The sequence below is a fragment of the Streptomyces sp. LHD-70 genome, from assembly GCF_031157275.1.
In the GTDB taxonomy this organism is placed as follows: Bacteria; Actinomycetota; Actinomycetes; order Streptomycetales; family Streptomycetaceae; genus Streptomyces.
In genome coordinates this window covers 1-112,870 of the sequence record NZ_JAVIFW010000016.1, presented here as the reverse complement: position 1 = coordinate 112,870, position 112,870 = coordinate 1, and the positions used below count along the sequence as shown (strand labels likewise).

General features: G+C 70.8%; 108 protein-coding genes, 1 tRNA gene, 1 pseudogene and 1 riboswitch (1 of these 111 cut by a window edge). Of the genes and pseudogenes, 71 read left to right on the top strand and 39 right to left on the bottom strand.

Annotated elements, in window-relative coordinates; all coding sequences use genetic code 11:
• From sucD to RCO28_RS28060, 8 genes are all read left to right on the top strand, one after another.
• On the top strand, positions 1-613 hold the 3' portion of the coding sequence (sucD, locus tag RCO28_RS28095) for a succinate--CoA ligase subunit alpha (RefSeq protein WP_308944075.1). 269 nt of this gene lie to the left of the window's left edge; only the last 613 of its 882 coding nucleotides appear in the window; its start codon lies beyond the left edge, outside the window; its stop codon occupies positions 611-613.
• A gap of 52 nt (positions 614-665) precedes the next feature.
• Complete coding sequence (locus RCO28_RS28090; protein ID WP_308944074.1) at positions 666-2,252, top strand: aldehyde dehydrogenase family protein; 1,587 nt, start codon at positions 666-668, stop codon at positions 2,250-2,252.
• Between the two features lie 262 nt (positions 2,253-2,514).
• Positions 2,515-2,599, top strand: a tRNA-Leu gene (locus tag RCO28_RS28085).
• 206 nt (positions 2,600-2,805) lie between these two features.
• Positions 2,806-3,306 carry an Imm50 family immunity protein gene (locus RCO28_RS28080; protein ID WP_308944073.1) on the top strand — a complete coding sequence of 167 codons (501 nt, stop codon included), beginning with the start codon at positions 2,806-2,808 and terminating at the stop codon, positions 3,304-3,306.
• 49 nt (positions 3,307-3,355) lie between these two features.
• A complete protein-coding gene (locus RCO28_RS28075) occupies positions 3,356-3,700 on the top strand; it encodes an Imm50 family immunity protein (protein WP_308944072.1) in 345 nt (114 codons plus the stop codon).
• A 166-nt stretch (positions 3,701-3,866) separates the two neighbouring features.
• Positions 3,867-4,232, top strand: a complete 366-nt coding sequence (locus RCO28_RS28070; protein ID WP_161697346.1) for a PH domain-containing protein — start codon at positions 3,867-3,869, stop codon at positions 4,230-4,232.
• Positions 4,233-4,269: 37 nt separating this feature from the next.
• Positions 4,270-4,515 (top strand): hypothetical protein, encoded by a 246-nt coding sequence (locus tag RCO28_RS39465; protein ID WP_374991267.1) that lies wholly within the window; start codon positions 4,270-4,272, stop codon positions 4,513-4,515.
• A 166-nt stretch (positions 4,516-4,681) separates the two neighbouring features.
• On the top strand, positions 4,682-5,458 hold the full coding sequence (locus RCO28_RS28060; protein WP_308944071.1) for an SDR family oxidoreductase: 777 nt from the start codon (positions 4,682-4,684) through the stop codon (positions 5,456-5,458).
• Positions 5,459-5,494: 36 nt separating this feature from the next.
• Here RCO28_RS28060 and RCO28_RS28055 read toward each other — a convergent pair whose 3' ends face one another.
• Together RCO28_RS28055 and RCO28_RS28050 are read right to left on the bottom strand one after the other, a co-directional pair.
• Positions 5,495-6,304: an N-formylglutamate amidohydrolase gene (locus RCO28_RS28055; RefSeq protein WP_308944070.1), complete on the bottom strand. Its 810-nt coding sequence runs from the start codon at positions 6,302-6,304 to the stop codon at positions 5,495-5,497.
• 40 nt (positions 6,305-6,344) lie between these two features.
• Positions 6,345-7,517 (bottom strand): DUF3048 domain-containing protein, encoded by a 1,173-nt coding sequence (locus RCO28_RS28050; RefSeq protein WP_308944069.1) that lies wholly within the window; start codon positions 7,515-7,517, stop codon positions 6,345-6,347.
• A 343-nt stretch (positions 7,518-7,860) separates the two neighbouring features.
• Between RCO28_RS28050 and RCO28_RS28045 the strand changes: the two genes are divergently transcribed.
• Entirely contained in the window at positions 7,861-8,346 is a 486-nt protein-coding gene (locus RCO28_RS28045) for a hypothetical protein (RefSeq protein WP_308944068.1), read from the top strand.
• A gap of 45 nt (positions 8,347-8,391) precedes the next feature.
• On the opposite strand, the gene RCO28_RS28040 is transcribed toward RCO28_RS28045, so the two are convergent.
• The 3 genes from RCO28_RS28040 to RCO28_RS28030 form a co-directional block, all read right to left on the bottom strand.
• The gene (locus RCO28_RS28040; protein WP_308944067.1) at positions 8,392-9,282 is read right to left on the bottom strand and encodes a right-handed parallel beta-helix repeat-containing protein; all 891 of its coding nucleotides are present in this window, start codon (positions 9,280-9,282) and stop codon (positions 8,392-8,394) included.
• Positions 9,186-9,929 carry a hypothetical protein gene (locus tag RCO28_RS28035; protein WP_308944066.1) on the bottom strand — a complete coding sequence of 248 codons (744 nt, stop codon included), beginning with the start codon at positions 9,927-9,929 and terminating at the stop codon, positions 9,186-9,188. Before RCO28_RS28035 ends, RCO28_RS28040 begins: the two co-directional genes overlap by 97 nt.
• Positions 9,930-10,109: 180 nt before the next feature.
• Positions 10,110-11,069 carry a DUF3048 domain-containing protein gene (locus RCO28_RS28030; RefSeq protein ID WP_308944065.1) on the bottom strand — a complete coding sequence of 320 codons (960 nt, stop codon included), beginning with the start codon at positions 11,067-11,069 and terminating at the stop codon, positions 10,110-10,112.
• 429 nt (positions 11,070-11,498) lie between these two features.
• Here RCO28_RS28030 and RCO28_RS28025 point away from each other — a divergent pair, with 429 nt between their 5' ends.
• A complete protein-coding gene (locus RCO28_RS28025; RefSeq protein WP_308944064.1) occupies positions 11,499-12,362 on the top strand; it encodes a 2OG-Fe(II) oxygenase in 864 nt (287 codons plus the stop codon).
• 13 nt (positions 12,363-12,375) lie between these two features.
• On the opposite strand, the gene RCO28_RS28020 is transcribed toward RCO28_RS28025, so the two are convergent.
• A complete protein-coding gene (locus RCO28_RS28020) occupies positions 12,376-13,437 on the bottom strand; it encodes an ATP-dependent DNA ligase (protein ID WP_308944063.1) in 1,062 nt (353 codons plus the stop codon).
• Positions 13,438-13,511: 74 nt separating this feature from the next.
• On the opposite strand from RCO28_RS28020, the gene ligD reads away from it, so the two are divergent.
• On the top strand, positions 13,512-14,561 hold the full coding sequence (ligD, locus tag RCO28_RS28015) for a non-homologous end-joining DNA ligase (protein WP_308944062.1): 1,050 nt from the start codon (positions 13,512-13,514) through the stop codon (positions 14,559-14,561).
• An 11-nt stretch (positions 14,562-14,572) separates the two neighbouring features.
• Here ligD and RCO28_RS28010 read toward each other — a convergent pair whose 3' ends face one another.
• The gene (locus RCO28_RS28010) at positions 14,573-16,750 is read right to left on the bottom strand and encodes an OmpL47-type beta-barrel domain-containing protein (RefSeq protein WP_308944154.1); all 2,178 of its coding nucleotides are present in this window, start codon (positions 16,748-16,750) and stop codon (positions 14,573-14,575) included.
• Positions 16,751-16,801: 51 nt separating this feature from the next.
• Positions 16,802-19,318, bottom strand: a complete 2,517-nt coding sequence (locus RCO28_RS28005) for a ThuA domain-containing protein (RefSeq protein ID WP_308944061.1) — start codon at positions 19,316-19,318, stop codon at positions 16,802-16,804.
• 211 nt (positions 19,319-19,529) lie between these two features.
• On the opposite strand from RCO28_RS28005, the gene RCO28_RS28000 reads away from it, so the two are divergent.
• Both RCO28_RS28000 and RCO28_RS27995 read left to right on the top strand, forming a co-directional pair.
• Complete coding sequence (locus RCO28_RS28000) at positions 19,530-20,516, top strand: multicopper oxidase domain-containing protein (protein WP_308944060.1); 987 nt, start codon at positions 19,530-19,532, stop codon at positions 20,514-20,516.
• A gap of 165 nt (positions 20,517-20,681) precedes the next feature.
• Positions 20,682-21,719, top strand: a complete 1,038-nt coding sequence (locus tag RCO28_RS27995; protein WP_308944059.1) for a LacI family DNA-binding transcriptional regulator — start codon at positions 20,682-20,684, stop codon at positions 21,717-21,719.
• Between the two features lie 33 nt (positions 21,720-21,752).
• Here the strand turns inward: RCO28_RS27995 and RCO28_RS27990 are convergent, their stop codons facing one another.
• A complete protein-coding gene (locus RCO28_RS27990) occupies positions 21,753-22,979 on the bottom strand; it encodes a glycoside hydrolase family 64 protein (protein ID WP_308944058.1) in 1,227 nt (408 codons plus the stop codon).
• A gap of 316 nt (positions 22,980-23,295) precedes the next feature.
• On the opposite strand from RCO28_RS27990, the gene RCO28_RS27985 reads away from it, so the two are divergent.
• Positions 23,296-24,084, top strand: coding sequence for a VOC family protein (locus RCO28_RS27985; RefSeq protein WP_308944057.1), 789 nt, complete (start codon positions 23,296-23,298; stop codon positions 24,082-24,084).
• A 496-nt stretch (positions 24,085-24,580) separates the two neighbouring features.
• Complete coding sequence (locus tag RCO28_RS27980; RefSeq protein WP_308944056.1) at positions 24,581-24,871, top strand: WhiB family transcriptional regulator; 291 nt, start codon at positions 24,581-24,583, stop codon at positions 24,869-24,871.
• A gap of 26 nt (positions 24,872-24,897) precedes the next feature.
• Here the strand turns inward: RCO28_RS27980 and RCO28_RS27975 are convergent, their stop codons facing one another.
• The 5 genes and pseudogenes from RCO28_RS27975 to RCO28_RS27955 form a co-directional block, all read right to left on the bottom strand.
• On the bottom strand, positions 24,898-25,869 hold the full coding sequence (locus RCO28_RS27975) for an acyl-ACP desaturase (protein ID WP_308944055.1): 972 nt from the start codon (positions 25,867-25,869) through the stop codon (positions 24,898-24,900).
• Positions 25,870-26,050: 181 nt separating this feature from the next.
• Positions 26,051-26,827, bottom strand: a complete 777-nt coding sequence (gene ddaH, locus RCO28_RS27970) for a dimethylargininase (protein ID WP_308944054.1) — start codon at positions 26,825-26,827, stop codon at positions 26,051-26,053.
• Positions 26,828-26,983: 156 nt separating this feature from the next.
• Positions 26,984-29,055 (bottom strand): annotated as a pseudogene (locus tag RCO28_RS27965) (ATP-binding cassette domain-containing protein).
• Positions 29,056-29,130: 75 nt separating this feature from the next.
• The gene (locus RCO28_RS27960) at positions 29,131-30,771 is read right to left on the bottom strand and encodes an ABC-F family ATP-binding cassette domain-containing protein (RefSeq protein ID WP_308944053.1); all 1,641 of its coding nucleotides are present in this window, start codon (positions 30,769-30,771) and stop codon (positions 29,131-29,133) included.
• Between the two features lie 305 nt (positions 30,772-31,076).
• Positions 31,077-31,493 (bottom strand): SsgA family sporulation/cell division regulator, encoded by a 417-nt coding sequence (locus RCO28_RS27955; protein WP_308944052.1) that lies wholly within the window; start codon positions 31,491-31,493, stop codon positions 31,077-31,079.
• Positions 31,494-31,785: 292 nt separating this feature from the next.
• On the opposite strand from RCO28_RS27955, the gene RCO28_RS27950 reads away from it, so the two are divergent.
• Positions 31,786-32,817, top strand: a complete 1,032-nt coding sequence (locus tag RCO28_RS27950) for an oxidoreductase (protein WP_308944051.1) — start codon at positions 31,786-31,788, stop codon at positions 32,815-32,817.
• 10 nt (positions 32,818-32,827) lie between these two features.
• Here RCO28_RS27950 and RCO28_RS27945 read toward each other — a convergent pair whose 3' ends face one another.
• Positions 32,828-33,127 (bottom strand): YciI family protein, encoded by a 300-nt coding sequence (locus RCO28_RS27945; RefSeq protein ID WP_308944050.1) that lies wholly within the window; start codon positions 33,125-33,127, stop codon positions 32,828-32,830.
• 31 nt (positions 33,128-33,158) lie between these two features.
• The gene (locus RCO28_RS27940) at positions 33,159-34,247 is read right to left on the bottom strand and encodes a hypothetical protein (RefSeq protein WP_308944049.1); all 1,089 of its coding nucleotides are present in this window, start codon (positions 34,245-34,247) and stop codon (positions 33,159-33,161) included.
• A 147-nt stretch (positions 34,248-34,394) separates the two neighbouring features.
• Between RCO28_RS27940 and RCO28_RS27935 the strand changes: the two genes are divergently transcribed.
• A complete protein-coding gene (locus RCO28_RS27935; protein WP_308944048.1) occupies positions 34,395-35,093 on the top strand; it encodes an endonuclease V in 699 nt (232 codons plus the stop codon).
• A gap of 153 nt (positions 35,094-35,246) precedes the next feature.
• Here the strand turns inward: RCO28_RS27935 and RCO28_RS27930 are convergent, their stop codons facing one another.
• Positions 35,247-36,482, bottom strand: coding sequence for a saccharopine dehydrogenase NADP-binding domain-containing protein (locus RCO28_RS27930; protein ID WP_308944047.1), 1,236 nt, complete (start codon positions 36,480-36,482; stop codon positions 35,247-35,249).
• Positions 36,483-36,569: 87 nt separating this feature from the next.
• Between RCO28_RS27930 and RCO28_RS27925 the strand changes: the two genes are divergently transcribed.
• From RCO28_RS27925 to RCO28_RS27900, 6 genes are all read left to right on the top strand, one after another.
• Positions 36,570-36,977 (top strand): MmcQ/YjbR family DNA-binding protein, encoded by a 408-nt coding sequence (locus RCO28_RS27925; protein WP_308944046.1) that lies wholly within the window; start codon positions 36,570-36,572, stop codon positions 36,975-36,977.
• Positions 36,978-37,112: 135 nt separating this feature from the next.
• Positions 37,113-38,249 carry a CaiB/BaiF CoA-transferase family protein gene (locus tag RCO28_RS27920; protein ID WP_308944045.1) on the top strand — a complete coding sequence of 379 codons (1,137 nt, stop codon included), beginning with the start codon at positions 37,113-37,115 and terminating at the stop codon, positions 38,247-38,249.
• 75 nt (positions 38,250-38,324) lie between these two features.
• Positions 38,325-39,467 carry an acyl-CoA dehydrogenase family protein gene (locus RCO28_RS27915; RefSeq protein ID WP_308944153.1) on the top strand — a complete coding sequence of 381 codons (1,143 nt, stop codon included), beginning with the start codon at positions 38,325-38,327 and terminating at the stop codon, positions 39,465-39,467.
• Positions 39,468-39,585: 118 nt separating this feature from the next.
• Positions 39,586-40,800 carry an acetyl-CoA C-acetyltransferase gene (locus RCO28_RS27910; RefSeq protein WP_308944044.1) on the top strand — a complete coding sequence of 405 codons (1,215 nt, stop codon included), beginning with the start codon at positions 39,586-39,588 and terminating at the stop codon, positions 40,798-40,800.
• Positions 40,801-41,033: 233 nt separating this feature from the next.
• Entirely contained in the window at positions 41,034-43,211 is a 2,178-nt protein-coding gene (locus RCO28_RS27905) for a 3-hydroxyacyl-CoA dehydrogenase NAD-binding domain-containing protein (protein WP_308944043.1), read from the top strand.
• Positions 43,212-43,345: 134 nt separating this feature from the next.
• A complete protein-coding gene (locus RCO28_RS27900) occupies positions 43,346-44,065 on the top strand; it encodes a hypothetical protein (protein WP_308944042.1) in 720 nt (239 codons plus the stop codon).
• 195 nt (positions 44,066-44,260) lie between these two features.
• Here RCO28_RS27900 and RCO28_RS27895 read toward each other — a convergent pair whose 3' ends face one another.
• Positions 44,261-45,040, bottom strand: coding sequence for a MerR family transcriptional regulator (locus tag RCO28_RS27895; protein WP_308944041.1), 780 nt, complete (start codon positions 45,038-45,040; stop codon positions 44,261-44,263).
• Positions 45,041-45,342: 302 nt separating this feature from the next.
• On the opposite strand from RCO28_RS27895, the gene RCO28_RS27890 reads away from it, so the two are divergent.
• Positions 45,343-46,815, top strand: coding sequence for an amino acid permease (locus RCO28_RS27890; RefSeq protein ID WP_308944040.1), 1,473 nt, complete (start codon positions 45,343-45,345; stop codon positions 46,813-46,815).
• A 68-nt stretch (positions 46,816-46,883) separates the two neighbouring features.
• On the opposite strand, the gene sph is transcribed toward RCO28_RS27890, so the two are convergent.
• Positions 46,884-47,873, bottom strand: a complete 990-nt coding sequence (gene sph, locus RCO28_RS27885) for a sphingomyelin phosphodiesterase (protein ID WP_308944039.1) — start codon at positions 47,871-47,873, stop codon at positions 46,884-46,886.
• Positions 47,874-48,186: 313 nt separating this feature from the next.
• On the opposite strand from sph, the gene RCO28_RS27880 reads away from it, so the two are divergent.
• Positions 48,187-48,663 carry a hypothetical protein gene (locus RCO28_RS27880; RefSeq protein ID WP_308944038.1) on the top strand — a complete coding sequence of 159 codons (477 nt, stop codon included), beginning with the start codon at positions 48,187-48,189 and terminating at the stop codon, positions 48,661-48,663.
• Between the two features lie 112 nt (positions 48,664-48,775).
• Here RCO28_RS27880 and RCO28_RS27875 read toward each other — a convergent pair whose 3' ends face one another.
• Positions 48,776-49,651 carry an oxygenase MpaB family protein gene (locus RCO28_RS27875; RefSeq protein WP_308944037.1) on the bottom strand — a complete coding sequence of 292 codons (876 nt, stop codon included), beginning with the start codon at positions 49,649-49,651 and terminating at the stop codon, positions 48,776-48,778.
• Positions 49,652-49,724: 73 nt separating this feature from the next.
• Positions 49,725-51,215: a M1 family metallopeptidase gene (locus RCO28_RS27870; RefSeq protein WP_308944036.1), complete on the bottom strand. Its 1,491-nt coding sequence runs from the start codon at positions 51,213-51,215 to the stop codon at positions 49,725-49,727.
• A gap of 246 nt (positions 51,216-51,461) precedes the next feature.
• Between RCO28_RS27870 and RCO28_RS27865 the strand changes: the two genes are divergently transcribed.
• From RCO28_RS27865 to RCO28_RS27855, 3 genes are all read left to right on the top strand, one after another.
• A complete protein-coding gene (locus RCO28_RS27865; protein ID WP_308944035.1) occupies positions 51,462-53,444 on the top strand; it encodes a Xaa-Pro dipeptidyl-peptidase in 1,983 nt (660 codons plus the stop codon).
• Positions 53,445-53,518: 74 nt separating this feature from the next.
• Positions 53,519-54,853 (top strand): M14 family metallocarboxypeptidase, encoded by a 1,335-nt coding sequence (locus RCO28_RS27860; protein WP_374991266.1) that lies wholly within the window; start codon positions 53,519-53,521, stop codon positions 54,851-54,853.
• Between the two features lie 97 nt (positions 54,854-54,950).
• Complete coding sequence (locus RCO28_RS27855) at positions 54,951-56,675, top strand: BCCT family transporter (RefSeq protein ID WP_374991268.1); 1,725 nt, start codon at positions 54,951-54,953, stop codon at positions 56,673-56,675.
• A 69-nt stretch (positions 56,676-56,744) separates the two neighbouring features.
• Here RCO28_RS27855 and RCO28_RS27850 read toward each other — a convergent pair whose 3' ends face one another.
• Positions 56,745-57,680 carry an FAD-dependent oxidoreductase gene (locus tag RCO28_RS27850; RefSeq protein WP_308944033.1) on the bottom strand — a complete coding sequence of 312 codons (936 nt, stop codon included), beginning with the start codon at positions 57,678-57,680 and terminating at the stop codon, positions 56,745-56,747.
• A 194-nt stretch (positions 57,681-57,874) separates the two neighbouring features.
• On the opposite strand from RCO28_RS27850, the gene RCO28_RS27845 reads away from it, so the two are divergent.
• Positions 57,875-58,918 (top strand): oxidoreductase, encoded by a 1,044-nt coding sequence (locus tag RCO28_RS27845; RefSeq protein WP_308944032.1) that lies wholly within the window; start codon positions 57,875-57,877, stop codon positions 58,916-58,918.
• 84 nt (positions 58,919-59,002) lie between these two features.
• On the opposite strand, the gene RCO28_RS27840 is transcribed toward RCO28_RS27845, so the two are convergent.
• A complete protein-coding gene (locus RCO28_RS27840; RefSeq protein ID WP_374991265.1) occupies positions 59,003-61,447 on the bottom strand; it encodes a Tex family protein in 2,445 nt (814 codons plus the stop codon).
• 163 nt (positions 61,448-61,610) lie between these two features.
• Positions 61,611-62,474: a hypothetical protein gene (locus RCO28_RS27835; RefSeq protein ID WP_308944030.1), complete on the bottom strand. Its 864-nt coding sequence runs from the start codon at positions 62,472-62,474 to the stop codon at positions 61,611-61,613.
• Positions 62,475-62,586: 112 nt separating this feature from the next.
• On the opposite strand from RCO28_RS27835, the gene RCO28_RS27830 reads away from it, so the two are divergent.
• Together RCO28_RS27830 and RCO28_RS27825 are read left to right on the top strand one after the other, a co-directional pair.
• Positions 62,587-63,573: a GlxA family transcriptional regulator gene (locus RCO28_RS27830; RefSeq protein ID WP_308944029.1), complete on the top strand. Its 987-nt coding sequence runs from the start codon at positions 62,587-62,589 to the stop codon at positions 63,571-63,573.
• A gap of 223 nt (positions 63,574-63,796) precedes the next feature.
• The gene (locus RCO28_RS27825) at positions 63,797-64,435 is read left to right on the top strand and encodes a DJ-1/PfpI family protein (RefSeq protein ID WP_308944028.1); all 639 of its coding nucleotides are present in this window, start codon (positions 63,797-63,799) and stop codon (positions 64,433-64,435) included.
• Here RCO28_RS27825 and RCO28_RS27820 read toward each other — a convergent pair.
• The gene (locus RCO28_RS27820; protein ID WP_308944027.1) at positions 64,426-65,202 is read right to left on the bottom strand and encodes an enoyl-CoA hydratase/isomerase family protein; all 777 of its coding nucleotides are present in this window, start codon (positions 65,200-65,202) and stop codon (positions 64,426-64,428) included. The two genes, RCO28_RS27825 and RCO28_RS27820, sit on opposite strands and share 10 nt — an antisense overlap.
• A 93-nt stretch (positions 65,203-65,295) precedes the next feature.
• Between RCO28_RS27820 and RCO28_RS27815 the strand changes: the two genes are divergently transcribed.
• The gene (locus tag RCO28_RS27815; RefSeq protein WP_308944026.1) at positions 65,296-65,991 is read left to right on the top strand and encodes a DUF308 domain-containing protein; all 696 of its coding nucleotides are present in this window, start codon (positions 65,296-65,298) and stop codon (positions 65,989-65,991) included.
• 92 nt (positions 65,992-66,083) lie between these two features.
• Positions 66,084-66,602: an ATP-binding protein gene (locus RCO28_RS27810; RefSeq protein ID WP_374991264.1), complete on the top strand. Its 519-nt coding sequence runs from the start codon at positions 66,084-66,086 to the stop codon at positions 66,600-66,602.
• 108 nt (positions 66,603-66,710) lie between these two features.
• On the opposite strand, the gene idi is transcribed toward RCO28_RS27810, so the two are convergent.
• The 3 genes from idi to RCO28_RS27795 form a co-directional block, all read right to left on the bottom strand.
• Positions 66,711-67,301: an isopentenyl-diphosphate Delta-isomerase gene (gene idi / locus RCO28_RS27805; RefSeq protein WP_308944025.1), complete on the bottom strand. Its 591-nt coding sequence runs from the start codon at positions 67,299-67,301 to the stop codon at positions 66,711-66,713.
• A gap of 140 nt (positions 67,302-67,441) precedes the next feature.
• A complete protein-coding gene (locus RCO28_RS27800) occupies positions 67,442-68,719 on the bottom strand; it encodes a bifunctional class I SAM-dependent methyltransferase/N-acetyltransferase (protein WP_308944024.1) in 1,278 nt (425 codons plus the stop codon).
• 226 nt (positions 68,720-68,945) lie between these two features.
• Positions 68,946-69,890, bottom strand: coding sequence for a cation diffusion facilitator family transporter (locus RCO28_RS27795; protein ID WP_308944023.1), 945 nt, complete (start codon positions 69,888-69,890; stop codon positions 68,946-68,948).
• 430 nt (positions 69,891-70,320) lie between these two features.
• On the opposite strand from RCO28_RS27795, the gene RCO28_RS27790 reads away from it, so the two are divergent.
• From RCO28_RS27790 to RCO28_RS27710, 17 genes are all read left to right on the top strand, one after another.
• Positions 70,321-72,138 carry a DUF5941 domain-containing protein gene (locus tag RCO28_RS27790; protein ID WP_308944150.1) on the top strand — a complete coding sequence of 606 codons (1,818 nt, stop codon included), beginning with the start codon at positions 70,321-70,323 and terminating at the stop codon, positions 72,136-72,138.
• The gene (locus RCO28_RS27785) at positions 72,135-72,887 is read left to right on the top strand and encodes a phosphocholine cytidylyltransferase family protein (RefSeq protein ID WP_308944022.1); all 753 of its coding nucleotides are present in this window, start codon (positions 72,135-72,137) and stop codon (positions 72,885-72,887) included. Before RCO28_RS27790 ends, RCO28_RS27785 begins: the two co-directional genes overlap by 4 nt.
• The gene (locus RCO28_RS27780) at positions 72,875-73,942 is read left to right on the top strand and encodes an iron-containing alcohol dehydrogenase family protein (RefSeq protein ID WP_308944021.1); all 1,068 of its coding nucleotides are present in this window, start codon (positions 72,875-72,877) and stop codon (positions 73,940-73,942) included. The genes RCO28_RS27785 and RCO28_RS27780 overlap by 13 nt, the downstream gene beginning before the upstream one ends.
• A complete protein-coding gene (locus RCO28_RS27775) occupies positions 73,920-74,699 on the top strand; it encodes a CDP-alcohol phosphatidyltransferase family protein (protein WP_308944020.1) in 780 nt (259 codons plus the stop codon). Before RCO28_RS27780 ends, RCO28_RS27775 begins: the two co-directional genes overlap by 23 nt.
• Positions 74,696-75,589, top strand: a complete 894-nt coding sequence (locus RCO28_RS27770; RefSeq protein WP_308944019.1) for a glycosyltransferase — start codon at positions 74,696-74,698, stop codon at positions 75,587-75,589. The genes RCO28_RS27775 and RCO28_RS27770 overlap by 4 nt, the downstream gene beginning before the upstream one ends.
• Before the next feature lie 137 nt (positions 75,590-75,726).
• A complete protein-coding gene (locus RCO28_RS27765) occupies positions 75,727-76,671 on the top strand; it encodes an ABC transporter permease (RefSeq protein WP_308944018.1) in 945 nt (314 codons plus the stop codon).
• Positions 76,664-77,458 carry an ABC transporter ATP-binding protein gene (locus tag RCO28_RS27760; protein WP_282536571.1) on the top strand — a complete coding sequence of 265 codons (795 nt, stop codon included), beginning with the start codon at positions 76,664-76,666 and terminating at the stop codon, positions 77,456-77,458. The genes RCO28_RS27765 and RCO28_RS27760 overlap by 8 nt, the downstream gene beginning before the upstream one ends.
• A 280-nt stretch (positions 77,459-77,738) precedes the next feature.
• Positions 77,739-78,641 carry a squalene synthase HpnC gene (gene hpnC, locus RCO28_RS27755; RefSeq protein WP_308944017.1) on the top strand — a complete coding sequence of 301 codons (903 nt, stop codon included), beginning with the start codon at positions 77,739-77,741 and terminating at the stop codon, positions 78,639-78,641.
• Between the two features lie 8 nt (positions 78,642-78,649).
• Positions 78,650-79,606 carry a presqualene diphosphate synthase HpnD gene (gene hpnD, locus RCO28_RS27750; RefSeq protein ID WP_308944016.1) on the top strand — a complete coding sequence of 319 codons (957 nt, stop codon included), beginning with the start codon at positions 78,650-78,652 and terminating at the stop codon, positions 79,604-79,606.
• Positions 79,603-80,973: a hydroxysqualene dehydroxylase HpnE gene (hpnE, locus tag RCO28_RS27745; RefSeq protein ID WP_308944015.1), complete on the top strand. Its 1,371-nt coding sequence runs from the start codon at positions 79,603-79,605 to the stop codon at positions 80,971-80,973. The genes hpnD and hpnE overlap by 4 nt, the downstream gene beginning before the upstream one ends.
• A complete protein-coding gene (locus RCO28_RS27740; RefSeq protein WP_308944014.1) occupies positions 80,970-82,088 on the top strand; it encodes a polyprenyl synthetase family protein in 1,119 nt (372 codons plus the stop codon). The genes hpnE and RCO28_RS27740 overlap by 4 nt, the downstream gene beginning before the upstream one ends.
• 175 nt (positions 82,089-82,263) lie before the next feature.
• Positions 82,264-84,309 (top strand): squalene--hopene cyclase, encoded by a 2,046-nt coding sequence (gene shc / locus RCO28_RS27735; protein WP_308944013.1) that lies wholly within the window; start codon positions 82,264-82,266, stop codon positions 84,307-84,309.
• The gene (locus tag RCO28_RS27730; RefSeq protein ID WP_308944012.1) at positions 84,309-84,956 is read left to right on the top strand and encodes a 1-hydroxy-2-methyl-2-butenyl 4-diphosphate reductase; all 648 of its coding nucleotides are present in this window, start codon (positions 84,309-84,311) and stop codon (positions 84,954-84,956) included. The genes shc and RCO28_RS27730 overlap by 1 nt, the downstream gene beginning before the upstream one ends.
• 7 nt (positions 84,957-84,963) lie before the next feature.
• Positions 84,964-85,986: an adenosyl-hopene transferase HpnH gene (gene hpnH / locus RCO28_RS27725; protein ID WP_308944011.1), complete on the top strand. Its 1,023-nt coding sequence runs from the start codon at positions 84,964-84,966 to the stop codon at positions 85,984-85,986.
• 170 nt (positions 85,987-86,156) lie between these two features.
• Positions 86,157-87,554 (top strand): aspartate aminotransferase family protein, encoded by a 1,398-nt coding sequence (locus tag RCO28_RS27720; protein ID WP_308944149.1) that lies wholly within the window; start codon positions 86,157-86,159, stop codon positions 87,552-87,554.
• An 88-nt stretch (positions 87,555-87,642) separates the two neighbouring features.
• A complete protein-coding gene (locus RCO28_RS27715) occupies positions 87,643-88,257 on the top strand; it encodes an XRE family transcriptional regulator (protein ID WP_308944010.1) in 615 nt (204 codons plus the stop codon).
• 47 nt (positions 88,258-88,304) lie between these two features.
• Positions 88,305-88,421: a DUF6126 family protein gene (locus tag RCO28_RS27710; protein ID WP_308944148.1), complete on the top strand. Its 117-nt coding sequence runs from the start codon at positions 88,305-88,307 to the stop codon at positions 88,419-88,421.
• A gap of 49 nt (positions 88,422-88,470) precedes the next feature.
• On the opposite strand, the gene RCO28_RS27705 is transcribed toward RCO28_RS27710, so the two are convergent.
• Positions 88,471-89,268: a tyrosine-protein phosphatase gene (locus RCO28_RS27705; RefSeq protein WP_308944009.1), complete on the bottom strand. Its 798-nt coding sequence runs from the start codon at positions 89,266-89,268 to the stop codon at positions 88,471-88,473.
• 428 nt (positions 89,269-89,696) lie between these two features.
• Positions 89,697-89,855: riboswitch (cyclic di-AMP (ydaO/yuaA leader) on the top strand.
• Between the two features lie 4 nt (positions 89,856-89,859).
• On the opposite strand from RCO28_RS27705, the gene RCO28_RS27700 reads away from it, so the two are divergent.
• Positions 89,860-90,780 (top strand): LysM peptidoglycan-binding domain-containing M23 family metallopeptidase, encoded by a 921-nt coding sequence (locus RCO28_RS27700; protein ID WP_308944008.1) that lies wholly within the window; start codon positions 89,860-89,862, stop codon positions 90,778-90,780.
• Here RCO28_RS27700 and RCO28_RS27695 read toward each other — a convergent pair.
• The 3 genes from RCO28_RS27695 to RCO28_RS27685 all read right to left on the bottom strand — a co-directional run bounded on the left by RCO28_RS27695 (position 90,770) and on the right by RCO28_RS27685 (position 94,194).
• Entirely contained in the window at positions 90,770-91,978 is a 1,209-nt protein-coding gene (locus RCO28_RS27695; protein ID WP_308944007.1) for a lactate 2-monooxygenase, read from the bottom strand. The two genes, RCO28_RS27700 and RCO28_RS27695, sit on opposite strands and share 11 nt — an antisense overlap.
• A complete protein-coding gene (locus tag RCO28_RS27690) occupies positions 91,975-93,207 on the bottom strand; it encodes an MFS transporter (protein WP_308944006.1) in 1,233 nt (410 codons plus the stop codon). The genes RCO28_RS27695 and RCO28_RS27690 overlap by 4 nt, the downstream gene beginning before the upstream one ends.
• 165 nt (positions 93,208-93,372) lie before the next feature.
• Entirely contained in the window at positions 93,373-94,194 is an 822-nt protein-coding gene (locus RCO28_RS27685) for a class II aldolase/adducin family protein (protein ID WP_374991263.1), read from the bottom strand.
• A 125-nt stretch (positions 94,195-94,319) separates the two neighbouring features.
• Between RCO28_RS27685 and RCO28_RS27680 the strand changes: the two genes are divergently transcribed.
• Positions 94,320-94,964 carry a TetR/AcrR family transcriptional regulator gene (locus RCO28_RS27680; RefSeq protein WP_308944005.1) on the top strand — a complete coding sequence of 215 codons (645 nt, stop codon included), beginning with the start codon at positions 94,320-94,322 and terminating at the stop codon, positions 94,962-94,964.
• A gap of 103 nt (positions 94,965-95,067) precedes the next feature.
• On the opposite strand, the gene RCO28_RS27675 is transcribed toward RCO28_RS27680, so the two are convergent.
• Positions 95,068-95,400 carry a hypothetical protein gene (locus RCO28_RS27675; RefSeq protein ID WP_308944004.1) on the bottom strand — a complete coding sequence of 111 codons (333 nt, stop codon included), beginning with the start codon at positions 95,398-95,400 and terminating at the stop codon, positions 95,068-95,070.
• Between the two features lie 216 nt (positions 95,401-95,616).
• Between RCO28_RS27675 and RCO28_RS27670 the strand changes: the two genes are divergently transcribed.
• The 14 genes from RCO28_RS27670 to RCO28_RS27610 all read left to right on the top strand — a co-directional run bounded on the left by RCO28_RS27670 (position 95,617) and on the right by RCO28_RS27610 (position 104,001).
• The gene (locus RCO28_RS27670) at positions 95,617-96,543 is read left to right on the top strand and encodes a hypothetical protein (protein WP_308944003.1); all 927 of its coding nucleotides are present in this window, start codon (positions 95,617-95,619) and stop codon (positions 96,541-96,543) included.
• Entirely contained in the window at positions 96,540-96,764 is a 225-nt protein-coding gene (locus RCO28_RS27665; protein WP_308944002.1) for a hypothetical protein, read from the top strand. The genes RCO28_RS27670 and RCO28_RS27665 overlap by 4 nt, the downstream gene beginning before the upstream one ends.
• Positions 96,761-97,087, top strand: a complete 327-nt coding sequence (locus RCO28_RS27660; RefSeq protein WP_308944001.1) for a hypothetical protein — start codon at positions 96,761-96,763, stop codon at positions 97,085-97,087. The genes RCO28_RS27665 and RCO28_RS27660 overlap by 4 nt, the downstream gene beginning before the upstream one ends.
• Entirely contained in the window at positions 97,084-97,536 is a 453-nt protein-coding gene (locus RCO28_RS27655; RefSeq protein ID WP_308944000.1) for a hypothetical protein, read from the top strand. Before RCO28_RS27660 ends, RCO28_RS27655 begins: the two co-directional genes overlap by 4 nt.
• The gene (locus tag RCO28_RS27650) at positions 97,533-97,763 is read left to right on the top strand and encodes a WhiB family transcriptional regulator (protein WP_308943999.1); all 231 of its coding nucleotides are present in this window, start codon (positions 97,533-97,535) and stop codon (positions 97,761-97,763) included. Before RCO28_RS27655 ends, RCO28_RS27650 begins: the two co-directional genes overlap by 4 nt.
• Positions 97,760-97,990: a hypothetical protein gene (locus RCO28_RS27645; protein ID WP_308943998.1), complete on the top strand. Its 231-nt coding sequence runs from the start codon at positions 97,760-97,762 to the stop codon at positions 97,988-97,990. Before RCO28_RS27650 ends, RCO28_RS27645 begins: the two co-directional genes overlap by 4 nt.
• Positions 97,987-98,313 (top strand): DUF6083 domain-containing protein, encoded by a 327-nt coding sequence (locus RCO28_RS39460; protein ID WP_374991262.1) that lies wholly within the window; start codon positions 97,987-97,989, stop codon positions 98,311-98,313. Before RCO28_RS27645 ends, RCO28_RS39460 begins: the two co-directional genes overlap by 4 nt.
• Before the next feature lie 133 nt (positions 98,314-98,446).
• Positions 98,447-99,055, top strand: a complete 609-nt coding sequence (locus RCO28_RS27640) for a hypothetical protein (protein WP_308943997.1) — start codon at positions 98,447-98,449, stop codon at positions 99,053-99,055.
• A gap of 263 nt (positions 99,056-99,318) precedes the next feature.
• On the top strand, positions 99,319-99,528 hold the full coding sequence (locus RCO28_RS27635; RefSeq protein WP_308943996.1) for a helix-turn-helix domain-containing protein: 210 nt from the start codon (positions 99,319-99,321) through the stop codon (positions 99,526-99,528).
• Complete coding sequence (locus tag RCO28_RS27630) at positions 99,525-99,752, top strand: hypothetical protein (protein WP_308943995.1); 228 nt, start codon at positions 99,525-99,527, stop codon at positions 99,750-99,752. The genes RCO28_RS27635 and RCO28_RS27630 overlap by 4 nt, the downstream gene beginning before the upstream one ends.
• Complete coding sequence (locus tag RCO28_RS27625) at positions 99,749-100,333, top strand: ParB/RepB/Spo0J family partition protein (RefSeq protein ID WP_308943994.1); 585 nt, start codon at positions 99,749-99,751, stop codon at positions 100,331-100,333. The genes RCO28_RS27630 and RCO28_RS27625 overlap by 4 nt, the downstream gene beginning before the upstream one ends.
• Positions 100,334-100,401: 68 nt before the next feature.
• Complete coding sequence (locus RCO28_RS27620; protein WP_308943993.1) at positions 100,402-101,565, top strand: GNAT family N-acetyltransferase; 1,164 nt, start codon at positions 100,402-100,404, stop codon at positions 101,563-101,565.
• A gap of 320 nt (positions 101,566-101,885) precedes the next feature.
• On the top strand, positions 101,886-102,452 hold the full coding sequence (locus RCO28_RS27615) for a hypothetical protein (protein WP_308943992.1): 567 nt from the start codon (positions 101,886-101,888) through the stop codon (positions 102,450-102,452).
• On the top strand, positions 102,442-104,001 hold the full coding sequence (locus tag RCO28_RS27610) for a terminase large subunit domain-containing protein (protein ID WP_308943991.1): 1,560 nt from the start codon (positions 102,442-102,444) through the stop codon (positions 103,999-104,001). The genes RCO28_RS27615 and RCO28_RS27610 overlap by 11 nt, the downstream gene beginning before the upstream one ends.
• A 72-nt stretch (positions 104,002-104,073) precedes the next feature.
• On the opposite strand, the gene RCO28_RS27605 is transcribed toward RCO28_RS27610, so the two are convergent.
• Entirely contained in the window at positions 104,074-104,544 is a 471-nt protein-coding gene (locus tag RCO28_RS27605; protein ID WP_308943990.1) for a hypothetical protein, read from the bottom strand.
• Between the two features lie 111 nt (positions 104,545-104,655).
• Between RCO28_RS27605 and RCO28_RS27600 the strand changes: the two genes are divergently transcribed.
• The 5 genes from RCO28_RS27600 to RCO28_RS27580 all read left to right on the top strand — a co-directional run bounded on the left by RCO28_RS27600 (position 104,656) and on the right by RCO28_RS27580 (position 109,836).
• Complete coding sequence (locus tag RCO28_RS27600) at positions 104,656-105,039, top strand: DUF1360 domain-containing protein (RefSeq protein ID WP_308943989.1); 384 nt, start codon at positions 104,656-104,658, stop codon at positions 105,037-105,039.
• Between the two features lie 18 nt (positions 105,040-105,057).
• Positions 105,058-106,899, top strand: a complete 1,842-nt coding sequence (locus tag RCO28_RS27595; RefSeq protein ID WP_308943988.1) for a hypothetical protein — start codon at positions 105,058-105,060, stop codon at positions 106,897-106,899.
• Entirely contained in the window at positions 106,899-109,220 is a 2,322-nt protein-coding gene (locus RCO28_RS27590) for a phage minor head protein (RefSeq protein ID WP_308943987.1), read from the top strand. Before RCO28_RS27595 ends, RCO28_RS27590 begins: the two co-directional genes overlap by 1 nt.
• A gap of 193 nt (positions 109,221-109,413) precedes the next feature.
• Positions 109,414-109,563, top strand: a complete 150-nt coding sequence (locus RCO28_RS27585) for a hypothetical protein (RefSeq protein ID WP_308943986.1) — start codon at positions 109,414-109,416, stop codon at positions 109,561-109,563.
• A 36-nt stretch (positions 109,564-109,599) separates the two neighbouring features.
• The gene (locus tag RCO28_RS27580) at positions 109,600-109,836 is read left to right on the top strand and encodes a hypothetical protein (RefSeq protein WP_308943985.1); all 237 of its coding nucleotides are present in this window, start codon (positions 109,600-109,602) and stop codon (positions 109,834-109,836) included.
• A gap of 386 nt (positions 109,837-110,222) precedes the next feature.
• Here RCO28_RS27580 and RCO28_RS27575 read toward each other — a convergent pair whose 3' ends face one another.
• The 5 genes from RCO28_RS27575 to RCO28_RS27555 all read right to left on the bottom strand — a co-directional run.
• Positions 110,223-110,843 carry a hypothetical protein gene (locus RCO28_RS27575; protein WP_308943984.1) on the bottom strand — a complete coding sequence of 207 codons (621 nt, stop codon included), beginning with the start codon at positions 110,841-110,843 and terminating at the stop codon, positions 110,223-110,225.
• Between the two features lie 36 nt (positions 110,844-110,879).
• On the bottom strand, positions 110,880-111,146 hold the full coding sequence (gene tatA / locus RCO28_RS27570) for a Sec-independent protein translocase subunit TatA (protein ID WP_308943983.1): 267 nt from the start codon (positions 111,144-111,146) through the stop codon (positions 110,880-110,882).
• 53 nt (positions 111,147-111,199) lie between these two features.
• Complete coding sequence (locus RCO28_RS27565; RefSeq protein WP_308943982.1) at positions 111,200-111,784, bottom strand: TerD family protein; 585 nt, start codon at positions 111,782-111,784, stop codon at positions 111,200-111,202.
• Between the two features lie 42 nt (positions 111,785-111,826).
• Positions 111,827-112,447 (bottom strand): hypothetical protein, encoded by a 621-nt coding sequence (locus RCO28_RS27560; RefSeq protein WP_308943981.1) that lies wholly within the window; start codon positions 112,445-112,447, stop codon positions 111,827-111,829.
• A 117-nt stretch (positions 112,448-112,564) separates the two neighbouring features.
• A partial coding sequence (locus RCO28_RS27555) for a TerD family protein (RefSeq protein WP_308943980.1) occupies positions 112,565-112,870 on the bottom strand: 306 nt, incomplete at its 5' end.

Genomic DNA, 112,870 nt, shown 5'->3' with positions numbered 1-112,870 from the left:
CGACGCGGGGATCGGGCTCGCCGTCGTCATCACCGAGGGCATCCCCGTCCACGACACGGTCGCCTTCCAGACGTACGCGAAACAGCGCGGCACCCGAGTCGTCGGCCCCAACTGCCCCGGCCTGATCACCCCCGGCCAGGCCAACGCGGGCATCATCCCCGCCGACATCACCAGACCCGGCCGCATCGGCCTGGTCTCCAAGTCGGGCACGCTCACGTACCAACTCATGTACGAGCTGCGCGACATCGGTTTCTCCACCTGCGTCGGCATCGGCGGCGACCCCGTCATCGGCACCACCCACATCGACTGCCTGCAGGCCTTCGAGGACGACCCGGAGACCGAACTCGTCGTCCTCATCGGCGAGATCGGCGGCGACGCGGAGGAGCGGGCCGCCGCGTACATCCGCGAGCACGTCACGAAGCCGGTCGTCGGCTACGTCGCCGGGTTCACCGCGCCGGAGGGCAAGACCATGGGCCACGCCGGAGCGATCGTCTCCGGTTCCTCCGGAACGGCCCGCGCCAAGCAGGAAGCCCTGGAAGCCGCGGGCGTACGCGTGGGCGCGACCCCCACCGAGACCGCCCGGCTCGTACTCGAACGCCTCGCCTCCTCCTGAGGCAGCCGCACACCCCCCCGCCCCCGACTGTGCACCGAGAGCGGAGAACACGATGGCCCCTGCGTCCCCCGACCAAGCCCCCGCAACCGCCAACACCCTCGCCCCCACTCTCACCCTCAAACAAGGAACGGCCTGGACCGACGCCTGGCAGCGCTGCCGGGACGTGGCCCCCGAGGCGTTCCTCGACGACCGCGTGCGCAACCTCTGGGCCGCGAACTGGCAGCCCGGCGGGCGCACCCTGCCCGCCACCAGCCCCGTCGACGGCACCCCGATCGCCGGCCCGCCGCGCCTCGACGCCCCCACCGCCCACCAGGCCGTACGCGCGGCGCTCGACCAGCACCGCGCCTGGCGGCACGTCCCGCTCGCCGAGCGCCGGGCCCGGATCGCCGCCACCCTCGACGCCCTCACCGAGCACCGCGAACTCCTCGCCCTCCTCCTCGTCTGGGAGATCGGCAAACCCTGGCGGCTCGCGCAGGCGGACGTGGACCGGGCGATCGACGGCGTGCGCTGGTACGTCGACGGCGTCGAGCCCATGCTGGCCGACCGCGCCCCGCTCGACGGACCGGTCTCCAACATCGCCAGCTGGAACTACCCGATGTCCGTCCTCGTCCACGCCATGCTCGTACAGGCCCTCGCGGGCAACGCGGTGATCGCCAAGACGCCCACCGACGGCGGCCTCGCCTGCCTCACCCTTGCCTGTGCGCTCGCCGCCCGCGAAGGGGTGCCGATCACCCTGGTCAGCGGCAGCGGCGGCGAACTCTCGGAGGCGCTGGTGCGCGCGCCCGAGATCGGCTGCGTGTCCTTCGTCGGCGGTCGCGACACCGGCGCCGCCGTCGCCACGGCCGTCGCCGACCTCGGCAAGCGCCACATCCTCGAACAGGAAGGCCTCAACACCTGGGGCATCTGGAACTACTCGAACTGGGACGCTCTCTCCGCGGTCATCCCGAAACTCTTCGACTACGGCAAGCAGCGCTGTACCGCCTACCCCCGTTTCGTCGTCCAGCGCTCCCTCTTCGACCGGTTCCTGGACGCGTACCTTCCGGCGGTGCGCGGCATCCGCATCGGCCACCCGCTCGCCGTCGCCGACCCGGCGGACCCGCTGCCGAGCCTGGACTTCGGCCCGTTGATCAACGCGGCCAAGGCCAAGGAACTCACCGACCAGGTCACCGAGGCCATCGACCGCGGCGCCGTGCCCGTGCACCGCGGCACCCTCGCCGACGGCCACTTCCTGCCCGGCCAGGACACATCCGCGTACGTCCCGCCGGTCACCCTCCTCAACCCGCCGTCGTCGTCGCCGCTGCACCACGCGGAGCCGTTCGGTCCGGTCGACACGATCGTCCTGGTCGACACCGAGGCGGAACTCCTCGCGGCGATGAACGCGTCCAACGGCGCGCTGGTCGCCACGCTCTCCACGGACGACCGGGCGACGTACGACCGGCTCGCCCCGCAGATCCGCGCCTTCAAGGTCGGCCACGACAAGCCCCGCTCGCGCGGCGACCGCGAGGAACTCTTCGGCGGCTTCGGGGCCTCGTGGCGCGGTGCCTTCGTCGGCGGCGAACTCCTGATCCGCGCGGTCACCCAGGGCGACGAGAGGGAGCCGCTGCCCGGCAACTTCCCGGAGTACCACCTGATGCCGTGACCCGTCCGTGGGTGCCGTGACGCACACCACTCGCGAGCCGGCCCCGCCCCACGCGGGCCGGCTCGCGACACCGAAGATCGACAATGGGTGTCCGTCCGGCCACGCACGGTGCACACCGCGCCCGACCTGCGAAGATCCGCCGCAGTCTCCGGCCGGGGCAGGCTCGCAGGCCGAGGGATACGCAGGTGAAAGGCACTCTGAATCCTTGGTATTGTTGTCCATGTCGCCGCGGGGCAAGGCCCTGGCGGGCGGCGTACACCTAGTCCGGGTGGCGGAATGGCAGACGCGCTAGCTTGAGGTGCTAGTGCCCTTTATCGGGCGTGGGGGTTCAAGTCCCCCCTCGGACACAGATCAGATCCCCACGGTTCCCAGAACCGTGGGGATCTTTCGTTACCTGTGTCGCCCCCGCTCCCTGTAGCTTCCGCCCGGCGAAAGGACTCCCGGTGACCCTCAGCCCCCGACTCCAGCGCCGCATCCACCGGGAGTTCCCCGAGCCCGAAGCGGCGATCGAGGCCCTGCGCGTCCTCACCGAGCTGGGGGTGTGAGGGGCGGCGTGGGCGCGCAATGGGCGGAATTCGTTGCCAACGGCGAGGGCCTGAGGGCCTACTACGACGAAGTCCCGGCGCTGGACGCGGTGCGGTTGCGCTCGGTCAACGTGCAGTGGCGCGGCCCGACCGTCGTCCTGCGGCTGGACCTGCCTCGCTTTCCCGACCGCGTTCCGCAGGAGTGGCGTGCCGGGTCGGCGGACACTCTGCAGTTGCACCTCACCTTTCTGGCCGTCGCGGACCTCACGCTCCGGAGCTGGGACCCGCCGACTGTCGCCGACATCGCCGTACGGGCCGAAGGTCATCGGCGTCTGCGGGTCGCCGTGACCGGCGCCGGGGTCGATCTGGAATTCAGCTGCAGCGACGCCCTGCTGGTGCGTCACCTGAGCGTGTTCCGAGCCACGGCCGACGGCGAGGACCGGGGGCGCCACGCCTTTCTCCAGCCGATCGACCGGCGCCTCTACTCCGAACTGCCCCCGACGTGGGAAAGGCGCTTCTATGGCGAGTGACTGGGTCCGGGAACAGGAATCGGCGGGCGAGTTCGCTGACCTTCACGGGATGGCCGTGCCTGCCCTCGGTGCCTGCGTACTGACCCATCTCCATCTCGACGAGCGGGACCGTTCGGTCACCTTGGGTCTGCAGACGGACGTGCTGCCGTCGCCGTTGCCCGAGGGATGGCCCAGCGGGGCCAACTCCTGCGAGTTCTTTGTCGTGTTCCGCGAGGCGACCGATGTGCGCATCCACGGTTGGGACGCTCGCGCAGCCCGTGCCGTGCGCATCTCCGGAACGCCCGCGGAGGGCATCTCCGTGCGGATCGGGGGCGCGGGGACCGGCATGGAGTTCCGGGCCGCTTCGGCTGCGTTGGCTCGGGTCCGGGGGCTGCGGGTGGCCGACGGCTGCTGAGGCGCAACAGGGCCTGGGTGGACAGCACTTCGTGGTCTCGCGTGACAGCTGGGCTGCCGCGGGCCGGGACGGGTGCGATGGTCCGGCGACGTGGAGTGTCAGTGGGCGCGGTTACAGTGCGGAGTACGGGATCAACCGGCACCGACCATCCACGGGGGTACAGGACATGGCACTCTTCGGCAACGCGCACACCGTCGACCCGGGCAAGGCGCAGCAGGAGTACGCGCGGCTCTTCGGGCACGGCGAACAGGTCTACGCGGCCTACGTGTTGATCCGCGACACGATCCTCTTCACCGACCGGCGGCTCGTGCTCATAGACAAGCAGGGGATCACCGGCAAGAAGGTCGAGTACCACTCCGTGCCGTACAAGAGCATCACGCGGTTCGCCGTCGAGACGGCCGGGCACTTCGACCTGGACGCGGAGTTGAAGATCTGGGTGTCGGGGGAGTCGGCGCCGATCGAGAAGACCTTCACCAAGGGCGTGAACATCTACGAAGTGCAGGCGATTCTGACGCAGTTCGTGGCTCGTTAGCCTGCCCGCCCGGGTCTCGTCCAGGGACTTCAGGGGGATGATCACTGTGACTCACGACGACGTACGCAAGCCGGAGGGCGCCGACCGGGAGCTGGTCATGCAGCACGTGTTCGCGGTGACACCCACCGGCCGGCTCCTCGACGCGCGCCGCCCCGACTCCCTCGCATCCATGGTGCGGATGTTCACGGACCCGGTGATGTCCGCGCCTGGGAGCACCTCGGGGAGGGACGGCCCCAGGAGACGCCACCACGACGTACGAACCGTGCGGCACTTCCCAGCGTGAGCCCGCGCCGCCGCTGCCCCGCCCCGCCCCGCGCGCCCCCGCCGGCGCTGACCCGCCCCGCGCGCCTCCGCCGCCGAGCCGCTGCCCGCTGCCCGTTGCCGAAGCGCTGCCCCAGCCCCTGTCGAGGAGTATCGGCCGTCAGGCCCTGCGCACTAGGGTCGATCCCATGACCTCTGCCGAACTCCCCACCGCAGGACGCAGGTTCGGTGGTCGCGTCGCCGTCGTCACCGGGGCCGCGTCCGGGATCGGTGCCGCGAGCGCGGTCCGGCTCGCGGCCGAGGGCGCGGCCGTCGTGCTCGCGGACGTGTCGGCGGAGCGGGGCCGGGACGTCGCCGCCGCGATCCGCAAGCAGGGCGGGCGGGCCGAGTTCGTGCGGGCCGATGTGGCGGAGCCCGACGACTGGCGCCGGGTCGCCGAGTCCGCGGCGGAGTTCGGCCCGGTCGGGGTGTTCGTCAGCAACGCCTTCACCGTGGACGTGACCCGCGCCCACGAGATGCAACTCGACTCCTGGAACCGGCAGTTGGCCGTCAACCTCACCGGCTCGTTCCTCGGCTTCAAGGCCCTGCTGCCCGAACTGCGCGCCCAGCGCGGCGCGGTCGTCCTCACCTCGTCCGTGCACGCGCACGCCGGCATCCCGGGCCATCCCGCGTACGCGGCGACGAAGGGCGCCCTGGTCTCGCTCTGCGGTCAACTCGCCGTGGAGTACGGCCCGGAGGTGCGGGTCAACGCCGTCCTGCCCGGGCCGGTCCTCACCGGTGCCTGGGACCGCCTGTCGCAGGAGGACCGCGAGCGCAGCGCCGCCCAGACGGCGGCCGGGCGCCTCGGCAAGCCCGAGGAGGTGGCGGCGGCGATCGCGTTCCTCGCCGCCGAGGAGGCCTCGTACATCACCGGTTCCAGTCTGCTCGTCGACGGCGGCTGGACGGTGATGAAGGACTCGTCGTGACCCGAGCCCCGACGGCCAGGGATGGCGAAGACTGTCTCAACTCGACTGCCCCGTAAGGGAGTCCACGAGGTCGGCGAATGCGTCCGCGAGTACGTCGAGGCCGGGGCCCGCGGGGCCGCCCGGCTCGGTCATGTACAGATCGCGGCGGATCTCCACCATCAGGGCCGTCACGCGCGGCTCCACGCCGTAGAACTCCAGCGGCACATAGGTTCCGGCGAACGGGCTGTTCCGGCCGGTCGTGCCGCAGCGCGCGAACGCCGACTCGGCGCGGTCGAGGAGCGCGGGCGGGGTGTGGAATGGATCCGTGCCCAGACAGACGGGTGGCCGGGGCCCGTCGCCGTGGAGTTCGTACGGCAGCCGGTGCGTGGGGTACGAGTGCACGTCCAGGATCACCACGCGGCCGGCCGCGTCGAGCCGCTCGCGTACGGCTTCCGTCATGGCCTGCGCGTACGGGTGGAAGTACCGGTCGAGCAGCGGACCGTCGTCGAAATCCGCGGCGCGGAGGGGGAGTTGACCTGTGGTGCGGGTGTAGACGGCGCCCATGCCGACCCGGCGCATCTCCTCGCGCTCGTCCGGGAAGCGCTCCGGGTCGACGACGAGCCGCGAGAGCCGGTTGACGAACTGCCACGGGGTGCGGCGCGCGGTGGCGGCGGCGCGGGCGGCGAGGGTGTCGGTGTGCGCGTCGACGATGTGGTCCGACTCCCGGGCGAGCGCCGCGTCGTCAAGGACGATGCCGCCGCGCACCGCCCGCGGCACGGTCCGCGCGGCGTGCGGGACATGCAGCAGGACGGGTGCGTCGGCGGCACCGGGGATCAGCGTGAAGGGCGGGTCGGCCAGGGCTTCCATGCGGCCACCCTAGGCAGGGCGCGAGCGCACCCCGGGGGCTTCAGCGGTCGGCGTACACCACCCACACCTGGCCCTTCGCGAACGGCATCGGCCGCCCGTCGGGGAGCGTGAACGTCGTGCCCGAGTCGGCGTCCGGCCGGCTCCAGCGCGTCTCGTACGCCCTGCCGTCGCGCAGCACCGTCGCCGTGCCCTGGCCGACGGTCTTGATGTACGGGGTGACCGCGCCGTTGACGTCCCGGTACTTGGACGGCGGCATCGCGACGTGCTGGATCACGACCGTGCGGGGCGCCATCTGGCGGCCGTTGGCCTGCATCGCGGGCGCGCCGTCGAAGGAGACCCGCCAGCGGTGCAGTGACGGCGACCAGTTGAAGGTATGGCTCGCGGCGGTGTAGCGCACGGTGCGGCTGTCCGTCGGCACACCGCCCTGCGGGGCCGGGCCGAAGCGGAACCCGATGTCGGCGGCACGGCTGGCCTCGGGCGCCGTCCGCAGCAGCGCCTCCGGTTCGACGAACAGGTTGTGCGGGGTGGGCCGGTCGGGCTTGCGGAAGTAGGCCTCGGGCACCCGTTTGTGCGGCCGTACGTGGACCGGCGAGCGGTCCAGGTACTTGGTCAGGGAGCTGCGCACACCGGAGTACGCGAGCGCCGGGTTGCCGAACTGCCGCAGCAGCTCGACGTCAGACACGCGGGCGCTGCGCACCGGGCCGACCGAGCTCGGCAAACGGCTGGCGTACACGCCCATCAGGCGGCTCATCCCGCCCTCGACCTTCTCGACGTACACGAGGTCGGCCTTGTCGAGGCCCTGGTGGGGGCGGGCCTTGCGCGAGTTGTCGAACTTCACCGCGAGCACCTGGCCCGGGTCGGCGGGCCGGCCGGTGAAGGGCGACACCTGGCTCGGCGGGCCCGCGGCCACCCGGCCGTTGTCCCCGGAGCCCCGGCTCTGGGAGCCGGCGTCGGCCGCCGCGCCGAGGGTGAGCGCACCGGCCGCGACGAGCGCGAGCAGGCGCGCGCCGCGGCGAGTGATGCGACCGGCGGTGCGACCCGCCGTGCGCGTCGTGCCCGTCGTGCGCGTGGTGCCCGTCGTGCGCGTGATGCGGGTGATGCGGTCGGCGGTGCGACCCGTGGTGCGGGTGGTGCGGTCGGCGGTGCGACCCGTGGTGCGGGTGGTGCTGGTGGTGCTGGTGGTGCGGTCGGCCGGTGCAGATCTCGCTGTCATCGCAGCGCCTCCGTCGTCCCTAGCGTCCGGAGCGCCCATGGCTTCCGGACTGGATTGGCTGGCGCAGTCCTTCCGTACGGGTGTCACGCGGTACCGCCGGGGCGGCCAACCGCCCGCGGCGCGTTCACCCTTTCCGGCCCGATCCGGCGGGTGCGCGGCGCGGGCTCTTGCGCCGAATTCCACCGGATTTCGAGGGATTTTCCGTACGCGTGAAGCTGTGCGCAGCGGCCATCACGCGCGAGGCACGGGCTCTCACCGCGCGTCCAACAAGATGCCCCCGCCATCTGCCTCGGTGGCCCCGAGCATCGGTGGGGACGGACCGAACGATGTGCGAAGGAGCACGATGGGAGCACGGCACACCGCCGCCCGGCACGCCAGGCCGGGTACGAGCCTTCCGCAGCTGTTGGGCTCGGGACTGGCCGCCGCCGCGGGCATGGCACTCGCCTCGGAACTGCATCTGTACGGCACGACGGCCGGCGCGGTCGTCTTCGCCGTCGCCGCCACCGCAGGAGCGCCGCTCATCCAACTCGCCCTGCACCGCGCGGGCGACGGCTGCGCGGCCCTGCTGCAAGCGGCCGGTTGCGGCCGACCGCGACCAGGCCCCGGCCCCGGCCCCGGCCCGCGCCGCGCCCTCGCCCCGGTGGCCGTGGGGCTCGTGATCCTCGGCGCCGTCGCGGTCACCAGCCCGAGCGTGGTCGCCGCGGCACAGCCCACCGAGGTCGCCCTCGACCATCCACCGGCCCGGGACCCGGCCGAGCGCGGCAGTACGGACAAGGCGCCGTCGGTCCGCTCGTACGACACCAAGTCGATTACGTACAGGGGGAGTTGAGGCCTTGCCAGGGCCAACCCGAGGCCGGTCCCCGTACTTCCCGCGCTACTTACCGGAGCCCTGGTCCGCCCCGATGTTGCGGGTCGCCGTGAGCGGGTTGCCGAAGTAGTCGTGGCGGGTGCCGTCGTCCTCGGTGACCGAGCCCGCAGCCAGGGCCGGGGAGCCGGGGCGGAGCCGCAGGTCGTCCGGGGTGCGCGGGGCGGCCGAGCGCAGCAGCGGGTCGGCGTTCACGGCCTCGGGGTCGCGGGGCTGTGCGGTGTGCCAGTACAGGTTGTTGCGGTACGTGCTGATCGTGTCCTCGATGGGCGAGCCCGCGCCCGCCGCGCCGACGAACACGTTGTCCTCGAACGTCGTGCCGGTCTGCCCGTTGTTGGAGACGAGGGCGGTGTCGGCGCGGTCCGTGACGACCGTGTTGCGGTAGATCCGGGTGTCGGTCGACGGGTTGCAGACGACGGAGATCACCGCGTACGGGTCGGTGGTGTTGCGGTCGTTGATGCTGACGTTGTCGTGGAAGCGGTTGCCGCGGGTCGTCATGCCCGCGCCGTTGCAGACGAGGAGGAAGCCGCCCTCGTTGTCGTGGCTGTAGTTGTAGCGGTAGACGTTGCGGTTGTTGCCGCCGTCGAAGTCGAAGGCCATCGAGTCACGGGTGCCGTGGCCGCCGGTGACCTCGTTGTACTGGTACAGCACGTCGTCGGAGTTCCAGGCCCAGATCCCGGCGTTGTAGCCCGCCGAGCGCATGTTGAAGCCGTCCACGTAGTTGCGTTCCACCAGCGCCTTGCGCGCGTTCTGTACGACGATGCCGTCGCCGCCGACGTCCCGGACGTCGTTGCCGCGGATCGTCAGGCCGGTGATCGCCTCCCAGCTGGTGCCCGGGCCTTCGGGGTGCTCGGGACGGCGGCCCCAGGTGGAGGACGTGCCGATGCCCGTGCGGTCCACGTGCCGGACCGTGGAGTCCTCGATCCGGACGCCGTCGAAGGGGTCGGCCGCGTCGACCCCTGCACCACGAAGAGGATGCCGCCCGAGGGGTCCGGATCCTTGAAGTCGGCGCCGTTGACGTCGTGCACGTCCACGCCGCGCACCGTGAAGTCCTCGGCCACGCCGTAGTCGGTGGCCTGTACGAGGACGCCCGCGCGGCGGTCCGTGGTGGTGGGGGCGTCGCCGGTGTTGGAGACGTCCAGGTTCCGGATCTGCCAGTGCTCGGTGTTCGCCAGATGCACGGTGGCCCGCGCCCCCGCGCCCTCCAGGCGGGGCTTCGCGCCCTTCCCGTACGCGTCGATCACGGCGGGAGAGCCCTGCGCGCCCGCGCCCTTCGGGGCCAGTACGCCGGTGCATTCGGTGCCGCGCCGGATCAGCAACCGGTCGCCGGGGCCGAGGACTTGACGGCTCGCCCGCTCCAGGGAGCGCCAGGCGGTGCCCGGTGCGGTCCCGGCGGACGCGTCGTCGCCGCGCGCACAGTCGACGTGGAACCGTGTCCCCTCCGCACCCCGTGCCGAAGCGGCGGTCGGCGTCCCCACGACGACGGTGGCGGCGGCGAGTGCGGTGGCTACGGTGACGGTGGCGGTGACGGTACGGCGCAGGGGCATGACGCGCTCCGATCCGGTGGGGGCGCCGAGTCCGGCGGGGGTGCGGGCACGCTACTGGGGGCCGTTGTCGCGGGCCATGGACAAACGGGGAGCGCGCTTGGACGCAGGCGCACGTGCCGGACGGTGTGCGCGTGCCGGACGGTTTGCACGTGCCGGATGGTGTGCACGTGCCGAAGGGCGTCACTCCTTCACGTACACCACCCAGACCTGCCCCTTCGCGCAGTACAGCCGGGGGCCGCCCTCCGTGCGGTAGTCCGTGGGGCGGTCCTTGGCCGTACGGGTCCATCGTCCGTCGTACGCACGGCCGTTGCGCAGCAGCAGGACGCGGCCCGAGCCCGTGGTCTCCGTGAAGGGCGAGACGCTGCCCCAGCGGTCCTGGAAGCGGGAGTCGCGGATCCGGGTGTACTGCACGAGCACCGTCGACGGGGTGAGCGCCGAGGGCTCGCCGTCCAGCTCCACGCGCCAGCGCTCGTCCTCTGCCGACCAGACGAAGCCGAAGCGGGCCGCCGGGTACCGCACCGTGTGCCGGGGCGTGTCCTTGCCGTTCGGGGGACGGGGCCCGACGCGGAAGCCGAACGACGCCGGGTCGCAGGCGGTGGGCCGCGGATCGAGGCGGGCCGGGCGTACGTACAGGTTGTGCGGGGCGGGGCGGTCGGCGGCCCGGTAGAACGCACCTTCCGCCTGGCCTGGCGTACGGGGCTCCAACGGCGCGGCGGCGATGAGGGGTTGGAGCTTCGACTGCGCACCGGAGTAGGCCAGGACCGGGCGTCCGTACTGCCCGAGCAGGTCCAGGTCGCTCTCCCGGGCACTGCGCACCGGACCCACGGCTTCCGGTAGGCGGCCTGTGGCGTACACGGCGAGGAAGCGGCTCAGGCCCGACTCGACCTGCTCGACGTGGACGATGTCCGCGCGGTCGAGGCCGGTGTGCGGGCGGGCGGGGCCGACGTTGTCCACCTTCACCGCGAGCGGCACGCAGCCCTTCTCGCCCGCGCCGGGCGGTCGCGCGTCGTCGTCGTCCGTCTGCGGCTGCAGCGTGCAGCCCGCGAGCGCGGCGGTCGAGCCGATCAGGAACGTCCGCCGCTGCAGGCCCCTGCCGGGGGGTGTACGTCTGCCTGTCTCACCGTCGACGCCGCTGTCCATGTCTGCACCCCATCCCGCGCCCCGTGTCCGGACACATACCCGCGGGGGGCGGTGGTCAGGCCTGTGCGGGCTGGGGTGTGGCCTGCTTCTTTCTTCCCCACCCCGCCCCTTCCCGAAGTCCTCAGCGGACAGCTCCGGCGACCTGCGTCCCTGGACCCCGCCCGGGGCTGCCGCCCCATGTCCCCGCCCGGGGCTGCCGCCCCATGTCCCCGCCCGGGGCTGCCGCCCCTGGACCCCGCTTCGGGGGCCAGCCCCCGGACCCCCGCTCCTCAAACGCCGGAGGGGCTGGTTTTGCCCCCGCCCCCAGTCCCCAGGGGGACCCCCATCTCAAACGCCGGAGGGGCTGGATTTGCCCCCGGCCCGACCCAGGAAGCTCCCCGTCCGAAAGCCGCCAGCACCCCGCCCCGCCCCCGCATGACCCTGGAACGCATGAGCACCAGCAAGACCGACACTCGCGCCGACAAGCCCACCACTCGCACCAGCAAGACCGCCCCTCGCGCCGACAAGCCCACCCCTCAGGCCGACAAGGCCACCACTCCCACAGGCAAGGCCACCACTCCCACCGGCCAGGCGACCGCGACCACCCCCAGGCCCTCCGATCGCGTAGCCGCCGCCGACTGGGGTGTGCTCGGGGGTGAGCTCGATGCGTTCGGGTGTGCGTTCACGCCGCCGCTGCTCACCCCGGACGCCTGTCGGGGGATCGCGGGGCTCTACGACGACGTCGAGCGGTTTCGGTCCACCGTCGACATGAACCGGCACCGCTTCGGCTCCGGCCAGTACCGGTACTTCGGGCACCCGCTGCCCGAGCCCGTCGCCGAGCTGCGCGCCGCGCTCTATCCGTATCTGCTGCCCATCGCCCGCGACTGGGCCGCGCGGCTCGGGCGGCCCGCGCCCTGGCCGGACCGGTTCGACGACTGGCTGGAGATGTGCCACGCGGCCGGACAGCGGCGCCCGACGCCCATCCTGCTCACGTACGGCCCGGGGGACTGGAACGCCCTGCACCGCGATCTGTACGGCGACGCGGTCTTCCCGCTCCAGGTCGTCATCGGCCTCGACCGGCCCGGCGTCGACTTCACCGGCGGCGAGTTCCTGCTGGTCGAGCAGCGGCCGCGAGCCCAGTCACGGGGCACGTCGGTGGTTCTGGAGCAGGGCAGAGGGCTGATCTTCACGACCCGGGAACGCCCCGTCCGCTCCGCCCGCGGCTGGTCGGCGGGGCAGATCCGGCACGGGGTGAGCACCGTCCGCTCCGGTACGCGACGCACCCTCGGCCTGGTCTTCCACGACGCGGCGTGAACCGTACAAAAGATCACCCGAGCACTTCCGCCAGGTCGTACGAGACCGGCTCCTCCAGCTGTGCGTACGTACAGCTCCGCGGGGTGCGGTCCGGGCGCCAGCGGCGGAACTGGGCGGTGTGGCGGAAGCGGGCGCCGTTCTCCATGTGGTCGTAGGCCACCTCCACGACGCGCTCGGGCCGCAGCGGGACCCACGACAGGTCCTTCTTGCCGGACCAGCGACTCGGCGCCCCCGGCATCCGGGCCGACTCGTGCGCGGACTCCTCGGTCCAGGCCGCCCACGGGTGCTCCTCGGCCGAGTCGAGCCGCAGCGGCTCCAGCTCGGCGATCAACTCCTCGCGCCGCTGCATCGAGAACGCCGCGCACACCCCGACGTGCTGCAGGGTGCCCGAGCCGTCGTACAGGCCGAGGAGGAGTGAACCGACCACCGGGCCCGACTTGTGGAAGCGGTAGCCGGCGACGACGACGTCGGCGGTGCGCTCGTGCTTGACCTTGAACATCAGGCGTTCGTTCTGCCGGTAGCGGAGGTCGAGCGGCTTTGCGATCACTCCGTCCAGGCCCGCGCCCTCGTAGCTGCGGAACCACTCGGCGGCCAGCTTGGGGTCGGTGGTCGCGGGCGCCACGTGGACCGGCGGGCGGGCGTCGGCCAGGGCCATGACGAGTTCGGCGCGACGGTCGCCCATGGACGAGTCGACCAGCGAGCGGTCGCCGAGCGCGAGCAGGTCGAACGCGACGAACGAGGCCGGGGTGCGCTCGGCGAGCAGCCGTACGCGGGAGTCGGCGGGGTGGATGCGTTCCGTGAGCGCGTCGAAGTCCAGGTGGCCCTCGCGGGCGATGACGATCTCGCCGTCCACGACGCAGCGGCCCGGCAGGTTGTCCTTGAGGGCCGCCACCAGCTCCGGGAAGTACCTGGTCAGCGGCTTGCCGGTGCGGCTGCCCAGCTCGATCTCGTCCCCGTCGCGGAACACGAGGGCACGGAATCCGTCCCACTTCGCCTCGTACTGCATGTCCGGCGGGATCTTCTTCACGGACTTCGCGAGCATCGGTTTGACGGGTGGCATCACCGGCAGATCCATGCATCGATTCTGCGCGCGTACGACCGGTATCGCCCGGTGTGCGAGGGATGCGCGGTACGCCTACCGTGGCTCGCATGGGCGAAGCGGTGGAACTGGAGGCGGGCGGGCGGACCGTGCGCCTGTCCAACCCGGGCAAGGTCTTCTTCCCCGAGCACGGGTACACCAAGCTGGACGTCGCCCAGTACTACGCCGCCGTCGCGCCCGGCATCCTGCGCGCCCTCCGCAACCGCCCCACGACCCTGGAGCGCTATCCGGACGGCGTGACCGGCGAGTGGTTCTACCAGAAGCGGGCGCCCAAGAGCATGCCCGACTGGATCCCCACCGCCCACATCACCTTCCCCAGCGGCCGCAGCGCCGACGAGATGTGCCCCACCGAGGAGGCGGCCGTCCTGTGGGCCGCGCAGTACGGCACGCTCACCTTCCACCCCTGGCCGGTCCGCCGCGACGACGTCGACCGCCCCGACGAACTGCGCATCGACCTCGACCCGCAGCCCGGCACCGACTTCGACGACGCGGTCCGCGCCGCCCACGAACTGCGCGCCGTCCTGGACGAGTTCGGCGGTCTGCGCGGCTTTCCCAAGACCTCCGGCGGCCGGGGCCTGCACGTCTTCGTGCCGATCGAGCCGCGCTGGACCTTCACGCAGGTCCGGCGCGCCGCGATCGCGGTCGGGCGGGAGCTGGAACGCCGGATGCCGGAGCACGTGACGATCAAGTGGTGGAAGGAGGAGCGCGGCGAGCGCCTCTTCGTCGACTACAACCAGACGGCCCGCGACCGGACCATCGCCTCGGCCTATTCCGTACGGCCCCGCCCGCACGCCCCGGTCTCCGCGCCGCTGCGCTGGGACGAGGTCGGCACGGCCCGCCCCCAGGACTTCGACATCGTGACGATGCCCGCGCGCTACGCCGAACTGGGCGACGTGCACGCGGACATGGACGACCACCGCTTCTCGCTCCAGGCCCTGCTCGACCTGGCCGACAAGGACGAGCGCGACCACGGCCTGGGCGACCTGCCGTACCCGCCCGACCACCCGAAGATGCCGGGCGAGCCCAAGCGGGTCCAGCCGAGCCGGGCCAAGAAGGCGGCGCCCCCGAAGGAGGCGCCGCCCGAGCCCACAGCCACCTGACGAACCGGTGACTACAACTCCTTGATCCGGATGTCCCGGTACGAGACGACATCCGTCACCCCGTGCACCTGCAACCCCAGATAGCCGGAGGCGTACCTGCGGCCGTCCGTGCCCGGATCGTCTCCGCGCGGCGGCTCGAAGACCTGACCGCCCTTGTTGTCGAACTCGTTGATCAGCTTGCCGTTGCGGAACACCTGGTAGTGCTGGTCGACCACCCGGATCTCGTAGTCGTTCCAGGTGCCCTTGGGCGTGACCCCGGCGCCCGCGAGCCCGACCCGGTCGAAGCCGTAGACCGAACCGGTCTTGTACATGTCGCCGTCGGGACGGTCGAAGACCTGCACCTCGTGCCCGTACTTGATGGCGACCCACTCCGGACGCGACTCCTCCGGGTGGTCGTGGATCTGCGGGAAGCGCACGAACACACCGGAGTTGGCGTTGCCCGAGCCCGGCGCGTCGTCCCGCCACTGCAGCTTCAGCGAGAAGTCGTCGTACCTCCGCTCCGGGAACCACAGCATGCCGAGGCCGGCCTTGGTCGTGCCCGAGGTCATCGAGCCGTCCTCGTTCAGGCCGAACGAACCGCCGCCCACGTGCTGCCACTTGGCGAACGACTCCTTCGAGCCGTCGAACAGCTTGCGGTAGCCCTCGGTCTGGCCCGGCTTGCCGATGCCGGACCGCTTCGCGGAGCGGTAGATCGTGCGCTGCTCGCGGGCGTCGACGACACCCTCGTCGACGAGCGCGTCGAGCACCTTGTCCACGTGCTTCAGGAACAGCGCCTGCGAGGACCAGTCCTTCTCGTCCTCGATCAGCTCGTTGATCGTGCAGCGGCTCTTCGTCATCCGGTTGGGCACACCGCTGTCGACCGAGCCGACGAACACCGTCGCACGCTCGTCGTACTCCGGGCAGTTCGGCGCGGGCACGCCCCCGCCCTCCACGACCGTGAAGCCGACCTCGCGCGCCTGAGAGGTGTTCCCCGCCTTGTCGGTCGCCCGGTACGCCACCTCGTGCCGGCCGGTGCGGTCCACGACCAGCGGGTCGGTGTACGCCACGTACGGCGCGCCGTCGAGCGAGTACTCGACCTTGTCCACGCCCGAGTCGTCGTCCTTCGCGCTGACCGTCACCGTGGCCTTGCCGACGTACGCGCCGTCGGAGTCGACCGTCCCGTCGACCTCCGCGGAGGTCTCCGGCGGCGTCTTGTCCTCCGCCGGAGGCGCCACGACGACAAAGTCCACGGCCTTCTCGGCGGCCGCGTTGCCCGCCTTGTCGGTGGCCCGGTAGCGCACCTTGTACGTGCCCGGATCGTGGAACATCACCGGCGCCGCGTACGCCTGCCACTCGCCGGAGTCGCCCACCGCGTACTGCACGGTGTTCACCCCGGAGCCCGCGTCGGAGGCGGCCACGGTGACCGTCGCCATGCCCACATAGGCGCCGTCCGCGTTCTGCTCGCCGGTCACCGTTGCCGAGGTCTCCGGCGGTGTGGTGTCGTCCGTGTCCGGGGCCACCACCGCGAACTCCACGGCCTTCTCGGCGGCGACGTTGCCCGCCTTGTCCGTGGCCCGGTAGCGGATCTTGTGGCTGCCGACCTGGTCGACGACCACCGGGTTCGTGTACGGCTGCCAGGCACCGGCGTCCCCGACCGCGTACTCGACCTTCTCGACGCCGGAACCACCGCTCTCGTCCGCCGCCGACACGGTCACCGCGGCCTGCCCGACGTACGCCCCGTCAGCGTTCTGCGTGCCGTCGACCTTCGCCGAGGTCTCCGGGGCGGTGGTGTCCTCGCCGCCGCCCTCGGTCACCGTCAGGATGCCCTGCATCGAGCCGTGCCCGGGAATCGTGCAGTGGTACAGGTACCGGCCCGGCGTCAGCGTCACCTCGGCGGTGTGCTTGCCGCCCTCCGCGTCGGAGGGGTTGGCCAGGATGTTCAGCGGGACGTCGTTGTTGTACTCGGGGTCCGAGACGTCGAACGTCAACGTGTGCGGCATGCCCGTGGTGTTGCCGGTCGCCGCGCTGTTCTCGAAGACGATCGTCGTCTTGCCCGCCACCGCCGTGGTCGGCGCCGACAGGTACTTGTCGATCGGGTCACCGGCCGTCCAGGTCAGCACCTGGTTCACGGCCGCGCCCTCGTCCTGCACCGGCCGCGTGCCCGGGTCCGGCTGGCCGTACGCCGCCGGGGCGGTCAGGCCGAGCACCATCAGGAGCGCGGCGAGCAATACCCGTAGGAATCTCCGTCTGTGTCTCACCGGTCAGCCCTTCCTGGCCAGCTGGTCGGCGCTCGGCGTGGCCGCGCCGCCCTCGTAAGTGACGCGCCACAGCGCCGACTTGGCGTCCGAGGTGAAGAAGCCGCGGCCGTAGTCGAGGACGTACAGCGAACCGTCCGGCGCGAACTTCCAGTCCATGAGGTTCTTGATGCCGTCGTTGCCGATCGGCACGATCTTCTTCAGCGACTCCGCGTGCACCGGGATGCCGCCCTTGCCGACCGTCTTCGGGTCGGTGAGCACCGCGTGCCGCGGCTGGTCCTGGTCGTAGAAGTCACCGACGAACCACTTGCCGTCCCAGTACGCCGGCCACTTGACGTCGCTCGCGCTGTCCGCGTCGTACCGGTACAGCGGACCGTTCATCGCGGCCTGCCCGCCGCCCTTCAGCCACGGCAGGCGGAACGTCTGCTCCTCGGGCTTGTACGAGGGCACGCCGTTCTCGTCGCGCGGGAAGTCCGGGCCGCCGCCCGCGGGGGAGTACCAGATGGTGTTGGACGTCACCGGCGGCACGTTCACCAGGCCGTCGTTGTTCGGCGACTCGTTCTTCGGGGCGTCGCAGTCGTACCAGCCGAGCGGCTTCGTCGGATCCGGCATATTGCGGTCCCGGTACGGCTGCTTGTTGCCCATGCAGTACGGCCAGCCGTGGTTGCCCGGGCCCGTGATCGCGGCGAACGTGTCGTACTTCGCCGGGCCCCAGGTGGTCGACGGCTCACCGGCGTCGGGGCCGACCCAGCCCGCGTACAGGGTGTCGGTCTCCTTGTCGATCGAGATGCGCGCCGGGTTGCGCACGCCCATCACATAGATCTCGCCGCGCGTCTTGCCGCCGCCCTCGTCCTCCTCCTTGCCCGTGAAGAGGTTGCCTTCGGGCAGGGTGTACGTGCCGTCCGGCTCCGGGTGGATGCGGAGGATCTTGCCGTTGAGGTTGTTGGTGTTGCCCGCGGTGCGGCGCGCGTCCGCGAACGAGACGCCCTTGAAGTTCGGCTCGGGGTTGTTGCCGGAGTAACCGTCGCTGAAGCGGCTGGAGTTGTTGTCGCCCGTCGCGATGTAGAGGTTGTCCTGGGAGTCCCAGGCCATGCCGCCGCCCGCGTGGCAGCAACTGTGGATCTGCACGGGCCACTTGAGCAGGACCTTCTCGCTGCCCAGGTCCAGCTTGTTCGTCGCCTGGTCGAGCGTGAAGCGGGAGACGCGGCGCTCGGCCATGTGCGTCTCGCGGTTGATCTCGGAGTGCGGCGTGTAGTGCAGATACACCCAGCCGTTGTCCGCGAACTCCGGGTCCAGCTCGATGCCGAGCAGCCCTTCCTCGTTCTTGACGAGCTCGTCGCCGCCGCCCTTGTTGCCGAACACCGTGAGCGCACCGGCGAGTTGGACCTTCTTGGTCTTCGGGTCGTAGACGTGGATCTCGCCCTTGCCCTTGCCGATGTCCGGGTTGTTCCAGTCGGTCACCACGGGCTGCGAGGAGTCGGCGCCGCCGCGGCCGATGTAGAACACCCGCCCGTCCTCGGCGGTGACCAGTCCGTGCGGTTCGCCGATCTGGTCGTTCTGGCCCGGCTGGTTGGGCTGCGTGAGCCGCTCCGCCTTGTAGTTGCTGTTGATCGCGGCCTTGCAGTCGGCCCGCACGAGCCGGGTCGTCCACAGCAGCGCGCCCCGCAGATGGGTGCGGAAGTCCGCCTCGGAGTAGGAGTCGACGGTGCCGCCCATGCCGGTGTAGAAGGACCGCCCGCCGTCGTAGTCACGGCACCAACTCACCGGGTGGTCGGGGCCGTTGGCGCCCTCGCCGGGCTTGTACGTCGCCTCGCGCACGCGGGCCACTGTGTGCACGTCGCCGGAGGGGTTCTTCTCCCAGTTGAGCCATTTGTCCGGGCGCTTCCACTCCAGGGGGAGTTCCTTGGTGGCCGGGTGCTGCCGGTCGCCCACCTCGACGGTCGCGCGCTGCGCGGTGGCGCCGCTGCCCTCCGCGGGGCGGGCGCCGACCAGACCGGTGAACCAGTCCGAGTACGGCTCGGTGCGGGCCGCGTCATGGATGCCGAGGAAGCCGCCGCCGGCCTCCATGTACGCCTCAAGGCCCAACTCCTGCTCGGGCTCCAGGACATCGCCGCCGCCGGTCAGGAACACCACCGCGTTGAACCGGCCGAGCCGGCGCTCGTCGGTGAAGACCGAACCGTCGTCGGTGGCGGTGACGGTGAAGCGCTGCGCGACGGGACCCGACCCGCCGATCTTCTCGACGGCCTCGATCCCGGCGTTGACCAGCGGCGTCTCCTCGCTCGCCGAACCGTGGAAGAGCAGCACCCGCACCTTGCTCCCGCCCGGCGGCGAAGGCAGCGACATCGTTGTCGCGGCCGTATCGCCCGGCCCCGGATACGGTCGCGCGGTGGCGGGCCCGGAGGCGAGGAGGCCCGCGGCGAGGGCTCCCACCGCGGTTCCGGTCGCCCAGAGTCTGCGAGATCTGTGTCTGCGTCGGGTCAACCCGTGGGAATCCCCGGGTTTTTGACGCGGTGCGCTCCGCATGTGGTCACCCACCCCTTATCGGTCACAGCAACAGCGCCATGGAAGCTAGACCTCTTTCCGTGGTCCGCCAATAGCTATGACCGCGATTGCACAAACTTTGTCCTGAGTGTGGATAAACGAGGGGACCGAAGCTACGGTGTGGCCGTCCGAGGGGTCCTTGGCACGTCCTTGGTACCCCGTCAATCTCGTGACGGACGTGGGGAGTTCGGCGATGGCGGAAACAGTGGGCGGGGCGCTGGGCAGACGTGGCTTCAACCGGCGCCTGTTCGCCGGGGGAGCGGCGGTCGCGGCCGGTCTGACATCGATGTCGGGCGTGCTTCCCGGCTCGGCTCAGGAGGCCTCCGCGGACGCGGGCGGCAAGGCCGCGGCGAAGGGCGAGACCCGGCACATCAAGCTGTACGTCGAGAAGCTCGCCGACGGGCAGATGGGGTACGGCCTGGAGAAGGGCAAGGCCTCGATCCCCGGACCGCTCCTGGAGATGGTCGAGGGCGACACCCTGCACATCGAGGTGGAGAACCTCACCGACGTCGACGTCAGCCTGCACCCGCACGGCGTGGACTACGAGATCGGCAGCGACGGCACCCGGCACAACAACAGCCATGTGGAGCCCGGCAAGTCCCGTACGTACACCTGGCGCACGCACGCCCCCGGCCGCCGCAAGGACGGCACCTGGCGGGCGGGCAGCGCGGGCTACTGGCACTACCACGACCACGTCGTCGGCACCGACCACGGCACCGGCGGACTGCGCAAGGGCCTCTACGGCGGGCTGATCGTGCGGCGCGAGGGCGATGTCCTGCCGGACAAGACCTACACGATCGTCTTCAACGACATGACCATCAACAACCTCCCCAAGGGGCCCGACCTCAAGGCCACCGTGGGCGACCGCGTCGAGATCCTGATGATCACGCACGGCGAGTACTACCACACCTGGCACATGCACGGTCACCGCTGGGCGGACAACCGCACGGGCATCCTCACCGGCCCCGACGACCCCAGCCAGGTCATCGACAACAAGATCACCGGCCCCGCCGACTCCTTCGGCTACCAGGTCGTCGCGGGCGAGGGCGTCGGCGCGGGCGCGTGGATGTACCACTGCCACGTCCAGAGCCACTCCGACATGGGGATGGCGGGAATGTTCCTGGTGGCGAAGCCGGACGGGACGATTCCGGGGCATGACGGGGGGCATGGGGGGCACTAGGGTTCGGCGGTCGGCCCCCGGCACCGTCGACTCGGGCACCGTCTGTCGCCCTGCGGGCGGCTTCTTCCCCACCCCGCCCCGGCCGACCGGGTGGGTCGGACAACCCCCGTGGATATCCTGGCCGGAACGTCGTACCCCCCTCCGGCCCGAGGAGTGCCCCCGAACGTGACCGACCCGCGCCCCACCCTGGAAGCCGTCGCCGCCCACGCGGGCGTCTCCCGCGCCACCGTGTCCCGCGTCGTCAACGGCGGTGCGGGCGTGCGCAGTTCACTCGCCGAGAAGGTCCTCCGCGCCGTCGAAGAGCTGGGTTACGTGCCCAACCAGGCCGCCCGTACCCTCGTCACCCGGCGCCACGACGCGGTCGCCGTGGTCATCGCCGAACCCGAGACGCGCGTCTTCACCGACCCGTTCTTCGCCCAGCAGTTGCGCGGCATCAGCAAGGAACTCACCGCTCACGACTCGCAGTTGGTGCTGCTGCTCGTCGAGGGCAAGGACGACTACGCGCGCGTGGGCCGCTATCTCGCGGGCGGGCACGTCGACGGGGCGCTGGTGTTCTCCGTGCATCTCGACGACGAACTCCCCGACATCATCCGGGGATCCGCCCTGCCCACGGTGTTCGGCGGCCGCCCGGACCGCGGCGGCCGGCGCACCCCGTACGTCGACTGCGACAACCGCGGCGGCGCCCGTGAGGCCGTACGGCATCTGCGGTCCCTGGGCCGGGAGCGGATAGCGCACATCGCGGGACCGCTCGACCAGACCTCGGCCGTGGACCGCCTCGACGGCTACCGCGACGTCCTGCCGGAGGCCGACCCGGCGCTGGTCGCGCGCGGCGACTTCACCCCGGCGGGCGGCGAGCGCGCGATGCGTGAACTCCTGGCCCACAACCCGGACCTGGACGCGGTGTTCGCCGCCAACGACCTGACGGCGGCCGGGGCGCTCAGGGTGCTGCACGAGCACGGGCGGCGCGTGCCCGAGGACGTGGCGGTCGTCGGCTTCGACGACATGGAGCCGGTCGCGGAGCAGACGAGCCCGCCGCTCACCACCGTGCGCCAGGACATCGAGGAGATGGGCCGCCTGATGGCCCGGCTGCTGCTGCGCGCACTGGAACGGGGCGGTGACCAGGGAAGCCCTCCGGAGGACCCTGTCACCGCCCCGGCCTCGGTCATCACGCCCACGGCACTGGTGCGGCGGGCCTCGGCATGAGCGTCGGCCTGAGCGCCCGCCCCGCCCGCCCGGTCAGGAGCCGACCGACACCGTGAACCGCCGCGGGTTCCCGTCGTGGGCCGCGCCCGACACGTCCGGCTCGCCGTCGGGACGTACGTCGTCGTACGGGAAGGCGTACCCGATCGGGGAGTTGGCGTGGACGACCCGCGCCCAGTGGTTGGTCGTCGCGTCCTTGTAGTAGTCCGCGGCCGTGGTGCCGTTCGGCTGCTCGGGGTGGCTGAGCATGATGCTGCGGTTGAAGCCCGCCGCGAGCCGCGCGATCAGGCCCTTCTTGTCGTCCGGGTCGTCCGGGTTGTTGGTGAACGGGCCGTGGTTGCAGGTGAAGACGTCCTTCGAGGTCGGCTTGGCGAAGCTGTGCCCGCCGTCGAACGTCAGCGTGTCCCCGCTGACCCGGCCGACCTTCACACCGCGGCCGCCCTGCAGGTCGATGCGCAGGTCCTCGGAGCGGTACTTGTCCCAGACCTGGTCGATGTAGCCGTTCCACAGGTCGCGGAAGGGCATCTCGTCCGGCCGGTCGAAGTAGGGGGCCATCAGGTTCTGCGGCGAGATCACCCGCAGCACCTTCCCGTCCCCGCCCTTGATCACCAGCTGGTCCCACGGCTGCCCGTCCTTCGCGGTCTGCGCCGCCAGGTCGTCCGCGATCTTCTGCACGGCCCCGTCGGGCAGCGGCGCCACCTCGTGCGTACCGTCGCCCTCCAGCTTCAGCCCGATCGGCAGCGCGGTCACCAGGTCGACATAGCTGATGTTGGCGTACAGCTGCTGCGGGTTGAACGTGAACTCGCAGAACGACCAGGTCCGCCCGTAGTTGGGGTCCTCCTCCGTCGCGAACGCGGGCTCTACGAGGGAGGGGCCGGGGTTGAGGAAGAAGTCCAGCTTGTCGTCGCGTACGAAGTACACGCGAGCGCCGAACATTTGAGGAAGCGTCAGCACGACCGGGGCCTCGCCGGGGCCGCCCAGCGGGATGGCGCAGTCGACGGGCAGCGGGGTCTGCGGCTGGGCGGGCGACTCGGGACGGTACACGCTGCCGTCCGGCCGCAGCAGCACCCAGCGGTCGGTGCCCTGCTCGTGCCCGGTGACGTACGCGTGCACCGTCCCCGTCAACGACTTGTTCTCCAGGGCGAGTTCACAGGTCTCCGGTGCCGCCTTGGCACTGGGACTGAGAGCGCTTCCCCAGACGGGGTAGGTCAGCGCGGTGGCGGCACCTGCGGTGGCGGTCAAGAACACTCGGCGCGATATCACGGAGTCTCCTGGGGTGTGGGGGAACGCGGGGGTGGGGGCGTCCGCGTGCCGACCACCTTGGCCAAGTCCCGTACAAGCGTCAAGAGTTGTGGCTGAGAGCGCTCTCTTCGGGAAGGTTCCTTCACAAGTCGGTGGGCTGGAGGGCCGGGGCACGCACGACGCCGAAGGTGCGGTCTCGGCTCGGGGGAGACGGTCCCCAGGCGGCGCGACCTCGCTTCCGGACGCGATTGTCAGTGCCCGGTGCCAGACTCGAAGAGGCAGCACGGACCGGACCATTGAAGAGGCAGCACAGAGGGACCCTTAAGGAGCGCTCATCATGCTCACCACCAGCTTCGTCACCGGCTCACTGACCTGGGCGGACCTCGGCACCCCGGACATCGAGCGGGCCAACGGCTTCTACGGCGGCGTCCTCGGCTGGACGTCCGAGGGTGACAGCGAGAAGTTCGGCGGTTACGTGACGTACCGCAGCGACGGCCAGTCCGTGGCCGGCGGCATGCAGGTCCCGGAGGCGGAGGCCCCGCCCTCCTGGTCGCTCTACTTCCGCACGCCGGACGCCGAGGCCACCGCGAAGGCGGTCGAGCAGGCCGGAGGCACGGTCGTCCTGGAGCCGATGGACGTCGGCGACCTGGGGCGGATGACGGTGTGCACGGATCCGACGGGCGCGGGTTTCAGCGTCTGGCAGGCCGGCGCGATGCCCGGCTTCGAGGCCGTGCAGCGCCCGGGCTCGCTCTGCTGGGCCGAGCTGTACACCTCGGACGTCGCCGCGGCCTCCGCGTTCTACAGCACGGCGATCGGCCTGCAGACGTACGACGTCCCGTTCCCGGGCGGCTCGTACACGACGCTGTATCCGGAGGGCACGGACCCGGAATCGATGTTCGGCGGAGTGGTGCCCAGAGAGATCGACCCGCTGGAGGCCGAGGGCCCCTCGCACTGGCTGCCGTACTTCGAGGTCTCCGACTGCGACGCGGCCGCCGCGAAGGCCGCGGAGCTCGGCGGCTCGGTGGGGATGGGGCCGACGGACCTGAAGGACGTGGGCCGTATCGCCAAGGTGGCCGACCCGTTCGGTGCGCGGTTCGCGGTGATGCGGTCGGCTGCGCGGGCGTAGGTGGTCGGCGGGGTGCGGGTCGACTCGGGCACCGTCGCGGGGGCTTCGCCCCCGGGCCCCCATGTCCGGGGCTGCCGCCCCTGGACCCCGCGTCTCGGGTCGTGTTTCGGCTCCCGCGCCGTCGTGGCTTGTCGCGCAGTTCCCCGCGCCCCTAAAAGCCGGCCCCGCCCGCAATATCCAGCCCCTCCGGCGTTTGAGATGGGGGTCCCCCTGCTCTGGGGGCACCTCCCGGCCGAAGGCTGGGGGAGAAGCCGAGAGCTTGGGGGAGGGGGTCCGGGGGCTGGCCCCCGAAGCGCCGCAGCCACGCGGCGCCAGCCGCATATCGGGCACAGTCGGGAAGGGGCGGGGAGGGGAAAAAGACCCGGCGCGCCGCCTTCCGCCCGACAGCACCCCACGGCATCCTGCACAGGCCCGCCGCCGGCGTGAACGGCTGGATGAACGAGCCGTTGATCGTTCATTGATCGCTTGTTTCGCCGTGCCCGGCACGATGGCGCTCATGATCGGCAAGTCCACCACTCAGACCCCGAACGCCGGGGTGTCCGACGACCGTCCCAGCTGGCTCGACCTCGCGCTGTGCGCCCAGACCGGGTCGGCGTTCTTCTTCCCCGAGCCGGGCAGCTCCGTGCGCGAGGCCAAGCAGATCTGCCTGGCCTGCGAGGGGCGCGCCGCCTGTCTTGAGTACGCCCTCGCCAACGACGAACGGTTCGGCGTCTGGGGCGGCCTGTCCGAGAAGGAGCGCGAGCGCCTCAGAAAGGGCCCGGCCCGCAGGTCGGCCGACCGCGCCTGAGCCCGGCCCTGTACCTCGTGGGAAGGTCAGCGTCCGCGCGCAGCGATGCGCGCCTTGCGCGCCGCCAGCTTCTCGTCGAACTTGGCCGCCTCGGCGTCGAGCCCGCCCATGTACATGCCGAGCTCCTCCTGCGCCTTCAGACCCTCCGGGCCGAGCCCGTCGATCTCCAGGACCTTCAGGTGGCGGAGCACCGGCTGCAGCACGTCGTCGTGGTGGATGCGCATGTTGTAGATCTCGCCGATCGCCATCTGCGCCGCGGCCCGCTCGAAGCCGGGCATGCCGTGGCCGGGCATGCGGAAGTTGACCACGACGTCCCGCACGGCCTGCATGGTCAGGTCGGGGGCGAGCTGGAAGGCCGACTTCAGCAGGTTCCGGTAGAAGACCATGTGCAGGTTCTCGTCGGTCGCGATGCGCGCCAGCATCCGGTCGCAGATCGGGTCGCCCGACTGGTGGCCGGTGTTGCGGTGCGAGATGCGGGTGGCCAGCTCCTGGAACGCGACGTACGCGACGGAATGCAGCATCGAGTGCCGGTTGTCGGACTCGAAGCCCTCGCTCATGTGGGCCATCCGGAACTGCTCCAGCTTGACCGGGTCGACGGCGCGCGAGGCGAGGAGGTAGTCACGCATGACGATGCCGTGCCTGCCCTCCTCGGCGGTCCAGCGGTGCACCCAGGTGCCCCACGCGCCGTCGCGGCCGAAGAGGCTCGCGATCTCGTGGTGGTAGCTGGGCAGGTTGTCCTCGGTGAGGAGATTGACCACGAGGGCGGTCTTGCCGATGTCGGTGACCTTGGACTGGCCGGGCTCCCACTCCTCGCCGTCTTCGAAGAACTCCGGGAAGTTGCGCCCGTCGCCCCACGGCACGTAGTCGTGCGGCATCCAGTCCTTGGTGACCTTGAGGTGGCGGTTGAGCTCCGTCTCCACGACCTCTTCGAGGGCGTACAGCAGCCGGGCATCGGTCCAGGTGTCCGGGCTGCCGAGGTGGGGAGAGGCGATCGTCACGGGGGCTCCTGCGGGGACGGAGGTGCTGTGCTCTTGCTGCGGCTTACCTACGGGGACGTAGCCTACGAGACCGTAGGTTACGAGACCGTAGGTTAAGAGGCAGGTAAAGGGTCAGCCCCACCAGGGTGGGTGCGTGACCGATATCCCCCCTGTGTCCCCTATCTGAACAGGGGTTTTGTGGCTATCCGTGCAGATTGCGCAGTCGGACCGAGAGGCATGTCACGCAGCCCTCGAGCTTCTCGAACTCGCTGATGTCGACCAGTACGGGCGTGTAGCCGAGGTCCGCGAGCAGTTCCGCCGACTTCGGGGCGCTCGCCGCCATCAGGAGCCTGTCCCCGCCGAGCAGCACCACATGCGCGCCCGACTCCTCCGGCACCGGCAGGAAGGACCCGAACAGCGACGGGGTGTCCACCAGCGACGGATGCCCGATCACCGTGCCGTCCGGCAGCGCCGTGACCGCCGACTTCAGGTGCAGCGCGGACGAGACCGGCACCGCGACGACCCGCGCCCCGAGCGGCTCGAACGCGGCCCGCAGCTGCCGCACCCCGGCGGCGTTCGTGCGCCCGCCCCGCCCCACGTAGAGGGTGTCGCCGATCTTCAGGACGTCCCCGCCGTCCAGCGTGCCGGGCTCCCGCACCCGGTTCACGGAGGCGCCGAGCCCGGCCACGGCCTGCTCGACGGCGGCCGTCTCGGGGCGCCGTGACTCCGCGCCGGGGCGGGCGATCAGGGCGACGTTGCGGAACATCACCACGGAATCCTCGACGAACACCGCGTCCGGGCAGCCGTCGGCCGGGTCCACCTCGACCGTCTCCCAGCCGTGCGCCCGCAGCGCCTCGCCGTACGCCTCCCACTGCGCGAGCGCCAGCGGTACGTCGACCGGGGTGCGCTCCACGTGCGTGACGAGGCCCTCGGCGAGACGCGGGCCGGGGCGGCGGATCAGGGCCTTCTTGCTGGGCACGGGGGTGACTCCTTGCTGGTGGTTCGGCGACCGGTGGTTCGCCGACCGGTGGTTCGGTCGTGGCGCCATGATGCAAGGTCGCGGGGCTTACCGGAACCCCTGTTCCGGTGCCTCGTGCCCCCGGCGCGGAGCGCCCCTGGCATTCGCCCTCCGGGCTCAGTTCCTCGTGACCTCGCGGCGCAGATGTTCCGCCGTGAACGACCCCTCGGCGCGCAGGAGTTGGGTGGGCGTGCCCTCGAAGACGACGTGGCCGCCGTGTTTGCCGCCGTCCGGGCCGAGGTCGACGACCCAGTCGGCGCGCCGGACCACGTCCAGGTTGTGCTCGACCACCAGGACCGTGTTGCCGTCGTCGACCAGCCGGTCGAGCAGCGCGACCAGGCCGTCCACGTCCGCCATGTGCAGCCCGGTCGTCGGCTCGTCCAGGACGTACACCGCGCCCGTGCGGTGCAGCTGGGTGGCCAGCTTGATGCGCTGCCGCTCGCCGCCGGAGAGGGTGCCGAGGGGTTGGCCGAGGGTGAGGTACGTGAGGCCCACGTCGCGCAGGGCGCGCAGGCGGCGGCTCACGCCCTTGTCCGTGCCGCCGTCGAAGGGCGCGAAGAAGTCGAGCGCGTCGTCCGCCGTCATCTCCAGGACGTCCACCACGGACCGCCCGGCCAGGGTGAGCCGCAGCACCTCGTCCTTGAACCGTCGGCCCTCGCACGCCTCACACGTCGTCGTCACCGGGTCCATGAACGCCAGATCGCTGAAGATCACCCCGCGCCCCTGGCAACTCTCGCACGCGCCACGGGAGTTGAAGCTGAAGAGCCCCGGCTCGCTGCCCGTCTCGCGCGCGAACAGCTTGCGTACGGTGTCCATGATCCCGAGGTACGTCGCCGGGGTGGACCGCGCCGAGATCCCGATGGACGACTGGTCCACGACCACCGCCTCCGGATGCGCCGCCGTGAACGCCCCCGACACCAGGCTCGACTTCCCGGACCCCGCGACCCCCGTCACCGCCGTGAGCACCCCGGCCGGGAAGGCCACCGTCACGTCGTCCAGGTTGTGCAGCGAGGCGTCCCTGACCCAGAGTCGACCGGTCGGTCTGCGCGGGTTCCGCTTGACGTCCGGGTGGCGGTGCAGACAGCGGCCGGTGAGCGTCCCGGAGGCGCGCAGTCCCGTCACCGTCCCCTCGTACACGACCTGCCCGCCGCCCGTGCCCGCGCCGGGCCCCATGTCGATCACGTGGTCGGCGGCGGCGATGACGTCCGGGTCGTGCTCGACGACGAGGACCGTGTTGCCCTTGTCGCGGAGTCGCAGCAGCAGGTCGTTCAGGCGGCCCACGTCGCGCGGGTGCAGGCCGACGCTCGGCTCGTCGAAGATGTACGTCATGCCGGTGAGGCTCGACCCCAAATGCCGGACCATCTTGAGGCGTTGGCCCTCGCCGCCGGAGAGCGTGGGCGTCGGCCGGTCCAAGCACCCTCGCTGAGGAAGTCCTGCACGAGGTCGCGGGTCTTCTGGCTGAGCGCCGACAGGTCCCGCTTCAGGTAGAGCCGCTCGAACCGGTCCGCGAGCCCCTCGTAGTCGTTCTCGACCTCGAAGGTGGAGCCCTTCACCCACACCCGCCCGCCGCGCCCGCGCATGAGGAACTCCCGCTCCTCGGCGGTGAATTCACCCACGGGCCTGCACGCGTCGAGGTCCTGGCTGTTCACGTACGTCTGTCCGTGGAAGGTGCCGACGCGGAACGGCGGGAAGAGGACCGCGCCGTCCGCGAGGGACTTCGACTCGTCCAGGATGCGCCCGTAGTCGGGCCGGACCGTGCGGCCCAGGCCGTCGCACTCGGGGCACATCCCGGACGGGTCGTTGAAGGAGTACGCCGTCGCCGGGCCCGCGCTCGGCGTCCCGTACCGCGAGAACAGCACCCTGACCACCGAGTACACGTCCGTCATGGTGCCGACGGTGGACCGGGAGTGGCCGCCGATCGGCTTCTGGTCGACGACGATCGCGGGCGCGAGATCCTCCAGGCCGTCCGCGTGCGGCCGCTCGTACTTGGGCAGCCGGTTGCGGACGAACCAAGCGAAGGTCTCGTTGAGCTGGCGCTGTGACTCGACGGCGATCGTGTCGAAGACGATCGACGACTTTCCGGACCCCGACACCCCGGTGAAGACCGTGAGCAGGCCTTTCGGGATGCGCAGATCGACGTCCTTCAGGTTGTTCTCGCGGGCTCCGGTGATCACGATGTGCTCGGGCATGTAGGGCATGCCCCTGACGCTACGAGCGATACCCGACAGCTTCTGTCTGGATTCTCACCGGAGCCGCGAGGTGACTCACCGTGCTGCCATCAGCTCCCGCACCTCCTCCTTGGTCGTGTCCCGCAGCTCCCCGTCGAGCAGCAGCCAGCGCGTCACCCCGATCGACTCCAGGAACGCCAGATCGTGGCTGGCCACGATCAGCGCGCCCTCGTACGACTCCAGGGCCGAGGTCAGCTGCCGGGCGCTGGCCATGTCGAGGTTGTTCGTCGGCTCGTCCAGCATCAGCAGCTGCGGCGCGGGCTCGGCGAGCAGCAGCGCCGCGAGGGTCGCGCGGAACCGCTCGCCGCCGGAGAGCGTGCCCGCCTCCTGGTCGGCCTTCGCGCCCTTGAACAGGAAGCGGGCGAGGCGCGCCCGGATCCGGTTGTTGGTGGCGTCGGGGGCGGCCTGCGCGACGTTCTCGGCGACGCTCCGCGTGTCGTCCAGGACGTCGAGCCGCTGCGGCAGGAACCGCAGCGGTACGTGCGTCTCCACCTCGCCCCCGACCGCGTCGAGCTGCCCGGCGACGGTGCGCAGGAGCGTGGTCTTGCCCGCGCCGTTGCGGCCGACGAGCGCGATCCGCTCGGGCCCGCGCAGCTCGAACTCGCCTCTGACCTCGGCCCCGTAACGGAGCGTCAGTCCGCGCAGCGTGAGGACCTGGCGGCCCGGCGGTACCGCCGTGAAGGGCAGGTCGACGCGGATCTCGTCGTCGTCCCGCACCGCCTCCACGGCCTCGTCGAGCCGCTCCTTGGCCTCGCTGAGCTTCTCCTCGTGCATGATGCGGTGCTTGCCCGCGGAGACCTGGGCCTCCCGCTTGCGCGCGTTCATCACGATCTTCGGCTCGCGCTTCTGCGCGTACATCTTGTTGCCGTAGCGCATGCGGCGGGCCAACTTCATATGGGCGTCGGAGAGTTCCCGCTTCTGCCGCTTCAGGTCGCTCTCGGCGACGCGCACCATGCGCTCCGCCGCCTCCTGCTCGACCGCGATGGCCTCCTCGTACGCGGTGAAGTTGCCGCCGTACCAGGTGACTTCGCCGCCGCGCAGGTCGGCGATCTGGTCGACCAGGTCGAGGAGTTCACGGTCGTGGCTGACCACGACGAGCACGCCCGACCAGGCCTGGACGGCGGCGTGGAGCCGCTGCCGGGCGAACAGGTCGAGGTTGTTCGTCGGCTCGTCGAGCAGCAGTACGTCCGGTCGGCGAAGGAGCAGCGCGGCCAGCCTGAGCAGCACGGACTCGCCGCCGGACACCTCGCCGATGGTGCGGTCGAGGCCGATGTGGCCGAGCCCGAGCTGGTCGAGCGTGGCGATCGCGCGCTCCTCGACGTCCCAGTCGTCGCCGACGGCGGTGAAGTGCTCCTCAGCCGCGTCGCCCGCCTCGATGGCGTGCAGGGCGGCGCGGGTCGCGGCGATGCCGAGCACGGCGTCGACCCGCAGGCCGGTGTCGAGGGTGACGTTCTGCGGCAGGTAGCCGACCTCGCCGCTGACGCGGACGGTGCCGTCGGCGGGGGCGAGCTCTCCCGCGATGAGCTTCAACAGGGTTGATTTTCCTGACCCGTTGACCCCGATCAGGCCGGTGCGTCCGGGGCCGAAGGCGACCTGGAGGTCGTCGAAGACCTCGGTGCCGTCCGCCCAGTTGAAGCGGAGCGAGGTGCAGGCGATGGATGTGGGGTGGGTAGACATGGTGGGCGGCCTCCGGCGCGCTTGAAGTGACAGGGCAGCGCGTGGGGGACACGGGGGGTGCGACGGGGGAGCGCGACAGGGGCGGCCCCTGGTGGGGCGGAAGCAAGAAACAGAAAACCCTGCTGTCGCGGGGGGACGGCTCACCGTCGGAGGTCGCACCAGGCGCACACAGGAGGAATCACTGTGCTACGCGGTGTCCCAGGACCTCAGACGAGCAACGTCCTACTCCGATCGACGACAACAAGGCTCGTACAGCGTAAGGAGGCAGCCGTTCAGGCGTCAACGCCTTTTCGGCGTCGTCAGGATCAGCAGGCGTCGCGCAGCAGCTCGGCCAGGTCGCCGTCCACATCCAGGTGCAGATGCTCGCGCCCGGCCGGTACGAGGGCCGCCGCGCGCTTGAGGAAGCGGCGGAGCTCGCCGGTGCGCACATGCACGATGGCCGTGCCCTCGGGCGCGTGGAACTCCAGGACGGTCCGGTCGTAGCCGTACGGCCGCACCCGCACGTCCCCGTCGCCCGCGGCCTGGTCCACCCCGGCCGCGAGCAGCTCGCGGGCGAACGTCCAGGACACGTCGACGCCTTCCAGGGTCGCGGCCGCGGGGAACGCCATGCGCACGGCGTACGGATCGCGCACGTCGTACCGCAGGGTCGCCGGGATGCTCGGCATGCGCGGCGCGGACGCGATGAGGCGGGCCTCTACGGCTTGCTCGATGACGGTGGACAACGCCTGCTCCCTCGACGACTGCCGGGCGGGATGGACCCGGGCACTGGAGAAGACGGTGGAACGACGAAATCCGTGCACACGGGTCCTGGTGACGTGCGTCACCGACCGGCGGTTCGGCACAGGCCCGGGGCGGCCCTCTGGACGGCCCTGCCGGGGTGGGCTAGCTTCCCGGCGCATGAGGGGAACCAGGGGAGCGGGAGCAGGCAGAGGCGTACGGGGTGGACGTGGCCGCGGGCGCGGGGCGTGGCGCCGGTCCGCGGTGTCGGCGGGGGCGTGCGCGCTGGTGCTCGCCGTGACGCCCGCGGTCCCGGCGCAGGCCGACGAGACGGCGCGCGGCTCTTCCCGTACGGGGTGGGAGCTGAGGCCCAGCGGGAGCGACGCCCGCTTCCGTGGGCTCGCGGCGGTCAGCCGCTCCACGGCGTGGGTGGCCGGCTCGAAGGGCACGGTGCTGCGCACGGTCGACGGCGGCCGCGGCTGGACGGACGTGTCACCGCCGGGCGCGGGCGAGCTCGAGTTCCGGGACGTGGAGGCCTTCGACGCCCGCCGGGCCGTGGTCCTGGCCATCGGGGAGGGCGAGGCCTCACGGGTGTTCGTCACCGAGGACGGCGGCGCGAGTTGGACGGAGTCGTTCCGCAACACCGACCCGAAGGCGTTCTACGACTGCATGACGTTCTTCGACCGTCGGCACGGGCTCGCGATGAGCGATCCGGTCGACGGCAGGTACCGCATCCTGTCCACGGCCGACGGCGGCCGTTCCTGGACGGTGCTGCCCGACGACGGCATGCCCCCGGCCCAGGAGGGCGAGGCGGGCTTCGCGGCGAGCGGCCAGTGCCTGGTCTCGTCCGGGCCGCGGGACGTCTGGCTGGCCACCGGCGGCGCGGCCCACGCGCGCGTGCTGCACTCCGGGGACCGCGGCCGCACCTGGACGGCGACCACGACCCCGATCCCGGCGGGCGACCCGGCGCGCGGCGTCTTCGCGGTGGCGTTCCGCGACCGGCAGCACGGCCTCGCGGTGGGCGGCGACTACCGGCCGGACCAGGCCTCGCCCGACGCCGCCGCCCGCTCCACCGACGGCGGCCGCACCTGGACGCGCGCCGCCGAGCCTCCGCCCGCGTACCGCTCGGGTGTGACCTGGCTGCCGTACAGCCGCACCACGGCGCTCGCGGTCGGCCCGACCGGCACCGACGTCACCACGGACGCGGGCCGCACCTGGCGCACCGTCGACACCGCCTCGTACGACACGGTCGACTGCGCGCCGGACCGCGGCTGCTGGGCCTCGGGCGAGCAGGGGCGCATCGCCCGCCTGGAACGCCCGCGCCCGTAGCCCTGCTGCGTCAGGAGGGCAACTGCTGCTTGTACGGGGCGAGTTCGGGTGCCGTCTTGGTCGCGATGAACTCGGTCACGCGGTACTCGCAGACCCCGGCCGTGCTGAACGGGTCGGCGGCGGCGATCTTCTCGACGGCGGCCCGGTCCTCGCCGACGGCGATGATCACGCCGCCGTCCCGCGGGTTCTTCCGCCCGGAGGCGAGGAACGTGCCGTCGGCGAAGTGCCGGTCGAGCCATTCGACGTGGGCGTCCAGGTGGGGCTCCACGGACTCGATCGGGGCGGTGTAGGTCAACTCCAGTACGAACATGACGGCGAGACTATCCGGGCGCCGTCCCCCGTCAGTAATGGACCCGCGCCCCCACCGCCCGGTGGTCGGAGTAGTCCAGGTCGCGGTTGTCCCCGTCGTCGGAGAGCGCCTCGTCGGCCAGGTCGCCCTCGTCGAACGTCGGGACCACGGCGTCCGTCGTACGGGGCAGGGTGTCGCCGGGGCCCCGGGCGAGGAGGTAGTCGACGCGGCGGTGGGACCTGGTGAGCAGCGTCCAGCGGTCGGTGCGGCAGGCGGCCGGGTCCGCGGTGGTCTCGCAGTCGGCGTACACCGCGTCGCGGAAGCCGAGGGTGCTGCCGGCCAGGTCGCCGTTGGCCATCGCGTACCACTTGCGCCAGCCGGTGCCCTCGCGGTCGTGGGCGTTGGTGTCGCCGCCCGCGATGTAGAGGTCCGTCGCGCCGTACTGCGGGTGGCTGTCGTAGCCGTCCTCGGTCAGCTCGTCCGACAGCTCCACGGCGTTCTCGTCGGCGCACTTCTCGCCGCCGTGGGCCATCGTCGGCCAGTGGAAGGAGGCGGCCGTGACCGTACGGCCCGAGACGCGGTCCCGCAGCAGCGCCTTGACGCCCTTCGTCCGGGGCTGGTCGTTGTTCACACAGGCCCCGTCGACGTAGTTCTGCGCCTGCCAACGGTTGTCCGGCGACTGGGACTTGACCAGGGAGAACCGGTCGGCGCGCCAGATCACCGCGTTGGTCTGGCGCTTCTTGAAGGCGTTGCAGTCGCCGCCGGTCGTCGGCTCGGGGGCGTTCTCCGCGAGCACTCCGGCGAACTTCTCCCCGAAGTGCTCCTCCATCCGCTGCAGCAGCAGGTCCAGCTGGGACCGGTTGTTGAGCTGCTGCACCAGGTAGAGGTCGGGCTTCAGCTCCTGCGTGCGCATGTAGTACATGAGGTCGTGCCAGTCGCCCGCGCACTCGGCGGGCGGCTGCTCGTCCGAGGTGGGCAGGTTCTCCACGTTGGCGTCGTACACCTGGAGGAAGCCGGGGTCGGTGTTGGGCCGGGCCTCGGCTGCGGCCTGCGCTCCCGCGACGCCGGGGGCGAGTGCGGGTGCGCTGAGCGTCGTGAGGAGCACGGCGGCGGCAGCGAGATGCCGCGATCTGCCGCTCAAGGGACGGGTTCTGACGATTCGTGAGGATTGCGGCGTCTGCATGGCGCGATGGTAGGAGCACCTGGAGCCGGAGGGACGGAGTTTCGGGCCTGCCCGAAACAGTGCCCGCGAACAGGAGGAACCCGGTCCGCGTACGCTCGCAGCACCATGACGACCGTACGCATCCCCGCCGGCTGGCCCACCACCGAAGCGCAGGCACGCGCCGTCCAGGACGAGTTGCGCACCCGCGTCGAGCTGCGCGAACCCGGACCGGCACCCGGCACCGGCACGGTCACCGGGGTCGATGTGGCGTACGACGACGAGCGGGACGTGGTCGTCGCGGCCGCGGTCGTCCTCGACGGGGCGAGCCTGGAGGTCGTCGAGGAGGCGACCGCGGTGGGCCGGGTCAGCTTCCCGTACGTGCCGGGGCTGCTCGCCTTCCGCGAACTCCCGGCCGTCCTCGCCGTGTTGGAGGGCCTGACCGCCGCGCCGGGCCTGGTCGTCTGCGACGGGTACGGGCGCGCCCACCCGCGCCGCTTCGGCCTCGCCAGCCACCTGGGCGTGCTGACCGGCCTGCCGACGATCGGCGTCGCCAAGAACCCGTTCACGTTCACGTACGCGGAGCCGGGCACCCGGCGCGGCAGCACCTCGCCGCTCGTCGACGTGGCGGCGGGCGGCGAGGAGGTGGGGTGCGCGGTGCGGACGCGGGACGGGGTGAAGCCGGTGTTCGTCTCGGTCGGCCACCGGGTCGCGCTGGAAACGGCGGTCGCGCACGTGCTTCAGCTTGCGCCGCGGTATCGCTTGCCGGAGTCGACGCGGCTCGCCGATGCCTTGTGCAGGCGGGTGTTGCGGGAGGCTGAGGCCTGATTCTTCCCCTCCCCGCCCCTTCCCGAAAGTCTTGCCAGACGGGCCTCCTCAATCGCCGGAGGGGCTGATACATCAGCCCCTCCGGCGATTGAGGACGAGCCCGCAGGGTGATCGACGGTGCCTGAGTCGACGGTGCGAGGCCCGGAACCGGACTCACCCCGCGCGAGCCACCCGGAACCTGATCCCCGCCCCTTGCAACCGCTCCCGCAACGCATCCCCCATCGCCACGGCAGTGGTGACCTGGCCCGACGTCGCGGGCAGCTCGTCGAAGGCGAGGCAGAGCGCGGACTCGGCGAACATCTTCGCCGTGTCGCCGTAGCCCGGATCCCCGCCGGAGACCTCCGTGTAGACGCGCCGCCCACCGCCGTCGCCCACGAACCGCACCGAGAACCAGCTCTTCGCGCGCCGCTCCTCGCTCGGCCCCTCGCCCGGCTTGACCCGGTCCGACAACCAGCGCCGCGCGGCGGGCAGTTGGGCCGCACCGGCCACGGCGCCCAGCGCGGCGACCCCGCCGACCGCCACCGGGAGGTGCTTCACGGCGGCGTAGTGCCGGTACCGGAAGTCGGGTCCGTACCGCTCCAGGGCGCGCGCCGAGCGCTGCACGATCTGCGGGTCGACCGTCGGCAACGGCAGCGCCCAGGCGTCGAGTTCCTTCGCGTACCGGGGCGCGCTCAGGGGCGCGTGCACGCGGCGGCCGGTCAGGCGCGGCTCGTGCCGGCGCCGGTCGCGCGCGGCCGCCGCCATCTGCCGTCCACGGGAGAACGCGGTGAGCGCGGAGGCCAGCGTTCCGCCGGAGAACGTGGCGTTGGTGCGCACGAACCCGTCCACCCGCAGCGGTACCCCCTCGGGCAGCTGCTGCACGGTGAAAAGGGCGCCCAGATCGTGCGGTACGGAGTCGAAGCCGCAGGCGTGCACGAGGCGCGCCCCGGTCTCCCGCGCGCGTGCGTCGTGCCGCACATAGGTGAGGTCGATGAACTCCGGCTCGCCCGTGAGGTCCACATAGTCGGTGCCCGCGTCGGCGCAGGCCGCGACGAGCTCCTGCCCGTACATGATGTACGGCCCGACCGTGGTGGCCACCACGCGCGCGTGGCGCACGATTTCGCGGAGTGAGGCCGGGTCGTCGGCGTCGGCCCGCAGCAGCGGCAGCTCGGCGAGGTCCGCGTCGATCCCGGCGAGCCGCTCGCGCAGCCGCTCCAGCTTGGCGGTGCTGCGCCCGGCGAGCGCCCAGCGCAGCCCCTTGGGCCCGTGCGTCGCGAGGTACTCGGCTATCAGTACGCCCACGAACCCCGTCGCGCCGAACAGCACGATGTCGTACGGGCGCTCCGCGCGGTCCGCGTGGTGCTCGCCGGGCGCTGCGGTCCTGTCGTCCTGCTCGTTGCCTGTGCTCATGACACCCCTCGGTCGTGCCCGCGCCGTTGTCGGTGGCCGAGGCTAGCGTGGGCGTGAAGTGGTCGTTCGAGCACCCCGGAGCCAGGCATGGTCGAACCGAAGAATCCGCCGCGTAAGGCACCGCAGGCCGTCCGGCGGAAGTGGCAGCGCGTGCGGTCCTTCGCCCTTGAGCTGCCCGGAGCCGTCGAGGAGTTCCCGTGGGGCGAGTCGGTGGCGAAGGTCAACCGCAAGGTCTTCGTCTTCCTCGGCGTGGAGGACGGCAGTTGGCCGCTGGGCATCACGGTGAAGCTGACGGACGAGGACGCGCATGCGCATGCCCTGACGTGCCCGGGAGCGGAGCCGGCGGGGTACGGACTGGGGAAGGCGGGCTGGGTGCTTGTCCCCCTGGAGGAGCAGGGAGCGCCGAATGCCGAGCTGCTCTGCGACTGGGTGGAGGAGAGCTACCGCACGGTCGCCACGAAGAAGTGGATCGCGGAGCTGGACGCCCGTGTCTGAGCGGTCCGAAGGGCGGCCGCCGGGCGGAGAGGTGTCGATTTTCTAAGCGCTTGCTCGCCAACCCTTGTGCGGAGTGAAGCCTGTTCTTAGCATCACTGGTGTTACATCAGTGGTGTCACAGTGGTTGGGGGCTCGATGGCAGGGACGGCACAGGGTCAGAGCGGTCCGCTGAGCGGGGTCCGCGTGGTCGAGCTCGCCGGTATCGGGCCGGGCCCGTTCGCGGCGATGCTCCTGGCCGACCTCGGTGCGGACGTGGTCCGGGTGGACCGCCCCGGCGGCGCCGGACTCGCGATCAACCCCGAGTACGACATCACCAACCGCAACAAACGCTCGGTCCTCGTCGACCTCAAGTCGCCCGAGGGCCCCGCCCAGGTGCTCGACCTGGTGGAGCGGGCCGACATCCTGATCGAGGGGTACCGGCCGGGCGTGGCCGAGCGCCTCGGCGTCGGCCCCGAGGAGTGCCGGGCCCGCAACCCCCGGCTCGTGTACGGACGGATGACCGGCTGGGGCCAGGAGGGCCCGCTCGCCCAGCGCGCGGGACACGACATCGGGTACATCGCGATCACCGGCACCCTCGGTCTGATCGGCCGCCCGGACGAGGCCCCCGCGATCCCGGCCAACCTCGTCGGGGACTACGCGGGCGGCTCGCTCTACCTCGTGGTGGGTGTGCTCGCCGCGCTGCAGCACGCGCGTGCCGGCGGCGAGGGCCAGGTCGTGGACGCCGCGATCGTGGACGGCGCCGCACACCTCGCCGCGATGATCCACGGCATGCTGGCGGCCGGCGGCTGGCAGGACCGCCGCGGCGCCAACCTCCTCGACGGCGGCTGCCCGTTCTACGGCAACTACGAGACGGCGGACGGCGGTTACATGGCCGTCGGCGCCCTGGAGCAGCAGTTCTACGACGAGTTCGTGCGGCTCCTCGGCATCGCCGATCAGGCACCGGCCCGTAAGGACATCGGCGCCTGGGGCGAGCTGAAGGACCTGATCGCCGCCGCGTTCAAGACCCGTACGCGCGAGGAGTGGACGGCGGTCTTCGAGGGCTCCGACGCCTGTGTGGCGCCCGTCCTGTCGCTGCGCGAGGCGCCCGCCCATCCGCATCTCGCCGCCCGCGCCACCTTCGTCGAGCACAGCGGCATCACCCAGCCGGCGCCCGCGCCCCGCTTCTCCGCCACCCCGGGCGGCGTCCACCGCGGCCCCGCACAGCCCGGAGCGGACACCGCGGAGGTGGCCCGCGACTGGGACGTGCCGGGCCTGGCCACCGGCACCGACTGAGCAGCGCCCGTACCCACCAACCGCCGAAGCCGCCTCCAGGAGGCCCCCAGCATGACGCCACAGACGCCCTCGGGCATGCAGCGCAAGCTGTACGACGCCGACCACGAGGCGTTCCGCGAGACCGTGCGCACCTTCCTCGCCAAGGAGGTCACCCCGCACTACGAGCAGTGGGAGAAGGACGGCATCGTCTCCCGCGAGGCGTGGCTCGCCGCAGGGCGGCAGGGGCTGCTCGGCCTCGCCGTGCCCGAGGAGTTCGGCGGCGGCGGGAACGAGGACTTCCGCTACTCCGCCGTGCTGGCCGAGGAGTTCACCCGCGCGGGAGCCGCAGGGCTCGCCGTCGGGCTGCACAACGACATCATCGGCCCGTATCTGACCTCGCTCGCCACCGACGAGCAGAAGCGGCGCTGGCTGCCGGGGTTCTGCGACGGCTCGCTGATCACCGCCATCGCCATGACGGAACCCGGCGCGGGCTCCGACCTCCAGGGCATCCGCACCACCGCCGAGGACCAGGGCGACCACTGGCTGCTCAACGGCTCCAAGACGTTCATCTCCAACGGCATCCTCGCCGACCTGGTGATCGTCGTCGCGAAAACCACCCCTGAGGGCGGGGCGCACGGACTGTCGCTGCTCGTCGTCGAGCGCGGCACGGAGGGCTTCGAGCGGGGCCGCAACCTCGACAAGATCGGCCAGAAGTCCCAGGACACCGCCGAGTTGTTCTTCAACGACGTCCGCGTCCCCAAGGAGAACCTGCTCGGCGAGCTGAACGGCGCGTTCATCCACCTGATGACCAACCTCGCGCAGGAGCGCATGGGCATCGCCGTAGCCGCGATCGCCGCCGCCGAGCACGTCCTGGACATCACCATGCAGTACGTGAAGGAGCGCGAGGCCTTCGGCCGCTCCATCGCCAAGTTCCAGCACATCCGCTTCGAGATAGCCGAGATGGCCACCGAGTGCGCGGTCACGCGGACGTTCCTGGACCGCTGCATCGAGGACCACGACAAGGGCGAGCTGGACGCCGTGCACGCGTCCATGGCCAAGTGGTGGGCCACCGAGCTGCAGAAGCGCGTCGCCGACCGCTGCCTCCAACTCCACGGCGGCTACGGCTACATGACCGAGTACCGCGTCGCGAAGGCCTTCACCGACGGCCGCATCCAGACCATCTACGGCGGCACGACCGAGATCATGAAGGAGATCATCGGCCGTTCGCTGCTGCCCTAGGCCCTGTCTTCAATCTCCCGTCTGCCTTGCGGGCGACGACGGGAGATTGAAGACAGGACCTAGCCCCCGTTCTTCGCAGAGCCACCCTCACCTCCCGCACGACGAAAGGCTTGAGACCTTGAGCACCGAAGCGTACGTGTACGACGCGATCCGCACCCCGCGCGGTCGCGGCAAGGCCAACGGGGCCCTGCACGGCACCAAGCCCATCGACCTGGTGGTCGGCCTGATCCACGAGATCCGGGAGCGGTTCCCGGACCTGGACCCGGCGGCCATCGACGACATCGTGCTCGGTGTCGTCGGCCCCGTAGGCGACCAGGGCTCCGACATCGCCCGCATCGCCGCCATCGCGGCCGGGCTGCCCGACACGGTGGCCGGTGTCCAGGAGAACCGCTTCTGTGCCTCGGGCCTGGAGGCCGTCAACCTGGCCGCGATGAAGGTCCGTTCGGGCTGGGAGGACCTGGTCCTCGCGGGCGGCGTCGAGTCGATGTCGCGGGTGCCGATGGCCTCGGACGGCGGCGCCTGGTTCGCCGACCCGATGACCAACTTCGAGACCGGCTTCGTCCCGCAGGGCATCGGCGCCGACCTGATCGCCACGATCGAGGGCTTCTCGCGGCGCGACGTCGACGAGTACGCGGCGCTGTCCCAGGAGCGGGCCGCCGAGGCCATCAAGGACGGCCGCTTCGAGCGCTCCGTCGTCCCGGTCAAGGACCGCAACGGCCTGACCGTCCTCGACGTGGACGATTTCCCGCGCCCCGGCACCACCGCCGACTCCCTCGCCAAGCTGAAGCCGTCCTTCAAGGACATCGGCGACCTCGGCGGCTTCGACGCGGTGGCGCTGCAGAAGTACCACTGGGTGGAGCAGATCGACCACGTCCACCACGCGGGCAACTCCTCCGGCATCGTCGACGGCGCGTCCCTGGTCGCGATCGGCACGCGCGAGGTGGGGGAGCGGTACGGGCTCGCGCCCCGCGCGCGGATCGTCTCCGCGGCCGTCTCCGGCTCCGAGCCGACGATCATGCTGACGGGTCCGGCGCCCGCGACCCGCAAGGCCCTCGCGAAGGCCGGCCTGACGATCGACGACATCGACCTGGTCGAGATCAACGAGGCCTTCGCGGCGGTGGTGCTGCGCTTCGTCAAGGACATGGGGCTCGACCTGGAGAAGGTCAACGTCAACGGTGGCGCGATCGCTCTCGGGCATCCGCTGGGCGCGACGGGCGCGATGATTCTGGGCACGTTGGTGGACGAGCTGGAGCGGCGGGATCTGCGGTACGGGTTGGCCACGTTGTGCGTGGGTGGCGGTATGGGGATCGCGACGATCGTCGAGCGGATCTAGCGCGTAGGGGTCCCTGGTTCGTCGCCGAGTGCGGGTGCGTCGTGGTTGCTCGCGCAGTTCCCCGCGCCCCTGAGATGCGCACTTCGTGCGGCATCTCCTCGGAAAAGCGGGGCGAAGCCCCAGCTTTCAGGGGCGCGGGGAACTGCGCGACCAGCCCCCACCGACCGGCAGTCGGCCACGAGACCCCAGCCACCCTCCCCAGTAGCCGCAACAGACCATACGGAGACCGCACCATGACCCAGAACAACACCATCCGCTGGGAGCAGGACGACACCGGCATCGTCACGCTCGTCCTGGACGACCCCAACCAGTCCGCGAACACCATGAACCAGGCGTTCAAGGACTCCCTCGCGGCGACGGCCGACCGCCTCGAGGCCGAGCAGGAGAACATCCGCGGCATCATCTTCACCTCGGCCAAGAAGACCTTCTTCGCCGGTGGCGACCTGCGGGACCTGATCGCCGTCACCCCCGAGACCGCCCACCTCGCCTTCGAGGCCGGCCAGGGCATCAAGCGTGACCTGCGCAGGATCGAGACCCTCGGCAAGCCCGTCGTCGCCGCCATCAACGGCGCGGCCCTGGGCGGCGGTTACGAGATCGCGCTGGCCTGCCACCACCGCGTCGCCCTCGACAGCTCCGGCACGAAGATCGGCCTGCCCGAGGCCACGCTCGGCCTGCTCCCCGGAGGCGGCGGCGTCGTCCGCACCGTACGCCTCCTCGGCATCGCCGACGCGCTCCTGAAGGTGCTGCTCCAGGGCAACCAGTACAACCCGAAGCGCGCCCTCGACAACGGCCTGATCCATGAACTCGCCGCCGATCGCGATGAGTTGACCGCCAAGGCCCGCGCCTTCATCGACGCCAACCCGGAGTCCGCCCAGCCCTGGGACAAGCCCGGCTACAAGATCCCGGGCGGCACCCCGGCCAACCCGAAGTTCGCGGCGAACCTGCCCGCGTTCCCGGCCAACCTGAAGAAGCAGACCGGCGGCGCCGACTACCCGGCGCAGCGCAACATCCTCGCGGCGGCCGTCGAGGGCTCGCAGGTCGACTTCGACACCGCGCAGACCATCGAGGCCCGCTACTTCACCGAGCTGGCCGCGGGCCAGGTCTCGAAGAACATGATCCAGGCGTTCTTCTTCGACCTCCAGGCCGTCAACTCCGGCGCCAACCGCCCCAAGGGCATCGAGCCGAAGCCGGTCCGCAGGGTCGCCGTGCTCGGCGCGGGCATGATGGGCGCCGGTATCGCGTACTCCTGCGCGCTCGCGGGCATCGACGTCGTCCTGAAGGACGTCTCGCAGGACTCCGCCGACCAGGGCAAGAACTACTCCGCCAAGCTCTGCGAGAAGGCGGTGAGCCGCGGCCGTACGACGCAGGAGAAGGCGGACGCGCTGCTCGCCCGGATCACCCCGACCGCCGACCCGCAGGACCTCGCGGGCTGTGACGCGGTGATCGAGGCGGTCTTCGAGGACCCGGCGCTCAAGCACAAGGTGTTCCAGGAGATCGAGAGCGTCGTCGAGCCGGACGCGCTGCTCTGCTCCAACACCTCCACCCTGCCGATCACCGTCCTCGCCGAAGGCGTCGAGCGCCAGGCCGACTTCATCGGCCTGCACTTCTTCTCGCCCGTAGACAAGATGCCGCTCGTCGAGATCATCAAGGGCGAGCGCACCGGTGACGAGGCGCTGGCCCGCGCCTTCGACCTGGTCCGGCAGATCAAGAAGACCCCGATCGTGGTGAACGACTCGCGCGGCTTCTTCACCTCCCGCGTCATCGGCCACTTCATCAACGAGGGCGTGGCGATGGTCGGCGAGGGCGTCGAGCCCGCCTCCGTCGAGCAGGCCGCGGCCCAGGCGGGCTACCCGGCGAAGGTCCTCTCCCTCATGGACGAGCTGACCCTCACCCTGCCCCGCAAGATCCGCAACGAGACCCGCAAGGCCATCGAGGACGAGGGCGGCACCTATCCCGAGCACCCGGCCGAGGCCGTCATCGACCGCATGGTCGACGAGTTCGAGCGCCCCGGCCGCAGCGGCGGCGCCGGCTTCTACGAGTACGACGAGAACGGCAAGCGGACGAAGCTCTGGCCGGGCCTGCGCGAGCACTTCACCACCAAGACCGGGTACGAGATCCCGTTCCACGACATGCAGGAGCGGATGCTGTTCTCCGAATCCCTCGACACCGTACGGCTGTTGGAGGAGGGCGTCCTGACCTCGGTCGCGGACGCCAACATCGGCTCGATCTTCGGCATCGGCTTCCCGGGCTGGACCGGCGGCGTGCTGCAGTACATCAACGGCTACGAGGGCGGCTTGCCCGGATTCGTGGCCCGCGCCCGCGAACTGGCCGAGCGCTACGGCGACCGCTTCGAGCCGCCGGCGCTGCTCGTGCGCAAGGCGGAGCAGGGCGAGAAGTTCAGCGACGGCTGAGCGAGCCGCCTCGTCGACGGCCGCGCCCGGAGCCCCGAGCTCCGGGCGCGGCCGTCGGCCTGGTAGAACAGCTCGGTACCCGCAAGGGCCTTGCGGAACAGAACAGTGAACGGAACAACGGGGGAGGATCCGCGATGAGGTTGAAGCCGCTCGCGATCACGGTCGTAGGACTGTCCATGGCGCTCTCGGCGTGCGGGGGTTCAGCCACGCGCGGCGGCGGGGACGAGCCGAAGCAGCCGGAGCAGAGCGCCAGTTCGTCCGCGCCGGAGGCCGACCGGCACCTGGCACCCGCCGCGATCGTGGTGCCGATCATCCCCGCCCTCATGCCCGAGCCGCTGAAGAAGCCCCGCAAGAACGAGCACTACGGCGACCTCCAGGGGATGAAGGGCACCCTGCAGTGCCCCACGAGCGAGAAGCGCTGCGAGGGCGTCGTCACGGGCGCGATCGCCGAGTTCGGCACGGAGATGTTCGACGACGGCGGCGATTACGCCAACTTCGAGGTGTGGGAGTACCGCACTCCCGTCAGCGCGCAGGGCGGATACGACGCCTGGAAGAAGGAGCTGGGCGCCGAGGCCAAGGGGTCCCTCGCCATGCCGGACGGCCGCTTCGGTGAGCAGCACTCCGCGACGACCTCGGTCGAGGGCGACAAGATGGGCGAGCGGACACTCCTGGTCCGCCAGGCCAAGTACGTCGGCGTCATCCGCACCAACAGCCGCGCCGACATCGTCGACGACGGCAAGCCGGGCCCGACCGCCCTGATCGAACTCAGCAAGATGCTCGTCGAGCGCATGAACCAGGCCGAGCTGGAGCAGGGTCCGACCGCCTCGGCCGCCCACGTGAAGCTCCCCGGCTGAGCCCCGGGGCCCCGGTCAGCACCCCGGCCCCGCCCCCGGGCCTGGCCCCGGCCTCACCCGCCCGCGTACCGCTCGCGCAGCTCCTCCTTGAGGGTGCTCCGCGTGTCGGTCGCGCAGTTCACCCTGCCGTGGACCTGCCCGAGTAGCGCGCTCGCAGCTCCTCCTTGAGGGTGCGCCGCGTGTCGGCCGCGCAGTTCACCCTGTCGTGGACCTGCCCGAGTAGCGCGCTCGCAGCTCCTCCTTGAGGGTGCGCTGGAACGCCGTCACCAGGGCCTGCACCACCATCGGCTGCATGTGTGCGGAGAGGGACTTCATCGCGGCTACCGCCTCGGGGTCCCGCTCCCGCTCGCTGTACGGGCCCCACACCTCGTCCTGGAACAGCCGCGTCAGCTCCTTCGCGGCCTCGCGGGAGTGCTGCAGCATCACCCCGCGCGCGGCCAGGATCGAGTCGAGCCCGATCGGCACGTCGAGCAGGCGCAGGCCGAGGTGGAGCATGCCCGGGTCGATGCGGAAGGTGTCCGCGTCGTCCGTGCGCTCCAGGACGTCCATCGCGGCGAGCCGGTCCACGTCCGCCTCGTCGAGGGCGCGCCCGGCGCGGCGCTCCAGCTGCTCGCGGCTCATCTCCGCGGCGCTGTCGGGGATCCAGCTCGCGACCAGGGCGCGGTGGATCGCGAGGTCGTGCTCGCTCATGTCGGGCGGCAGCTGCTCCAGGTACCGCTCGATCGCGGCGAGGGTCAGGCCGTGGTGCTGGAGCTCCTCGATCAGGGCGAGCCGCGACAGATGATCGGGGCCGTACCGCCCCACGCGGCGCGGTCCTATGTCCGGCGGGGGCAGCAGCCCGCGGGTGCTGTAGAAGCGGATGGTGCGCACGGTGACTCCGGCGCGCGCGGCCAGCTCGTCGACCGTGAGCGTCGGCGCCCCCGGGGCGTCGCCTGCCGGGCTTTCCTGGGCGGAGGGGTCCGCTTCGGTCGTCATGGCTGCGCTCCATCTCCGGGTCGTGCGTCCGTCCGATGGAACAGTATTGCTGTCTCACCACCGTTGTGAAAGTGGCGGGCAGGCTCGCGACCGGCCGCCGTTCCCAGGCAGTACGGGCCCGGACGATCCGGGCGCAAGACCCTGACCAGCATGTGAGATAAAACGCGATGTGATCTACGCCACCGCATAATCCGGTGGCTCTGGGTGAGGGTATGCCGTTGGTTCGTGTCGAGGTGGTCTCGTGTCGAGGTCAGGTGGGGGTACGGACCGCAGCACATCCCCTCGAGAGAGCAGATCCACCCGTGAGCAAGGACGCCGTCACGACGGCCTCGGCCGCATCCCGCACAGATGCCGCCCAGACGCCCGCGGATGCGGGCGACGCCGGTTACAGCAAGGACCTCAAGGCGCGCCACATCAACATGATCGCCATCGGTGGCGCGATCGGTACCGGGCTCTTCCTCGGCGCCGGAGGACGCCTCAACTCGGCGGGACCGGGCCTCGCGCTCGCGTACCTCGTGTGTGGTGTCTTCGCCTTCTTCGTCGTCCGCGCACTCGGAGAGCTGGTCGTCTACCGGCCCTCCTCCGGTTCCTTCGTGTCGTACGCACGCGAGTTCCTCGGCGAGAAGGGCGCCTTCGTCGCCGGCTGGGCGTACTTCCTCAACTGGTCGACCACCGGCATCGCCGACATCACGGCGATCGCGCTCTACACGCACTACTGGAGCTTCTTCACCGATATCCCGCAGTGGGTGCTCGCCCTGATCGCGCTCGCGATCGTGCTGGTCGTGAACCTGATCTCGGTGAAGATCTTCGGCGAGCTGGAGTTCTGGTTCTCCATCATCAAGGTCGCGGCACTCGTCGCGTTCATGCTCATCGGCATCTTCCTGCTCGTCACGCAGCAGCCGGTCGGCGGCGAGACCCCCGGCCTGCATGTGATCACCGAGAACGGCGGCTGGTTCCCCGTCGGAGTCATGCCGGTCGTCATCGTGATGCAGGGCGTCGTGTTCGCGTACGCGTCCCTGGAGCTCGTCGGTGTCGCGGCGGGCGAGACCGCCGAGCCGCAGAAGATCGTCCCGCGCGCGGTGAACTCGATCATGTGGCGCGTCGGCCTGTTCTACGTCGGCTCGGTCGTGCTGCTCGCGCTGCTGCTGCCCGGCTCGATGTACTCGGGCGACGAGAGCCCCTTCGTCACCGTGCTCTCCAAGATCGGTGTGCCGGCGGCGGGCGACGTGATGAACCTCGTCGTCCTCACGGCCGCGATGTCGTCGCTCAACTCCGGCCTCTACTCCACCGGCCGCATCCTGCGCTCCATGGCGATGGCCGGCTCGGCGCCCAAGTTCACGGCGAAGATGAACGCCTCCAAGGTGCCGTACGGCGGCATCCTGCTCACCTCCGCGGTGTGCGTGGCGGGCGTCGGCCTGAACTTCCTGATGCCGGAGAAGGCCTTCGAGATCGTCCTCAACGTCGCCTCGATCGGCATCATCGCGACCTGGGTCACGATCATGGTCTGCCACCTGGCATTCGTCCGCCGGGCCAAGCAGGGTCTGGTGGAGCGGCCGAAGTTCCGGCTTCCCGGCAGCCCGGTCACGGAGATCGTCACGATCGTCTTCCTGCTCTCCGTGCTGGTCCTGATGTGGCAGGACCCGGAGATCGGCCGCCGCACCCTGTACCTGATCCCGTTCATCGCCGCGGCCATGGTCGCCGGCTGGTTCGCGGTCCGGAAGAAGGTCGCGCAGAACGAGCTCGACAAGTCGTACGACGAGCTGGGCATCAAGTAGCACCTGCTGACGCCCTGGTGGCCCCGTCCCGAGCACGCCTCGGGGCGGGGTCACCGTCGTAGGCGGGCCTACTTCCCGGTCGCGGTCACCGGGTAGTGGTCCGAGAGGTTCGTGTACGTGTACTCCTTGCCCCAGCTCGACACCGTCCAGGGCGCGCTCTGCTCCTTGACGACGTCGTTGCTCCAGCCCTCCGGGCGGGCGTGGCCGCTGCGGTGCAGGACGTAGTCGAGGTCCTCGCTCGGGTCGTCCGGGTAGCGGTCCTTGGCGATGGAGTTCTCCTCCGTGTCGAAGGAGAACTTGTGCCCGGTCCGGGACTCGGCGCCGTCCACGCCCGCGTCGCGCAGCATCGAGGCGTACTCAGCGCCGTGCGAGTCGACGTTGAGGTCGCCCGCGACCAGGACCTGTTCGGACGCGGGGATGTTCTTCGCGTCGAGGAACGCGTCGATCTCCTTGAACTGGGCGCTGCGCATCCGCGCCGCCTCGCCCTCGCCGCAGCCCGGGTCGGTCGACTGCGCATGGGTGCCGACCACATGGACCTTCTGCCCGTTCACATTCAGCACCACATAGGCGAAGCCCTTGTTGGAGTACCAGTCCGCGCCGCAGGCGTCGGCGAAGACGTACTGCTCCTTGCGCAGCACCGGCCATTTGCTGAGCACCGTCACGCCGCCGTCCTCGGGCGTGGTCGCCGAGTAGCGGCCGCCGGTGGCGTCCCAGCCGTCCTTGCTGCGGCCCACGACCGGAGTCTGATGCGGATAGGCGGCAGCGGCCTGCTGCATCAGCGCGTCCGACGAGGAGTTGTCGAAGGCCTCCTGCAGCACGACCACGTCCTGGCCCTGGAAGAACGGCGCCTTGACGATCTCGGCGGCCCGGTGGTCCTGGCCCCAGTTCGGGTACAGCGCCTTGCTGAACAGGAAGGCGTTGTACGTGAGGACCTTGAGGTTCTGCGCGGAGCTCTGCTCGACGGGGGACGCGGCGGCCGGCTGGGCGGCGAGCGCGCCACCCGCGAGAGCGAGCGCGAGGGCGGCGCCGCAGGCGCGGCGGGCCGGTATGCGGGGCATGGGGGACTCCCGTGGTCAGTGGGGGGTGCGGGTTCGCGCCACATCCAACCAGGTGAAGTTACCTACAGGTAGCCCCGGGGTGACGGAATCTCTCCGACCTCTCTCCGACCTCTTTCCGTCCTGTCCGGGGGTGGGCTCGGGACAAGGCGGAGGAACGCGGGCGCCGATGTGCTGTCGTGGCTCATCGGCGGGACCGTATGCCTCAACTGGGCCGGATCCAGGCCTGGTTGGAGGTCCGGAGGTGGCTGTCGATGTGTCCGCCGTCACCGGCGGATGTGTGTTCGACCGGCTCGTCTCGGGGTAGATCGTCCGCATGTATCTGCTTCCGGAGGAACTGAACCTGGGCCCGTTGAACCTGCGCGTCGAGGACCTGGTGGCCGCCGCCGTCGTGTTCGGTGCGGTCTTCCTGCTCTTCCGTCGTGTGCTCGTGCCGCGGATGGCCAACGTCCTGGCGGAGCGTGAGGCCAGGCTTGACGAGAGCCTCACCGGCGAGCTGCATGACGAGGCCCGCGTCGTCCGCGAGAAGTGCGAGCGGTTGCTCGCCGAGGCGCGGCATGAGGCGGCGCGGGTCCGGCAGGGTGCGGCCGAGGAGGGTGCCGCGCTCGTCGTTGCGGCCCGTGAGGGGGCGCAGCGCGAGCGTGCGGAGCTGCTTGCGTCGGGTCGCGCCGAGATCGCTGCCGAGCGTGCCGCGGCCGAGGCAGAGCTGCGCACCCAAGTTCCCGCCTTGGCGGCGGAGTTGGCGAGTCGGGTGGTGGGTGAGCCGGTCGTGGTGGGCGAGGGGCGCTGGTGATCTTCCCCTGACCCGCCCCTTCCCGAAATCCTGCGGAGCTCGTTTCGGCTGACCCGCCGTCGTGGCCGGTCGCGCAGTTCCCCGCGCCCCTGTCGGGGCACGTGATGAGGGATCAGACCTCGTCCGCCAGCGCACGCAGTGGGCGGTCCCGTGCCCACCCCGGGCCCAGGTCGTCCAGCGTGTAACCGAACGGATACGAGCGGGGCTTGGGCAGGCGGGGCCATCGCTCGGGCCGCGCCGGGAGCAGCCGTACGACATGGGCCCGCAAGCGCAGCGCCCCCGCCGCGAGACGACGCATCGCGAGGGGCTGCGGCGCGTAGCCCAGGGAGCGCAGCAGCGGCTCGTCGAGCAGGGCCAGCGTGAAGCGGGTGGCCAGCGGACGCAGGGGCCGCGGGTACCAGGACGCGCTCGTGCGGAACGTGGCCCGGGCGACACGGTGGTTGGCGGGGGCGTACGCGAAGTGCCTGCGCTCGTACGCGTCGAGGAGCCGCTCGAAGCCCGCGTACGTCGACGGGGCGCCCTCGATGTTCATCAACTGTGCCATCTTGTGGCCGACAAGGGCCAGGGACTCGGTCTCGTTCGCGCACAGCCCGCGCCAGCCGAAGCGGTCGATCCAGCGCGCCGGGCCGACGACCGTGGTGGCGAGGACGTACAGGAAGTCCTCGCCCCGGATGTTGTACCGGTCGTGGACGCGGTTGAGGTGGCGGGCGGCGGCACGGCCGCGCTCCGAGTCGAAGCCGTCCTGCGCCATCTCGTGGGCGAACAGGATCGTGTCGTCGTACCGTTTCTGGCCCGCGTGCTCGAACTCGCCGGTGGCGTCGAGGAGTCGGGAGATGCGGGGCACGCCGTAGTCGCGGATGAAGGCGAGGCCGATGCCCTGCATGTAGTCCCAGGGGAACTCGTACTGCGAGATGAGCTTGTGTATCCGCTCGTAGTCGCACTGCGGGTCCATGCCGCGGATCGCCCGCAGTCTGCTGTAGCGCCCCATGGCGGCTCCTCCGCGTGCACGTGCGCCAGGACGGCGCACCCGAAGGTACGCCGCCCTGGCGCAAGTTGACAGCTCAGTGCTCGTGGACCGTGTTCGTCCGCGCGATCTTCTTCCAGGACTTCGGCTGCTCCGCGTCGGCGGCACGCGCCACACCGACCCCCGCCGCGGCCGGGGCGGACGGCTTGGCCGGCTCGTACAGCCAGGTGTCGAACAGCGCGGCGAGGGGCTTGCCGGAGACCTTCTCCGCGTACTTCACGAAGTCGGAGACCTTGGCATTGCCGTAGGCGTGCTCGGCCGGCCAGCCCTTGAGGATCTCGAAGAAGGCCTTGCCGCCGATCTCGTTGCGCAGCGCCTGGAGCGCGAGCGCGCCCCGGTCGTACACCGCGATGTCGAACTGGTTCTCCGGGCCGGGGTCGCCCGGCTTGACCGTCCAGAACGGGTCGTCGGCCGGGTGCGAGGCGTAGACGTAGTCGGCGAGCTCCTGGGCCGTGCCCTCGCCCTCCTTCTCCGACCAGAGCCACTGGCTGTAGCGGGCGAAGCCCTCGTTGACCCAGATGTCCTTCCAGCCGTCGACGGAGACGCTGTCGCCGTACCACTGGTGCGCCAACTCATGCACCACGACCGAGACGTTGGAGCCGGACGCGAACTGCTTCGGGCTGTAGAACGGCCGGGTCTGGGTCTCCAGGGCGTAGCCGCTCGTCACGTTCGGGACGTAGCCGCCGAGCGCGTTGAACGGGTACGGGCCGAAGACCTCCTCCAGCCACTCCGCGACCTCGCCGGTGCGCTCGATGCTCGCCTTGGCCGCGCCCTCGTTCGCGCCGAGGTCCTTGCTGTACGCGTTGAGGACCGGTAGCCCGCCCGCCGTCCTGTCGGTCGTGATGTCGAACTTGCCGACCGCGAGCGTCGCCAGGTACGAGGCCTGCGGCTTGTCCGAACGCCAGCTGTAGCGCGTCCAGTCGAGGCCGACGGGCCGGGTGGACTGCAGCACGCCGTTGCTGATCGCCTGCGTGCCGTTGGGCACCTGGACCGAGACGTCGTACGTGGCCTTGTCGAGCGGGTGGTCGTTGGACGGGAACCACCACACGGCCGAGTCCGGCTCCTGCGCCGCGACCCCGCCGTCGGGCGTGCGGTGCCAGGCCGTGTAGCCGTTGATCTCAAGCTCGGACGGCTTGCCCGCGTACCGTACGACGACCGTGACCTCGCTGCCCTTCGGCAGCGGTGCGGCCGGGGTGATCTCCACCTCCTGGTCGCCGGAGAAGGTCACGCGGGCCTTCTTGCCGTTGACCCGCACCTCGCTGACGTCCAGGCCGAAGTCCAGGTTGAACCGCGACAGATCCTGCTTCGTGGTGGCGCGGATCGTCGCCGTACCCTCCAACAGGTCGCTCTTCGGCTGGTACTTGAGCCGCAGGTCGTAGTGCGAGACGTCGTAGCCGCCGTTGCCGCTCGCCGGGTAGTAGGGGTCGCCGATGCCCGGTGCGCCCGGCTCGTAGTCCGCGGCCGATGCCGGGATCGCCAGCATCAGGGCGGCGACGAACGCTCCGGGGACGATCAGTCTGCGGTGCACAGAAGCTCCAAGTCATGGTGGGGGGTGGTCAGTTGGGCGCGGCTCGGCCGGATGGATGTGCGACCGTCCGCGTCTCCCGGAGCCTATTCAGCCCCGCACGCCCCGGTCATGTCCATGGCCTCTTCCGTCACATGACTGCCATCCGGCCGACATGTGCCACTTCGTCCCGCACTCCTGACATCGAGTCCCACGAAGACCACGACTGCCCTCTTTTGTACGGGAGTTGACCCGGGTACGTTCCGGCACATGCCTCTGCCGATACGTGTGCGGGATCGTCGCCTGATACGTGCGCCGCTGCTCGCGGGAGCACTCCTCGCGACGCTGCTCACACCGCTCTCCCCGGCCTACGCCGACAGCCACGCCGCCCGCGAGAGCAAGCCCGTCCACTCGTACGAGAACGCCGTACGCGAGTCCGTCTGGGTCGACACCCGGATCGACGGGGACGGGGACGGACGGACCGACCGGGTCGCGGCCGACATCATCCGGCCCCGCGAACCCGCGCGGCAGGGCCGCAAGATCCCCGTGATCATGGACGCCAGCCCGTACTACCAGTGCTGCGGGCGCGGCAACGAGAGCCAGAAGAAGACGTACGACGAGCAGGGGAACGTCGTCCAGTTCCCGCTGTACCTCGACAACTACTTCGTGCCGCGCGGCTACGCCTTCGTCGCCGTGGACCTCGCCGGAACCAGCCGCTCCGACGGCTGCGTGGACGTCGGCGGCCGCTCCGACGTGCAGTCCGCCAAGGCGGTCGTCGACTGGCTGAACGGCCGCGCCAAGGGCTACACCACCCGCACCGGCGGTGAACGCGCGCAGGCCGACTGGTCCAACGGCCGCACCGGCATGATCGGCAAGAGCTACGACGGCACCGTCGCCAACGGCGTCGCCGCGACCGGGGTCGAGGGCCTGGAGACCATCGTCCCGATCGGCGCGATCTCCTCCTGGTACGACTACTACTTCCAGCAGGGCGCGCCCCTCTACGACTCCGGGCCCGAGTGGCTCTCGGACTACGTGGAGAGCCCGGCGGCCCGCGCCCGCTGCGGTGCCGTGCAGCAGCGGCTCATCGACGGAGCGCCCCGCAGCGGCGACTGGACCGGCCTGTGGGAGGAGCGGGACCATGTCCCCGACGCGGACCGGGTGAAGGCCAGCGTCTTCCTCGTCCACGGCATGCAGGACCTGAACGTCCGCGCCAAGCACTTCGGGCAGTGGTGGGACGCCCTCGGCGAGGCCGGGGTCGAGCGGAAGATCTGGCTCAGCCAGACCGGGCACGTCGACCCCTTCGACTTCCGGCGGGCGGACTGGGTGAAGACCCTGCACCGCTGGTTCGACCATGAACTCCTCGGCTACGACAACGGCATCGACGAGGAGCCGATGGCCGACATCGAGCGCGCCCCCGACCAATGGACGACTGACCGGCACTGGCCGCCGCGCGCCACCGACACCGTCCGCCTGCACCCCGGCAAGGGCGAGCAGCCCGGCGTCGGCACCCTCGGCCCGAAGCGCGCCCCGGCCGGCGCCGTGGAGAGCTTCACGGACGACCCGAAGCGCGGCGAGGCCGACTGGGCGGCGCAGGTGGACAAGTCGACACCGGACAAGGCCTCCTTCGTCACCGGACCGCTCACCAAGGACCTGCGGCTCTCCGGCTCCTCGCAGATCACCGTCACGGCCACCCCGAACGCGACGAGCGCCCACCTCTCGGCCGTCCTCGTCGACCTCGGCCCGGACACGATCCGCGACTACACCGCCGCGGGCGAAGGCATCAACACCCTGGCCGAGCACTCCTGTTGGGGCGCGCAGCGCCCCGGCGACAGCCCCTGCTACCAGGAGACCGAGGCCGACACCGCCGACGTCGACTTCACCGTCTTCGCCCGCGGCTGGGCCGACCTCGGCACGTACGCCGACCCGGAGCGGGGCCGCCCGCTCACCCCGGGCAAGCGGCACACGCTCACGATCGACATCGCCGCGAGCGACCACGTCGTACCGAAGGGCCACCGCCTCGCCCTGATCGTCGCGGGCACCGACGCCGGCCTCATCGAACCGCCCGCCGCCACCCCGAAGCTGACCCTCGACCTCGCGCGCACCCAGGCGCGACTGCCCCTGGTCGGCGGCGCCCGTGCCTTCGCGGACGCGACCCGCGGCGCGGCGGACCACCAGTCGCCGCGCGAGAGCCGCTACGAAGGGCTGCACCGCGATCCCACCGCCGACCGTGTCCCCGGACCGTTCACCGGCTGAAGCCCCGTACGACAAAGCTCAACCCCCGTATGACAGAGCTCAACCCCGTACGACAAAGCAGGGAGGCACCACACTTGAGACCCCGCACCAGCACCCGCACCAGCACCCGCGCCCGCATCCGCACGCTCGCCCTCACCGCCGCCACCGTGCTCGCCGCGCCCCTCCTCGCCGTCCCGGCGACCGCGGCCGACGCCCGGGCAGCGGGCGACGGGCCCCGCACCGGCTTCGAGCTGAGTGACGGAGCCCGCTGGACCAGCCAGCCCGAGGAGCAGAAGTTCCTGACCGCGATCGACGGCGCCCACCGCGACGTCAGCATCGACCGGATCGGCACCACCCAGCAGAACCGCCCCGTGCAACTCGTCCGCATCGGCGGCGAGCGGCGCACCACCAACACCGTGCTGCTCATCTGCAGCCAGCACGGCGACGAGCCCTCCGGCCGCGAGGCCTGCCTCACCACCACCCGCGAGCTCGCAGCCGCCGGTGACCACGGGGACGCCCGCACCCGTGCCCTGCGCCGGAACACCACGTTCCTGATCGTGCCGACCGCCAATCCCGACGGCCGCGCCGCCAACACCCGCGGCAACTCCGACGGCGTCGACATCAACCGCGACCACATGGCCCTGAAGACCGCCGAGGGCCGCGCCCTGGCCGCCGTGATCCGCGACGAGCGCCCCGACGTCATCTACGACCTGCACGAGTACGGCGCCACCCCGCCGTACTACGACAAGGACCTCTTCGACCTCTGGCCCCGCAACCCCAACGTCGCCGACAGCGTGCACGGCGAGGCCAAGACCCTCTCCGGCGACTACGTCAGGCCCGCCGCCGAGGACCACGGCCACTCCACCGGCACGTACGGCATCTGGACCGACCCCGTCACCGGCGAGCCGATCAAGCAGACCGCGGGCGACGGCCAGGAGCGCATCCTGCGCAACGCGTCCGGCATCAAGCACGCGGTCGGCCTCCTGATCGAGAGCCGCGTCGACGCCCTCACCGAACAGGAGCAGTCCGACGAGGCGTTCAACAACCGACGCCGCGTCACCTCGCAACTCCACGCCCTCGACGGCCTCCTGTCGTACGCGGACGAGCGCGCCGGTCAGATCAGCGCCGCCACCGCCGCCGCCCGCACGGAGGGCCTCGCCGACCGCGGCCCCGTCTACACCGGCGGCGCCGACAACGACCCCGCCGAACCCTCCGAGACCCTCCAGGACCCGTCCTGCGGCTACACGCTCGACGCGGACCAGTACGCGGACGTCGGCGACGAGCTGCGGCTGCACGGGATCAAGGTCAAGCGCACCGACGAGGGCGCCTTCGTCCCCGTACGGCAGTCACTGCGGGCACTTGTGCCGCTGCTCCTCGACGAGCGTGCCCCGTATCACCTCACCGAGGCACGTCCGTTCGAAGATTGCTGATTGGGGTAATAGAACCAGGCCATGTGGTAAGGGGTAGCGGTGACTTGATTCCATACCTAGATTCAGTACCTCGAAGGGTGTGCCAGTGACACAAGATCTGGGAAAGACCGCTGACCGGGGAGACCCACCAGGTGGGTCGGTGGAACTCCCCGGCAGTCCGCACGAGGGGCCGCCGCCGCAGACGGACAGAGTGGTGTTCGGCGTCACCGCCGTCCTCACCCTCGCGTTCGTGGTCTGGGGCGCGGTCTCCACGGACACGCTGGAAAGTGTCTCCACCACCATGCTGAACGGGCTCATCCACAACGGCGGCTGGGCCTTCGTGCTCGCGGCCTCGGGCTTCGTGGTCTTCGCGCTCTGGCTGGCCATCAGCCGGTACGGGAAGATCACCCTCGGTGCGGAGGGCGAGGGGCCTGAGTTCCGTACGGTGTCCTGGATCGCCATGATGTTCAGCGCCGGTATGGGCATCGGCCTGATGTTCTACGGCGTCAGCGAGCCGCTCACGCACTACACCTCGCCGCCGCCCGGCACCTCACCTGCCGACTCGGGCGCGCAGATGGAGGTGTCGATGGCCACGACCCTCTTCCACTGGACGCTGCACCCGTGGGCGATCTACGCCGTGGCCGGTCTCGCCATCGCGTACAGCTGTTTCCGGCGCCGCAGGCGGCAGACCATCAGCGCCGTCTTCACACCGCTGATCGGTGAGAAGAACGCCAACGGCGGCATCGGCCGGGCCATCGACATCCTCGCGATCTTCGCGACGCTCTTCGGCTCCGCCGCCTCCCTCGGCCTCGGCGCCCTGCAGATCGCCAACGGCATGCGGGAGCTCGACTGGGCCAGCCGCGTCAGCACCGCCGTCCTCGTCTCCATCATCGCCGTCCTCACGGTCGCCTTCGTGGCCTCCGCGGTGTCCGGTGTGGAGAAGGGCATCCAGTGGCTGTCCAACATCAACATGGTGCTCGCGGGTGTCCTCGCGGCCTTCGTCTTCGTGGTCGGCCCGACGGTCCTGGTCCTCGACCTGGTGCCCACCTCCGTCGCCGCGTTCCTCGGCGACCTGCCGATGATGGCCGGGCGTACGGAAGCAGCCAGCGGTGAGGACATCGCCACCTGGCTCGGCGGCAACACGGTCTTCTACTGGGCCTGGTGGATCTCCTGGACGCCCTTCGTGGGCATGTTCATCGCCCGCATCAGCCGCGGCCGCACCATCCGCCAGTTCATCGGCGGCGTCATCCTGGTCCCGTCCACCGTGAGCCTCATCTGGTTCGCGATCTTCGGCGGTACGGCGATGCAGCTGAGCGAGCACGGCCGCCTCAGCACCGACCTGTCGGTCGAGGGCCAGCTCTTCGGCGTCCTGGCGGAGTACCCGATCGCCACCGTCATGAGCCTGCTCGTGATGCTCCTGGTGGCCATCTTCTTCGTCTCCGGCGCCGACGCCGCGTCCATCGTCATGGGCACGCTCTCCCAGAAGGGCACGTTCGAGCCGACCCGGTTCGTCGTCATCTTCTGGGGCGTGGTCACCGGTGCCGTCGCGGCCATCATGCTGCTCGTCGGCGGTGGTGGCGACGACGCCCTGACGGGTCTGAAGAACCTCACCATCCTCGTCGCGGCACCGTTCGCGGTGGTCATGGTCGGCATGTGCTGGGCGCTGATGCGCGACCTGCGCCACGACCCGCTGATCGTGCGCGGCGAGAAGGGCGAGGAGGCCGTCGAGATGGCGGTCATCGCGGGCCACGAGAAGTACGACGGAGACTTCGAGCTCCGCATCGGCCCGTCGGACACGGAGCCGCCGTCCGCTCCCGCGGACCGGACGGACGCGAAGCCGTAGCGCTTCCCGCTCTCCCGGCACACACTCGGCGGCGCCGCCCCCCAGGAGGGGGCGGCGCCGCCGCCTGATTCAGCCGCCCACCATCCCCGCCGCAGCCTCCGCACACCCCCAAGCCACCGTGACCCCCGCCCCACCGTGACCGTAGTTGTGCACCAACACCCCACCCCCGTCGACCCGTTCGCGCTCAAGCCGCACCACAGCCCGCGCGGGCCGCAGCCCGACCCGATGCGCAAGAACGCGGGCATCGGCGACCTCCGGACGGACCCGCGCGCAGCGCGCCACGATGGCCGCAGCCGTCGCCGGATCAGGCTCACGCTCCCACGCGCCCTCCTCCGCCGTCCCTCCGAGCACCAGCCCGTACGGCTGCGGCAGCAGATACGTCGTCTCGGCGGCCGCCCCGGCACCCGTCGCCACGAACCACTCCGCGACCCCTGGGTTCTCCACGACGACCAACTGCCCGCGCACCGGATGCACCTCGGGGTCGTCCGCCAGTGAACGCGCCCCGAGCCCGGTGCAGTTGACCACCACAGCAGCATCGGCCGTGGCCTCGCGCAGGTCCGTCACCGTGCGCGGCTCGACCCGACCGCCCGCGGCGGCCAGCCGATCCTCCAAGTACGACAGATGAGTCGGCATGTCGATCAACGGCACCGTCGCCCGCAACCCCCGCCCCTCGACCTCCCGCAGCCCCGGCACGGCCTTCGCCCACCGCCCGAGATCCGCCGCCCTGGCGTCCGCCATCGTGCCCGCGACCAGCCGTACGCCGGTCGTCGACGGCTGGTCCGCCAGCGGCACGTACACGTCGAGGGAGCGCAGCGACCACTCCTCGACGAGGGCCTGCGGCTCGATCCGGTACGGCCAGCACAGCCCGCCCGCCACGGCCGACGTGCACTCCGCGGCCTTCTCCCGCGCCCAGACCCGTACCCGCTCGCCCCGCTCGGCGAGGACCACGGCCGTCGTCAGGCCGATGATCCCGCCGCCCACCACGATCACTTCAGCAGCAGTCATGCCCGGACCCTAAGCGGGTGTTCCGCCGCTGCCCAGAGGGCCGGGACCGATCCCGCGATCGATGCGGTCATCCATGCGGCGATCCATTCAGCCATCGATGCGGCGCTGCATGCAGCCATCCATGCAGCCATCCATGCGGCGATCGATCGAGTTCCGGATGCTCACAACCCCGCCCCACCGGGAATACTCCGCACATGTCTGCCGACTACACGTCCTTCGGCCTGGCCCCGGCGACCCGCGCCGGGGGAGTCCTCGCGGACGGTGGCTATCAAGTGCACCGGGATTTCCTGGACTTCATCATCGACGGCCGCCCGCTGCTGTTCCAGCTCGCCGACCTCGACGCGGTCTCCCCGCTCGCCGCGGACGTGCCGCCCGCCATCTTCATCGACCATGTACGCCGCCTTCTCCTGGAGGCGGACGCCCCGCTCGCCGACGGCCGGTACGTGATCTACGGCTGCCCGGAGTGCGAGGCTCTGGCCTGCGGCGCGGTGACGGCGGTCATCGAGCGCGCCGAAGGTGACGCCTATGTGTGGCGGGACTTCGCCTGGCAGACCGACGAACACGCCGACCTGGAGCTCAACGGCTACCACGGCATCGGCCCGTTCCGCTTCCGTGCGGAGGAGTACCGGGGTTCCTTGCGCCGCCTGCTCGAGGCCGAGGAGACCGCCGACGGTGCCGCTGCCCGCCGCCGCGTCCTCCTGGTCGGCGCCCGCGCGGCCGTCCTGGCGAAGCTCGCCGCCGCGCTCCGGATCATCGGCATCGGCGCGGAGATCCTGCCCGCCGACGGCACGCTCGACATCCCTCCCGAGGAGCTGCGCACCTACGGCGCCGTCGCCTTCGGCCGAGCCGTCACGGACGCCCAACGCGCCGTGATACGCGGGGAGTTCGAGCGGGCGGGCCTCTTCGTGGCGTACGTCGACGGCCTCGCCCCGATCGTCCCGCTCCTGGTCGCCCAGATCGAACAGGCCCTGGGCGAGGGCCAGTTCACCCGGCACCGGCTTGCCGGTCTCGCGGTGATCGACGGCGAGGCGGACGTCCAGGTCACCTCGACCTGCCGCGTCCGCCTCACCGCGTACCGCCTGGACCGCCTCCACCGCGCCCACACCCACGAGGTCTACGAGGGCGTCCTGGAGCCCGGCAGCCATCGCATCGCCCTGGCCCCCGGCGCGGTACGGGGCCAGGCGTTCCTGGTGGCCCGGGCGCCGGGAGCGGTGGCGGTGACTCCGGTGCGCCGATAAATCAGCCCCTCCGGCATTTGAGGAGCGGGGTCTGGGGCGGAGCCCCAGTTACGGGAAGGGGAGGGGAGGGAAGACCGGCCCCAACTACCGCCCGCGCTTGCCCTCGTCCAGCAACCCCGCCTTCCGCAACGCATCCGCCATCGCACTGTTGGCAGGCGGTGCCGCCTGCCGGCCTCCACCGCCACCACCACGCCGGTCACGGCCACCGCCGCCACCACCGCCCCGCTGCTGCGGAGGCCGCCCGCCACGCTCGCGCCGCTGTCCCTTGGCCGAGTCGCCCGCGCCCGAACTGCCCTCCGCCGCACCGGAGTTAGCCTCATCGTCCAGCCGCAGCGTCAGCGAGATCCGCTTGCGCGGGATGTCGACGTCGAGGACCTTCACCTTCACGATGTCGCCCGGCTTCACCACGTCCCGCGGGTCCTTGACGAAGGTCTTGGACATCGCCGAGACGTGCACGAGACCGTCCTGGTGCACACCGACGTCCACGAACGCGCCGAACGCCGCGACGTTCGTCACGACCCCTTCGAGCACCATGCCCGCCGACAGGTCCGCGATCTTCTCGACGCCCTCCTTGAAGGTGGCCGTCTTGAACGCCGGCCGCGGGTCGCGCCCCGGCTTCTCCAGCTCGCGCAGGATGTCCGTGACCGTCGGCAGGCCGAAGGTGTCGTCCACGTACTCCGTGGGCCGCAGGGAGCGCAGCACGCCGGTGTTGCCGATCAAGGACGCGACCTCGCCGCCCGCCGACTTCACCATCCGCCGCACCACCGGGTACGCCTCGGGGTGCACGGCGGAGGCGTCCAGCGGGTCGTCCCCGCCGCGGATGCGCAGGAAGCCCGCGCACTGCTCGTACGCCTTCGGGCCGAGCCGCGCCACGTCTTTCAGGCCCTTGCGGTTCCGGTACGGGCCGTTGGCGTCGCGGTGCGCCACGATGTTCTCCGCGAGGCCCGAGCCGATGCCGGAGACGCGGGCCAGCAGCGGGGCGGACGCGGTGTTCACGTCCACGCCGACGCCGTTCACGCAGTCCTCGACCACCGCGTCGAGCGAGCGGGACAGCTTCACCTCGGACAGATCGTGCTGGTACTGCCCGACGCCGATGGACTTCGGGTCGATCTTCACCAGCTCGGCAAGGGGGTCCTGCAGACGGCGCGCGATGGATACCGCGCCGCGGATCGACACGTCCAGGTCCGGCAGCTCCTGCGAGGCGAACGCCGAGGCGGAGTACACGGAGGCACCGGCCTCCGACACCATCACCTTGGTGAGCTTCAACTCCGGGTGCTTGGCGATGAGTTCACCGGCGAGCTTGTCCGTCTCGCGGGAGGCCGTGCCGTTGCCGATCGCGATCAGGTCGACCGAGTGCCGCGCGGCCAGCTCGGCCAGCTTCGCGAGCGCCGCGTCCCACTTGTTGGCCGGGACGTGCGGGTAGACCGTGTCCGTCGCGACGACCTTGCCGGTGGCGTCGACCACGGCGACCTTCACACCCGTACGGAAACCGGGGTCCAGGCCGAGCGTCGCGCGCGTGCCCGCGGGCGCGGCGAGCAGCAGGTCCCGCAGATTCGCCGCGAACACCTTGACGGCCTCGTCCTCGGCGGCGGTACGGAGCCGCAGCCGCAGGTCGATCCCGAGGTGCACGAGGATCCGCGTCCGCCAGGCCCAACGCACCGTGTCGAGCAGCCACTTGTCACCCGGCCGGCCACGGTCGGCGATGCCGAAGCGGTGCGCGACGATCGGCTCGTACGAGGACGTGGCGGCGGGAGCGGTCGCAGCGCTGTCGGCGGGCTCCTCGGGCTCCAGGGCGAGGTCGAGGACCTCCTCCTTCTCGCCGCGCAGCATCGCGAGGACGCGGTGCGAGGGCAGCTCGGTGAAGGGCTCCGCGAAGTCGAAGTAGTCGGCGAACTTGGCGCCCTCGGTCTCCTTGCCCTCGCGGACCTTCGCCGCGAGCCGCCCGCGCGTCCACATCCGCTCGCGCAGCTCGCCGATGAGGTCGGCGTCCTCGCCGAAGCGCTCGGTGAGGATGGCCCGCGCGCCGTCAAGGGCGGCCTGCGGTTCGGCGACGCCCTTCTCGGCGTCCACGAACGCGGCGGCCGCCGCGAGCGGCTCCACGGACGGGTCGCCGAGCAGCCCGTCCGCCAGCGGTTCGAGGCCCGCCTCGCGCGCGATCTGCGCCTTCGTACGACGCTTGGGCTTGAAGGGCAGATAGATGTCCTCGAGGCGCGCCTTGGTCTCGGCGCCCCGGATCTGCGCTTCAAGGTCCTCGGTCAACTTGCCCTGTTCCCGCACCGAGTCGAGGATCGCCGAGCGCCGGTCCTCCAGCTCCCGCAGGTAGCGCAGCCGCTCCTCCAACGTGCGCAGCTGCGCATCGTCGAGCATCTCGGTGGCTTCCTTGCGGTACCGGGCGATGAACGGCACCGTCGAACCGCCGTCGAGCAGCTCGACGGCGGCCTTCACCTGCCGTTCCCGTACGCCGAGCTCCTCGGCGATCCTGCCCTCGACGGACCCTGCGACGGGTGTCGGTGTCGCCCCTGTGGTCACGATTCCCCTACCGCCTTCTCGCTGAGCTTGAACTGGCATTGTGGCAGGTGGCAGTGACACTCCGGGATCGGGTGCGCCCGTGCACGCCCCGCGCGGGGCTCCCGCCGCCGGTCAGACCCGGTGTGCCCGGCGCGTCGCAGGGGGAGCCCCGTCAGTGGTCCGCTCAGCTCTTGCCGAGGAGATCGGCCGGGAACGCGCCCGCCGCGAGTGCCGTCCCGATGAACCCGGTCGCCAGCTCGGTCAGGCGCTCCACGCCTTCGGCGCCCAGGTGCTCGTACGGGGCGGCGTCGAGGCGGTCGGTGGCGTCCTCGATCCCGGCGCGCAGGGTGACGCCCGCCTCCGTCAACTCCCCGTCGGCGCCGAGCAGTTCGCGCTCCCGCAGCCGCTGCGTGGCCGCGTCCCAGTCGTCCTGGGTCCAGCCGCGGGTGGCGAAGATCCACTTGGGCGCCATGCCCTTGCCGGTCGCGGTGTGGCTGGCCAGCGCCTCGACCGGGTCGAGCCCGGCGTCCAGGAGCGCGGCGAGATGGCCGTCGCCGCGGTGCTCGCGCAGCAGCGTCGCCGCGTGCCAGTAGGCGAGGTGCGGCTCCTGCGGTACGGGCAGGTCGGCGTGCGCGGCGTACAGCGGGCGGGCGTGCCGGGTGCAGGCCTCGGTGGCGCGCAGCGCGAGCCGGGCCGCCTCCGCCATCGCGTCCGAGGTCAGCGCCTCGTCGCCGAGCAGCCGCCGCAGCGTGGAGTCGACGGAGCGAAGGCGCGCGGCGAGCACCTCCTCGGGTGACGCGGTGTCCCAGACATCGGGCAGCGCCTTGGCGACCAGATCGTGCCTGAAGCTGTAGAAGGACGCCGTGACGACACCGGGGCCGACCCGGCCGAACGCGGCGGCGCGACCGGCGAAGTAGGCGGTGCTGCGGTCCTCGACGCCGAGCGCGCTGAGCTCCGCGGTGAAGTCGGGGGAGAAGTAGACGGTGGAGTGCAGCGGGTTCACGACGTTGTGACAGCGGCGTCCGGCGCGCGCGGGCAGAGTGGTCATGACCGGCACGCTACCGACTGGTTGGTACGGCGTGAAGGGCGGGGCCCCGATGGCAGGAAAGGTGGGTTCTTCGTCATTGCGGCCATCCGCGCCCGGCAGAAGAATCGACCGCATGAAGCCCCAGCACACCGGTCGCGGCCGAGCGGCCAAGGATGTGCTCGTGGTCCTCTTCGACGAGGTCCAGAGCCTCGACGTGACGGGCCCTGTCGAGGTCTTCGCGGGCGCGACCCACGCGGCCGAGGCCCCCGGCTACCGCGTCCGCACCGCCTCCCTCGACGGCGCCCCGGTCCGTACGTCCAGCGGGCTCACCCTCGTGCCGGACGGGGCTCTCGCCGACGGGCCCGCCCCGCACACCCTGCTTGTACCGGGCGGGCACGGCACCCGCTCCTCGAACCCCCGCCTGACCGACGCCGTACGTGACATCGCCTCGCGCACACGGCGGTTGGTGTCCGTCTGCACCGGCGCCCTGCTGCTCGCCGAGGCCGGACTGCTCGACGGCAGGCGGGCCACCACGCACTGGATGTTCTGCGAGAAGCTGGCCCGCGACCACCCCGAGGTGCGGGTCGACGCGGACCGGATCTACGTACGCGACGGACATGTCGCCACCTCCGCGGGCGTCACCGCGGGCATCGACCTGGCGCTCGCCCTCGTCGAGGAGGATCTCGGCCGCGACATCGCCCTGACCGTCGCCCGGCACCTGGTGGTGTTTCTGCGCCGACCCGGCAACCAGGCCCAGTTCAGCGCCCAGTTGGCCGCGCAGACCGCGCAGCGCGCGCCGCTGCGCGAGGTGCAGCAGTGGATCACCGAGCAGCCCGCGTCCGACCTGTCCGTGGAGGCGCTCGCCGAGCGCGCCCGGCTCTCGCCCCGGCACTTCGCGCGCGCCTTCCAGGCGGAGACGGGCACGACCCCCGGCCGGTACGTGGAACGGGTCCGCCTCGAACACGCGCGGCGGCTGTTGGAGGACACCGCCGACGGCGTCGAACAGGTCGCCCGCGCCTGCGGCTACGGGACGCCGGAGGCGATGCGGCGCGCGTTCCTGAAGCACTTGGGCGCGGGCCCGTCGGACTACCGCCGCCGTTTCCGTACGGCGGCGGGCTGATTTCTCCCCTGACTCGCTCCTGTCTTTCAGGGGGCGCGGGGAACTGCGCGACCAGCCACGACGGCGGGTCAGCCGAACGAACAGCGCCGCAGCCACGCGGCGCCAGCCGCATATCGACACAGCCGGGAAGGGGCGGGCGGGGAGAAACAACGCCCGAAAGCCACCGACCACCGGCACCCACACCGACCACCGGCACCCACACCCACACCCGAAAGGTCCCGCAATGCAGATTGCGATCCTCCTCTACGAAGGCTTCACCGCCCTCGACGCCATCGGCCCGTACCAGACCCTGAATCCGCTCCCGGACGCCGACGTCCTGTTCGTCGCCGAGCACGAAGGGCCCGTCACCGACGACAACGGCACCCTGACCGTCACCCCGGCGAAGACCCTCGCCGAGGTGGAGCGGCCCGACCTCGTCGTCGTACCGGGCGGGCCGCCCACCAGCGTGGAGCCGCAGATGGCGAACCCGGCGGTCGTCGAGTGGCTGCGCGCGGCCGACGCGCACAGCACCTGGACGACCTCCGTCTGCACGGGCTCGCTGCTGCTCGGCGCGGCCGGGTTCCTGAAGGGCCGCCGCGCCACCTCGCACTGGCTCGCCCTGGACGCCCTTGCGGGTCTCGGCGCCGAACCGACCGGCGAGCGCGTGGTGTTCGACGGCAAGTACGTCACCGCCGCCGGAGTCTCCTCCGGCATCGACATGGGCCTGACCCTGGCCGGGAAGATCGCCGGAGACCCGTACGCGCAGGGCATCCAGCTGATGATCGAGTACGACCCGCAGCCCCCGTACGACGCGGGCTCACCGGAGAAGGCCCCGGCCGAACTGGTCGAGAAGTTCCGCGCCGAGGAGGCCGCTCAGGCCTGATCCGCGGCCGGGCTCCAGGTGAAGCGGGGCGCCCGGCGCTCCAGGAAGGCGGCGACACCCTCGGCGGTGTCGCCGCTGCCGCGCGCCTGCTCGGTCCAGTGCCCGGCCCGGTCCGCGCGGCCCGCCGCGAACTCCTTCGCCGCCGCCTGCGTGAGCAGCGAGCGCGAGGCGAGGACCCGCGCGAACTCGCCGACCCGCTTGTCCAGTTCGCCCGGCGCGTGCACCTCGTCCACGAGCCCGGTGCGCAGCGCCCGCGCGGAGTCGATCAACTCCCCGGAGAACAGCAGGTACTTGGCGGTCGCCGGGCCGACCAGGTCCACCAGGCGCCGGGTCGACGAGGCCGCGTACACGATGCCCAGCTTCGCCGGGGTGATCCCGAACGACGAGCCCTCCTCGGCGAACCGCAGATCGCACGCGCCCGCCAGTTGGCAGCCGCCGCCCACGCAGAAGCCCCGTACCGCCGCGAGGGTCGGCTTCGGGAAGGACGCGAGCGCCTCCTCGGCGGCCACGGCGAGCTCCTGCGCCTCGGCCGCCGAGGCCCGCAGGCCCGAGATGTCCGCACCGGCGCAGAAGGTGGGGCCCGCGCCGGTCAGCACCAGGACACGCACCCGGGGGTCGGCCGCGAGCCGGTCGAGCAGCGGCGGCAGCGCACGCCACATGTCGGTGGTCATCGCGTTGCGCTTGGCGGGGTGGTCGATGACGACGGTCGCGACGGAGTCGGCGACCGCGTGCCGCAGCCGCGGCCCGGTGAGCTCGGAGTGCGCCATGCGCCGGATGCTATCCGTACGGTGCGAACGTACGATCGGCAAGGGGGCGGCAGGCGCGGACAGAGGCGGGGGCCCGGCTCCAGGAGGCGCTCGATGGCCAAGCAGACCAAGGCCACCACCCCCAAGGTCACGACCCCCGAGGAAGACGGCAGAAAGCTCAGGCGCGGCTTCGTCGTCCTTGCCCTGCTCGGCGCGGTCCTGGTGATCGGCGGCCTCGTCGGACTGATCTACGTCGGTGTCGCCACGCTCACCTCGATGTTCCTCTTCGGCTGGCTGCTGCTCATCGGCGGTCTCGTCGGACTGCTCCAGTCGGTCCAGCTGCGCGGCACCAGCGTGTTCTGGCTGGGCGTGGTGGTCGCGGCGCTCTACATCGCGGCCGGTGCGGTCGTCCTGCGCCACCCGGAGGGCACCGCCGAGGCCCTGACCATGTTCGCCGCGCTGCTGTTCCTCGCGGGCGGGGTGTTCCGCCTGGTGGGCAGCGTCGTCGTACGCGGTCCGCACTTCGGCCTGACCCTCGTGCAGGGCGCGTTCGGCCTGCTCCTCGGCGTCCTGGTGCTCGCCGAGTGGCCGGGCAGCAGCCTGTACGTCATCGGTACGTTCTTCTCGCTCGCGCTGCTCTTCGACGGACTCGGCCTGATCGCCCTCGGCCTCGGCGGACGCCGGCTCGTCCGGTACGTGACGGACTCGGTGACCCCGGGTAACGCGGAGGCCGGCGGGGACTCGGGTGACCCCTTGAGCAAGGGGAGCTTGAAGGCGGAACAAGATGAGCAAGATCAGTCGCCCAATTGACTCCGGCGCGCGTCTGCGATCAGAAGTCATCGATAGGTGACCAGTTCTGATCACTTCGGTGGCAAGGGGACGTTCCTTATCAAACTCGAAGTGTGGCGACAATCGAGCGTGAGGGCAGGGACCGGACGATGGGCGACCACGGCAGCGCGGCAGCCGACCCGACATCGGCGGCCGGACCGTTGCCGTACGAAGGAGTCTGGCGGTTCACCGCACCCGCGGTCGACGCCTCGGTACCGCAGGCCCGCCGCGCGGTGCGCGACCTGCTCGCCCGCCAGGGGGTGCCCGCGTCCGACGACGTCGTCCAGGGGCTCCTCCTGATCGTCTCGGAGCTGGTCACCAACTCCGTACGGCACGCGGCCCTGCTCTCGCCGATGATCGCGGTCGAGGTCGCCGTCGGCGCCGAGTGGGTCCGCGTCGCGGTGGAGGACAACCATCCGTACCGGCCCACCGCCCTGGTCGCCGAGGAGAGCCAGACCGGCGGCCGCGGCCTGCTGCTCGTCCGGGAGATCACCAAGGAGGCCGGGGGCGCCTGCGACGCCGAGCACACGGCGACCGGCGGCAAGATCATCTGGGCCGCGCTGCCCCTCAAGCCGGGCCCCACCCCCGTATAGCGAAACGGGCTCCGCCGCCCGTATAGCCAAGCGGTCCCCGCCCCCGTACAGCGAAACGGGCCCCGCACCCGTCGAGGTGCGAGGCCCGTGCGCCAGGTCCGGCCGGTGCTACCAGTTGGCCGCCGGGCCCGTCAGCTCCTCGATCGCCGGACGTGCCGCCTGAAGCACCGTCATGAACCAGGCGGAGAACGGCACTTGGTCGTGGCGCACGGCCAGCTCGTCCGCCGTCACGAAGGCCGTCTCCGCGATCTCCTCCGGATCCGGCCGCAGCGGCGCCTGCACCATGCCGACGAACAGATGGTTGAACTCCTGCTCCACCAGGCCCGATTCCGGATCCGGGTGGTTGTAGCGCACGGTGCCCGCCTCGGCCATCAGCGAGGGCGACACTCCCAGCTCCTCGTACGTACGCCGCGCGGCCGCCGCGAACGGCGACTCACCTGGGTACGGGTGCCCGCAGCACGTGTTGGACCACACGCCGGGGGAGTGGTACTTGCCGAGAGCGCGGCGCTGGATCAGGAGCCGGCCGCGCTCGTCGAAGAGGAACACCGAGAACGCCCGGTGCAGCTGACCGGGGGCCTGGTGGGCGGCGAGCTTCTCCGCGGTGCCGATCGTGTTGCCGTCCTCGTCGACGAGCTCGAGCAGGATCTCTGCGGCGGAGCCGTTCGTGGTGTTCGCCGCGGCGCCTTGTGTGATCGGCATAACCATCCTTCGATTCGGTCTTCGACCCCACAAGTCTGCCGTACGCATACGGCGCATCCCGACACTTCTCGGAACCGCATGTCATGTCCCGTCCCCGGCGCGCGACCCGCACGCCGGGGACGGAACGGCGATTTCAGGGCTCAGACCCCGAACGCCGCCGGATAGGCGACCGTGCCGCTCGGCAGCTCCCGCTCCGAGGCGTCGAGGGCCAGCGCCATCACCGCCTCGTCCGGTACGTCGAAGGCCACCCGGACCCCGAGACCGGAAGCGCGCGTGAAGCCGAACCTCGGGTAGTACCCGGGATGCCCGAGCACCACCACGAGCCGCTCCTCACCGCGCGCCCGCGCCGCGTCGAGCACGGCCGCGATCACGGCCGAACCCGCGCCCTGCCCCTGGAGCTCCGGCTCGGTGGCGACCGGCGCCAGGCACAGCGCCGCCCTGCCACCGACCCGGCAGCGTGTCAACAGGGCGTACGCGGCGATCCGGCCGTCCGGCCCTTCGGCCACGTACGAAAGCCCGTCGATCCAGGCGTCCGGGTCGGCGCGGAGGGCATCGACGAGCCGGGCCTCGTCCTCGGTGGGGAACGCCGCCGCGTTGACCGCGTGCACGGTCGCGACGTCCGCCGCCCGCTCGGGGCGCACGCGCCAGCGCGAGTCCTTGAGGACATAGCCGGTATAGCCGTACTCACCGCCGTGCTCCGCCCGCATCCGGATCTCCTCGCGGGTGGCGGCGAGCGCCCCGGCCATGCCGGGCTCCCGCGGATCGGCGGCGTCGGCCCGCTCGGCGAGCGGGCCGTAGTACGCGTCCCAGTCGGACTCGGGCTGGTGGTGGACCCCGAGCACGGAGTACCCGGCGGCCGCCGCGGCCCAGCGGTTCGCCGCGCCCGTGCGCAGCGCGTAGTGCCGGTCCCAGAAGGCGCGGGCCTCGCGGGACGGCGCAGCGGTGGTCCACTCGCACTCGGTGAGCACCAGTGCGCCCCCGGGCGCGAGCAATCGGCGCCAGGAGCGCAGCGCGGTGTCGAAGCCGATGCTGTACGCCGAACTCTCCGCCCACACCATGTCGTACGAGCCGTCGGGCAGCGGCAGTTCGCCCATGTCGGCCTGGACGGTGGTGATGCGGTCGCCGAGCCCGCGTGCGGCCGCGGCCTCGTCGAGCTCGTCGAGGAACGGGCGGTGCAGGTCGACGGCGGTCACCTCGGCGCCGGCTTCCGCGGCGAGCAGCAGCGCGGCACGGCCGGGGCCGCAGCCCAGGTCGAGGATGCGCGGCCGCTCGGGCAGGGGGCCGACGAGGGAGAGGAGGTGCCGGGTGGTGGCGTCGGAGCCGGGGCCCTGCCGGGGGAGTCCGTGGTGCAGGGCGAAGAAGGCCTCGTAGGAGGCGGCCTCGGTGGAGGCGTCGTTGACGTCGTTGTGGTCGGACAACGTGAGAACCCTTTGGGTGGGGTGGGTTCGCGGGCGGGGGTACCCCCTGGTCGAGCGGAGCCCGGAGGAGCTCTCGCCGGTCAGCCGCGAGCCCGGAGAACAGGGACGACCATGTCGCTGCGCACGGCAGCGCGGAACGCGACAGTCATCAACCCACCTCCAAGATCGATGGCCAGACTATCACCATCAGTGAGGGAGGGCGTGGGCGTGGACGTGGGCGTGGGTGTCAGTGGCAGACCTTCTCGTGCGCCTCGTGCCCGCTCGGCTCCAGCTGGAACGTGCAGTGCTCCACGTCGAAGTGGTCCCCGATGCAGTGCTGCAGCTCGTGCAGGAGCTTCTCGTGCCCCACCGAGTCGAGGACGTCGTGGTCGACCACCACGTGCGCGGAGAGGACCGGCATCCCCGAGGTGATCGTCCAGGCGTGCAGGTCGTGCACGTCCTGCACGCCGGGCAGCTCCAGTATGTGCGCCCGCACCTCGGCCATGTCGACACCCTTGGGCGCGGACTCCAGGAGCACGTTGACCGTCTCGCGCAGCAGCTTCACCGTACGAGGAACGATCATCAGGCCGATCACGATCGAGGCGATCGGGTCCCAGGCCTGCCAGCCGGTGAGCACGATCAGGGTCGCGGCGACGATCACCGTGGCGGAGCCGAGCGCGTCCGCGAGGACCTCCAGGAAGGCGCCGCGGACGTTGAGGCTCTCGCGCTGGCCGCGCAGCAGGAGCGTCAGCGAGATCATGTTGGCGACCAGGCCGATCACGCCGTAGACGATCGCGAGCGAGCCGTGCGTCGGCGAGGGCTCGATGAACCGCTGCACCGCCTCGACGAGGACGAAGCTGCCCACGCCGAGCAGCAGCAGGCAGTTGGCGAGCGCCGCGAGTATCTCCGCGCGGGCGTAGCCGAACGTGCGGTTGCCGGACGCGGGGCGGTTGGCGAAGTGGATCGCGAGCAGCGCCATCGCGAGCCCGAGCGCGTCCGTCGCCATGTGCGCGGCGTCGGCGACGAGGGCGAGCGAGTTGGCCGCGATGCCGCCGACGATCTGCACCACCATCACGAACAGCGTGATGCTCAGCGCGATGCGCAGCCGTCCCTTGTACGCGGCCGCGGCCGTGCCGGTCAGCGGCGGCTCGCCATGGCCGTGCCCATGTCCGTGGTCGTGCCCGGCCCCCATGGGGTCCCCCTCGTCTCGGCGGACGTGCTCGTGATCGTTCTCTCCTGCCGGTTGCCCGGCGGCGACAGCCAGTCAACTACGGGGGTGGGGTATGGGGCAACACGGCACTGAACACCGTTGTCATGTGCCCTGACCTGCGGAAATGACTCCAGGTCAGAGAGCTGGCAAGATCATCTGGGACGCTGGTCGCCGAGGGCGGGCGCCCTCGGGAGTTTGTCGCGCGGCACCCTGTTCGATGATGATGACCGATGCGGTCAGGCCCTTGGACGTGCCTTGCAGACCGCGCTTATCGGGCCGTAAACGGGCGGTGAATTACCGCTTCCCATCATCCGATAGCCTTCGCCGACGTGCCGCCCGGCCGCCCCTCGGCCGGAGGCGCCTTGCACGCTGCCCGGCGCCCGCGCGCGCCGACCCCAAGGAGTGAGTTCGTCTGTCGACCGCCATCCTCACCGGCCAGCCGGTCCCTGGCTCGTCGCTCGAGGGCGACCTCCAAGGCCTCGGCTTCGACGTGCGGGTCGCATCGCGAGCAGCGGACGTCGAGGCCCTGCTCGCCGAGGCCCCGGCGGGCGAGCGGGTCGCGCTCGTCGACGCCGGCTTCGTTGGCCATGTGCACGCCCTGCGCCTGGGCCTCACTGACCCGCGCTTCCCGGCGAGCGCCGTCCCCGGCGCCGTCACCGCGCAGCCGTCCGCCCGCGCCGCCCTCGCCCGCGCCGTCCGTACCGCCGCGCAGGCCCCGGCCGGTGACACGGTCCTGCGCTCCGACGTCCTGGCCGACCGCGCGGCCGCGGAGCTCGCCGCGGACGACGTACCCGTGCACCGCCCGGACCTCGGCGCCCTCGTCGCGACCGTCCCGCACGACCCGCAGGCCCGCAACGAGGCCCGCCAGGCCGTCGCCGCCGTGGACGACGAGGCGATCCGGCTGCGTACGGCGGTGAAGTCCCGCGACGGCTTCTTCACCACGTACTGCATCAGCCCGTACTCGAAGTACATCGCCCGCTGGTGCGCCCAGCGCGGGCTGACCCCGAACCAGGTCACCACCGCCTCACTCGCCACCGCCCTGATCGCGGCGGGCTGCGCCGCGACCGGCACGCGCCTCGGCTTCGTCGCCGCCGGCATCCTGCTGATCCTGTCCTTCGTCCTCGACTGCACCGACGGCCAGCTGGCCCGCTATTCGCTGCAGTACTCGACGATGGGCGCCTGGCTCGACGCCACCTTCGACCGCGCCAAGGAGTACGCCTACTACGCGGGCCTCGCCCTCGGCGCCGCCAACGCGAGCGGCGGCGGTGACGACGTGTGGGCCCTCGCACTCGGCGCGATGGTGCTGCAGACGTGCCGGCATGTGGTCGACTTCTCGTTCAACGAGGCCAATCACGACGCGACCGCCAACACCAGCCCCACCGCGGCCCTTTCGGGCAAGCTCGACAGCGTCGGGTGGACGGTCTGGGTGCGCCGCATGATCGTGCTGCCGATCGGTGAGCGCTGGGCGCTGATCGCCCTGCTCACCGCCGTGACCACCCCGCGCATCACCTTCTGGGTCCTGCTCATCGGCTGCGCCTTCGCCGCCTGCTACACCACGGCCGGACGCGTCCTGCGCTCCGTGACCCGCAAGGCCCACCGCACCGACCGCGCCGCGCAGGCCCTGGCGGACCTCGCCGACAACGGCACGCTCGCCGACTCCTTCGCCGCGCTCGGCCGCCGCCTGCGCCCCCTGCCCGCCCCGGTCGTCGCCTTCGCGGGCGCCGCCCTGCTCGTCGCTGTGGCGGCTCTCACGTCGTACGGCAGCACCTGGGTGATCGTCGTCGCGGCGGTGTACGTGGCGGCCTCCGGCCTCGCGCTCGCCCGGCCCCTCAAGGGCGCCCTGGACTGGCTGGTCCCGCCGTTCTTCCGGGCCGCCGAGTACCTGACGGTCCTGCTGCTCGCGGCCGCCGCGGACGTGAACGGGGCCTTGCCCGCGGCTTTCGGACTGGTGGCCGCGGTCGCCTACCATCACTACGACACGGTGTACCGCATCCGCGGTGACGCCGGCGCGCCCCCGCACTGGCTGGTGCGCGCGATCGGGGGGCAGGAAGGCAGGGCGCTGGCGGTCGTACTCGCCGCCGCACTGCTGCCCGCACAAGGTTTCACTGTCGCGCTCACGGTGTTCGCCGTGGCCGTGGCGCTCGTGGTGCTCGTCGAGAGCATCCGCTTCTGGGTGACCGCCCACAACGAAGGCGCACCCGCCGTACACGATGAAGGAGAACCCGCATGATCGGCCTCGTCCTGGCCGCCGGCGCCGGCAGTCGGCTTCGCCCCTACACCGAGACGCTTCCCAAGGCGTTGGTGCCCGTGGTGGGCGAGGGAACCGAGAACGAGCTCTCCGTCCTCGACCTCACCCTGAAGAACTTCGCCGAGATCGGTCTGACGGAGGTCGGCATCATCGTCGGCTACCGCAAGGAGGTCGTGTACGAGCGCAAGGCCGCGCTCGAGGCGAAGTACGGCCTGAAGCTGACGCTCATCGAGAACGACATCGCCGAGAAGTGGAACAACGCCTACTCCCTGTGGTGCGGCCGTGACGCCATCAAGCACTCGGTGATCCTCGCCAACGGCGACACCGTGCACCCGGTCTCCGTCGAGAAGACCCTGCTCGCCGCCCGCGGCGACGGCAAGAAGATCATCCTCGCCCTGGACACGGTCAAGAACCTGGGCGACGAGGAGATGAAGGTCGTCGTCGACCCCGACAAGGGCATGCAGCGCATCACCAAGCTGATGGACCCGTCCGAGGCCACCGGTGAGTACATCGGCGTCACCCTCATCGAGGGCGAGGCCGCCGACGAGCTGGCCGACGCCCTGAAGGCGACGTACGAGCGCGACCCGCAGCTGTACTACGAGGACGGCTACCAGGAGCTCGTGAACCGCGGCTTCAAGATCGACGTCGCCCCGATCGGCGACGTGTCCTGGGTCGAGATCGACAACCACGACGACCTCGCCAAGGCCAGGGAGATCGCGTGCCAGTACTGACGAGGCTCATCCCCTCACCGGTCGTCGTCGACATCCGGGCCGGGGCCCTGAACGACCTCGCCGGGGTGCTGGCCGACCAGCGGATCTCCTCGTCCACGGGGCGCCTGGCCATCGCGATCAGCGGTGGCTCGGGCGCCGCCCTGCGCGCCCGCCTCGAACCCTCGCTGCCCCGCGCCGAGTGGTTCGAGGTCGGCGGCGGCACCCTGGACGACGCGATCAAGCTCGCCGACGACATAAAGAAGGCGGGCCGCTACGACGCGGTCGTCGGCCTCGGCGGCGGCAAGATCATCGACTGCGCCAAGTTCGCCGCGGCCCGCGTCGGCCTGCCGCTGGTCGCCGTCGCGACGAACCTGTCGCACGACGGCCTCTGCTCGCCCGTCGCGACCCTCGACAACGACGCGGGCCGCGGCTCGTACGGGGTGCCGAACCCGATCGCGGTCGTCATCGACCTCGACATCATCCGGGAGGCGCCGGTCCGCTTCGTGCGCTCCGGCATCGGCGACGCCCTGTCCAACATCTCCGCGGTCGCGGACTGGGAGCTCGCCGCCCGCGAGCGCGGCGAGGACATCGACGGACTCGCGGCGGCCATGGCCCGCCAGGCCGGCGAGGCCGTGCTCCGCCACCCCGGCGGCGTCGGCGACGACGGCTTCCTGCAGGTTCTGGCCGAGGGCCTGGTCCTCACCGGCATCGCCATGTCGGTGTCCGGCGACTCCCGGCCCGCCTCCGGCGCCTGCCACGAGATCAACCACGCCTTCGACCTCCTCTTCCCCAAGCGCGCCGCCAGCCACGGCGAGCAGTGCGGCCTGGGCGCGGCCTTCGCGATGCACCTGCGCGGTGCCCGCGAGGAGTCCGGCTACATGGCCGACGTGCTGCGCCGCCACGGCCTGCCCGTGTCGCCCGAGGAGATCGGCTTCACCGTGGACGAGTTCGTCCAGGTCGTGGAGTTCGCTCCGCAGACCCGGCCGGGCCGCTACACCATCCTCGAGCACCTCGACCTCAACGCCGACCAGATCAGGGACGCCTACGCCGACTATGCAAAAGCCATCGGTAGCTGAGCTCCGGCCGGTCGTTCACCCCCCGGGTGTGAAGGACCGGCGGAGCGGCGAGCACTGGGCCGGCCGGCTCTACATGCGCGAGGTCTCCCTGCGCATCGACCGCCACCTGGTGAACACCAAGGTCACGCCCAACCAGCTGACCTACGTGATGACCCTCGCGGGCGCCCTCGCGGCCCCGGCCCTCCTGGTGCCGGGGATCACGGGCGCGGTGCTCGGCGTGCTCGCGGTCCAGCTCTACCTGCTGCTCGACTGCGTCGACGGCGAGATCGCCCGCTGGAAGAAGCAGTACTCGATGGCGGGCGTCTACCTGGACCGCGTCGCCGCGTACCTCTGCGACGCCGCGGTCCTGGTCGGCTTCGGCCTGCGCGCCGCCGACCTGTGGGGTTCCGGGCGCATCGACTGGCTCTGGGCATTCCTCGGCACGCTCGCCGCGCTCGGCGCGATCCTGATCAAGGCCGAGACGGACCTGGTCGGCGTGGCCCGCCACCAGACCGGCAAGCCCCCCGTCCAGGAGTCGGCCGCCGAGCCGCGCTCCTCCGGCATGGCGCTGGCCCGCAAGGCCGCCGCCGCGCTGAAGTTCCACCGCCTGATCCTCGGCGTGGAGGCGTCCCTGCTGATCCTGGCCATCGCGGTCATCGACAGCATCCGGGGCGACCTGTTCTTCTCGCGGCTCGGCGTCGCGGTCCTCGCCGGTATCGCGCTGCTCCAGACCCTGCTGCACCTCGTGTCCATCCTCGTCTCGAGCAGGCTCAAATGACGGCCCCCGCACAGCAGCTCAAGGTCGGCGCGGTCATCATCACGATGGGCAACCGCCCCGAGGAGCTCCGCGCCCTCCTCGACTCCGTCGCCAAGCAGGACGGCGACCGGGTCGAGGTGGTCGTGGTCGGCAACGGCTCCCCGGTCCCCGACGTCCCCGAAGGCGTACGGACCATCGAGCTCCCCGAGAACCTCGGCATCCCCGGCGGCCGCAACGTCGGCATCGAGGCCTTCGGCCCGGGCGGCGAGGACGTAGACGTACTCCTCTTCCTGGACGACGACGGACTCCTGCCGCGCACGGACACGGCGCAGCTCTGCCGTGAGGCGTTCGCCGCCGACCCCGAGCTCGGCATCGTCAGCTTCCGCATCGCCGACCCGGACACCGGTGAGACCCAGCGCCGCCACGTGCCGCGCCTGCGCGCCGCCGACCCGATGCGCAGCTCCCGCGTCACCACGTTCCTCGGCGGCGCCAACGCCGTACGTACGACGGTCTTCGCGCAGGTCGGCGGCCTGCCCGACGACTTCTTCTACGCGCACGAGGAGACCGACCTCGCCTGGCGCGCCCTCGATGCGGGCTGGATGATCGACTACCGGGCCGACATGGTCCTGCACCACCCGACGACGGCCCCCTCGCGGCACGCGGTCTACCACCGCATGGTCGCCCGCAACCGCGTCTGGCTCGCCCGCCGGAACCTGCCCGCGCCGCTCGTCCCCGTGTACCTCGGGGTGTGGCTGCTGCTCACGCTCGCGCGGCGGCCCTCGAAGCCCGCGCTCCGGGCGTGGCTCGGCGGCTTCAAGGAGGGCTGGACGAGCCCGTGCGGCCCGCGCCACCCGATGAAGTGGCGCACGGTCTGGCGGCTGACCCGACTGGGCCGACCTCCTGTCATCTGACAAGCTCTGGTCTGAGAGCATCGGGCTCAGGGGGTGTCCGGCAGATCCGGTGCGGGACACCCCGGGCCCAGACCCCGGCCCGCGGTTTCCGCTGCCCCCATCCCGGCAGCGCATCTTGAAGACGAAAGTTTCCCCTTGTGAGTGAGACAACGCATGACGGTCCAGTCGCGGTGAGCGCGCCACCGTCGCCCGATGACGGGCTGTCCCCGGCCGAACTCGCCGCCAAGTACGGGCTCGCGCAGTCCGGTGCCCGCCCCGGCCTGTTCGAGTACGTCGGACAGCTGTGGGACCGCCGGCACTTCATCCTCGCCTTCTCGCAGGCCAAGCTGACCGCGCAGTACAGCCAGGCCAAGCTGGGCCAGCTCTGGCAGGTGGCGACGCCGCTGCTCAACGCGCTGGTCTACTTCTTGATCTTCGGCCTGCTGCTCGGCGGCCGGGGCGAGATGAAGAACAACGTCTACGTCCCGTTCCTCGTGACCGGCGTCTTCGTCTTCACCTTCACGCAGAGCTCGGTCATGTCCGGGGTCCGCTCGATCTCCGGGAACCTGGGCCTGGTGCGGGCGCTGCACTTCCCGCGCGCCTCGCTGCCCGTCTCGTTCTCGCTGCAGCAGCTCCAGCAGCTGCTCTTCTCGATGATCGTGCTGCTGCTCATCCTGATCGGCTTCGGGCACTACCCGTCCTGGTCCTGGTTCCTGATCCTGCCCGCGCTCGCGCTGCAGTTCGTCTTCAACACCGGTCTCGCGCTGATCATGGCCAGGGCCGGCAGCAAGACCCCCGACCTGGCCCAGCTGATGCCGTTCGTCATGCGTACGTGGATGTACGCGTCCGGCGTGATGTTCCCGCTGGACTACATGCTCACGAAGGTCACCGCCCCGGGCTGGATCGCCGAGGCCCTGCTCGCCAACCCGGCGGCGGTCTACATGGACCTGATGCGCGACGCGCTGATCACCGGCAACGGCGCGGAGACCCTTCCCGCGCTGCCGGAGCACGTCTGGGCCCTCGGCCTGGGCTGGGCCCTGCTGCTCGGTATCGGCGGGTTCATCTACTTCTGGAAGTCAGAGGAGAAGTACGGCCGTGGCTGAGCAGACCCCCGAAGAAGCACAGCAGCCCCGCGTCCCGACGGTCATCGCCGACGAGCTGCACATCGTGTACCGCGTCAACGCGGGCTCCAAGGGCAAGGGCAGCGCCACCGCCGCCCTCAGCCGGATCGTCAAGCGCGGCGGCGAAGAGCGCGGTGTGCGCAAGGTGCACGCCGTCAAGGGCGTCACCTTCACCGCGTACCGCGGCGAGGCCGTCGGCCTGATCGGCTCCAACGGCTCCGGCAAGTCCACGCTGCTTCGCGCCATCGCGGGCCTGCTCCCGGCCGAGAAGGGCAAGGTCTACACCGACGGCCAGCCCTCGCTCCTCGGCGTGAACGCGGCCCTGATGAACGACCTGACGGGCGAGCGGAACGTCATACTCGGCGGGCTCGCGATGGGCATGTCCCGCGAGCAGATCCGGGCGCGCTACCAGGACATCGTCGACTTCTCGGGCATCAACGAGAAGGGCGACTTCATCACCCTGCCGATGCGCACCTACTCGTCCGGCATGGCGGCCCGCCTGCGCTTCTCCATCGCCGCCGCCAAGGACCACGACGTCCTGATGATCGACGAGGCCCTGGCCACCGGCGACCGCAAGTTCCAGAAGCGCTCCGAGGCCCGCATCCGCGAGCTGCGCAAGGAGGCCGGCACGGTCTTCCTGGTGAGCCACAACAACAAGTCGATCCGCGACACCTGCGACCGGGTCCTGTGGCTGGAGCGCGGTGAGCTCCGCATGGACGGCCCCACGGACGAGGTGCTCAAGGAGTACGAGAAGTTCACCGGCAAGTAGCGCATTCAGGCCAGGGCCTCCCGGTCGGTACCGGCCGGGCCCTGGCCGTCAACTCCCGTACGAAAGCGGAATGTTGACCCGGAAATCCGCGCCGACCTGCGGCGCGGCGCACCCCCGGAACACCGCGCGGCGGCGTACAACGTAAGCTGGACTGGTCGGCGGCGTGTCCGAAATGAGCTGTCTCGGGTTGGCAGTGTAGAACGGGAGATGTGACGGCAATGGCTACGGAAAGCCCCCTCCTCCCCAATGCTTCCGCCGTCCCCGCGCCGGGCAGCGCACGGTGACGGGAGGCCGGACGGCGCGCCCCGCACTCCCGGAGCGCGCGACTCTCGACAAGGCTGCCGACGAGAACTTCCCGGTGGCTCCTTTCTTTCTGCCCCGCGCCTGGCGCACCGACCTCGTCGCGATCTACGGCTTCGCCCGGCTCGTCGACGACATCGGTGACGGCGACCTCGCCCCCGGCGGCGCCGACGCCCGCCTCCTCGGCCTCGACCCCGCGGCCGCCGAGGACCGGCTCACCCTCCTCGACGCCTTCGAGGCCGACCTGCGTCGCGTCTTCGGCGGCACCCCGGGCCACCCGCTGCTCCGCCGCCTCCAGCCCACCGTCCGCCGGCACCGCCTCACGCCCGAGCCGTTCCTCGGCCTGATCGAGGCCAACCGCCAGGACCAGCTGGTCAGCCGGTACGCGACCTACGGCGACCTGCTCGCCTACTGCGAGCTGTCCGCCAACCCCGTCGGCCGGCTCGTCCTCGCCGTCACCGGCACCACGAGCCCCGAGCGCCTCCGCCGCTCCGACGCGGTGTGCACGGCACTGCAGATCGTCGAGCACCTCCAGGACGTCGCCGAGGACCTGGCGCGCGACCGGATCTATCTGCCCGCCGAGGACATGAAGCGCTTCGACGTGCAGGAGTCCGACCTCGCCGCACCCGCCGCCTCCGCGCCGGTGCGGGCCCTAGTCGCCTTCGAGGCGGAGCGCGCCCGCGGCCTGCTCGACGAGGGCGCGCCGCTGGTGCACAGCGTGCGCGGACGGCTCAGGCTGCTGCTCGCCGGATTCGTCGGTGGCGGCCGCGCCGCACTGCGCGCCGTCGAGGCCGCCCGGCACGACGTACTCCCCGGACCGCCCCGGCCCACGAAGGCCGGGCTGCTGCGCGAGGTCGGGGCGACCCTGCGAGGTGAGGGGTGAGCGAACCCATGGGTTCCGCACTGGACACGGACAACAGCGCGCCGCCGACCGCTCCGGTGGTCGCCGCGTACAGCTACTGCGAGGCGGTCACCGGCGGTCAGGCACGCAACTTCGCGTACGGCATCAGACTGCTGCCGACGCCCAAGCGGCGCGCGATGTCCGCGCTGTACGCGTTCTCGCGGCGGGTCGACGACATCGGTGACGGCACGCTCGCCCCCGAGGTCAAGCACACCCGCCTGGAGGAGACCCGGCAGCTGCTCGACCGGGTCAGGGACGGCGCCGTCGACGAGGACGACACCGACCCGGTCGCCGTCGCCCTCAGCCACGCCGCGCGGACCTTCCCGATCCCGCTCGGCGGCCTCGACGAACTCATCGACGGCGTCCTCATGGACGTACGCGGCGAGACCTACGAGACCTGGGACGAGCTGAAGACGTACTGCCGCTGCGTCGCTGGAGCCATCGGGCGGCTCTCGCTCGGCGTCTTCGGCACCGAACCGGGCGCGCAGCAGGCCGAACGCGCCCCGGAATACGCCGACACACTCGGGCTCGCCCTCCAACTCACCAATATCCTCAGGGACGTTCGGGAAGACGCCGAGGGTGGCCGCGTCTATCTGCCCGCCGACGACCTCGCCAAGTTCGGCTGCACGGACGCCTTCCGCGCGTCCGAGCCGCCGCACGGCGCCGACTTCGCCGGGCTCGTGCACTTCGAAGTGCGCCGCGCCCGCGCCCTGTTCGTCGAGGGGTACCGGCTCCTTCCGATGCTCGACCGCCGCAGCGGCGCCTGCGTCGCCGCCATGGCGGGCATCTACCGCCGCCTCCTCGACCGCATCGAGCGCGACCCCGAGGCCGTCCTGCGCGGCCGCGTCTCGCTGCCCGGACACGAGAAGGCGTACGTGGCCGTGCGCGGCCTGTCCGGACTCGACGCCCGGCACATCGCCCGCAGGACCACGAGGAGGCGCGCATGAGCGGGTACGAGAGCAAGTCCGCCGTCGTCGTCGGCGGCGGCCTCGCCGGGGTCACCGCCGCGCTCGCGCTCGCCGACGGCGGCCTGCGCGTCACCCTCCTCGAAGGCCGGCCGCGCCTCGGCGGGCTCGCGTTCTCCTTCAAGCGCGGCGAGCTGACCGTCGACAACGGCCAGCACGTGTACCTCCGTTGCTGCACCGCGTACCGCTGGTTCCTCGACCGGATCGGCGGCGCCGCGCTCGCCCCGCTGCAGGACCGGCTCGACGTCCCGGTGCTCGACGCCGACCGGATGCGGCTCGGCCGGCTGCGCCGCACCGCGCTGCCCGTGCCCCTGCACCTCGCCGCCGGCCTCTCCGCGTACCCGCATCTCTCCCTGGCCGAGCGCGTCAAGGTGGGCCGTGCCGCGCTCGCCCTCAAGCAGCTCGACCTCGACGACCCCGCCCTGGACGCACAGGACTTCGGCTCCTGGCTCGCCGCGCGCGGGCAGTCGCCGCGGGCGATCGAGGCGCTGTGGGACCTGGTCGGCGTGGCCACCCTGAACGCCACCGCCGGGGACGCCTCGCTCGGCCTCGCCGCCATGGTCTTCAAGACCGGCCTGCTCACCGACCCGGGTGCCGCCGACATCGGCTGGGCCCACGTCCCGCTCGGCGAGCTCCATGACACCCTCGCCCGCAAGGCCCTCGACGCGGCGGGCGTACGAGTCGAGACCCGGGCCAAGGTCGACGCCATCTCCCGTACGGAGAACGGTGGTTGGCAGGTCGAAACGGAAGGCGAGCGACTCGACGTCGACACGGTCGTGCTCGCCGTACCGCAGCGCGAGGCCTACGAGCTGCTGCCCGCCGGCGCGCTCGACGACCCGGAGGCGCTGCTCTCCATCGGCACCGCGCCGATCCTCAACGTCCATGTGCTGTACGACCGCAAGGTGCTGAAGAGGCCGTTCTTCGCCGCGGTCGGCTCGCCCGTGCAGTGGGTCTTCGACCGCACCGACGCGTCCGGGTACGAGGGCGGCCAGTACCTCGCCCTGTCCCAGTCCGCCGCGCAGGACGAGATCGACGCGCCCGTCGCGCGGCTGCGCGCCCGCTACCTGCCCGAGCTGGAGCGGCTGCTGCCCGCGGCACGCGGCGCCCAGGTGCGGGACTTCTTCGTCACCCGGGAGCGCACCGCGACCTTCGCTCCCACCCCTGGCGTCGGCCGCCTGAGGCCCGGCGCCCGCACCGAGGCACCCGGCCTGTACCTGGCCGGCTCGTGGACGGCCACCGGCTGGCCCGCGACCATGGAGGGCGCCGTGCGCAGCGGGACCACCGCCGCGCGGGCAGCGCTCTCCGCCCTGAGCCGCCCCCACGACCATCTCTTTCAGGAGGCGGCATGAGCAGTAGCAGTACCGGATCAAGAGGAGAGACTGTGCCGACTGTGCCTTCGGCCGCCGGAGTCGCGGATGACGTGGACGTGGACGGCGTGGACGTCGGGGGGCTGCTCGACCGCGGCCGCACCCTGGCCACGCCGGTGCTGCGCGCCGCCGTGGACCGCCTCGCGCCGCCCATGGACACCGTGGCCGCGTACCACTTCGGCTGGATCGACGCCGAGGGCCGGCCCTCGGCCGGTGACGGCGGCAAGGCCGTACGCCCGGCGCTCGCCCTGCTCTCCGCCGAGGCCGCCGGAGCCGCGCCCGAGGTGGGCATCCCCGGCGCGGTCGCCGTGGAGCTCGTGCACAACTTCTCGCTCCTGCACGACGACCTGATGGACGGCGACGAGCAGCGCCGCCACCGCGACACGGTGTGGAAGGTGCACGGGCCGGCGCAGGCCATCCTCGTCGGCGACGCCCTCTTCGCCCTCGCCAACGAGATCCTGCTCGAACTCGACACCGTCGAGGCGGGCCGTGCCACGCGCCGGCTCACCACCGCCTCCCGGAAGCTGATCGACGGCCAGGCCCAGGACATCTCGTACGAGCACCGCGAGCGGGTCACCGTCGAGGAGTGCCTGGAGATGGAGGGCAACAAGACCGGCGCCCTGCTCGCCTGCGCGGTCTCCATCGGCGCGGTCCTCGGCGGCGCCGACGAGCGCACCGCCGACGCCCTGGAGCGCTACGGCTACCACCTGGGCCTCGCGTTCCAGGCGGTGGACGACCTGCTCGGCATCTGGGGCGACCCGGAGGCCACCGGCAAGCAGACCTGGAGCGATCTGCGTCAGCGCAAGAAGTCGCTGCCCGTCGTCGCCGCCCTGAGCGCCGAGGGCGAAGCCGCCGAGCGGCTCGGCGAACTGCTCGCCGCGGACGCCAAGAGCAGCGACTTCGAGAACTTCTCGGAAGAGGAGTTTGCCGCCCGCGCCGCCCTCATCGAGGAGGCGGGCGGCCGCGACTGGACCGCCCAGGAGGCGCGCCGCCAGCACACGATCGCCGTCGAGGCCCTCGGCAGCGTGGACATGCCGGAGCGGGTCAGGCGCCAGCTGGTCGCCCTGGCCGACTTCGTCGTCGTACGAAAGAGATGATCACCATCTGCGTCACCCGCAGCACCCGTATATGAATCGCAGTCGCCGGCCGGTGCGCTGACCCCACAGCACCACAGCACCACAGCACCACAGCACCACGGCAGCCCACCGGCCGACGGCGGACCCCAGCACAGCAGCATTTCGAGAAGCCACGAATCTGCACGGAGGGGAAGCCATGACAGCGACGACCGACGGAAGCAGCGGGGCGTTCGGGCCCCGCGCGGCCGCGGCCACCGACGAGGGGCCCGACACGTTCGAGGCGGCCCTGCGGGCCACCGAACGCGCCACCCGGCTGCTGTTCTCACGACAGCACAGCGAGGGCTGGTGGAAGGGCGACCTCGAGACGAACGTGACGATGGACGCGGAGGATCTGCTTCTGCGTCAGTTCCTCGGCATCGGGGACGAGGAGACCACACAGGCCGCCGCCCTGTTCATCCGCGGCGAGCAGCGCGAGGACGGAACCTGGGCCACGTTCTACGGCGGGCCCGGCGAACTCTCCACCACCATCGAGGCGTACGTCGCCCTGCGTCTGGCCGGGGACGAGCCGGACGCCCCGCACATGGCGCGGGCCTCCGCCTGGATCCGCGCCCGCGGCGGCATCGCCGGTGCCCGGGTCTTCACCCGCATCTGGCTGGCCCTGTTCGGCTGGTGGAAGTGGGACGACCTGCCGGAACTCCCGCCGGAACTCATCTACTTCCCGAAGTGGTTCCCGCTCAACATCTACGACTTCGGCTGCTGGGCCCGGCAGACCATCGTGCCCCTCACCATCGTCTCCGCGAAGCGGCCGGTACGTCCCGCGCCGTTCCCGCTCGACGAGCTGCACACCGATGCGCGCGTACCGAATTCACCCAAGTCCCGTGCCCCGATGGCGAGTTGGGACGGCCTCTTCCAGCGGCTCGACCAGGCGCTGCACGCGTACCAGAAGGTCGCCGTGCCCGGTCTGCGGCGGATGGCGATGCGCTCCGCGGGGCGCTGGATCGTCGAGCGGCAGGAGAACGACGGCTGCTGGGGCGGCATCCAGCCCCCGGCCGTGTACTCGATCATCGCCCTGCACCTGCTCGGCTACGACCTCGACCACCCGGTGCTCCGCGAAGGGCTCGCCTCGCTCGACCGGTTCGCGGTGTGGCGCGAGGACGGGGCGCGGATGATCGAGGCCTGCCAGTCGCCCGTCTGGGACACCTGTCTCGCGACCATCGCCCTCGCCGACGCGGGCGTGCCCGCCGACGATCCGCGCCTGGTCAAGGCCGCCGACTGGATGCTCGCCGAGGAGATCGCCCGGCCCGGCGACTGGTCGGTGCGCAGGCCCGAACTCGCCCCCGGCGGCTGGGCGTTCGAGTTCCACAACGACAACTACCCGGACATCGACGACACCGCCGAGGTCGCCCTCGCGCTGCGCCGGGTGCGGCACCCCGACCCCGTCCGCGTCGACGGGGCGATCCGCCGGGGCATGGCCTGGACGCTGGGCATGCAGTCGAAGAACGGGGCGTGGGCCGCGTTCGACGCCGACAACACCAGCGGCTTCCCCAACCGGCTGCCCTTCTGCGACTTCGGCGAGGTCATCGACCCGCCCTCCGCCGACGTCACCGCCCACGTCGTCGAGATGCTCGCGTACGAGGGGAAGGCGAGCGATCCGCGGACCCGGCGCGGGATCACGTGGCTGCTCGCCGAGCAGGAGGCGAACGGCGCCTGGTTCGGGCGCTGGGGCGTCAACTACCTGTACGGGACGGGCTCGGTCGTGCCCGCCCTGACCGCGGCCGGGATCCCCGCCACGCACCCGGCGATCCGGCGGGCGGTCACCTGGCTGGAGTCGGTGCAGAACGAGGACGGCGGCTGGGGCGAGGACCTGCGGTCGTACGTCGACCCGGAGTGGGTGGCGAGCGGCGAGTCCACCGCCTCGCAGACCGCCTGGGCGCTGCTCGCGCTGCTCGCCGCGGACGAGCGGGGCTCCAAGGCCGTCGAGCGCGGCGTGGCCTGGCTCGCCGGGACGCAGAACGACGACGGGACCTGGGACGAGCCGTACTTCACCGGCACTGGGTTCCCGTGGGACTTCTCGATCAACTACCACCTGTACCGGCAGGTCTTCCCGCTGACCGCGCTCGGCCGGTACGTCCACGGCACCGGACACCTCACCGGACACCTCACCGGACACCTCAGCGGACACCTCACCGGACGTGAGCCAGGGCGCGGGACGGAACACGGGCCGGGACACGGTGCGCCCTGATGGCCCACGGTGCGGCGGAGCACGTACCGCCGCTGCTCATCGCCTGTGCGCTGCGCATCGAGAGCCTTGCGCTGCGGACGGGGGAGCGCGGCGGTACGGGCCTTCCGGTCACCGTGGTGCGGACGGGGATGGGGCCGAAGGCCGCCGAGCGTGCGGTGTCGCGCACGCTCGGTGAGCCGGGTCTGGACGGGGCCGCGGTCCTCGCCACCGGATTCTGCGCCGGGCTCGCTCCCGGAATGCACCCGGGCGATCTGGTGGTCGCGGACGAGACCCGGGACAGGCACGGCTCGACGGCCTGCGAAGGCATCGAGATCCTGGTGAAAGAGCTGGTCAGGACCGTGCCCGGGCGGACCGTGCACACCGGTGGGCTGACCGGCTCCGACCATGTGGTGCGCGGGCACGAGCGGGCCGAGCTGCTCGCCGGAGGGGCCATCGCGGTCGACATGGAGTCCTCGGCGACGCTGCGGGCGGCGGTGCGGGGCGGAGCCCGTCCGGTTGCGGCCGTACGGGTGGTCGTGGACGCTCCAGAGCATGAGCTCGTCCGGATCGGCACGGTGCGCGGTGGAATATCGGCTTTCCGCGTTCTACGCGGAATCCTTCCGGCTTTCTATGAATGGCACCGTTCTTTGCTGCTCCCCAGGAGGTGAGCGAGTCATGGCCATGCCGCTGAGGCAGTCCATCAAGGTCGCTACGTATCTCGTTGAACAGAAGCTCCGCAAGCGGGACAAGTTTCCGCTGATCGTCGAGCTCGAACCGCTTTTCGCATGCAATCTGGCATGCGAGGGCTGCGGCAAGATCCAGCACCCGGCGGGGGTTCTGAAGCAGCGCATGCCGGTGGCGCAGGCCGTCGGAGCCGTCCTTGAGTCCGGTGCGCCGATGGTGTCCATCGCCGGCGGCGAACCGCTGATGCACCCTCAGATCGACGAGATCGTACGGCAGTTGGTGGCCCGGAAGAAGTACGTCTTCCTGTGCACCAACGCGATGCTGCTGCGCAAGAAGATCGAGAAGTTCACGCCCTCGCCGTACTTCGCGTTCGCCGTGCACATCGACGGGATGCGCGAGCGGCACGACGAATCCGTCGCCAAGGAAGGCGTGTTCGACGAGGCGGTCGAGGCGATCAAGGAGGCCAAGCGGCGCGGTTTCCGGGTCACCACCAACTCGACCTTCTTCAACACCGACACTCCGCAGACCGTCATCGAGGTCCTGAATTTCCTCAACGACGACCTGAAGGTGGACGAGATGATGCTCTCGCCCGCCTATGCCTACGAGAAGGCGCCCGACCAGGAGCATTTCCTCGGGGTCGAGCAGACCAGGGAACTCTTCAAGAAGACGTTCGCGGGCGGGAACCGGAGCCGCTGGCGGCTCAATCACTCGCCGCTCTTCCTGGACTTCCTGGAGGGCAAGGTTGATTTCCCGTGCACGGCCTGGGCCATTCCGAACTACTCGCTCTTCGGCTGGCAGAAGCCCTGCTACCTGATGAGCGACGGCTATGTGCCGACGTACCGGCAGCTCATCGAGGACACCGACTGGGACGCGTACGGCCGCGGAAAGGACCCGCGCTGCGCGAACTGCATGGCGCACTGCGGATACGAGCCGACGGCCGTGCTCGCCACGATGGGCTCCCTCAAGGAGTCCCTGCGGGCGATGCGGGAGACCGTCTCCAGCGGTCGCGGCTGACACCGGCAGCGCGGCCGGCCCCGAGGGCCGGCCGCGGCGCCGGGAGTGGACGTGCCATCCGAGAGGGGGACCGCATGCCGATCCTGCCGCCTCGGCGCGAGCCTCGCCCGTAAGGAGAATCAGTGATGACGGACCAGCCGATGGCCGACAGCCCCGTGGCGGACGGGCGCATGGCGGACGGGCCGGTGAAAGGCTTCGATCTGGCCGCGCTGCTCGCCGAGCGCGGCGCCGAACGCTACGAACTGCACGCCCGCCACCTCAACCACCAACTGCCGCGCATGCTGCACACCATCGGCTTCGACAAGGTCTACGAGCGGGCCGAGGGCGCGTACTTCTGGGACGCGGACGGGGACGACTACCTCGACATGCTCGCCGGGTTCGGCGTGATGGGCGTGGGCCGCCACCACCCCGTCGTACGCAAGGCGCTGCACGACGTGCTCGACGCCTCGCTCGCCGACCTCACCCGCTTCGACTGCCAGCCGCTGCCCGGACTGCTCGCCGAGAAGCTCCTCGCGCACAGCCCGCACCTGGACCGGGTGTTCTTCGGCAACAGCGGTACGGAGGCGGTGGAGACGGCGCTGAAATTCGCCCGGTACGCCACCGGAAGGCCGCGGATCCTGTACTGCACGCACGCCTTCCACGGCCTGACCACGGGCGCGCTCTCGGTCAACGGCGAGTCCGGGTTCCGGGACGGGTTCGCGCCCCTGCTTCCCGATACGGCGATCCCGCTGGGCGATCTGGACGCGCTGGCACGGGAGTTGGCCCACGGCGACGTGGCGGCGCTCGTCGTCGAGCCGATCCAGGGCAAGGGCGTGCACGCGTCACCGCCCGGATTCCTGCGCGCCGCCCAGGAGTTGCTCCACCGGCACAAGGCCCTGCTCATCGCGGACGAGGTACAGACCGGGCTCGGGCGGACCGGGGACTTCTACGCGTACCAGCACGAGGACGGGGTCGAGCCGGATCTGGTGTGTGTGGCGAAGGCGCTCTCCGGCGGGTACGTGCCCGTCGGCGCGACGCTCGGCAAGGACTGGATCTTCAAGAAGGTCTACTCGTCGATGGACCGCGTCCTGGTGCACTCCGCGAGCTTCGGCTCCAACGCCCAGGCCATGGCCGCCGGGCTCGCCGTGCTCTCCGTACTGGAGGACGAGCAGCTGGTCGCGAACGCGCGGGCCACCGGCGAGCAGCTGAGGTCCCGGCTGGCCGCGCTCGTCGACCGCTATGAGCTGCTGCATGACGTACGGGGCCGGGGGCTGATGATCGGGATCGAGTTCGGGCGGCCGTCCTCGCTGAAGCTGCGCAGCCGGTGGGCCGCGCTGCAGGTCGCCCGCAAGGGTCTTTTCGCGCAGATGGTGGTCGTACCGCTGCTGCAGAAGCACCGCATTCTCACGCAGGTCTCCGGGGACCACCTGGAAGTGATCAAGCTGATTCCGCCTCTGGTCGTGGGGGAGCGGGAGGTCGAGCGGTTCGTCGGTGCCTTCACGGCCGTGATGGACGAGGCGCACAGCGGGGGCGGGCTGATGTGGGACTTCGGGAAGACGCTCGTGAAGCAGGCCGTCGCCAACCGCTGAGGCTGGGCGCAGCGGCTACGGCCTGGATCTTTTTGCCTGAGAGGCAAAAAGTTTGCCCCAGGGGCACGGCTCTGGCTGAATCGACGGTATGAGCCCCGCCGATCCGGACCCGGTACCGCTGCCTGCCGTCGTCGCCCCCCAGCTGCGGGAACTGCGGCGCCGCTCCGCGCTGACCCTGGAGGCGGCGGCCCGCAGCGCCGGACTCTCGCCCGCGCACCTCTCCCGCCTGGAGACCGGGCACCGCCAGCCCTCGCTGCCGGTGCTGCTCGCGCTCGCGCGTATCTACGGTACGACGGTGTCCGAGCTGCTCGGCGAGACGGTCGCCGACCGGGACGCGGTGGTGCGCTCCGCCGCGATGGAGCCGACGCGGGCGGGCGGCTGGACCTACTGGCAGGCGGGCGCCGCGGGCCGGGGCATGCAGGTGCTGCGCGTGCATGTGCCGCACGGCGCGCAGGGCGACATCGTGCGCGTGCACCCCGGCGAGGAGTGGCTGTACGTGCTCGAAGGGCGGCTGCGGCTGCACCTCGGGGACACGGCGCACACCCTCGAACCGGGCGACAGCGCGCACTTCGACTCGCTCACCCCGCACCGGATCGGGGCCGCCGACGAGGGCGGCGCCGATCTCCTCTTCGTCCACACGCTGCTGCAGAGCCCCGCCACCGCGTTGTGCCTGGGCGGGCCGAACCAGGGAGAACCGCGATGACCCCCGAAGACGAGACGCAGCAACCGCAGCCCGTCCGCCCCACCTCCATGGAGGAGAAGTTCCCCCGGGGGCTGTGGGTCCGGCTGATCATCTACGTCGCCGTGGGCCACCTCTTCGCGGCCTTCGTGTATCTGCTGTTCACGCTGGGCGGGCAGAACCAGTGAGCCCGTACCGCTGGTCCTGGTCGCGTTCTGGTCGCGCCCTGGTCGAGTCCTAGTCGAGCAGGTTGGCGCGGAGGCGCTCGCGTACCTGCGGAGTGACCTTCAGGCCCTCTTCGAGGTAGCGGTCCACCGTGCCCCAGGTCTCCTCGATGGTGGTGAACGCCTCCGCCAGGTATTCGGCGCGGGCGTCGAAGAGCGGGCTGAGCAGCTCCATCACCTCGGGGGACATGGCGTCCGCCGAGGTGCTGCTGCGGTGCACCTTGTAGCGGCGGTGGGCGGCGTTGGACTGGAGGTAGTCCTCCTCGATCGCCGGGCGCTCGACGCCGACGGCGAGCAGCGTGACGGCGATGGAGAGGCCCGCGCGGTCCTTGCCCGCGGCGCAGTGCATCAGGGCCGGGACGCTGTCGTCGGCCATGGCGTGCAGCACGCGGCTGTGCTCGGCGGTGCGCTCCTTGATGATCGTGCGGTACGAGGAGATCATCCGGCCCGCGGCCTTGCCCTCGGAGAGCAGGCCGCGCAGCTGCTCGATGTCGCCCTCGCGGACCATCTGCCAGAACTCGGCGCCGTCGGCCGGGTCGGTCAGCGGCAGGTTCACGTTCCGTACGCCGGGGAGGGCGACGTCCTGGCCCTCCAGCTTCTGGTCGGCGGCATTGCGGAAGTCGAAGATCGTGTGCAGGCCGAGCGTGGTGAGGAAGTCCGCGTCGGCCGCGGTGGCGTGGGCGAGGTGACCGCTGCGGAAGAGGCGTCCCGCCCGCACCCGGCGCCCGTCCACGGTCGGCAGCCCGCCCAGGTCACGGAAGTTGCGTACTCCGGCGAGTTCGGGCTCTGTCGACGGGACCTGCTGCGTCACGGGGGCTCCTCCCATTCGGCCGCCGGCGCTGTTCGTCGGCGGGGCGCGTCTTCGACGATACGACACGGGTTCCTCGGGCAATCATTCGTTCGGGCGCCGTTCCTCAATGACGGCACATGAAGCCATTCACCCCTTGATGTCCGTTTCAGTGCTTTCGGTGCGTTCGCGGTAACTAGCCCTGGAGTAAAGGGTGGTGGCCCATTCTGTGGTGAGCGGGATCATATTCGTGACGGTGTGTGGCGATCTTCGCCGGGCAATTTCCTTACTGGCGAGCACTTTTGAAGGACGCGTATCCACGGAGTGTGACCGGGAATTCGAGAAAGGATCACCGCTCCGCGATGGCCCGGAAATTGATTCCTTGTCGCCCGGCTCTTAACTCCATTACGGTCGCCGACGTCCGGGTGGACGCCCAATCCTGCCGCCACTCGGATTCCCTCACACCCACCCGTGCACGGCAGGAGCGGGGGACCCACGGTAAATCGCCGGATCCGGTCCACCGGAGCGGCTTGGGGTGAAGTCGCGGAAACGCGGCCGGGCATCTCCAGCCCGAACCCGACAGCTCACCTCGCAGGCGCCGGAGAGGAATTCGCCATGCCCGCCAAGGGTAAGCACCGCCGTCCCAAGTCCCTGCGTCTCACCCGCGGTTTCGCCGTCGCCGGAACCGGCTCGGCCGCGCTCGCGCTGCCGCTGCTCGGCGCGACCGGAGCGAACGCCGCCACCCCCGAGGCCGCCCCCGCCGCTCAGGAGCTGGCCCCCCAGGGCGTCAAGTCCGCCGCCCCGCAGGCCGAGAAGAAGGCCGCCAAGGCCGCCAAGGCCGCGAAGTCGTACTCCGTCGTCTCCGGTGACTCGCTCTCCGCGATCGCCGAGCAGCTCGACGTGGACGGCGGCTGGAAGCAGCTCTACAAGGACAACCGCAACGTCGTCGGTGGCGACCCGGCGCTCATCCTGCCCGGCATGAAGCTGGCGGTCGGCGGCGCCAAGGCCGAGGCCGCACCCAAGGCCGCGCCCAAGGCAAAGGCCGCGCCCAAGGCCGAGAAGAAGGCCCCCGCCAAGACCGCCGAGCCCGCCAAGGCCGAGTCGGACCAGGTCGAGGCCGAGCCCGCCGCCGGTGGCTTCACCGCCCCGGTCGAGGCCAGCGTCTCCACCGCGTACCGCACCGCCGGCGGCATGTGGTCCAGCGGCTACCACACCGGCACCGACTTCGTCGTCCCGTCCGGCACGCCCATCAAGGCCATCGGCGACGGCACCGTCGTCTCCGCGGGCTGGAGCGGCTCGTACGGCAACGAGGTCGTCATCCAGCACGCCGACGGGCACTACTCCCAGTACGCCCACATGACCTCCCTCGACGTGGCCACCGGCCAGACCGTCAGCGGCGGCCAGCAGATCGGCCTGTCCGGCTCGACCGGCAACTCCACCGGCCCGCACCTGCACTTCGAGGTCCGCACCGGCCCGGGCTACGGCTCGGACGTCGACCCGCTGGCCTACCTCCGCTCGCACGGCGTCAGCATCTGACATCGCGGCAGCCGACCCGGCGCAGCGCCTGCCGGGTGAGGTCGGCGACGGTGGGGTAGCCGTCCACCGCCATGATCAGGTCGGCCTCGGCGAGCAGCGAGCGCAGGACGTGGACGACGCCCTCGGTGGCTCCGAGGGCCAGTCCGTACGCGTACGGCCGTCCCACGCCGACGGCCGTGGCGCCGAGGGCGAGCGCCTTCACGACGTCGGCCCCGGAGCGCACGCCCGAGTCGAAGAGCACCGGCAGCCCGTCCGCCGCCTCGACGACCTCGGGCAGTACGTCGAGGGCCGGGAGCCCGCCGTCGGCCTGGCGGCCGCCGTGGTTGGAGCAGTAGATGCCGTCCGCGCCCAGGTCCTTGGCGCGGCGCACGTCGTCCGGATGGCACAGGCCCTTCAGGAGCAGCGGCAGCTCGGTGAGGGAGCGCAGCCACGGCAGGTCGTCCCAGGTGACCGGGTTGCCGAAGACCTTCGCCCAGGTGAGGGCCGCGGCCCGCGGGTCGTCCTGCGCGCCGGGCGGCAGCAGCGCGCGGAACACCGGGTCGCTCGTGTAGTTGGCCAGGCAATGGCCGCGCAGCTGGGGGAGGTTGGCGGTCGCCAGGTCGCGCGGGCGCCAGCCGGACACCCAGGTGTCGAGCGTGACGACGATGCCCGCGAAGCCCGCCCGCTCCGCCCGGCGCACCAGGCTCGCCGCCAACTCCCGGTCGGTCGGCGGATAGAGCTGGAAGAAACCCGGCGTACCGCCGAACTCCGCCGCGACCTCCTCCAGCGGATCCGCGGAGAGCGTCGAGGCCACCATGGGCACACCCGTACGGGCCGCCGCGCGGGCCACCGCCAGGTCGCCGTGCCCGTCCTGCGCGCAGCTGCCCAGGACCCCGACCGGCGCCATGAACAGCGGCGACGGCAGCCGCAGCCCGCACACCTCCACGGACAGGTCGCGCTCGGCCGCGCCGACCAGCATGCGCGGCACAAGCCCCCAGCCCTGGAACGCCGCACAATTGGCGCGCTGCGTGTGCTCGTCGCCGGCGCCCCCGGCCACGTACGACCACATGCTCGGCGGCATCGCGTGCCGGGCGCGGTCCTCCAACTCCTCGTACTTCATCGGGTAGTTGGGCTGCACACCGGAGAGTCCGGCGAGGTAGATCTCGTTCTGGTACGCGCCGAACGTGCCCGGGTGGAGAGGCGCGGGCGATGCGGTCATGAGGGTTCCTTCTCGGTGCGGGGGGCGGGGTCCGTGGGGCGCTTGCGGAGGGCGGCGAGGAAGGCGTCCGAGTCCTGCGGGGTGGTCACGGCGAGGGCGATGGTGAGCAGTGGGCCGAGGGCGAGGACGCAGAAGGCCGCCTCGAAGGAGAAGGCGTCGGCGATCACCCCGAGCAGCGGGGGCGATGTCATTCCGGCGATCTGGCCGCCGATGATGACGACGGCGCTGCCGAGGCCGACCTGCTCGGGCGGCAGGCTGCGCAGCGGCACCGCGAAGATCGGCATGTAGCAGAGCGAGGCGGCGAACACGGCGATCGTGCCGCCGACCACGGCCCCGGTCAGCCCCGGCGACAGCGCCATCAGGAACAGCGCGGGCGCCGCCACCGCCATGGCGGGCACGATCACCTTCCGGTGGTGGCCCTCGAACCGGTCGGCGAGGCGTCCGCCGATCAGCGTGGCCGCAGCGGCTCCCAGCGAGGGCACCGCCATCAGCACCCCGGCGGCGGTCAGGGACACGCCGCGCTCGGCGAACAGATACGAGGGGATCCAGGTGCTCAGGCCCCAGGTGACGGTCGCGTACCCGAAGAGCATCCCCGCGAAGCGCCAGAGCACGCCCATACGCAGCACGTCCCGTACGCGCGCGGAGCCTGCCGCGTCCGCGGCGAGCGGGGGCCGCGGCGCGGGCAGCCACAGCCGTACCGCCCCGTACACCAGGAGCCCGGCCGCGGCCGCCACCCAGAACGTGGCGCGCCAGCCGATCGCGGCCGCGAGCACCGGGACGGCCAGCGGCGCCGCCACCGCGGCCAGGGCGTTGGAGCTCATGATCAGGCCCTGGGCGCCCATGCGTTCCTCCCGCGAGGTGCGCTCGACCAGCGCCTTCATGGACGCCGCCGGGAAGATCCCCTCGGCCGCCCCGAACGCGAACCGCACCACGAGCAGCACGGCGAACGACCAGGCCAGACCGGTGCCGGCGGTGAAAAGCGACCAGGCGAGCAACGCCCAGCACGTGACCCGCCCGGCGCCGAAGCGGTCGGCGAGCAGGCCGCCGGGGATCTGGCACAGGGCGTACGCGACGAAGAACACCGAGACGAGCAGGCCCTGTTGACCGAGGTCGAGGTCGAACTCGTCCCCGATCAGGGGCAGTACGGTCGTGACCGCGAGCCGGTCGACGTAGTCGACGAACCAGGCCGCGAAGAGCAGCGCGACGGTGGTGCGGACCGGCGGGCTCATTCTCGGCCGGGTCTTGCGGAGTGCAGCGGGAGCGCGGAGAAACGGCACGGCGGGCCTCTCTGGTGCGGCTGCGGAGCGGGGCGCGTACGGGGATTGGGCGCGTACGGGATCGGGGGTGTGCGGGGATCGGGCGCGTACGCGGATCGGGCGCGTACGGGGGAGAGGTCAGTCGAAGAGGTCGGGCTGCTCGGCGGTGATCTGGTCCCACAGCGGGCGCAGTTGGAACCAACCGGACAGCGGCGTACCGATCTGCTCGCGCACCTGCAGCGCGGTCTCCCGGTCGATGTGCTGCGGGTCGCCGGCGGCCATGGCGAGCAGCTGGGCCTGGCAGGAGCGCTCCATCGTGATGAACCACCAGGCCGCCTCGGCCACACTCCGACCCACCGTCAGAAGCCCGTGGTTGGCGAGGATCACGGCCTTGTGCGGGCCGAGCGCGGCCCCGATCCGCCGGCCCTCCTCGGTGTCGTTGACCACGCCGCGGAAGTCCTCGTACAGCCCCTGGTCCTCGTAGAACGCGCAGGCGTCCTGGGTCAGCGGGTCGAGCGGGCGGCGCAGCGTGGCGAAGGCCTTGCCGTGCAGCGAGTGCGCGTGCGCGGCGGCGACGGCGTCCGGGCGGGCCTTGTGCACCTCGGAGTGGATGCAGAACGCGGCGCGGTTCACCGGGTGGTCGCCCTCGACGACATTGCCGTCGTGGTCGACGAGTACGAGGTCGGAGACCCTGATCTGGCTGAAGCTCATGCCGAAGGGGTTCACCCAGAACCAGTGCGGGTGCTCCGGGTCCCGCGCCGTGATGTGCCCGGCGACGCCCTCGGAGAAGCCGAACTTGCCGAACAGCCGGAAGGCGGCGGCGAGTTCCTGCTTGCGGTGCAGCCGCTCCTCGGCGACGGAGTCGAACTCGGGCGGCAGCATCGCCCGGAACCCGGGCGGTACGGGGCCGAGCCCGAGGTGGGGTGCGGGGGCGGATGTCGTGCCGGTGGACGTGTCCATACGAGGGCCTCCCTGGGCGCCGCATCGGTGCATACGTCTTCGTATCGGATACAGGTCTGTATCGAATACGGTGCTGTATCGTCAGCGGCGTCACGTCGGGGTGTCAATGCCCAGGGAGGTGTTCCTTGCCGAAGGGGCCCACGAAGAGACGTCCGCAGACCACCGCGCGCCTCCTCGAAGCCGCGCTGGAGACGTTCGCCGAACGCGGGTTCTACGGGGCGTCGATCGAGGAGATCTGCGAGCGGGCCGGGTACACGCGCGGCGCGTTCTACTCCAACTTCCGCAACAAGGAAGCGCTGTTCTTCGCCCTGTTCGACCTGCACGCGCGGCGCGTCGTGGAGCGGCTGACGCGCGCGGTCGACGAACTGGCGGAGCCGCCGGACGCGGACGACGTCGTACGCGCGGTGCTCACGCGGATGAGCGCCCTCGACGAGACCGAGCGCCGCTGGTACCTGCTCTCCACGGAGTTCACCCTGCACGCCGTCCGGAACCCGGACACGGCACGCACGCTGGCCGAGCACGACCGGCGCCTTCGCGAGGAGGTGGCGGGGCTCCTCGGCCGCCTCTTCGACCGGCTCGACCGGCGCCCGACCGTGGACCTGGACACCCTGGCCCGCCTCACGACGGCCGTCCACGAGGGCTCCCTGGCCCAGAGCCTGGTCGAGCCGGACGAGCTGGCGCCCGAAGAACTGGCGGTCACGTTCCTGCCGTTGCTGTTCGAGGCGGTGTCCCAGAAGCGGCGGGCGCCCCGTCGGCGACGTACGGAATGAATTCGTCCACTTAGGGCGTCAGGCGCGATTGGGGGCACGCGCCCCTATTCCGGCTTGATCGACTCTTTACCAATGGCATTTCTCACCAGGAGTCAACCCCTACCTACGGTGGCGTAGAACCGATCATGCTCTGACCTGCGATTTCGTCGAGGCGTTCACGGACTTCGTGGGGGTCGATATCGTTCAGCCAGGGCCGCTCGTCGTCGAGCATCGCCTTGTAGTGGACGCCCAGGATGTTGCCGACGCTCACCATCTCGCTCAACTGCCAGTCCTGATTGCCGAGTAGGCGCTGGCTCAGCGATGGCCGGGACATTCCGATGCCGTCGGCGAGCTTCTGTCGCGAGATGCCGGCCGCGCCCATGGCTGTGGTGATGGAGAGGTTGAAGCGGCGAATCTCCTCGACCGCGTCCACGCGTGGCATCGTCATGACGGTCATATTACTAACCCTCTCGCAGGAGCGGCGATCTATCCGGAGCTACAGGGTAGCCATAGGTCGATGGTTTTAGCTTAGCGTTTGCAGGGCTAACGGGTAGGGGCATATTGTTTCAGTCATGCCCGGAATCTCCCTGTGGCGTCCCTGGAGGGCGCCTGCCCTCACGCGCCTGAACGCCCTCGCTCGGCGTACCGGCGCCCTTGTTGTGGGTGGTGTGCGGTGAGTGTGGAGCCCGAGAAGTCGTACCGGGCCGAATGGCAGCGCCGGATGCGCGCTGCCTGCCTCCACTTCGCCAAGCAGGCCAAGGCCCAGCGGCAGCCGCCGAGCTTGCGCCGTGCGTACGCCGAGGTCTTCACGGTCGGCCTCGTCGTCTCCACGTACGCCGATCCGGACGGCAGCAACGCCTTCCCCGAACGCGAGACCATCGCGCTGCTCACCGGCATGAGCGCCGAGCGTGTGACCGCTTGCCTCAAAGTCCTTGTGCTGAGTGGGGCGATAGAGCGCAGGCGCCGCCCCAATGCCTCGGCCGTCGTGAACCTCGCCGTCGGCTGGGTCGGCCCCGTCTCCGCGCTGCCCCTCGAGCAGCACATGCACCACCTCACCGAGACGCGCAGCAGGCGCCGCCATGCCAAGGAGAAGTCCGAGGCTCTCGCGGACCGCGTGCGCGCACACCATCCGGACGACGTGCACGCACGCGGTCCGGGAACCGGCAAATCGGACACAGAGGGGTCGGACAGCGTGCACGCACGTGTTCCGGATGACGTGCGTGCCGGGTCTTCCGAACTTCCCGGACAGCGTGCGTGCACGCCTTTGGAGCACGTGCGCGCACACCATCCGGACAGCGTGCGCGCCGGGTCCCTACAGATGCCCTGCACAGATACCCATCCACAGACAGGGGCTGACGAGCGTTCACAGCCTCAGGTAGATACGGGCGACTGGGCAGCAGAGGACGACCTCCCCAACGACCCTGACGCGATCCGCGCCGAGTTGGTCCGCCTCGACGTGTGGGAAGCCGAGCACGCATGCAGCCCCGGCTGCACCGAGGACGGCGCCGTCTACCGCAGACGCCTCGCCCTCAACCGCCAACTGCCCGCCCCTACACGCCGCCACGGCCCGCGCGGCCTCGAAAACAGGAGAGCCTCGTGAGCCTCGCCCCGGTGTCCAGCCGTGTCGTCAGCGCCATCCGGGTCTGCCCGCGCAAGGGATGCACCGTCTACCTCCAAGGCGGCCGCGCCGGACTGGAACTCCACTTCGGCGTGCTGCACCCCGGCGAACCCATCCCGGTGCCCCCGCCGCAGCCACGGCGCCGAATACGTCCCGCACCCGAGCAGCCCGCCTTGTTCGACCTGCCCGAAGGAGCCACATGACCAAGAACAAAGGCCCCACCCCCAGCCAATGGGCAGCCGCCGACGCCGCCATGAGCCGCGTACAACACGCCTGGACCGGACTGCGCTCCATCCCCAGCCCTGACACCGCCCATGCCCTCACCCGCACTCTCACCGACGCCCTCGGGGCGGTGCGCGCCCTCTACGAGAAGCCGACCGTCACCAGCTGCAAGCGCCACCCCCGCGGGTCCGTCGATCCCGCCCCAGCCCCAGGCGAAGGCCCCTGCCTGGCCTGCAACATGGAGCGCCGACGAGCATTGCGCGGCACGCAGGGCATCCCCGGCCCACGCGGAGAGCAGTCGTGACGCCGCATCAGCATGGGGTGTACCTCGCCCGCTACGTGTGCCCGGTCTGCGAGGGCGACCCACGCCCGTCCGACTGCCTCTGGTGCGCCCGTCAGGGAACCACCGACGACATCCGAGGCTTCGAGGACCAGGCCGGGCCCCTGCCGCGCCCTCCAGCCGTCATGCCGAAGCCATGTCGCGACTGCGCGTTTCGCCCCGACAGCCCCGAGGACGAAGCCGACCAGCTGCAGGCCATCAAGACCCGCGACCGCGTCTTCCACTGCCACGCCGGGATGGAGATCATCGACGGCGACTACACCCCGGTCGCGACCCTCAACGGCATCCCCGTCGGCTACCAGGTGTGCGCCGGGTGGTGGGCCTGGCTCACTGGCGAGCCCCTGCCGACCGAGGCGTACGAACAGTCCGCCCGCGAGAAACGCGCCGAGCGCGAGCGGACCGGTGACGCGTGAACAGTTTCGACGCCGCCGAGTGCCGCAACGACGACGTCGACGCGGAGTGGTTCTTCGACGGGACGTACGAGCCCGAAGCGAAGGAGGTCTGCGACCGCTGCTGCGTGCGGTCGGCCTGCCTCGTCGAGGCCCTGACGCTGGGGCGGCACGCGCAGGGCGTGTGGGCCGGACTCAACGACCGCGAGCGCGCAGGCCTGGGGTCCGTCCGGCAGGGGAGTAGACGATGAGCCCGCCGAACGCCGAACGTAATGCCCGCGCCAGGGCCCTGGCGGTGTTCTGGCCGCGCAGAGTGAAACGATTCCCCGGCCCCAACGCGGCGGTGCACGCAGCAGCCGGGAACGTCACGGCCTGCTCCCAAGTCATCAGCGGGCAGGGGCGGATGCTCGACCCGACTACGCCGGTGTCGTGCCCTGGCTGCCTGATCGTCCTCGGCCAGGGACCCGGTGAGCCGTGACCGCCCCCGCGCTCGATGCGGCTCAGCAGCCGCTCTCGATTCCCTGTCCCGAGTGCGGATTGCTGTCCGAAAGTCACCCAGGCCTCGACGGAGAGGCGATCTTGCTGTGTCCGGGGCTGTTCCCGGCCGCGAGCATGCCCACTCAGATATGGCGGCACGTGTGCGGCGGGGTCGTACACCTCGGCCCGAGCCCGTTCGGCAGCAGCCCCGAACACGTCATTCGAATCGAACACGCCGAAGTGTGCCCCGCCCGGCCCGAACCCGCGCACCCCGTGCTCGCGGCACTGCGCGAGCACCTACGAACATTCCTGGGTGCACCGTGAGGCCTTTCCCCAGAGTTGACGTTTCAGTCAACCTCCTTCCGTGAGGGTGAACCCGGTTGCCACGAGGTGCGCAACCAGGTTGCGCGGCGCAGATTCATTCCTGTCCGCCCAACACGGAAGGCACTGAACCTCAGTGACGAACACCGCGTTTTCGCCAGCGGAGGCAGGGTCCAATGTCGATGAACTCCTGCGCTGCCTCCTCACGTTGAACTCGAACCTCCGAGATCACATGCCGAACCCGGCCGTCCCCTACGTGATCGACTGGGAACCAGGCCCCGGCCTCCTCGCCACCGGAGGCATCGCTGTCGCACACCTGCACCCACAGGCCGAGCATTTCACCGACAGCTACAGCCACCTTCCCGCCCTCAACGCCTTTGCCGGAGCACTCGAACAAGCCCTCCACCCCGACATCTGCAAACCGTCCGCAAGCCGCTATCAGGACGTCCCGCACGGCAGGCTCGGCGCCGTCCTCGTCACAGAAATAGAAGACCCAGCCCTCCCAGGACTCATGTCTCTACCCGAATACGGCGAGCAGCCCGTACGTCAGATCCAGGGATACGACGTCAACGGCACCCTGGTCTCCGTCATCCAGCTCGAAGGCGGCCCACCCCGGGCCTGGATCCAGGAATCCGGCCGCGAAGGGCGCGGCGAGCACGCAGCCATGGTCGACATTCCAACGGTGCGCCCTCAACTCGAAACTCTCGCCTGGGCCTACGTGCACCGTGTAAGCGCCGAGGCCTGAAGCGGTGGCTGAGCGCCGGACAAGGGTGGCGGGAAAACGCCCCTGTCCCGTGTTCAGCAAGCATCGGTCCCTGCCATCGGAACTGGTAGGGACCGATGTTCCGCCCAATCAACCACAGACGTGATCAACCTCTGCTGCACGCCTGGATCAACAACCGCCAGCACGGCGTCGTTGTAGCCGACGCGAGCCCGACACGTAACTCGAAGGGCGAGCAGGCAGCCTCCAACTCACCACGAGTGATCACATGGTTCACGATCGGTCACATGTCACGAGTGATGCTCCGCGGCGAAGCCCGCACCCGAATCGCCAACGAACTACGCGCCAAGTACGAAGCCGGCAAGAGCATCCGGCAAATCGTCCTGACCACCCCCTGCTACAGCTACGGCTTCGTCCGCAAGCTCCTGGTCGAGGCCGAAACTCCCTTACGAGCCACCGGAACCCGCGCTCAGCACGCCTCGGAAGTGCGCGCATGAGCATCGACGCCCAGGAGCTCCTGAACCGCTTCATGTACCACCCGCCGCGCGGAGATCAGGTCGAGCGCTACGGCCACCAACTCCGCGTCACCGCCCACTCATTCGCTCACGTCATCGACCAACTCGCCCCCGACTCCAGGGAGAAGAGCCAGGCGCTCACCAAGCTCGAAGAGGCCGTCTGCTACGCGAACGCGGCCATCGCCCGCCGGGAGGACGCGCAGTGACCATCATCAAGTGCGCCCCCGACCTCGAATCCCTCCTGCGCCCGATCGAATCCGTCCAGCGCTACCCCGGCAACCCCAAACGCCACGACCTGGACGTCATCAAGGACTCCATCACCCGCTACGGCATGTGGCGCGCCATCGTCGTACAGAAGTCGACCGGCTACGTCCTGGCCGGAAACGGACAACACGAAGCCGCAACTGACCTGGGCGCAGACCAGATCCCCATGGTCGAGGTGGACGTCGACGACGAGGACGCCAAGCGCATCGTCCTCATGGACAACAAGTCCGGGGAGAACGGCTACGACAACCAAGCCCTCGCCGAGCTGCTGAAACACCTCCAGGACACCCCCGACGGCCTCACCGGCTCCGGCTACGACAACCAGGACCTGGACGACCTCCTGGACGCCCTCACCGACGAGGCCCTGAACGAAGGCGAACTCGGGCTCGGCGGCGACGCCGACCAGGACGACCTGTCGGCCGTGTGGGGGGTCATCATCACGGCGGGCAGCGAGAGCGAGCAGGTCGAGCTGCTGGAGCGGTTCGTCTCCGAAGGCCTCAACGTCCGCGCGGTGATGACGTGAGCCTCCGCGTGCAGTACGAAGTCGCCTGTGAGACACCGACGACGGCCCGTACGGCCCAGGTGTCGTCGATGTTCGACATCCCTCCCGCCGCCCGCCGAGTCACCCGCTGGGACATCCCCCTGCCCATCGACGAACGCGAATGGCAGATCGGCCTCGTCGTCGGCCCCTCCGGAGCGGGCAAGTCGACCCTGGCCCGACACGTCTGGCCCGACCAGATGGACACCGCCGCTGTGTGGGACGAGCGCGCCCTGATCGACAACTTCCCTCCCGCCATGAGCATCAAGGACATCACCGCCCTGCTCTGCTCGGTCGGCCTCTCCTCGCCGCCCGCCTGGCTGCGGCCGCGCCACACCCTGTCGGGCGGGGAGGGCTTCCGCGCGGACGTGGCATGGCGTCTTGCCCAGACACCCAAAGGCGCCACGTGTGTGATCGACGAGTGGACTTCGACCGTGGACCGGCAAGTCGCGAAGGTCGCATCCCACACGGCTGCGAAGACTGTACGCCGGGGCGGTCAACGCCTGGTCGCGGTCACCTGCCACTACGACGTCACCGACTGGCTCCAGCCGGACTGGATCGTCGACGTGAGCGCCGCGGATTTCACGTGGAGGCAGGTTCAACCCCGGCCCCGGCTCGCCCTCACCGTCCACCGCATCAGCGGACGTGAAACGTGGCCCCGCTTTGCACGCCACCACTATCTGAGCGCCGAACTCTCAGCCGCGGCGCAGTGTTTCGGCGCGTTCACCGATACCGGCCAGTGCGTGGCATTCGCCTCGTACCTGCACTTCCCCCACCCCAAGACGCGGAACTTGAAGATGGCGCACCGCATCGTGTGCCTGCCCGACTACCAAGGCCTGGGCATCGGCGCGTACATGACCGCGTGGCTCGGGCAGCGGCTGTGGGACCAGGGCTACCGGTTTCGGATCATGTCCGCGCACCCGGCGGTCATCCACGCCTGCGCCGCGTCCCGGCGCTGGCTCGACGTCTCAGCGCGCCGCAAGTCGGTAGCGGTCGGGCCGAACGCTCAGCAGCGCGCCAGGGGGCTCAACGTGCGCGCGCTGAACACCCGCAGCTTCGAGTACACCCCGCCCGCTCAGAACGTCTCTGAGGGGCCGCTTGATATCGCCACAGGCCCTGCCTGCCGCGCATCGGCAGCGCCTCGTCGAGCATCTGCGGATCGGCGAGTACCCAGTGGAACATCGACTCCTGCGCCCACGGGGAGGGGTGGTCGGTGACGACGTCGATAAGCGTCACCCAGCCCATCAGCGCCCCGTACACGTCGTCCAGCGCGAACGGCTCATCGTGGCCCTGTACGCGCATCGTCGCGGTGACGTTCACGCCTGGGTCGTCCCGGTGACGCTGCATGCCCGCATGCAGTGCGAGGGGGCCCCGGTACGCCGTGGACCACGACCGGTTCTCCACCGGCTTCACCGAAGCCATGATCAATCCCGCATACGGCTGCCTGATGGTCAGGGCCGGGCACGGCGCCGGGATCGCAGAAGAACGCATAGCTCGGACCTTATCGTCGCCTACCTTCTGACCTGGGAAAACACGCATGCCCGCCGATAAGACCCCGCTCACACTCGACCCCACGCGCGCCCCGTGGGAGCAGCAGCCGCGCGAGAGCGACGCGAACTACCGGCGCTTCGAGTCGTACCTGAAGATGCGCGACCGCAAGGTCCGCACCCTCGCCACCGAGCTGGGCCGCTCCACCGCCTACATGCAGCAACTCGCCTACCGCATGCACTGGCACGACCGCGCCAAGGCGTACGACGCCGACCAGCGCCGCCAGGAAGCCGAGACCCTCGACGCCGCGCGCCGCTCGCACGCCAAGCAGATGGTCGCCGCGACCGGCTTGGCTCTGCGTCAGCTGATCGACGGCCTCAAGCAGGAACGCACGTACACGACGAACGAACTCATCAAGCTCTACAGCGTCCTGCGCCCGGCCGTGGACGGCACCCGCCTGACGATCGCCGGAGCACAGGACGCCCCGGCGGTGAAGGTGACGGCGATCCCGGCGACGGAAGAGGAGTTCCGCAGCGAAGTCGCGCGCCTGGCCAACTTGTTGGCAGAGGAGGCACCGGTGAGGATTGGCTACGACGAGGACGACGATGCGCAGTGACCGAGCCCTGGCCCTGGAGCGCGCTCAGTTCCTGGCCTGCCTGGCCGACCCGGTGACGCTCGCGCACTCGCTGGACCCGTCCTTCGAGCCGCGCCCCCACAACCGGGTCATCGCCCGCGGCATGCGCCGCCTCATCACAGGCAGGAGCCGCAAGCTTCTGATCACGACACCCCCGCAGGTCGGTAAGTCGAGCACTGCTGCGATGTGGGGAGTGTTCTGGTGGCTGGCCAGGCACCCCAGAGATCACATCATCATCGCCTCCTACGGCGCGGAGCTGGCCGAGGAACGCGGCCGCGCGATCCGCAAGCTCATCCGCGCCCACGGCGCCGAGTTCGGGCTCCAGCTGGACGCCGAGCGGGCCTCGGTCGCCGACTGGCGCCTCACCACCGGCGGCGGCGTGCGCTGCGCGGGAATCGGCGGCTCCCTCACCGGCCACCCCGCCTCGATGATCATCATCGACGACCCCCACAAGAACCGGCAGGAGACCGACTCACCCACGATGCGCAAACGCGTCGCCGACTCCTACAGCGCCGACCTGTACTCCCGCCTCGCACCCGGCGGCCCGCTCCTCCTCGTCCTCACCCGCTGGCACGAAGACGACCTCGCCGGACGCCTCCTGCGCGACGAACCGGGGGAGTGGGACGTCATCCACATGCCCGCCATCGCCGACCTCACCCTGACCCCCGACGGCGACCCCCTCGGCCGCCAGGACGGCGACCCGCTCTCCCACCCGAAGATCCCCACCCGCGACAAACAGGCCCTGCTCGATCACTGGCTCGCCAAGAAGCGCGGCTCCTCCCCCTTCGACTGGGGCGCCCTCTACCAAGGCAACCCCCAACCCGTCGAAGGAGCCCTGGTCACAGCGGAGTTGATGCGCAACCAGACCCACCTCACAGGGCTGCCGGCGCCCACGCGGATCGGCATCGCGGTCGACCCGTCCGGGGGAGGACGGGACGCTGCGGGGATCATCGGCGGGTTCATGGGCCGTGATGGGCGCCTGTACTGGACGCACGACAGAACCGGGGTGATGTCGTCCGACGCCTGGTCGCGCGCGGCCTGCACGCTGGCGGGCGAGACGGGCGCCCAAGTCATCGTCGTGGAGAAGAACTTCGGCGGGGACCAGGCCGAGTTGGCGGTGAAGGGCGCCTGGGACAAGCTGCGCCGTGAGCACGACGAACGGCACCAGGATGTCCCGGACGCGCCCCGGAATCCGTACGCGACGATGCCGCCGCTGGTTCAGATGCGTTCAGCGAAGCTCTCGAAGATCCTGCGTGCGGAGCCGGTGGCCGGGCAGCTCCGCGAGGACCGCATCCGCCTGGCCGATCACATGCCCGAGCTGGTGACTGAGTGGTGCCAGTTCCAGCCTGATTCGTCGTTCTCACCGGGCCGGATCGACGCCTCGGTGCTGCTGGCGTACGAGTTGCTGGGGCCACCCAGGACGGTCAAGGCCGTGTCTGCGCCGAGGGGTTCGCGTGAGGACATTGCGCGCAGGAACGCACAGGGCGCACGTCGTATGGGGCCGCGTTCGTACGGCGGTGGACGCGACTGAGAAGTCAGGCGGACAGGACCTGTTTCACGTTGCATCCGGGGCATGTCGGCGAGGGTGGCATGAGTCGGCGCGTCACTGCTCATCGAGGGATGCCTGCCGGGCAAGGAACTCCTCGAACGCCGCCTTCTGCTTCGGATCCATGAAGCCTTGGCGGACGTGGCGGGACTTCTCCTGGAGCCAGTGGGCCTCTTCGGGGTCCAGTAGCTCGGCGACCACCACGCCCTTGCGAGCAACCGCCGTGCGCCCTCCTACGCGACGACGAAAGAGAGTGAACGCGCCGAATTCCTCTGGGTGAGCCAGTTCCAGCTCCTCCGCCACCGCCCGGTTCTCTTCCCCCGCGCCCCTCGGGTAGGCGGTGGGGGCCCAATGCTCCCAGAGCGCCAGCATGGCCGCGGGTACCAGCACCGCGCGCTCCGCCTCGTCACGCCCCTCCCACATGAACGTGACCGTAACGGGCTCGCCGACCGCCTCGGCCAACCCGAGCACCCTCTCCATCTCATCGTTGATCGGATAAGCCACTGCTACGTCGATCTGAATGCCCATGGCGCCTGAGGCTACTGGCAGCTTCCGACATGCCAGCCTTAAGGCTCCTGTGCCTCGTCGACCAAGGCGCAACGGGATCACTCAAGTGATCACAAAGCGTACGTTGTTGACGTGCCTTACTCACTCACGGTATTCGCGCTCGTTGTGCTAGCCGTCGCACGAGCCACGCGGCTGATCACCACCGACAGCCTGACCCGCCCCCTTCGGGACAAGCTCGGGGAGCGGGCACTGGCCGCGTACCGTCGCGACGAACAAGCCACCGACACCAGCGAACGGGAACCGAGCGTCCCGCCCCGCGCGCCGGGCGAGCGCGGACTGTACGCGCTCGTCACCTGCCCCTGGTGCATCGGCTTCTGGCTCTCCATGCTCGCGTACGTCCTCATCTACGCGATCGGTACCTGGCCCAGCACTCTCCCCGAGTGGGCCCTCGCCATCGTGCTGGTCGCCTCCACCTCCTGGCTGGTGGGCGCACTCAACACCCGCTACGCCCGCTGACGTTGAAGGAGGGCAGGAATGCCGCTGTCGCGTCTCATGCCGCTGCGCGGCGCCGCATCCCTGATCGCCTCCGCCGAACTGCTGCGCGAGCCCCGCCGTACGACAGCCGAAGCGAAAAGACGCGGCAAGTCCCGCTCCCAGCTCTCCGGGACGCTCCCTGCCCAGCAGCAGTGGCAGGTCAACGCCTGGGGCTACTACCGCACCTGCGGCGAACTGCGCCAGGGAGTGCGCTGGCTGTCCAACGCCTGCTCCCGAGCCACCCTCAAGCTCGGCCGGATCGACCCGCGAGGAGACGGCACACCCGTACCTGTCGATGACCAGGCCCTCATCGACCGGTACATGACCTCGTGGGCCGGTGGCCCGTCAGGGCAGTCCCAAGTCCTCGCCCAGATGGCCATCCACGCCACCGTGCCCGGCGAGTGGTACCTGATCGCCTACACCGCCCCCGACACCGGCACGGAACAATGGCGCACAATCGCCAAGTCCGCGATCCAACAGCGCGGCACCGGACCCGACGCCCCTCTGAGGGTTCAGGTCGGCCCCCAGGAGTGGGTCGACCTGGAAAACGGCACCAGCTTCGTGTGCCGCATGTGGCGGCCGGACCCGGAGAAGCCGTGGTTGGCGGACTCTCCGGTCCAGCCGCTCTTGAGCGACCTTCGGATCTTGTGCGGTCTGACCGCCCACGTGAACGCCACGATCGACTCACGCCTGGCCGGTAACGGCATCCTGGCGATCCCTCAGGAAGCCTCCCTGACCGGTGCCGAGACCGCCCCCGTCGATGACGAGGGCACAGTGCGCGAGGACGCGGACGAGTTCATGGACGAACTCATCGAGAACATGGTCCCCGCGATCACCGACCGCGACCGAGCCTCGGCCGTCGTGCCCATCGTCATCCGGGCACGCGGCGAGGACATCAAGAACATCCAACACATCGACCTCTCCTCGAAGTTCGACGAGCGCGCATCCGAGCTGCTGATCCAGGCACAGCGCAAGGTCGCCATCGGCATGGACGTGCCCCCGGCCGTCATCCTCGGCCAAGAGAACAGCAACCACTGGACGAGCTGGCAGATCTCCGAAGAGGCCGTCCAACTGCACGTCGATCCGCTCCTCGCCCTGATCACCCACCCCCTGACCGAGCGGTACCTGCAGCCCCTGATGGCCGACGATGGCCACACGGACGCCGACCAGTACGTGATCTACGCCGACACCACCGAACTCACACTGCGCCCCGATCAGTCCGAGGACGCCCTCAACCTCTACGACCGCGGGGAACTCTCCGCCGAAGCCCTGCGCCGCGAGGTCGGCTTCGGCGACCAGGACAGGCCCCAGGACGCCGAGCGGCGCGCCCGGCTGCTGTGGAAGCTCGCCGAGAACCCCCAGCTCGCCGCGACCGTCCTTCCCGCCCTGGGCATCAGCCCACCCCCAGGTGTGTCGGAAGCCGCCCAGCCCGGTACCCCCCGGCCGGCTGGGCCCGGACACCTCCCGCCATCGATCGAGACGCGCCGCGACCTGCCCTCGCAGGCCTCCAGCCCACCCCAATACGGCCACCAAGGCGCGCTGTTGGCGGCTGCCGACATCGCCGTACGTCGCGCCCTTGAAGTCGCAGGCAAACGCATGTCACCCGGCCGCACTGCCTCCAACGCCTCGGTGCCGGCCTGGCAGGTCCACACCCGTATGCGCGCCCAGACGGACCTCGCACGTCTCTTGGACGGGGCTTGGACGCATCTGGCCGCGTCCGCGCATGCGACCCCGGAGGCGGTGACGGCGGTCGACCGGTACACGCGACGGCTGATCACAGCCCAGCTCGCGCACGATCCCGCGCTGATGCGCCGCCACCTGGCCGAAGCCGGGGTGCTGTGATGCCCGCCCAGTGGCTGGCCCGGCACATCCAGCGCGCGGCGTCGGCTGTGAGGTCGGCGCTCGGGGCGTTCCTGGCCTCCGCACGTACCGCGCTAGGCAGCCAAGGTCTCGACGCGTGGCCCTCCGACGGCTTCGCGCAGGTGCCTGCCGCGTTGGAGCCGTTCCTCGTGGAGGCGTTCTTGCACGGCGCAGGCGGCCTGGCAGACCTCAAGATGCAGGCCGACGAATGGGGCCGCCGCGCAACGGAACGCATCGCCGCCTCCCACTGGCCGTCCAACACCTACGCCAAGCTTGCCCAGCAGGCCCTAGACCAGTGGCCGGTGCTCCTCGACCTCGCCCAGCACGAACGGTGGGCGAAGGCGCTGGCCGCGTCCGAGGCGCGCTCGGCGTTCAACGCAGGCGCGTTCGCCGCCGCCCTCGCGAACAATGCCGAGCGGCCGATGATCAAGGTCTGGAAGACGACGCTCGACGGCCGCGCGCGGCACGCCCACCAGTTGGCGAACGGCCAGCGCATCCCGGTCACTGAACCGTTCCTGGTCGGCGGGGAATCGCTGATGTTCCCCGGCGACCCCACCACGGCCACCCCCGGCATGACGGCCAACTGCCGTTGCCAGATGAGGCTGATCCCCGCGCCGCTGACCGCTTCCACCCCTTCGGGAGTCACCATGAACACACCCGCCCCCCAGCCCGCCGGGTCAGCCGACGACATCTGGTGGGAGGGCCCTCTGGCACCCATCGGCGTCGAAAGCGCCGACATGCGCCGCCTGGCCGCCACCGAGCAACTGGAGACCCGCGAGCTCCCGCTTCCGCTGCTGTTCCAGCGCGCACTGAAGGAATGCCACGAAGGCGCCGTGCAAGGCCTCGCCGTGCTCCGCGAGGCGTACGTGAAGGACGGCGTCCTGCACGGGCGCGGCACTTTGGACGGCAAGGACCCCGACGCCGTACGGATCGCCGACAAGATCGAACGCGGCTACCTCGGCTGGGTCAGCGTGGACCTGGACAAGGCCCGCATGGAGCTGGACGACACCGACCCTGCGCACCCCGTGGAGGTCGCCACGTCGTGGCGGCTGACCGGCGCCACGCTCGTCGGGCAACCCGCCTTCGACACGCAGGCCAAGATCCGCATCACCGGCAAGCCTGCACCCGCCGACGCCGAGGCGTATGGGGACGTCCCTGTCGCTGAGGCCCGGGTGAAGGACGAAGTCCTCGAAGAGATCGCAGACCCACCCATCGACACCGCGGCCGATGAATCCCAGGACGACCGCTCCGAAACCGAGGGGCCCCGAGCAGCCGGCACCAGGAAGGCATCGGAGCACCCTGGGTCGCACACCGGCCCGGGCGCAGACGACGACCTGGATGAGGAGGGGCTGATCAACCAGCCCTTGTTCCCGCCGAAACCGAAGCCGAAGCCGAAGGTGAAGGTGAAGCGTGCGGCTGCGTCGTTGATCGCCGCTGCCATCCCTGTCGCCCCGCCGAAGGCCTGGTTCGACGATCCGCAGTTCACCGAGCCGACCGCCATGCAGGTCACGGCCCGAGGACAGGTCCGCGGGCACCTGGCCACGTGGGACCGGCCGCACATGTCGGCAGGCGGCGGAACGATCCGCGCCCCGCACTCCCCGTCCGCCTACCGCGAATTCCACGTTGGCTCGGTCCTGACGGTCGAGAACGAACTCCTGGCCGTAGGCACACTGACCGCGGGCACCAGCCACGCCGAACACGGGCTCACACCCGGCGAGACCATGGCGTTCTACTCCGATACCGGATACGGCGCCGCCGTAGTCCGCGCCGGTGAGGACGCCCACGGCATCTGGGTCGCCGGAGCGCTCACCCCGAACGCGACCGAGGAGCAGATCGCCGCCCTGCGACGGGCACCGTTGTCGGGGGATTGGCGTGACAACGGTCTGGGCCTGGACCTCGTCGCCGCTCTCGCGGTCAACAGGCCCGCGTTCCCCGTCTTGCGAGCCTCGGCCTACCTCGAGGGCGGCCTGCCTCGCTCCCTGGTCGCCGCTGGAGCCCTCACGGTTGATGACTCTCACGATGCGTTCGACTGGACCACCCCGGAAGCCGGCACCGGCCTCGGTGAGGTGCCTCCGGCGTTCGAGGGGCTCGCGGCATCCTTCGAGCGCATGGTGACGGCCCTCGAACCGCTAGCTGCTTCTGCACGTTGGCAGGATGAGCAGCAGCGCAGCGAGCGGGAGCAGCAGATCCACGCCGTCCGGCAGCGCTTCAACGCCGCGCGAACCGCTCGCATCCAGCAGCGCATGCAGACCCTGCGCACCTCGCGCCACCAATCCGACGACGGCGATCCGGAGGGCGATTGACGGCCTCGACGAGGTTGAGGAAGCGCTCCTCACCTCTGAGGTCCTGACCCAGATCGCACCCAGCCGAGAGGATCTCGCGGATGTCGAGACCGTCCTGGGGCCGGACGGAGAGCAGTTCGCGAACTGGATCGAGAAGGGCCCGGGGGTGCCCCCGTATATCCGTCGAATCAGCCGTCACCTGAAGCGCAAAGGCATGACAGAAAGCCACGCGATCGCCATGGCCGTGAACACCGTCAAGAGGTGGGCGCGCGGCGGCGCCAACGGCAAGCACGACACCGTCGCCAAGGCGCAAGCCGCCCTCGAACAATGGAACGCCAAACGCCTGAAAAGCAAGGCGACTTGAAGCCCCGAACAACAGCCAGAAGAAGGGCAAGAAAACATGTGCTGCGGTAGCGGTGGCGGATACAGCTCCCACGGCTGGGGACAGGCCAGCACCCCCGGCGTCGGCGCGAGCGTATGGCGCCTCGAAGTCAGCGAACACGAAGACCCCCTGCCCAACGGAGAACGCCACCAGGACTTCATGACCTGGGTCGAGGCAGACGCCGCACGCGCACGCCTCGGACGCGGCCGCTACTTCGAACACCGCCTCACCCAGGCCGACATCACAACGGCGTGATGACAGGGCCCTGGCCATCTTCGTGATCGCATCACGAGTTCCAAGATCTCTTCACTGTGATGAGGGACGAGCTTGATCGGTACCGGGCAGGTCGGAATCTCCCCTGGCCCGAGGCTTGGAGTGGGGCGGGCCGGAGCGGCCTCCTGCACCAGCTGTCATGGACGCCAACTCCTCACGACCCGACGGCGGATGAGCCGAAGCCGTACCTAGCGGGGTGGATCCCGTACGGGCCCGATCTCCTGCGAGTCGAGGCAACTGAACCGGCGCAGCACCCGGCTCTGCGTCAGGCGGCCTCACGCAGGGTGCCCTGCGCGAGGCCGGTACGAGCGCTGGATCAAGGGCCCGGCCCGTCGGTAGACCGGGACCTTGACGTTGCTGCTCTGCGCTCAGTACCAGGTCCACTCAACCTTGTTGCGGAGGGTCGAGGTTGCGCCGACGAGAGAGTCGACCCGTACGAGGGTGGTGCCGATGGCGGCGACGTCGTCGCCGGGGTCCGAGAAGCCGGACCAGCCGAAGCCGAGCGTCATCTCCTCGTCGTCGGGGCGCTGGACCGGGCCGTGCTGGTCGCCGCAGATCTGTTTGCTGATGCCGAACATCACACCGCTCGAACCCTGGAGTCCGACGTTGACCTCGGCGCAGCTGCCGGCCAGGTCGACGTCGCTCTGCGGTTCGTACTTGACGATCTCCTGCTCGCCTTCGTAGATCATGTATGTCTCGGCGGAGGTGAGGGAGTAGTTCCACCACCAGCTGGAGTTGGCGACGGCGTCCTGCTGCATCTCGTCGGCGATGTAGCGGCCGTTCTCGTTGTCCTGGTCGAGGCGGCGTACCACGCAGCCGCGGGCGTAGAGCACGACCGCGGTGTCCAGTTCAGTCTCCCAGGTCGACGGGTGCCCGTGAGCGTCGAGCCGCGGCGCAGCCTCCCAGCCCAGGGACATCCGTACGACGGGGATGTGCCGCCCGCCGGGGCGTAAGAGGGTGATCCGACGGCCGCGCAGCGGCATGCTCATCGGGCGGGCCTTCCGCTGCGAGGTGGTGGATGGTCGTCACTGCTGGTGGCGCTGCTGCTCCGAGGTCTTGGGCTGGTCGGCCCGGTGTGGCACGACCTTGCCCTCGATCACCTCCCGGCCGTCGTCGGGTCTCGACGACGGTTCCTCGGCCGAGCTCGGGTTCTCCTTCTTCATGGCCTTGGCCTCGGCCTTGAGGATGCGGGCGGATTTGCCTGCGGAGCGGGCCAGTTCGGGGAGCTTCTTCGCGCCGAAGATGAATATGACGACGATGATCAGGATGGCGATCTCGCTGATTCCGAACATCGGATTCCTGTCTACGGGATGAGTGTGGTCCGGTGCCGTCAGGTGCGGCGGCGTCAGAGGTGGCTGGCGATCGAGGGCATCAGGTCCTGGAACGTGCGGCCGGTCGCGGGCTCGCCGATGGCCTTCAACTGCCAGCCCCCGCCTGCCCGGTGGACCTTGGCCATGATCTGTGCGGTGTGGTTGCCGCCGCCGGTGAGGGTGTAGCGGGCGAGTTCCTGGCCGTTGGTCTCGTCGATGAGGCGGCAGAAGGCGTTCTCGACCTGGGCGAAGGTCTGGCCGGTGAAGGAGTTCACGGTGAAGACGATCTGGTCGACCTGGACCGGGACCCGCGCCAGGTCGACGAGGATCGCCTCGTCGTCCCCGCCCTGCCCGGAGCCGCCGACAAGGTTGTCGCCGGTGTGGCGCACGGAGCCGTCGTCGCTGACCAGGTGCTGGAAGAAGACGACGTCGACGGGCTTCTGCTCGGCGAAGAGCACGGCCGAGGCGTCCAGGTCGATGGCCCCGCCACCGGTGAGCTTCGCGAGGAAGCCCTTGCGCGGGGCGGACTTCCAGCCGAGGCCCATGCGTACGGCGGTCAGGGAGCTGCCGTCGGACTTGCTGAGGCTGATCTGCTGGCCCTTGCTGAGGTTCACGGACATCAGGGTGGTTCTCCTTGGGGAGCTGGTGAGGGTGAGGGGTGCTCAGGGGCGCGTGGACAGTTCGTCGCGCAGGTATGGCAGCACACCCCGCTCCAGTAGCGCCTGCTGCCACGCCTCACGGGCCTGCTGGGCCTCCGCGCTGCGGATGCGGATGCGCGTACGGGGTGCTTCGCCAGCCCGTTGCCGGATCGCGGTGCCCATCAGGGCGGCGAGGCCGATGGCCGTCGCTCCGGCGGCGAACACGGCGCTGATCCAGCCCATGGCGGTGAGCGAATCGGCCAGCTCGGCGTCCGTGCCCGAGAGGTGCATCCCGTATCCGAGCAGGAGCAGGACCACGGCGACGGCGGCCGATATGAGCGGGGCGAAGACGGCCACCGCAGGGAGCCACACACCCGCACCTGGCGACGTCGGCGGTTCGTCGGGTGAGCGGTCGGCGGGGGCGGCAGCGCCCGCGCGGGCTTTGAGGAGTGCCCGGTACTCGTCCGCCGCGGCCGCCGCGATTTCGTCCTTTGCGGCGAGTACGCGCTCCCGCAGCTGGTTGGCGTCGGTGGCGGTCCGGCCGTCGTTGAGGGCGGTACGGATGTCCGTCACGCTGAGCGCCAGGTGCAGGACCCACTCGAAGTCGCCCCGGTCCTCCGGGCGTAGGTGCGGTGGGCTGGTCACGTCGCTTCCCCGTCAGGCTCGTTGGTGGGGGGCGCGGTGACGGTGCATGCCGTCGGGCACAGGCCGCCGGGCCCGGCGCCCCCTGGAATGTGCGGGCCCGGCGGATTCGCGGTGGCCTCAGACGTTGACGCCGAAGTCCTGTGCGATGCCGCGCAGTCCGGAGGCGTAGCCCTGGCCGACGGCGCGGAACTTCCACTCCGTGCCGTGCCGGTAGAGCTCGCCGAAGACCATGGCGGTCTCGGTGGAGGCGTCCTCGGACAGGTCGTAGCGGGCGATCTCCTGGTTGTCCGCCTGGTTGACGACACGGATGAAGGCGTTGCGGACCTGTCCGAAGGAGTGGCCGCGGCTCTCGGCGTCGTGGATCGAGACCGGCACGACGATCTTGGCGATCTCGGCGGGCACGGTGGCCAGTTCGACCTTGAT

Excerpts from the sequence above, each read along its gene's own strand:
- RCO28_RS27960 (WP_308944053.1), bottom strand. The coding sequence starts at position 30,771 with ATGTCTACCCACCCCACATCCATCGCCTGCACCTCGCTCCGCTTCAAC.
- RCO28_RS28005 (WP_308944061.1), bottom strand. The coding sequence starts at position 19,318 with ATGCGGAGCGCACCGCGTCAAAAACCCGGGGATTCCCACGGGTTGACC.
- RCO28_RS27925 (WP_308944046.1), top strand. The coding sequence starts at position 36,570 with ATGGTCGAACCGAAGAATCCGCCGCGTAAGGCACCGCAGGCCGTCCGG.
- RCO28_RS27815 (WP_308944026.1), top strand. The coding sequence starts at position 65,296 with ATGGCCAAGCAGACCAAGGCCACCACCCCCAAGGTCACGACCCCCGAG.
- RCO28_RS27900 (WP_308944042.1), top strand. The coding sequence starts at position 43,346 with ATGAGGTTGAAGCCGCTCGCGATCACGGTCGTAGGACTGTCCATGGCG.
- RCO28_RS27575 (WP_308943984.1), bottom strand. The coding sequence starts at position 110,843 with ATGAGCATGCCGCTGCGCGGCCGTCGGATCACCCTCTTACGCCCCGGC.
- RCO28_RS28010 (WP_308944154.1), bottom strand. The coding sequence starts at position 16,750 with ATGGTGCTCGGCCTGACCGCCCCGGCGGCGTACGGCCAGCCGGACCCG.
- RCO28_RS28030 (WP_308944065.1), bottom strand. The coding sequence starts at position 11,069 with ATGGACAGCGGCGTCGACGGTGAGACAGGCAGACGTACACCCCCCGGC.
- RCO28_RS27700 (WP_308944008.1), top strand. The coding sequence starts at position 89,860 with ATGCCCGCCAAGGGTAAGCACCGCCGTCCCAAGTCCCTGCGTCTCACC.
- RCO28_RS27675 (WP_308944004.1), bottom strand. The coding sequence starts at position 95,400 with ATGACCGTCATGACGATGCCACGCGTGGACGCGGTCGAGGAGATTCGC.
- RCO28_RS27690 (WP_308944006.1), bottom strand. The coding sequence starts at position 93,207 with ATGAGCCCGCCGGTCCGCACCACCGTCGCGCTGCTCTTCGCGGCCTGG.
- RCO28_RS27610 (WP_308943991.1), top strand. The coding sequence starts at position 102,442 with ATGCGCAGTGACCGAGCCCTGGCCCTGGAGCGCGCTCAGTTCCTGGCC.
- RCO28_RS28050 (WP_308944069.1), bottom strand. The coding sequence starts at position 7,517 with ATGACAGCGAGATCTGCACCGGCCGACCGCACCACCAGCACCACCAGC.
- RCO28_RS27740 (WP_308944014.1), top strand. The coding sequence starts at position 80,970 with ATGAGCAGTAGCAGTACCGGATCAAGAGGAGAGACTGTGCCGACTGTG.
- RCO28_RS27595 (WP_308943988.1), top strand. The coding sequence starts at position 105,058 with ATGCCGCTGTCGCGTCTCATGCCGCTGCGCGGCGCCGCATCCCTGATC.
- RCO28_RS28000 (WP_308944060.1), top strand. The coding sequence starts at position 19,530 with ATGGCGGAAACAGTGGGCGGGGCGCTGGGCAGACGTGGCTTCAACCGG.
- RCO28_RS27770 (WP_308944019.1), top strand. The coding sequence starts at position 74,696 with ATGACGGCCCCCGCACAGCAGCTCAAGGTCGGCGCGGTCATCATCACG.
- RCO28_RS27895 (WP_308944041.1), bottom strand. The coding sequence starts at position 45,040 with ATGACGACCGAAGCGGACCCCTCCGCCCAGGAAAGCCCGGCAGGCGAC.
- RCO28_RS27620 (WP_308943993.1), top strand. The coding sequence starts at position 100,402 with ATGTTCGACATCCCTCCCGCCGCCCGCCGAGTCACCCGCTGGGACATC.
- RCO28_RS27880 (WP_308944038.1), top strand. The coding sequence starts at position 48,187 with ATGTATCTGCTTCCGGAGGAACTGAACCTGGGCCCGTTGAACCTGCGC.
- RCO28_RS27730 (WP_308944012.1), top strand. The coding sequence starts at position 84,309 with ATGGCCCACGGTGCGGCGGAGCACGTACCGCCGCTGCTCATCGCCTGT.
- RCO28_RS27580 (WP_308943985.1), top strand. The coding sequence starts at position 109,600 with ATGTGCTGCGGTAGCGGTGGCGGATACAGCTCCCACGGCTGGGGACAG.
- RCO28_RS27585 (WP_308943986.1), top strand. The coding sequence starts at position 109,414 with ATGACAGAAAGCCACGCGATCGCCATGGCCGTGAACACCGTCAAGAGG.
- RCO28_RS28090 (WP_308944074.1), top strand. The coding sequence starts at position 666 with ATGGCCCCTGCGTCCCCCGACCAAGCCCCCGCAACCGCCAACACCCTC.
- RCO28_RS27785 (WP_308944022.1), top strand. The coding sequence starts at position 72,135 with ATGATCGGCCTCGTCCTGGCCGCCGGCGCCGGCAGTCGGCTTCGCCCC.
- RCO28_RS28075 (WP_308944072.1), top strand. The coding sequence starts at position 3,356 with ATGGCCGTGCCTGCCCTCGGTGCCTGCGTACTGACCCATCTCCATCTC.
- RCO28_RS28045 (WP_308944068.1), top strand. The coding sequence starts at position 7,861 with ATGGGAGCACGGCACACCGCCGCCCGGCACGCCAGGCCGGGTACGAGC.
- RCO28_RS27720 (WP_308944149.1), top strand. The coding sequence starts at position 86,157 with ATGGCGGACGGGCCGGTGAAAGGCTTCGATCTGGCCGCGCTGCTCGCC.
- idi (WP_308944025.1), bottom strand. The coding sequence starts at position 67,301 with ATGCCGATCACACAAGGCGCCGCGGCGAACACCACGAACGGCTCCGCC.
- RCO28_RS28055 (WP_308944070.1), bottom strand. The coding sequence starts at position 6,304 with ATGGAAGCCCTGGCCGACCCGCCCTTCACGCTGATCCCCGGTGCCGCC.
- RCO28_RS27605 (WP_308943990.1), bottom strand. The coding sequence starts at position 104,544 with ATGGGCATTCAGATCGACGTAGCAGTGGCTTATCCGATCAACGATGAG.
- RCO28_RS27985 (WP_308944057.1), top strand. The coding sequence starts at position 23,296 with ATGCTCACCACCAGCTTCGTCACCGGCTCACTGACCTGGGCGGACCTC.
- sph (WP_308944039.1), bottom strand. The coding sequence starts at position 47,873 with ATGCCCCGCATACCGGCCCGCCGCGCCTGCGGCGCCGCCCTCGCGCTC.
- RCO28_RS28025 (WP_308944064.1), top strand. The coding sequence starts at position 11,499 with ATGAGCACCAGCAAGACCGACACTCGCGCCGACAAGCCCACCACTCGC.
- RCO28_RS27565 (WP_308943982.1), bottom strand. The coding sequence starts at position 111,784 with ATGTCCGTGAACCTCAGCAAGGGCCAGCAGATCAGCCTCAGCAAGTCC.
- RCO28_RS27775 (WP_308944020.1), top strand. The coding sequence starts at position 73,920 with ATGCAAAAGCCATCGGTAGCTGAGCTCCGGCCGGTCGTTCACCCCCCG.
- RCO28_RS27850 (WP_308944033.1), bottom strand. The coding sequence starts at position 57,680 with ATGACTGCTGCTGAAGTGATCGTGGTGGGCGGCGGGATCATCGGCCTG.
- RCO28_RS27920 (WP_308944045.1), top strand. The coding sequence starts at position 37,113 with ATGGCAGGGACGGCACAGGGTCAGAGCGGTCCGCTGAGCGGGGTCCGC.
- RCO28_RS27945 (WP_308944050.1), bottom strand. The coding sequence starts at position 33,127 with ATGTTCGTACTGGAGTTGACCTACACCGCCCCGATCGAGTCCGTGGAG.
- RCO28_RS27715 (WP_308944010.1), top strand. The coding sequence starts at position 87,643 with ATGAGCCCCGCCGATCCGGACCCGGTACCGCTGCCTGCCGTCGTCGCC.
- RCO28_RS27915 (WP_308944153.1), top strand. The coding sequence starts at position 38,325 with ATGCAGCGCAAGCTGTACGACGCCGACCACGAGGCGTTCCGCGAGACC.
- RCO28_RS27615 (WP_308943992.1), top strand. The coding sequence starts at position 101,886 with ATGCCCGCCGATAAGACCCCGCTCACACTCGACCCCACGCGCGCCCCG.
- hpnD (WP_308944016.1), top strand. The coding sequence starts at position 78,650 with ATGGGTTCCGCACTGGACACGGACAACAGCGCGCCGCCGACCGCTCCG.
- RCO28_RS27590 (WP_308943987.1), top strand. The coding sequence starts at position 106,899 with ATGCCCGCCCAGTGGCTGGCCCGGCACATCCAGCGCGCGGCGTCGGCT.
- RCO28_RS28060 (WP_308944071.1), top strand. The coding sequence starts at position 4,682 with ATGACCTCTGCCGAACTCCCCACCGCAGGACGCAGGTTCGGTGGTCGC.
- RCO28_RS27630 (WP_308943995.1), top strand. The coding sequence starts at position 99,525 with ATGAGCATCGACGCCCAGGAGCTCCTGAACCGCTTCATGTACCACCCG.
- RCO28_RS27905 (WP_308944043.1), top strand. The coding sequence starts at position 41,034 with ATGACCCAGAACAACACCATCCGCTGGGAGCAGGACGACACCGGCATC.
- RCO28_RS27825 (WP_308944028.1), top strand. The coding sequence starts at position 63,797 with ATGCAGATTGCGATCCTCCTCTACGAAGGCTTCACCGCCCTCGACGCC.
- RCO28_RS27710 (WP_308944148.1), top strand. The coding sequence starts at position 88,305 with ATGGAGGAGAAGTTCCCCCGGGGGCTGTGGGTCCGGCTGATCATCTAC.
- RCO28_RS28020 (WP_308944063.1), bottom strand. The coding sequence starts at position 13,437 with ATGGATCTGCCGGTGATGCCACCCGTCAAACCGATGCTCGCGAAGTCC.
- RCO28_RS27835 (WP_308944030.1), bottom strand. The coding sequence starts at position 62,474 with ATGACCACTCTGCCCGCGCGCGCCGGACGCCGCTGTCACAACGTCGTG.
- RCO28_RS27795 (WP_308944023.1), bottom strand. The coding sequence starts at position 69,890 with ATGGGGGCCGGGCACGACCACGGACATGGGCACGGCCATGGCGAGCCG.
- RCO28_RS27695 (WP_308944007.1), bottom strand. The coding sequence starts at position 91,978 with ATGACCGCATCGCCCGCGCCTCTCCACCCGGGCACGTTCGGCGCGTAC.
- hpnE (WP_308944015.1), top strand. The coding sequence starts at position 79,603 with ATGAGCGGGTACGAGAGCAAGTCCGCCGTCGTCGTCGGCGGCGGCCTC.
- tatA (WP_308943983.1), bottom strand. The coding sequence starts at position 111,146 with ATGTTCGGAATCAGCGAGATCGCCATCCTGATCATCGTCGTCATATTC.
- RCO28_RS27830 (WP_308944029.1), top strand. The coding sequence starts at position 62,587 with ATGAAGCCCCAGCACACCGGTCGCGGCCGAGCGGCCAAGGATGTGCTC.
- RCO28_RS27635 (WP_308943996.1), top strand. The coding sequence starts at position 99,319 with ATGTCACGAGTGATGCTCCGCGGCGAAGCCCGCACCCGAATCGCCAAC.
- RCO28_RS39465 (WP_374991267.1), top strand. The coding sequence starts at position 4,270 with ATGATCACTGTGACTCACGACGACGTACGCAAGCCGGAGGGCGCCGAC.
- RCO28_RS27865 (WP_308944035.1), top strand. The coding sequence starts at position 51,462 with ATGCCTCTGCCGATACGTGTGCGGGATCGTCGCCTGATACGTGCGCCG.
- shc (WP_308944013.1), top strand. The coding sequence starts at position 82,264 with ATGACAGCGACGACCGACGGAAGCAGCGGGGCGTTCGGGCCCCGCGCG.
- RCO28_RS27980 (WP_308944056.1), top strand. The coding sequence starts at position 24,581 with ATGATCGGCAAGTCCACCACTCAGACCCCGAACGCCGGGGTGTCCGAC.
- RCO28_RS27875 (WP_308944037.1), bottom strand. The coding sequence starts at position 49,651 with ATGGGGCGCTACAGCAGACTGCGGGCGATCCGCGGCATGGACCCGCAG.
- RCO28_RS28035 (WP_308944066.1), bottom strand. The coding sequence starts at position 9,929 with ATGCCCCTGCGCCGTACCGTCACCGCCACCGTCACCGTAGCCACCGCA.
- RCO28_RS27935 (WP_308944048.1), top strand. The coding sequence starts at position 34,395 with ATGACGACCGTACGCATCCCCGCCGGCTGGCCCACCACCGAAGCGCAG.
- RCO28_RS28070 (WP_161697346.1), top strand. The coding sequence starts at position 3,867 with ATGGCACTCTTCGGCAACGCGCACACCGTCGACCCGGGCAAGGCGCAG.
- RCO28_RS27930 (WP_308944047.1), bottom strand. The coding sequence starts at position 36,482 with ATGAGCACAGGCAACGAGCAGGACGACAGGACCGCAGCGCCCGGCGAG.
- RCO28_RS27645 (WP_308943998.1), top strand. The coding sequence starts at position 97,760 with ATGAGCCCGCCGAACGCCGAACGTAATGCCCGCGCCAGGGCCCTGGCG.
- ligD (WP_308944062.1), top strand. The coding sequence starts at position 13,512 with ATGGGCGAAGCGGTGGAACTGGAGGCGGGCGGGCGGACCGTGCGCCTG.
- RCO28_RS27845 (WP_308944032.1), top strand. The coding sequence starts at position 57,875 with ATGTCTGCCGACTACACGTCCTTCGGCCTGGCCCCGGCGACCCGCGCC.
- RCO28_RS27685 (WP_374991263.1), bottom strand. The coding sequence starts at position 94,194 with ATGGACACGTCCACCGGCACGACATCCGCCCCCGCACCCCACCTCGGG.
- RCO28_RS27820 (WP_308944027.1), bottom strand. The coding sequence starts at position 65,202 with ATGGCGCACTCCGAGCTCACCGGGCCGCGGCTGCGGCACGCGGTCGCC.
- hpnH (WP_308944011.1), top strand. The coding sequence starts at position 84,964 with ATGGCCATGCCGCTGAGGCAGTCCATCAAGGTCGCTACGTATCTCGTT.
- RCO28_RS27660 (WP_308944001.1), top strand. The coding sequence starts at position 96,761 with ATGACCAAGAACAAAGGCCCCACCCCCAGCCAATGGGCAGCCGCCGAC.